Below are 113,248 nucleotides of genomic sequence, written 5' to 3' on the forward strand. Positions count from 1 at the left end.
TACAGCATCGGGCTGCTCGGCAGCGTGCCGCGGCTGGACGAGGAGCGCGAAAGGCTGCTCGCCATCGACGGCTCCGTGCCGCCGCCCTTCGCCTTGCCGAAGGGCTGCCGCTTCAACCCGCGCTGCCCCTTCGTGCTGGAGATCTGCCGTTCCGCCGATCCGCCGCTGCGCGACGTGGCGCACCGGCACCATGCCGCCTGCCTGCGCGCGCCGCTCGATGCGCTCGCCACGGGGATGGCGGCATGAGCGCGCCGCTGCTGGAGGTCGATGGCCTCGCCAAGCACTATCCCATCCGCAAGGGCATCGTGCTCGCCCGCCAGATCGGCGCCGTGCGGGCCGTGGATGGGGTCGGCTTCTCCCTGAACCGGGGCGAGACCCTGGCGCTGGTGGGGGAATCGGGCTGCGGCAAGTCCACCACCGCGCGGCTGGTGATGCGGCTGATCGAGCCGAGCGCCGGCACGATCCGCTTCGACGGGCAGGATGTGACGACGGCCTCCGGCGGCGCGCTGCGGGCGCTGCGCCGGCGCATGCAGATCGTCTTCCAGGACCCCTTCGCCAGCCTGAACCCGCGCCTGACCGTGGGCGATGCCATTGCCGAGCCGATGGCGGTGCACGACATGGGCAATGGCGCGGCGCGGCAGGCGCGGGTGCAGGAGCTGCTCTCGCTGGTCGGGCTGCGGCCCTTCCATGCCGGGCGCTATCCGCACGAATTCTCCGGCGGACAGCGGCAGCGCATCGGCATCGCCCGGGCCCTGTCCGTGCGGCCCGACCTGCTGGTCTGCGACGAGCCCGTCTCGGCGCTCGACGTCTCGATCCAGGCGCAGGTGGTGAACCTGCTGAAGGATCTCCAGGCGCGGTTCGGGCTGAGCTACCTGTTCATCGCGCATGACCTGGCGGTGGTGAAGCACATGGCCGACCGGGTGGCGGTGATGTATCTGGGCCGGATCGTCGAGGTGGCCGAGAAGCGCGCCCTCTTCGCCGCGCCGCGCCACCCCTATACGCGGGCGCTGCTTTCCGCCATCCCGCGCCCCGATCCGGCGCTGCGCGGCTCGGTCACGCCGCTGGGCGGCGACCTGCCGAGCCCGGCCAACCCGCCGCCCGGCTGCCGCTTCCACACGCGCTGCCCGCATGCGGAGGCGATCTGCCGGGAGAAGGACCCGGAGCTGCGCGCGCCGTCCGGGCCGCTGGGGGGCGATCCGAACCACCTCGCCGCCTGCCATCTCGCGGACCGGCTGCCGCCGGTGCGGAACGTGGCGGAGCGGGGGCTGGCGCCGAATGCGATGCGGCGGCTGGCGCTCTATACCGCCGCGCGGGAGGCGAGGGGCGCCGCCTGATGGCGGCCCCGTCCAGGCTTGCCGTGGCGCGGGAGGTGCGCACATAGGGCGGCGCGACCGATGCGGAGCCGTCCGATGCTGCTCTACGAACACCCGCTCTCCTCCTATGCGCAGAAGGTGAAGATCGCGCTGCGCGAGAAGGGGCTGCCCTTCACGGCCGAGCTGCCGGAGAGCTTCGGCACCGGACGGGTGGACACCCCCTTCGCCGAGGCCAATCCGCGCCAGGAGGTGCCGGTTCTGGTCGATGGCGGGGCGCAGATCCTCGATTCCACGATCATCCTCGAATACATCGAGGAGCGCTGGCCGGAGCCGCCTCTGCTGCCGCGCGACCCGGCGGCCCGCGCCTTCGCCCGCGTCACCGAGGAGGTCTGCGACACGCAGTACGAGGCGGTGAACTGGGGCTTCGGCGAGATCCTCTGGTTCCGCCGCGCCACGGGCGATCTGGCGGAGCGGATGCTGGCCACGGCGATGCGGCAGACGCGGCTGCTGCAGGGCTGGCTGGCGGGGCGGCTGGGGGATGCGCCCTTCTTCGGCGGGGAGCGTTTCGGCTGGGCCGATGCGGCGGTGGCGCCGATGGTGAACCGCTCGGTGCATTACGGGCTGGGGCCGGAGGCGGGGACGCCGCTCGCGCTCTGGCATGCGCGCATCCGCGAGCGGCCTGCCGTGGTACAGACCTTCGCCGAGTTCGACGCGGCGGCGGCGCGGATGGCGGCGGCCTCGGACCTCTACACCACCGGCGGGCGGCGCCGGGAATACCGCGACCACCGGCTGGACTGGATGATCCGCTCCGGCGGCATCGAGGTCGTGCTGGCCGGGCTGCGTGACAACAACATCCGCTTTTCCTGGCCGGAATAGCGGCGGTTCAGCGCTTCGGCGGATCGAAGACCTGCACGGCGCCCGCGAAGGCATCCAGCGCCTCGCAGCGCGCCGCATGGGCCGCCAGGGCGGGCCATGCGGCACCGCCGCCATGGATCGCCGGATGCGCCTCGGCAAGGAAGCGCAGCGCGCAGGCCAGGGCGATATCGGCATGGCCCGGTGCCGCGCCGTTCCAGAAGGGGGCTGGTTCGCGCGCCCGCTCCGCCTCCAGCACCGCGAGCACGTCGCGGATCTGCGCCTCGCAGCGCGCCACCCAGCGTTCCGAGACCGTCTCGTGCAGGATGCGCTCGTAGACCAGGCTGACCATCTTGTCGCAGAGGCCCGTCGCCAGGGCGCAGAGGCGCAGCATGCGGCGCCGTTCCGGGCCGGAGGCGGGGATCAGCCGCCTATCCGGTGGTGCCTGTTCGTCCAGGTGGTCCAGGATCGCGCCGCTCTCGATCAGCGCCTCCCCATCGTCGAGCAGTAGCACGGGGACGCGGCGCAGGGGGTTGATGGCGGCCAGCCGCTCCGCATCGCCGAAGCTGGACCAGGGCCGGTGCCCGTAGCCCAGCCGATGGAGGCGCAGGGCCACCGCCACGCGGCGGACGAAGGGCGAATCGTACTGGCCGATCAGGATCATCCGGGCCGCCTCCCTTGCCAGGCCATCCTGGACCCGGGGCGATGCGGACGCCAGGCGCCGGACGCCGGGGGTGCGCCTGTTCGCACCCCTTGTGGGACATGCGGCCGCGGCCGATGACGGCGGGACGGAAACGCCCCATGCGAGGACAGGACCATGACGCCACCAAGCCTGAACCATGTCGCCGACATCGCGGTGGAGGTGGGGGAGCCCATCGCCGTGGGCGAGACCGGCGAGGGGCTGCGGCGGGTCGTGCCGATCCTGGGCGGCTCGGTCCGGGGGCCGCGTTTGTCCGGGCGCATCCTGCCGGCGGGCGCGGATTTCCAGATCATCCGCGCGGATGGCTACACCACGCTGGAGGCCCGCTATGTGGTGCGGATGGATGACGGGGCACTGGTCTATGTCGTGAACACCGGCGTGCGGCATGGCCCACCCGAGGTGATGGCCCGCATCACGCGCGGCGAGCCGGTGGATCCGGGGCAGGTCTATTTCCGGACCGCGCCGCGCTTCGAGACCGCCTCGGCCGCGCATGCCTGGCTGACCCGGCCTCTCTTCCTGGCCACCGGCATCCGCCGGCCGGACCGGGTGGAACTGGCCGTCTTCGCCGTGGAATAGCGCCTGCCAGCGGCGTGCCCCTCGGCAGGCGCCGGATGCGGGCGCAACGGGCGGAAGGCGGGGCCCGCCCTCCGCCGCCTAGGGTCCTTCCCTGTCATCCAGGGAATCACGGGACCCGTGCCAGACCATCATCCAGACCGCCTGCCCGCCGGTTTCCGGCGCCTCGTCCTGTCCAGCCTTCCGGCCCAGTTCTCGGAGCAGATCGCCCTGGCTGCCGCGCCGCTCGCCGCCGTGCTGCTCCTGGGGGCGGGGGCGGCGCAGACCGGGCTGCTCCAGGCCACGCAGACATTGCCTTTCCTGCTGCTCTCGCTTCCTGCCGGGGTGCTGGCGGACCGTGCCTCCCGCCGTCGTCTCATGCTGGGGGCGGAGGTGCTGCGCGCGGCGTCGCTGCTCGTCATCCTGCTCCTGCTGCTGGGGCATTCGCTGACCCTGCCCTGGCTGGCGGCGCTGGGCTTCCTGGGTGCCGCCGGCACGGTGGCCTACAGCGTCGCCGCCCCGGCCCTGATGCCGTCGCTGGTGCCGAGCGGCGGGTTGGCCATGGCCAACCGCTGGCTGGAACTGACGCGCAGCACAGCCTTCGCCGCCGGTCCCGCCCTGGGCGGCGCGGTGGTGGGCTGGGCCGGGGCGGCGCCGGCCTATGCCCTGGCCATGTCTCTCTCGCTGTTGGCGGCGCTGCTGCTCCGGGGCCTGCCTGGGGGCCTGCCGGAAGGCCCGGTTCGGGGCAAGAGCGGGCAGGGATCGCGCCATCCCCTGGCCGAACTGCGCGAGGGGGCGGGTTTCGTGCTGTCGCATCCGCTGCTGCGCCCGGTGCTGGTCACGGCGACGCTCTTCAACACCGCCTGGTTCCTGCTCCAGGCCGTTTATGTGGTCTATGCGGTGGAGCGGCTGGGGCTGGGGGCCGGTGGCGTCGGCCTGACTCTGGGCCTCTATGGGCTGGGCATGGTGGCCGGTGCCGCGGTCGCGCCCCGGTTGATGCGGCGGCTGTCCTTTGGTGCGACCATCGCCCTGGGGCCGCTGGGGGCGTTGCTGGCCTCGTTGCTGATGCTGGCCACCCTGGCCTGCTCTCCGGGCGCCTGGCCCGGGGGGCGCTGGCGGGGCTGTCCTGCTTGATCTTCGGCGCGGGGCCGATCCTCTGGACCATCGCCACCACGACCCTGCGGCAGGCCGTCACGCCGCCCGGTCTGCTGGGCCGGGTCTCGGCCACGGTGATGACCGCGACCTTCGGCGCCCGCCCACTCGGCGCGGCATTGGGTGCCCTGCTGGCGAGCCAGGGTGGCATGGAAGCCTGTCTCTGGGCCTCCTCGCTGGGCTTCGCCGCGCAGTTCCTGGTGCTGTCGCGCTCGCCGGTGCCGCGTCTCGCACGGCAGCCGGGGATGGCCTGAAGGCGGGTGGCGGTTCGTTCTGGCCGTTGCACTTCGCGGGTGCCCCCGGGGGAGAGGCGCCGCCTCTCCCGCCGGACCCCCACTCCGCCGGGGACCGAAGCCGGTCCCCGGACCCCGGGCTTTCGTGGGTGCTGGTGGTCAGCCGTTGTTCCGTAGCCCGATCCCTGGGCGCAGGTGGAAAGGCAGGGCTCCCGAAAAGAAGAACGCCTTTTTCGCGCTGCTGGCATCGCAGTCGCCGGAGACCCATGCTCTCCGGCGCGATCCGGCCGCAGCAGGAACCCACGAACCGGGTCCAGGGCGCGCAGCGTCCTGGCGGATAGGGGGTTCGGGGGAAAAGCAGCGCCTTTCCCCTGAGGGGGCGGGCGATTAGTCTTTCTTCGCCGCCGGGTCTTTCTGGCCCTCACCGGCCGTGGCTTGGCGCACGCCGATATTCACCGGGCCGCTGCTTTTCTCGCCCGGCTTTCCGGCGACGGAATCTTCCGTCTCGCGCTCGTAGTCGGAGGGCTTCACGCCCTTGCTTTTGGGGTCGTGCTGCTCGTCATTGACGTCGTGCGGCCCGACATTCGCCGGGCGCGCGGTCTTGGTGCCGCCGCCCCAGTTCTCGAATTCCTCGCGCAGGGTCTCTTCGGCCATGCTGGAGCCTCCTGTCAAAGGAGGACAACGCCGGGCCGGGGCGCAGGTTGAGGGGACGGCGTCAGGAGGCGACGCCCACCACCGTCACCGGGCTGTCCGCGACCCGGTCCACCACCGGGGACAGCGCCCCCAGCAGGGCGGAGCGGAGCGAGGCGAGCTTGCGCTCGTTCTCCACCTTCAGGCCGAACACGTCCTTCACGTAGAAGACGTCCACCGCCCGCACGCCATAGGTGGTGATGTGTGCCGAGGCGATCTGCAGCCCCTGCTCGCTGATCGCGGTGGTGACGTCGTGCAGCAGACCGGGCCGGTCGCGGGCATTGACCTCGATCACGGTGTGGGAGGCGCTGGCATGGTTGTCCAGCACCACGCGCGGCGGCACCGTCACGGCCCGGAGGCGGGAGGGCTCGCGCCGCACCTTGCGGATCTCGTTCAGCAGGTGGATCTGGCCGGACAGCGCCTGCTCGATCAGCACGGAAAGCCGGGCCAGGCGGTGCGGCGCCTCCAGCATCCCGCCATTGGCGTCCTGCACCCAGAAGGTGTCGAGCGCCATGCCGTTGGTCATGGTGTGGATGCGGGCATCCACGATGCTCGCCCCGCCGAGGGCCAGGGCGCCGGCGACCTGGGCGAAGAGGCCCGGATGGTCGGCGGCATAGACCGTCACCTCGGTCACGGCGCGGGATTCCAGCACGCGGGTGCGCACCGTCAGGGGGGCGCCAGTCGCCTCGGCCTCCCGCATCATGGTGGCGTGGCGGGCATGGGTGGAGGCGTCGAAGGAGAGCCAGTAGCCCGGGTAGCCGGCACCCAGGAAGCGCTCCACCGCCTCTTTCGGCCAGTCGGCGAGGAGCGAGGCGGCGGCCTGCTTGGCGCGGGCCACGCGCACGTCGCGCTCGGGCACGGAGAGGCCGCCGGCCAGCACCTCGGCCACGCGCCAGTAGAGCTCGCGCAGCAGGGTGGCCTTCCAGCCGTTCCAGACCTTCGGGCCCACGGCGCGCATGTCGGCGACGGTGAGGACGAGGAGGAGGCGCAGCCGCTCGGGCGACTGCACCACCTCCGCCAGGTCGAGGATGGTCTTGGGGTCGTCGATGTCGCGCTTGAAGGCGGTCTGGCTGACCAGGAGGTGGTTCAGCACCAGCCAGGAGACGGTTTCCGTTTCCTCCGGCGTCAGGCCCAGGCGGGGGCAGACATCGAGGGCGATGGCGGCGCCGAGTTCGGAATGGTCGCCGCCGCGCCCCTTGGCGATGTCGTGCAGCAGCGTCGCGACATAGAGCGCGCGGCGGGACTGGATCTGCCCGACCAGCTCGGAGGCCACGGGGGCGATGTTGTCCAGCCCGCCCTCGTCGAGGCCGTTGAGGACGCGCAGCGCCTCGATCGTGTGCTCCTCGACCGTATAGACGTGATAGGTGTCGAACTGCATCAGCCCGACGATGCGCGCCCAGTCCGGCAGGTAGCGGGACAGGAAGCCGACCTCGTTCAGCACGCGGACCCAGCGGGCGGAATTCGGGCCGGTCAGCAGATTCAGGAACAGGTCGCCCGCCGCCGGATCGTCGCGCAGCTTCGCGGCATGCCGGGCCGAGCGGATCAGCGCCCGCTGGGTGAGGGGGTGCAGCTCCAGCCCATGGTCGCGGGCGGCGCAGAGCAGGCGGAGCATGATCGCCGGATCGGTGGCGATGTCGTGCCCGGCGGCGAAGATCGCCTTGCCGTCGGCCAGCGCCACGCCGGCGGCGGCGAGATCCGGGCTGCCCGCGGGCTGCAGCGCCGGCGGCCCCATGGTGGCGCGCTCGATCGCAGGTTCCAGCAGTCGCGACAGGCGCACCACGTCGCGCGCGGTGAGGAAGAAGTGCTTCATGAAGCGCTCCACCCCGTCCTGCTTGCCGTGGCGGGTGTAGCCCATGCGGGCGCCCACCACCGGTTGCAGGTCGAAGGTCAGGCGCTCCTCGGCACGGCCGGTGACGTAGTGGAGGTGGAAGCGCACCGTCCAGAGGAAGCTCCAGGCACGGCGGAAGGCGCGCGCCTCATCGGCCAGGAGCAGGCCGCCGCCGGGACTGTCGGGGCCGACGAGCTGCCACATCTTCTGGGTGCCGAAGGCATAGCTGGCGAACCAGTACATGGTCTGGAGGTCGCGCAGGCCGCCGCGCCCTTCCTTGATATGCGGCTCCACCAGATAGGGGCTGTCGCCGTAGCGCTTGTGGCGCTGCTGGCGTTCCGCCCGCTTGGCGGCGAAGAACTGGCCGATGCCCCATTCCTGCCGGGCCGCGGCGAAGCCCTGGGCGAATTCGTCGTAGATCGGCTGTTCCCCGGCCAGGAAGCGGGCTTCCAGCAGCGCCGTCTGCACCGTGGCGTCGGCGCGCGCATCCTCCAGGCATTCGGCGATGGAGCGGGTGGCGTGGCCGACCTTCAGCCCCAGGTCCCAGAGCAGGTAGAGCATGAACTCCACCATCCGCTGGCCGCTGGCGCCCAGGGGCTGGCGGGAGACGAAAAGCAGGTCGATGTCGCTGAAGGGGGCCAGGACGCCGCGGCCATAGCCACCGGTGGCGGCCAGGGCGAAGGCGGGCTCGTTCTCCGCCTGTCCGACCACGGCGATGCTGTAGTCGTGGATCGAACGGATCAGCCCGTCCATCAGCGCGCCGAGGCGGCGGCCGGCGATCAGCCCGGGCAGGGCGCCCGCCTCGAACTCCTCCTGCACGCTGGACTGGACCCGGCCGAGGCGGCGGCGCAGCAGCAGCAGCGCGGCGTCGCGGGGGACGGGGACGCGTGCCTCCATCCCGCCGCCGGAGCCCGCCGGGGGAAGCAGAGCATCGATCAGGGCCTGCATGTCCTCAGGGGAGCAGGCTGCCACGGTGTCCTGGCTGTCGCCGAAGAGTTTCATCAACGTGAAGATAGGATGGGCCGGGGCGACTTGACAGTCACCTCCGCTGCACCTGCGAGCCTTTTAAGGCGGTAGAGGGCCTCCAGGGCCTCGCGCGGGGACATGGCATCGGGGTCCATCGCCTCCAGGCTCTCGCGCAGGGCCTTGTCCGAGGCCGCTGGTTCCGGTTCCGGATGGAATCCCTCATCCCATGCAACACCTGGCGAAAAATGCTGCGGCGCCGAGTCCCCGGGGGCCGGACGGGCGGCCCGCAGCAGGGGCAGCTCCTCCTCCAGAGGGTCGAGGCCCTTCGCCCGGGCCTCCAGCGCCGCCAGCACCGATTCGGCCCGTGCCACCACCGCGCGTGGCACGCCGGCCAGCCGGGCCACATGCAGGCCCCAGGAGCGTTCCGAGGCCCCCGGCGCCACGGTGTGCAGGAAGACCACCCGGCCCCGGTGCTCGCGCACCTCCATGCGGGCGGGGGCGAGGTCCGGCAGCTTGCCGGACAGGGCCGTCAGCTCGTGGAAGTGGGTCGCGAAGATGGCGCGGCAGCGGAGGCGGTCGTGCAGCGCCTCCAGCACCGCCCAGGCGATGGCGAGGCCGTCCCAGGTGGCGGTGCCGCGCCCGACCTCGTCCAGGATGACCAGGGAGCGCGGCCCGGCCTGGTTCAGGATCACCGCCGTCTCGCTCATCTCCACCATGAAGGTGGAGCGGCCTCCGGCGATGTCGTCCGCCGCGCCGACGCGGGAGAAGAGCCGGTCCACCAGCCCGATCCGTGCTTCCTCCGCCGGGGCGAAGAGCCCCGCCTGGGCGAGCACGACGAGCAGGGCGTTCTGCCGCAGGAAGGTGGACTTGCCGGCCATGTTGGGGCCGGTGAGCAGGCAAAGGCGCCGGCCGGGGGAGAGGTCGGCGTCGTTGGGCACGAAGGCGGGGCCCCGGGCCTTGCGCAGCGCGGCGTCCACCACCGGGTGGCGTGCCCCCCGCACGCGGAAGCCGCTGCCCTCCGTGATCTCCGGCCGGCACCAGCCGCCGCCGGCGGCGAGTTCGGCGGCCGCCTGCTGCACGTCGATCTCGGCCAATGCCGCGGCGGCGGCGGCGATGCCCGGCCCGGCATCGAGGCAGAGCTGGCGCAGATGTGCCACCACCTGGGCCTCTCGCCGCGCGGCTTCCTCCCGCGCCGAGGACAGCCTGCGGTCCAGCTCCGCCAGGGCGGTGCAGGTGAAGCGATAGGCATTGGCCATGGTCTGGCGGTGGATCGGGGCGTGCGGCCCCTCCATGGCCTTCGCCCGGAGCAGGGTCTCCCCGGCGGCGGCGGGGACCTCCACCAGATGGCCGAACTGCTGGTGGTGCTTGATCTTCAGGCTGGCCACGCCCCAGGCCCGGGCCAGCTCGCGCTGCATTTCCAGGATCGCCTCGCGCGCGCCGTCGCGCAGCCGGCGCAGCCCGTCGAGCTGCCCGTCATAGCCGGTGGCGATGGCGTTGCCGTCCTCGAAGCGGGGAGGTCCTCCGCCAGGGCGCGGGCCAGCTCCGCGCGGGGGGAGTTGCCGGGGAGCAGGGCCTTCGCCGCGCGCAGCAGCAGGAGGGGCACGCCCTCCGCCGCGTCCAGGGCCTGGCGGATGGCCTCGGCCCGGCCCAGCCCCTCGGCCATGGCGGCGAGGTCGCGCGGGAAGAAGCGCCCGACCGAGAGCCGCGCCAGGGCGCGCTGCATGTCCGGCGCGCCGCGCAGGCATTGCCGCAGGGCGGCGCGCAGGCGGCTGTCGTTCAGGAGGAAGCCGACGGCCTCGTGCCGCTCGCGGATCGGCTCCGGCTCGGCCAGCGGGGCGGCGAGGCGGGCGGCGAGTTCCCGCCCCCCGGCGCCGGTCAGCGTCCGGTCCACCGCGGCGAAGAGGCAGCTCTCGGCATCGCCGCGTTCGGAGCGCAGGATCTCCAGCGAGCGGCGCGTCGCCGCGTCCATCCGCAGCAGGCGGGATTCGCCGCAGCATTCCGGGGGCGAGAGGCGGGGCAGGGTGCCGCCTTGGGTGGCGCGCACATAGTCGAGCGCCATGGCCAGCGCCGCCACCTCCTCCTCCGAGAAGACGCCGAAGCCGTCGAGGCTCGCGACCTCCCAGGCGGCGCAGGCGATGCGGGCGGGGTCGCGCGGCGGGGTGGTCTCGCGCAGGCGCTCGCCGCAGCCGGCCAAGGCGCCACTGGCGACCAGGGCGGGCGGGGCCAGGATCTCCGCCGGCTCCAGCCGCGAGAGCAGGGTCGCCGCCTCGGCCGGCAGGACGGCTTCGGTGCAGACCATGCCGGTGGAGATATCGAGCCAGGCGGCGCCCAGGCGCTCTCCCCCATGGGCCCCGCCTCCTTCCGCCAGGGCGAGCAGCCAGGAGGGGCGGCCGCCTTCCAGCAGGGAGTCCTCGGTCACCGTGCCGGGGGTGACGACGCGCACCACCTCCCGCCGGATGGTGGATGCCTTCCGCGCCTTGGCCTGTTCCGGCGTTTCCATCTGGTCGCAGATCGCGACGCGGTAGCCGCGCCGCAGCAGGCGCGCCAGATAGACCTCGTGCGCATGGGCCGGGACGCCGGCCATGGGGATGGGCTGGCCGTTGTGCTCCCCGCGATGCGAGGTCGCGAGGCCCAGCACCTCTCCCGCCAGAATGGCGTCGTCGAAGAACATTTCGAAGAAATCGCCGAGCCGGAAGAAGACCAGTGCATCCGGATGCGCGGCCTTGGCGGCGAACCACTGGGCCATCGCCGGGGTGGCGCCCTCGGCGGCGGGAAGGTTGCGATTCATCCATCCTTCCTAGGGCGCGGCGCCGGGGGCGGTCCAGAGCGGATCGGGCATGGGGTGGGTGTGATGAAAAGGGGTTGCGGCGAGGCGTCCGCCGTCCGGGGTGGATGGCCGGGCGCGTTGGCAGCCGGAGGGGCGAAGCAGCGCTTGGCATCCCGGGCGGGGCATCGCAGTCTTCCCCGCGTCAGTCCGGGAGCCCAAGACATGAATCGCCGCACCCTTCTCAAGAGCGCCGCCGGGCTGGGCGGCGCCGCCTTCCTGGCGCGGCCCGCCCTGGCGCAGAACAGCCGCGCCGGCACGCTGCGTTTCATCCCGCAGGCGAATCTGAGCGCGCTGGACCCGATCTGGACGACCGCGACCGTCACCTCGAACCACGGCTACTACATCTTCGACACGCTCTTCGCCCTGGATGCGGAGAACCGCGTGCAGCCGCAGATGGCCGAGGGGCACGAGGTCGCCGATGGCGGCAAGCTGTGGCGCTTCCGCCTGCGGGAGGGGCTGAAGTTCCATGACGGCGCGCCGGTGCGTTCCGCCGACTGCATCGCCAGCATCAGGCGCTGGGGCTCGCGCGATCCCTTCGGGCAGCTCGTCGCCGGCATCACCGAGGAATGGAAGGTGGTGGACGACCGGAACTTCGAACTGCGGCTGAACCGCTCCTTCCCCGCGCTGCTGGAGGCGCTGGCCAAGGCCGAGGCCAATGTGCCCTTCATCATGCCGGAGCGGCTGGCGAAGACGGACGGCGCCACGGCGATCACCGAGATGGTGGGCTCCGGCCCCTACCGCTTCGTGCCGGGCGAGTTCAATTCCGGCTCCCGCGCCGTCTATACGAAGTTCGACGGCTATGTGCCGCGCCACGAGGCCCCCTCGGCGGCGGCCGGCGGCAAGGTCGCGCATTTCGACCGCATCGAGTGGCACATCATCACCGACCCCGCCACCGCCGCCGCGGCGCTCGTGGCGGGCGAGATCGACTGGTGGGAGCGTCCGCTCGCCGACCTGCAACCGATGCTGGCACAGAGCCGGGACGTGCGGCGGGAAATCCTGGACAAGGCGGGGCGCATGGCGCTGGCGCGGCTGAACTGCCTGCAGCCGCCCTTCAACGACGTGAAGCTGCGCCAGGCGGTGCTGAAGTCGGTGGTGCAGGAGGACTACATGCGCGCGGCGCAGGGGGACGACCAGTCCACCTGGAACACGATGCGCAGCCTCTACCCGCAGCGCACGCCCTATTTCGTGGATCAGGCGGACCTGATGCCGGGCAGCCTCGATGCCTGCAAGGCGGCGCTGAAGGAGGCGGGCTATGCGGGACAGAAGGTGGTCATCATCAACCCGACCGACTTCCCGGATATCGGCCCGCTCGGCCAGGTGACGGCGGATGCGCTGCGCCGCGCCGGGATGAACGTGGAACTGGCCGAGAGCGACTGGGGCACCGTCATCCAGCGCCGCAATTCGCGTGAGCCGGTGGAGAAGGGCGGCTGGAGCATCTTCCACACCACGGGCGGCTCCGGCGTCTATGCCACCCCGGCGGTCTCCCCCTGGTACGGGGACAGGGGGAGAAGGGCTGGTTCGGCTGGTGGAAGAGCGACAAGGCCGAGGCGCTGACGCAGGAATGGCTCTATGCCGCCGACACCGAGGCGCAGCGCCGCACCGCGCTGGAACTCGGCCGCCTCGCGCTGGAGGAGGCCGGTACCCTGCCGCTGGGGCAGTTCACCGTCCGCACCGCCTTCCGTAAGGACCTCACCGGCTTCGTGGAAGGCTCCTCGCCCTATCCCTGGGGCGTGCGGCGGAGCTGAGGCGGTCCCGGGGCCGGGAGGCGCGCCTCCCGGCCTTTCGCGCGGGCTGGTGGCGCTGGGGGTTACTCCGCCGGGACTGGCGCATCGGCCAACAGCTTGTCGATGGTGATCGGCAGTTCCCGGATGCGCTTGCCGGTGGCGTGGAAGACGGCATTGGCGATGGCTGCGGCGGTACCGCAGATGCCGATCTCGCCCAGGCCCTTCACGCCGAGCGGATTGCCCTTGTCGTTGTCCTCCGGCACGAAGATCACGTCTATGTCGTGAACATCGGCATTCACGGGGATGTGGTACTCGGCCAAATTGTGGTTCATGAAGCGGCCGAGTTCGTGGTCCTGCAGGGATTCCTCGGCCAGCGCCATGCCCATGCCCCAGACCACGCCGCCGATGATCTGCGAGCGCGCGGTCTTGGGGTTGATGATCCGCCCCGCCGCGACGGCATCGACGACACGGGTGACGCGGATGACGCCGAGCTCCTCGTCCACCCGCACCTCCACGAAGACGGCGGAGTGGGTGTAGGAGGAGTAGGTCTTCTGCACCGCCTTGGAGGGGGAAGCAGTCTGCTCCTCCTCGATCCGGTCCAGCCCGGCGGCGCGCATCACCTCGGTGATGGGCAGGGAACGCATCGGATCCGCGCTCAGGCCGATGCGGCCATTGGCGAAGCTCACCTCCTCCATCGTCGCGCCGGCGAGGGGGGAACCGGGCAGGCCCCGCGCGGCACCCAGCAGCCGGGCCCGCACCATGTCGCAGGCCGCCAGCACCGCCGAACCGGCCGAGGCGGCGGTCCAGGAGCCGCCCTCGACGGGCGAGGTGGGCAGCGAGCTGTCGCCGATCCTCGCCGTGACATCCGCCATCTTCAGCCCCAGCGCGTCGGCGCCGATCTGGGTCAGGATGGTGTAGGTGCCGGTGCCGATATCGGCCGTGGCGGTGGCGACCTCCAGCCTGCCATCGGCGGTAAGGGTGGCGCGGGCGCTGGTCTGCATCATCTGCGCTTCCCAGACGCCGGAGGCCATGCCCCAGCCGATCAGCTCCCGCCCCTGCCGCATCGAGCGGGGCTCGTGGCTGCGGCGGCTCCAGCCGAAGCGTTCCGCCCCCAGGCGATAGGCCTCGCGCAGTTCCTTGGAGGTGAAGGGCTTGCCCTCGTTCCCGTCCTTCTCCGCATAGTTGCGCAGGCGCAGTTCGAGCGGGTCGATCCGCAGCGCATGGGCCATCTCGTCCAGCGCGGATTCCAGGGCGAAGAGGCCGGTGGGCGCGCCGGGGGCACGCATGTCGGCGGGGGTATAGGTGTCGATCTTCGCCAGCTTGTAGTCCAGCGCCACGTTCTCGCAGCGGTAGAGGAGGCCGGACCAGTTCACCACGACTTCCTGGTAGTCCTCGAACTGCGAGGTGCCGGAGATCGCCTCGTGCCGGATGGCCCGCAGGGTGCCGTCCGCATCGGCGCCGATCCGGATCTCCTGCAACACGTCGGGCCGGTAGCCGAAGGTGAACATCTGCTCCCGCGACAGCACGACGCGCACGGAGCGTTCCAGCTCCAGCGCCGCCATCACGGCGAGGAAGAGCTGGTACTGGGGCCGCAGCCCCGAGCCGAAGGCCCCGCCCACGAAGGGCGAGACCACGCGCACCTTGTCGGCGGCGAGGCCGAAGACGCCGCTGATGTATTTCTGGCTGTTCTGCGCGCCCTGGATCTTGTCATGGACGGTGATCCGGCCGTCGCCCTCCCAGACCACGGTGGTGGCATGGGGCTCCATCGGGTTGTGGTGCTCGATGGCGATGCGGTACGCGCCGGCCACCTGGTGCGGGGCGGCGGCCAGGGCCTTCTCCACATCGCCGCGCGGCGGGGAGGCGGCGAGATGCCGGAGCGCTTCCTGGGCGGCACATAGGCCGCGCCGCGCACCGTCGCGACATCCGTGGTGTGCGCCGCCGCCTCGTAGCGCACCTGGACCAGCATGGCGGCGTGGCGGGCGGTGGAGAAGTCCTCCGCCACCACCAGAGCCACGGGCTGGCCGCTGTAGTGGATCTCGGCATCGTAGAGGGCGCGGAAGGGGGAGCCCGGCGGGGCCACCTCGTCCTGGTAGTTCTTGCTGCGCCAGGCGGTACGGGGCCGGTTCTCATGGGTGAAGACCTGCACCACGCCGGGCACGGCCAGCGCCGCCGCGGTGTCGATCGCGGCGATCTTCCCCCGGGCGATGCTGCTGGACACGACGACGCCGTGCAGCAGGCCGGGGGCGGCGAACTCGGCGGCGTATCGCGCCGCGCCGGTCACCTTGGCCTCGCCATCCACGCGGCTCTGCGGGGAGCCGAAATAAGGGGTGTTGCTGCTCATCGAACGGGACCCCTCACTGGATGCGCTTGTCGGCGACGGTCTGCGGCGTGCCGGCGGCCGCCTGGGACAGGGCGCGCAGGATGGCCTGCCGCGCCATGGGGATCTTGAAATCGTTCTGGCCGTGGCCGCGCGCCCTCGATCAGCGCCTCGGCGGCGGACAGGAAGCTTTCCAGCGTGGCGGGCCGGCCGTGCAGCAGCGTCTCCGCCTCCGGCCGGCGCCAGGGCTTGTGCGCCACGCCGCCCAGGGCGATGCGCGCCTCCTTCACCGTGTCGCCCTCCATCTCCAGCCCCACGGCGACGCTCACCAGGGCGAACGCATAGGAGGCGCGGTCGCGCAGCTTGAGATAGGTGTGGTGCCCCGCGAAGCCCTGCGGCGGCAGCTCGATCGCGGTGATCAGCTCGTCGGCGCCGAGATTCGTGTCGCGTTCCGGCGTGTCGCCGGGCAGGCGGTGGAATTCGGCGATGGGGATCGTGCGCTCCCCCTGCGGACCGGTGACATGCACCACCGCCTCCAGCGCCGCCAGGGCCACGCACATGTCGGAGGGATGGGTGGCGATGCAGCTTTCGCTGGCGCCGAGGATGGCATGAATGCGGTTCAGCCCGGTCTTCGCAGGGCAGCCGCTGCCGGGGGCGCGCTTGTTGCAGGGCGTGCCCGTGTCATAGAAATAGTAGCACCGGGTCCGTTGCAGCAGGTTGCCGCCATTCGTCGCCATGTTGCGCAGTTGGGGCGAGGCGCCGGACAGGATCGCCAGGCTCAGCAGGGGATAGCGTTCCGCGACGCGGCTGTCATAGGCGGTCTCAGCATTGGTCACGAGGGCGCCCAGGCGCAGGCCACCTTCCGGCGTTTCCGCGATCCCGCGCAGCGGCAGGCGGGTGACATCCACCAGATGGTCCGGCCGCTCCACATTCTCCTTCATCAGGTCGAGGAGGTTGGTGCCGCCGGCGATGAACTTCGCCGCGCCGGCGCCGTGGCTGCGGATCGCCCCGGCGATGTCGGGGGCACGGATATAGCCGAAGCGATTCACTGCGCTTCCTCCCCGGCCTGGAGGGCCTGCTCGATCGCGGCCACGATGTTGGGATAGGCGCCGCAGCGGCAGAGATTGCCGCTCATCAGCTCGCGGATCTCCGCCGGGCTCCTGGCGCGTCCTTCGCGGATCAGCCCGACGGCGGAACAGATCTGCCCGGGGGTGCAGTAGCCGCACTGGAAGGCGTCATGGTCGATGAAAGCCTGCTGCACCGGATGCAGGTGGCCATTGGCCAGTCCTTCCACGGTGCGGATCTCGCAGCCCTCCTTCATCACCGCCAGGGTCAGGCAGGAGTTCACCCGCACCCCATCCACCAGCACGGTGCAGGCGCCGCACTGGCCATGGTCGCAGCCCTTCTTGGTGCCGGTCAGGCCGATATGGTCGCGCAGGGCATCGAGCAGCGTCGTCCAGGGCGCCAGGGGCACCACATGCTCCCGGCCATTGACCGTCAGGGTCACGTCGCGGGCCTCGCTGCCTGGTCTGATCCCGGTCTGGGCTTCGGTCGCGGTGTCACTCAATGCCAGGCCCTCCGGCTGCATGTTTCTTCTGGCGTCGGAACGGAAGGAGCCGGCCCGGCGCCATGGCGATGGCGCCCCGGCGCAAAATCCTGGCGGTTCGTTCCGTGGCCGTTCAACGACTCCGGGGAGGGACGGGTTGCCGGGGGAGGTTGGGGAGGGGAGGGCGGATCACGCCCGAAGTGAAGCGGAACCCCTCCATGCGCGGTTGCGATGCTGCATTGCGGCGGTCAGAATCGGGGGAGTAACAGGGGCTGCGGTAAGCCCTCACCGCTCGCCAGAGCGTGAATCCCCGGCCGGTCTCTCAGCATCGCCGCCCAAGCGCCTGATCCGTGGCGGAAATGCCCCGATGCTGATTCGGGTGCGTAAGCTCCTCCACCAGATCTTGTGTGAAACTGGGGGGATGATAACCATATATATGGTCATTGAGCCCAGGGCGCCGAATCCGGCGCGACCCGGGCAGGCCCCTGATTTTCCTGACCGAGGTTGCTGATGGACGGCTACGCGCAGACTCTCGCCCCTGGATTCGCCCCCCGCCATGGCGGTGTGGCGGCCCGGCCGGATGCGCTGCGCCCCGAAGCCGGTGCGGTTCCGCCAGGGGGCGCCCTTGTGGGAGCCGCCTTCGGCACGCATCCCGTGCCCGGCCGCCCGCTGGATGCCGGGATGGGTCTGGCCGTGGGCCGGCGCACCGTCTTCCGCCCGGAGGATGCCGAGGATTTCGGCCGGGTGGCCGAGCGCGTGTCCGCCGGCAACACCGCCCTGGCGCCCACCGCCCCGGGCGAGCGCGAGGCGCTGCGCAACGCCATCGCCACCGGGGCCCTGCTGACCTCCGGCCGGCATCTCCAGCATGGCGATGCCGAGCAGCCGAAGCGCAACATGGAGGTCTTCACCAACTGCGCCACGGCGATCACCTCCTTCGCCGAGTTCTACCTGCTGCTGAACGGGTCCGGCGTGGGCCGTGCCTATGACGACGAGCTGGCGGTGGTGGACTGGGCCAGGGCGCCGGAGCTGCGGCTGCACCTCTCGCCCGAGCATCCGGACTTCCCCGCCGCCCGCGACACGCTGCGCCGCTTCGGGGTGGAGATGGGGCTGCTGCCCTGGGGCACGGACGATGCCGGCTTCGACGCGGCGGCGGAGGCGGCGGTGCGCGCCTTCCTCGATGCGGAGCTGGTGAGCGACCTTTCCACTCTCCCGGCGGGCGCGGTGGTCCATCGCGTGGCCGACAGCCGCGAGGGCTGGGCCAAGGCGGTCGAGGTGCTGGAGGCCATGGCCTTCCGCGGCGAGCGGGAGAAGGTCCTGCTGCTCGACCTTTCCGATGTCCGCCCGGCCGGCTCGCCGATCCGTGGCATGCAGGGGCGCCCGGCCTCGGGGCCGGTCTCGCTGCTGCGCGGCCTGATCAACATCCGCCGCCATGTGATCGAGCCCGCCCGGGCGCGCGACCCGCAGGGCGAGGCCTTGCAGCCCTGGGAGCAGGCACTGCTGGTGGACCACCACCTGTCCGTCGAGGTGCAGGTGGGCGGCGCCCGCCGCGCCGCGCGCATGGCCACGAAGTCCTGGCGCGACCCGGGCATCCTGCGCTTCGTGCGCGCCAAGTCGGAGGGCGGGCTCTGGACCGCCAACAACTCCGTCATGGTGGACCGTGAGTTCTGGCAGCGGGTGCGCCAGGGGGAGGATGAGAGAGGCGACGAGGCCGACCCGGTGACCCGGCATGCCCGCATGGTCTTCGAGGAGGTCACGCGCTGCGCCTTCGTGAATGGCGAGCCCGGCTTCATCAATGGCGACCTGCTGGAGGACCACCGCACCGGCGCCGCCTGGGACAAGCCGGTCTTCGAGGATGGGCGCGACTTCCGCTCCGACCGCTATCAGGTGACGGAGGCCGATGGGCTGCTGGCCGAGACGGCACGGCGCGCCGCCGCCGCGCGCTTTCCGGTGACCACCAATCCCTGCGGTGAGATCACCCTGCATGTGACCGGCGGCTATTGCGTCATCGCCGATTTCGCGCCGCTGCTGGCCTGCCCGGCGGGTTTCGACGACTTCACCCCCGGCGCGCCGCCGGAGGAGATCGCCCGGGAGTGGGACCGGCGGGTGGAGGATTCCGTGCGCCTCGGCGTGCGCTTCCTGATCCGTGCCAACCGGATGGACGCTCTCTATGGCGAGGAGGTCGCGCGCACCAACCGCATCGGCATCGGCCCCACCGGCCTGCATGAATGGGCCTGGATGCGCTTCGGCCTGGGCTTCCGCGAGATGCTGGAGGAGGGCCGCTCCGCCGCCTTCTGGTCGATGCTGGACCGCCTTTCCGCGCTCGCCAAGGAAGAGGCCAATGCCTATGCCGCCGAACTCGGCATGGCGCGGCCGGTCACCGTCACCACGGTCAAGCCGGCGGGCACCACCAGCAAGCTCTTCGCCCTGACCGAGGGTGCGCATCTGCCGGCGCGGCGCCAGTATCTCCGCTGGGTGCAGTTCAAGGGCACGCGCGACGAGACCACCGGCGAGTGGCTGCCCGGCTCCGACCCGCTGCTGGCGGATTACGAGGCGCGTGGCTATCCGCTGCGGGCGCTGCGCTCCTTCCCCGGCATGACCATCGTCGGCTTCCCCACCGTGCCGCTGCTGCAGCGCCTGGGGCTGGAGGACGGGCTGGTCACCGCGCCGGAGGCGACGCCGGAGGAGCAGTACCAGTATCTGCGCCTGCTGGAGCGCCACTGGATCGGCCGCGACCAGGGGAACCAGGTCAGCTATACGCTGAAGGTCTATACCGACCAGCACGACCTCGACGCCTTCCGCGCCATGGTGCGGGAGCACCAGCCCTCGGTGCGCTGCTGTTCCGTCCTGCCGAGCCGGCCGGATTCCGAGCTCGGCTACGAATACCTGCCGGAGGAGGAGATCTCCGCCGGGCGCTTCGCCGCCATCGTCGAGGGCATCGACGACGGCGCGGTGCGGGAGGCGGTGGACTGGGCACATCTGCAATGCGCCAGCGGCGTCTGCCCGATCTGACCAGGGCGCGGGGATGGCCGGGAGGCGCGATGGCGCTTCCCGGCAGCCCCTCTCCCTCCGGCCCGCCCGGCGGTGCCGCTATGCCGTCCGGTGATAGGACCGCCGGGAAAACCGATACCACCAGCCTCCGTGGCCTCCTGTAGAAGTTTCCCAACAGCCCCGCCACGAGGCCCGGCCATGGGGGACGCGTGCTTCCCCGTGGCGGAACGGGCCGGTGGCGCCGCCGAAACGAAGCAGAGGTTCGGGGAGGACCGCGCATGATCATCGACTGCCATGGCCACTACACCACGGCGCCCGCCGCCCATGACCGCTGGCGCGAGGCACAGACGGCAGCCTTCAAGGCCGGTGGCAATGTCGATCCCGCCTATCCCGAGATCTCCGACGACGAGATCCGCGAGACGGTGGAGAAGAACCAGCTCCGCCTGCTGCGCGAGCGGGGCGCCGACCTGACGATCTTCAGCCCGCGCGCCTCCACCATGGCGCACCATGTCGGCGACGAGGCGGTGAGCCAGGCCTGGACGCGCCGCTGCAACGACCTGATCAAGCGCGTGGTGGATCTGTTCCCGCAGTATTTCGTGGGCGTCTGCCAGTTGCCGCAGTCCCCGGGCGTGTCGATCACCCATTCCATCGCGGAGCTGGAGCGCTGCGTGACGGAGCTGGGCTTCATCGGCTGCAACCTGAACCCGGACCCCTCGGGCGGGCACTGGGCCGGGCCGCCGCTGACCGACCGGGCCTGGTATCCGTTCTTCGAGAAGATGGTGGAACTGGACGTGCCGGCGATGATCCACGTCTCCGGCTCCTGCAACTGCAACTTCCATGCGACCGGCGCCCATTACATCAACGCCGACACGACCGCCTTCATGCAGTTCCTGGAAGGCGACCTGTTCCGGGACTTCCCGACGCTGCGCTTCGTCATTCCGCATGGCGGCGGCGCGGTGCCGTATCACTGGGGCCGCTATCGCGGGCTGGCGGACATGCTGAAGCGGCCGCCGCTGCGCGAGCATGTCATGAAGAACGTGTTCTTCGACACCTGTGTCTATCACCAGCCGGGCATCGACCTGCTGTTCCGCGTGATCGACGTGGAGAACATCCTGTTCGGCTCGGAAATGGTCGGGGCGGTGCGCGGGATCGACCCGGAGACGGGGCATTATTTCGACGACACGAAGCGCTACATCGACGCGCTGCCGATCCCGGAGGCGGACAAGCGCAAGGTCTTCGAGCTGAACGCGCGCCGCGTCTATCCGCGCCTCGATGCCATCCTGAAGGGGCAGGGCCGGTAACGGTTTCCGCCGGACGCGCCTGTGTCCGGCGCCATGGGAGAGGCGCCGCCTCTCCCACACCCTCTTCGCCCATGACCAGGAATGGGGGACCGAAGCCGGTCCCCGGACCCCGGGCTTTCGTTGGCACTAATGGCGGCCGTTGGCCCGCGCCCGATCTGTGGAGCAGATGGATCGGCGGGGCTCCCGGAAAGTAGAAAAACGCCTTGTCCGCGCTGATGGCACCGGCAGCCCGCCGGAGAGCCATGCTCTCCGGCGCGATCCGGTGTCAGCGAGCGCCCACGAACCGGGTCCAGGGCGCGCAGCGTCCTGGCGGAAAAGGGGGCACGGGGGAAAGGCGGAGCCTTGTCCCCCGGGACAGAGCGACGCCGGACCTGAAGCCTCCGGTCAGCCAGCCACGCGGCGGGGGACCATGGCCGAGGTGACGACGGACTGCACCACCTCCTCCGCCTGGTTCTTCGTGGTGATGCGGGCCTTCATGATGCCGCGGTCGGGGCGGGAGCGTGAGGGGCGCATCGACAGCACCTCCACCTCCACATGCAGCTCATCGCCGGGCTTGACCGGGCGCACCCAGACCAGGTTCTCCACCCCCAGCCCCTGGCCGCCGCCGGCGATGGGCGGCAGGGCATCCTGGATGAACAGCCGCATCGAGACGGCGGCGGTGTGCCAGCCGCTGGCCACAAGCTGGCCGAACTGGCTGCGCGCCGCTTCCTCCTCGCTCAGATGCTGGGGCTGCGGGTCGAATTCGCGGGCGAAGGCGATGATGGCGTCCCGTTCCATCCGGTAGGGGCCGGAGCGGAAGACCTGCCCGGCCTCGAAATCCTCGAAATACCGGGGCTCCCTCATGCCGGGTGCCTCCCCGCGGAGGCCGGCCGGGCGGGGGAGGGCTGGGGATGGGATGGGGGCATGGCGGGAACCTTGTCACCTGTCGCGGGAAAGCCGCCCGGCGGGGCGGCAGGGTGGGATGGGCCGATGGATGGACCGATCCTGGCCGGCGGGAAAGGCTTGTCAGGGGGCGCGGAAATGTATTCACTTCTGGATGCAGACAGGAACGCCTGTAGGACCACCGGGCCCGTGACGCTTTCCACCGCCGTTCAGCGATCCGCCGACCGCCTTCATGGGCGGCTGAAGGCCATGGTGGCCACCTACCACCTGCGCCCGGGGGAGCGGATCAATGAGGTCGAGTTGGCGCGCCGCTTCGGCGTCAGCCGCACCCCGTTGCGGGAGGCGCTGAACCGCCTGGCCTCGGAGGGCTTCCTGCTGGCCACGGCCAATCGCGGCTATCACGTGCGGCCGCTCGACGCGGAACAGGTGCTGCGGCTGTATGAATACCGCGTGGTGCTGGAGGTCGGGGCGCTGCGCCTGTCGGCGGAGCGCGCATCCGCGGAGGCGCTGGAGGCGCTGCGGGATTTCGCCCGGCGCAGCCGTGACGAGCCGGAGGGCGATGCGCAGGCGCTGCGCCTGCTCTCGCTGGACGAGGAATTCCATGAACGGCTGGCCGGCCTGTCCGGCAACGAGGAGCTGGTGCGGGCGCTGCGCGGGCTGAACGAGCGCATCCGCTTCGTGCGCTGGATCGACATGCAGAACCGGCGCGGCGGGACGCAGGACGAGCATCTGGAGATCCTGCGGCGGCTCGCCGCGGGTGAGGGCGAGGCGGCGGAGGCATTGCTGCGGCGGCATATCGGCCGGCGGCTCGACCAGATCACCGAGGTCATCAAGGCGGGCTATGCCGAGATCTATACGGGCAATGCCCTGGCGGCGCATGTGGTGGGGGCGGACGGGATGGCGTCGGAGGGGCCGGTGTCCTCGCTGGCGCCCCTGGCGGAAGGGCGATGAGGCGCGCGGCCTGCATGGATGCCGGTCCGGGTCCGGGCCGGGCGGGGCTCTTCGCCGCCGGGCCGCTGTCACCCGTGCCCCTTTCGGCCTATCCCGCCTTCCGCATGCCGGGGGCCGGCAACAACCTGATCGAGGCGGCACGGGAACACCGCCGCCATATCCCATGGGAGAAGAAGGCATGAGTGCGCGTACCGGAGGGCAGATCCTCGTCGACCAGCTCGTGGCGCAAGGCGTGAAGCATGTCACCTGCGTACCGGGGGAGAGCTATCTGGCCGTTCTGGATGCGCTGCACGATGCCAGCATCGACGTGATCACCTGCCGGCAGGAAGGCGGCGCGGCGATCATGGCCGAGGCCCATGGAAAGATGACGGGGCGCCCGGGCATCTGCTTCGTCACGCGCGGGCCGGGCGCCACCAACGCTTCCTGCGGCGTGCACATCGCCATGCAGGATTCGACGCCGATGATCCTCTTCGTCGGCCAGATCGCGCGCGAGATGCGCGAGCGCGAGGCGTTCCAGGAGCTCGACTACCGCGCCGTCTTCGGCACCATGTGCAAATGGGCGACCGAGATCGATACGCCCGACCGGGTGCCGGAGATCGTGTCCCGCGCCTTCCGCGTGGCGATGCAGGGCCGCCCCGGCCCGGTGGTCATCGCCCTGCCGGAGGACATGCTGATCGAGATGGCCGAGGTGCCCGACGCGCCGCGCGTGGAGCCCGCCCAGGCCGCGCCGCTGCCCGCCGACATGGCGCGGCTGGGCGAGATGCTGGCCGCGGCGAAGCGGCCGGTCGCCATCCTCGGCGGCTCCGGCTGGGACGAGAAGGCGGTGGCGGACTATGCCGCCTTCGCCGAGCGCTGGAACCTCGCCACCTGCACCTCCTTCCGCCGCGCCGACCGGATGCGCTGGGACCATCCGCTCTATGCCGGTGATCTCGGCATCGGGCCCTCGCCGAAGCTGGCGGCGCGGGTGAAGGAGGCCGACCTGATCCTGCTGCTGGGCGGGCGGATGTCGGAGATGCCCTCCTCCTCCTACACGATCCTCGACATTCCGGTGCCGAGGCAGGCGCTGGTGCATGTGCATCCGGGCGCGGAGGAGCTCGGGCGCGTCTATGTGCCCGCGCTCGCCATCCAGTCCGGCCCGCGCGCCTTCTGCGCCGCGCTGGCCGATCTGGCGCCGCCTCCCTCCCTCCCATGGGCGGAGGATGCGCGGCAGGGTCATGCCGACTACCTCGCCTGGTCGGAGACGCCGCGCAAGCTGCCGGGGGATTTCCAGTATGGCGAGGTGATGGCCTGGCTGCGCGAGCGGCTGCCGGGCGACAGCGCGCTGTGCAACGGCGCCGGGAACTTCGCGGGCTGGATGCACCGGCACTACCGCTTCTCGCAGCTCGGCACGCAGCTCGCGCCGACCTCCGGCTCCATGGGCTATGGCGTGCCGGCGGCGATCATGGCCAAGCGCGTGCGGCCGGAGGCGATCGCGCTGTGCATCGCGGGCGACGGCGACTTCCTGATGACGGGGCAGGAGATCGCGACCGCCGTGCAGCACGGCATCGCCAGCATCACCGTGGTCATCGACAACGGCATGTACGGCACCATCCGCATGCATCAGGAGCGCGAGTATCCCGGCCGCGTTTCCGCGACGAAGCTGCGCAACCCGGACTTCGCCGCCTATGCGCGTGCCTTCGGTGGGCATGGCGAGACGGTGCGCAGCACGGCGGAATTCGCCCCGGCCTTCGAGCGCGCCGTGGCCTCCGGCCTGCCGGCGGTGATCCACTGCTTTCTCGACCCCCGTGCCCTTTCCGTCGGGCGCGACATGCCGGAGGGGGCGCCGCTCTGAGGTGCCCGGCCGGGAATGAGCGACGGAGGAGCTGGTGAGAGTGCGAGACCGATGAGTCGACATGTCGTGGTGATCGGGGCGGGGATCGTGGGCGCGGCCTCGGCGCTGGAGCTGCTGCGCGACGGGCACTGCGTGACGATCCTGGAGCCCGGCGAGCCGGGCGGGCCGCAGGCGGCGAGCTATGGCAATGGCTGCTGGCTCTCGGTGCAGTCGGTGATCCCGCCGGCGGGGCCGGGGGTGTGGCGCAAGGTGCCGGGCTATCTGCGCGACCCGCTGGGGCCGCTGGCGATCCGCTGGACGTATTTCCCGAGGGTGGCGCCCTGGCTGGCGCGCTACCTGGCGGCGGGCTGGACGGAGGAGCGGGTGCTGCGCGTGGCGCGGGCCCTGCAGCCGCTGCTGCATGACGCGCCGGCGCTGCACCGCCGGCTGGCGGAGGAAGCCGGGGCCGGCGAGCTGATCCAGCAGCGCGGCGACATCTACATCTATCCGTCGCGCGCCGATTTCGAGGCCGAGGCGATGGGCTGGCGCATCCGGCGGCAGGTCGGCATCCGGTGGACCGAGCTTTCGGCCGAGGACCTGCACCAGCGCGAGCCCGAGCTGTCGCGCCGCTACGGCTTCGGCGTGCTGGTCGAGGAAGGGGGCCACTGCACCGATCCCGGCGCGCTGGTGGCGGCGCTGGTGGCGCAGGCGCAGGCCCAGGGCGCGGTGCTGCTGCGCAGTCGCGCCACGGGCTTCCGCATCGACGGCAACCGGCTGACCGCCGTGGGCACGCCGTCGGGCGAGATTGCCTGCGACGCGGCGGTGATCAGCGCGGGCGCGCATTCCCGGCGCCTCGCCGCGGCGCTGGGGGATTATGTGCCCCTGGAGACGGAGCGCGGCTACCACGCCGTGCTGCGCGACCCGGAGGTGGCGCCGCGCCATCCGCTGATGCCCTCGGACGGCAAGATGGCCATCACCCTGACGCGCGGCGGGCTGCGCTGCGCCGGGCAGGTGGAGATCGCCGGGCTGGATGCCGCCCCCGACTGGCGGCGTGCGGAGATCCTGCGCGACCATCTGCTGGAATCCTTTCCCGGCCTGCCGCGCGACCTGCCGGCGGAGCGGATGGAGGTCTGGATGGGCCACCGGCCCTCGATGCCGGACGGCATGCCCTGCCTCGGCCCCTCGCGCCGCTCGCCGGATGTGATCCATGCCTTCGGCCATGGCCATGTCGGGCTGGTGGCCGGGCCGCGCACGGGGCGGCTGGTGGCGCAGATGCTGGCCGGGCGGGCGCCGGAAATCCCCGTCGCGCCTTTCTCCCCGGCGCGCTTCCGCTGAGCTTTCCCCCGACCCCGACAGGAGCTTCGCGCATGTTTCCGAGCAAGGACGCGCTGACCATCTGCTTCGCCCACCCCGCCTACCAGATCCAGAAGCGTTTCGAGGCGCGCGGCACCGGCATCAGGAGCTTCCAGGTGGCGACGCGGGACGAACTCCTGGCCCGCGCGCCGGAGGCGGATGTGGTGGTCGTCTCGGGCCTGTGGAGCAACGAGGTGCTGAACCGCACGGATCGCCTGCGCTATGTGCAGTCCATCAGCGCGGGGGTGGACCAGTATGCGCAGCCCGCCTTCCGCGAGCGTGGCGTGCGCCTGGCCAGCGCGGCGGGGGTGAACGCGAACGCGGTCTCGGAACATGCCATCGCGCTGGTGCTGGCGGTCAGCCGGCTTTTCCCCATGGCGCGCGACAACCAGGCGAAGCATGTCTGGCGCGGCATGATCGGGGAGATCGCGAAGCGCGAGGACGAGCTGGGCGGCAAGACCATGCTGATCGTCGGGCTGGGCCGCATCGGCGGGCGGCTGGCGCGGCTGGCCAGGGCTTTCGGCATGCATGTCATCGGCCTGCGGCGCGATCCCTCGGCCGGCGCGGAGGGGGCGGATGAGGTGCATGCCACGGCGGCGCTGGCGTCGCTGCTGCCGCGTGCCGATTTCGTGGTGCTGACCTGCCCGCTGACACCGGAGACGGAAGGGCTGATCGATGCCGGGGCGCTGTCGCTGATGAAGCCCTCGGCGCATCTGGTGAATGTGGCGCGCGGCAAGGTCGTGGTGGAAGCCGCGATGATCGAGGCGCTGCGGGAGGGCCGGATCGCCGGTGCGGCGCTGGATTGCGTGGCGGAGGAGCCGCTGCCGGAAGCCTCGCCGCTCTGGGAGTTGCCGAATGTCTTCATCACCCCGCACACGGCGGGGGAGACCCGGCGCTACGAGGACAATGTCCTCGACATCCTGGAGGAGAACCTCGCCCGGCTGTGGCGTGGCGAGGCGGATCTGCGGAACCAGGTGGTCTGATGCCGGGGGCGGCGGGGAAGGCCCCGCCGCCATCCGCCGGAGGTTCAGCCTTCCCGGTCTTCCTCCTCTGCGTCCTCATCCTCGTACTCGACCTCCGCCCCGTTCACGACGGCGAGGCAGTCCGCATAGGTGGACAGGATCCAGTCCCGGTCGCAGCGCGACGGGTCCGGCTCCGATTTCATGATGATCTGCAGCAGGGCCAGGGCCACGGCGGCCTCGCTGTCGCCCGCGACCTTCACCTCGGGTTCGGCCATCGCCTCGCCTTCTCCTTGTGTGGTTGTCTCCGTGAAGACGTTCGCGCCCCCCGCCGGGATGCCGGGGCGGGGCCGTGCCTCACGTGGAAGTGGGGCGTTCCGGCGTCCGCGACGGGGCGAGGAGGCGGCGGATGGCCTCCAGCTTCTCCGGCGCGCTCCAGTCGGCGGAGCCTTCGAGCCGGCCCACCTCGCGCCCCTGCCGGTCCAGGACCAGGGTGGTCGGCAGGCCGCGCACGCCGAGCGCCCGCCCGGCCGCACCTTGCGGGTCCAGCCAGATATCCAGGTTCTTCACCCGGGTGCGGGCATAGAAGCCGCGCACCTGGGAGGCGCCGCCCCGGTCGGAGGAGAGCGGCAGGACCAGGATGCCCTCCCGCTCCACCAGCTCCTGCAACCGGTCGAGGGAGGGCATCTCCTCCACGCAGGGGGCGCACCAGGTGGCCCAGAAATTCATCACCAGCCCCTTGCCGGCGAAATCGGCCACCGTCTTCCGCGCGCCATCCGCATCGGTGAAGGACAGGTCCGGCACGGGTTTCGGGGGGCCTTCGATCAACTGCCCAAGCAGCGCGGACTGCGCCAAGGCTGGACGGGGCGGGAGGGCCATGCTCAACACTGCCCCTGCCGAGGTCCCGGCCGTCAGCGTGGCGAAAAGGGCCTGGCGGCGTCCGATCCTCAGCACGGGAAATCCTCCACTCGTGTCCAGCAACAGCAATTCTCAATGGGGCGGCCGCTACGCGGGCGGACCCTCGGCGGTCATGCAGGCCATCAACGCCTCGATCGGCTTCGACCGGGAGATGTGGCGTCAGGACATCCGCGGCAGCCTCGCCCATGCCGCCATGCTCGCCCATGTGGGGATCATCACCCCGGAGGACGAGACTAGCATCCGCGACGGGCTGGAGGCCATCGCCGGGGAGATCGAGCGGGGTGAGTTCCCCTTCTCCGAGGCGCTGGAGGACATCCACATGAATGTGGAGGCCCGCCTGACCGAGCGCATCGGGGAGGCCGGCAAGCGCCTGCACACGGCCCGTTCGCGCAACGACCAGGTGGCGCTGGATGTCCGCCTCTGGACCCGTGACGCCATCGACGGGCTGGACGCGCAGATCGCCGACACGATGCGGGCGCTGGTGGAACGGGCTGCCGAGCACGCGGCCACGGTGATGCCGGGCTTCACCCATCTGCAGCCGGCGCAGCCCACCACGCTGGGGCACCACCTGCTGGCCTATGTCGAGATGCTGTCGCGCGACCGCTCGCGCCTCGCCGACTGCCGGGCCCGGATGAACGAGAGCCCGCTGGGCGCGGCCGCGCTCTGCGGCACCGGCTTCCCGATCGACCGGCACATGACGGCGGCGGCGCTGGGCTTCGACGGGCCGACCCGCAACAGCCTGGATTCGGTGGCCTCGCGCGACTACGCGCTGGAATTCCTCTCGGCCTGCGCCATCTGCGCCGTGCATCTGTCGCGGCTGGCGGAGGAGTTCGTGATCTGGACGAACCCGTATTTCGGCTTCGTCCGCCTGACCGATGCCTATACCACCGGCTCCTCGATCATGCCGCAGAAGCGCAACCCGGATGCCGCCGAACTGGTGCGGGCCAAGCCGGGCCGCATCACCGGGGCGCTGGTCGGGCTGCTGACGGTGATGAAGGGCCTGCCGCTGACCTATGGCAAGGACATGCAGGAGGACAAGGAGGGCATCTTCGATGCCGCCGCCTCGCTGTCCCTGTCTCTGGCCGCCACCGCCGGGATGGTGCGGGACATGCAGCCGGACGAAGCGCGGCTGAAGGCTGCCGCCGGGGCCGGCTTCTCCACCGCCACCGACCTCGCCGACTGGCTGGTGCGGGAGCTGAAGCTGCCCTTCCGGGACGCGCACCACGTCACCGGACGCCTCGTCGCCCTGGCGGAGAAGAAGGGCGTGGACCTCGCCGGCTTGTCGCTGGAGGAGTTGCGCAGCACCGAGCCGCGCATCCACCAGGGCGTCTATGACGTGCTGAGCGTCGAGGCATCGGTGAATTCCCGCACCTCCTATGGCGGCACGGCCCCGGCCAATGTCGCGGCCATGGCGGCGGAATGGAAGGCGCGGCTCGCATGATGCGGGCCGGCCTGCTCCTTCTGGCGGTCTCCCTGGCGCTTGCCGCCTGCGGCCGGAGCGGCCCGATCCGCGCGCCGGGTCCGCCGGACCAGATCACCTATCCCCGGACCTATCCGAGCCGCTGATCCCCGCGGATTCGGTTGGGGGTGTCCCCCGGGGGCAAGGCTCCGCCTTTCCCCCGGACCCCCTATCCGCCAGGACCCTGCGGGCCCTGGACCCCATTCGTTGATGCCTGCTGTGGCCGGATCACGCCGGAGAGCCATGCTCTCCGGCGACCGCGGGCGCCACCAGCGCGAAGAGGGTGGATTTTTCCTTTCGGGAACCCGCTGATCCACCTGCTCTCGGGGATCGGGCGGCAGACTGGCTTGGCCATCCAGTGCCAACTCAAGGCGGGGCCTGGGGGGATACCATCTCCCAGCGGAGGGGGACCGGGGGAGGCGGAGACCCCGCCCGGGGCCGGCCATCAGGAGCAATACCGCAGCACATGGTGTCCTGGGAAAAGCCGTTTCCGGGGCATGAGCGTGATGCGCGAGGAAGATCGGGTGGACTTTCCCGCCAGGCGTGAAACAGGCACACAGGCGGCTCTGATGGAGCGAGGGCGGGCCGAGGGTGTTTCGCTGGTTGTCGATGCGCCGGGTGCGCCGGCGCGAGGCTGCGCTGGCCGCCTGGAACACCAAGATCCTGGGCTCCCTCCTGGCGCGCCGGGCCTATGAGGCGGGGCTGGCCGGCTATGGCGTATCAGCGCCGGACAGGCCCCAGCCCGCCGGGCTGACCGGGCGCCTGTGCCGGCAGGCCGATATCGAGGCGCCCTGGCTGCACCACTGGTGCGCCCGGCAGCACATCGCCCCCCTCTATCACCGCAAGGTCTGGGAGGACTGCTTCGTGCCCCAGGCGCTCTGGGAGGCCGGGATGCTGGCACCGGGGCGGCGCGGCCTGGGCTTCGCGGTGGGGGAGGAACTGCTGCCCTGCATCTTCGCGGCCGATGGGGTGGAGGTCCTGGCCACCGACCTGCCGGCGGGCGATCCGCGCGCCCGGGAATGGATCAGGACCGCGCAGCACATGTCGGCGCGGGAGCACCTGTTCCACCCGCATCTGATCGGGCGCGAGGATTTCGAGGCGCGGGTGGATTTCCGGCCGGTGGACATGGCCCGCATCCCGGACGAACTGATGCAGGGTGGGTTCGATTTCGTCTGGTCCGTCTGCTCCTTCGAGCATCTGGGCACGGTGGAGGCCGGGCTGGATTTCGTGCTGCGGGCCATGCGCTGCCTGAAGCCCGGGGGCCTCGCCGTGCACACCACGGAGTTCAACATGCTTGACGACGGGCCGGGGGTGGAGAAGGGCAAGACCGTGCTCTTCCGGCGCCGGCACCTGGAGGAACTGGCGCGCCGCCTGAGGGCGGCCGGGCACGCGCCGCTGCCGATGGATTACGAGCCGGGCGGCGGCCTCCTGGACCGTTTCGTGGATCTGCCGCCCTTCGCGGGCCAGGGTGTCTGGCCTCTGCCGATCGACCCCGGCGATACCCCCCATCTCAGGCTTTCCGTGCGGGGCTGCATCTCAACTTCCGCGGGAATTATCATCCGCGCCGCTCAATGAAGCGGCTTTGATATTAAAAACGTATCAGAAACGTTTTTGCGTTTCAAGATTGCGCGATAAATTTAAACCCGCCATGCCCGCCCGCACGTGACAGAGGAGCAGCGTAGGGGCGTGAGGGGTAAGACAGTGCTGGCAGCGTGCCTGGGTCTGGGGGTGGCCCTGTCGGTTGCGCCGGGCAAAGCCCGGGCGGGCGAAGGACCTGAGGAAGTGGTGATGCGCCTTGAGCCCGCCGCTTCCGCTCGGAAGGGGATGAAGGTCCAGCGTGGTCCCGCCTCCTATTATGCCGACCGGTTCCATGGCCGGAAGATGGCCAATGGCGAGCGTTTCGACCGGGATTCCAATTCCGCGGCGAGCCGGACCCTGCCGCTCGGCACGACCGTGCAGGTGACGAACCTGGAGAACGGGCGCACCGCGACGGTGAAGATCGAGGATCGCGGCCCCTATGTCGGCAACCGTGTGATCGACCTGAGCCCGGCCACCGCCGAGGCGCTGGGCATGATCCATGCCGGTGTCGTCATGGTCGAGGTCCGGCCCGTCCAGATGGCGAGCCTGCAGAACTTCTGAGCCTCGCCAGGCCATCCGGCCAGCCCGCCGCATCCCATCGCGGCACCGCTGCCGGAACACGAAAAACCCCCGGCCTGGATCTCCAGGCCGGGGGTTTTTCGTGGCCGCCCCCTCCAGGGGAAAGGCGGCGCCGGGGCGGATGTCCGCCCCGGCGCGCTCCTCAGCGGGCGATGGCGTCGTGCGCGGCGAGGCAGGCCATGTCCAGGATCTGGTTCACGCCGGCCGACATGGGCACGATCTGCGCCGGCTTCTCCAGCCCCATCAGCACCGGGCCGATGGTGGTGGCGCTGGTCAGGCGCGGCGCCGCCTTGCTGAGGATATGGGCGGCGTGCAGGCCCGGCATGATCAGCACGTTCGCCGGACCGTTCAGGCGGCAGAAGGGGTAGAGCGCCCGCAGCGCGGGGTCGAGCGCCACGTCGGCGGTCATCTCCCCGTCATACTCGAAATCCGCCTTCCGCTCGTCCAGCAGCTTCACGGCATCGCGGAGGGTGCTGGGGATCGAGGTGCGGGCGTCGCCGAAATTCGAGAAACTGAGGAAGGCCACGCGCGGCTCCAGCCCCAGTCGCTTCGCCGCGGCGGCGGACTGGGTGGCGATGGCGGCCAGCGTCGCCGCGTCGGGGCGCGGGTTGATCGCCGTGTCGGCGATCAGCACCGTGCCGCGGGCGCGGGTCAGCATCATGGTCAGGCCGAAGAGCACGCTTTCCTCGCTGCCTTCCGGCGCCGGCGCCTTGCCGATGGCCATGGTCACGCCCTTCAGCGTCTCGATGTAGGAGCGGGTGGTGCCCGTCACCATGGCATCGGCATCGCCCAGCGCCACCATGCAGGCGGCGAAGACGTGGCGGTCCTGGTTCACCGCGCGCTGGCAGTCGCGGAACAGGAAGCCCTGGCGCTGCTTGCGCTCGTACAGGTACTCGGCATAGCGGCGGTTGCTGTCGGAGAGGGAGGCGTTGTGGATCTCCACGCCGTCGGGGAGGGGCAGGCCGAGCGCCGCGGCCGTGGCCATGATGCGGTCCTCCCGCCCCACCAGCACCGGCGTGCCATAGCCCGCGTTGCGGAAGGCGATGGCGGCGCGCAGCACCTTCTCCTCCTCGCCCTCGGCGAAGACGACGCGCTTCGGATTGGCGCGCACGCGCTCGGTGATCGCCTCCAGCGCGCCGGCCGCCGCGTCCAGCCGCCCGGCCAGGCCGCGGGTGTAGCGGCGCAGGTCCTCGATCGGGCGGCGCGCCACGCCGCTCTCCATCGCCGCCTTCGCCACGGCAGGGGAGACATGGGAGATCAGGCGCGGGTCGAAGGCATTGGGAATGATGTATTCCGGCCCGAAGCGCAGCGCGCTGCCGGCGGCGACCTCCTCCGGCACGTCCTCGCGCGCCAGCATGGCCAGGGCCTCGGCGGCGGCGACCTTCATGGCGTCGTTGATGGTGCTGGCCCGCACGTCCAGCGCACCGCGGAAGATGAAGGGGAAGCCCAGGACGTTGTTGACCTGGTTCGGGTAGTCGGAGCGGCCGGTGGCGACGATGGCGTCGGGCTTGGCGGCCTTGGCCTCGTCCGGGGTGATCTCCGGGTCCGGGTTCGCCATGGCGAAGATGATCGGCTTGTCCGCCATGGAGCGGACCATCTCCTGCGTCACCGCGCCCTTCACCGAGAGGCCGAAAAAGGCATCGGCCCCGGCCATGGCATCCGACAGGGTGCGGGCCGCGGTGTCGATGGCATAGGCCGATTTCCACTGGTTCATGCCGTTGGTGCGGCCCCGGTACAGCACGCCCTTGGTGTCGCACATGGTGATGTTCTCGGGGCGCATGCCCATCGCCTTCACCAGCTCGGCGCAGGCGATGGCGGCGGAGCCGGCGCCGTTGATCACCAGCTTCGTGGTTTTCAGGTCGCGGCCCGTCAGGTGGCAGGCGTTGATGAGGCCGGCGGCGGCGACGATGGCGGTGCCGTGCTGGTCGTCATGGAAGACCGGGATGTCCATCAGCTCGCGCAGCCGCTGCTCGATGACGAAGCATTCGGGCGCCTTGATGTCCTCCAGGTTGATGCCGCCGAAGGAGGGGCCCAGGAAGCGCACGCAGTTGACGAACTCGTCCACGTCCTCGGTGTTCAGGCAGAGGTCCACCGCGTCCACATCGGCGAAGCGCTTGAACAGCGCCGCCTTGCCCTCCATCACCGGCTTGGAGGCCAGCGCGCCCAGGTTGCCCAGGCCCAGCACGGCGGTGCCGTTGGAGATCACCGCCACCATGTTGCCCTTGGCCGTGTAGTCATAGGCCAGCGCCGGGTCGCGGTGGATGTGCAGGCAGGGTTCGGCCACGCCGGGGGAATAGGCGAGGCTGAGGTCGCGGGCGGTGATCAGCGGTTTGGTCAGCCGGATCTCCAGCTTGCCCGGCTTGCCTTCGGCATGGAGGGCGAGAGCCTCCTCCGCCGTGACGCGCGCGGTGCGCGAATCCTTGGGCGTCATCTTGGCCACGTCGTCCATCGTCCCGAACCCTTCAACCGGTAACCTCGCCTCCCTTCCTATTGAGGTCCGCGCGCCTGCGAAAGCCAGCCGCTTCGCGCGTGCGGCATGGCACGGATGCGATCCTGGGCCTGGACGGGGGCTTTCGATGCTTCCGGATGCGTCACGAAGGCCGCGACGGAAAATTCCAGCAATATCTCACCTGTCGCAATTTGCGTACGTCCAGGGGTGCGGGGTTGTGTCGAGATTGCGCCGGATCGTCCGGAAGGGTTTCCGGAGGGCGGGGGCCGGGCGGGGCGAGGCGGCCTTCTCCGCACTGGCTGGACGGCCGGGGCCATGCGCGGGAAGCTGTCCCCCATGCCCGCGCCGACGCTCTCGCCGAACCCGGAAACCGATGCCCTGATCGTGGTGGACGTGCAACCCGACTTCATGCCGGGCGGCGCGCTGCCGGTACCCGGGGGCGATGAGATCCTGCCACTGGTCCATGCGCTGATGCCGCGCTTCGGGCGGGTTGTGGCGACGCAGGACTGGCACCCGCCCGGCCATCTCTCCTTCGCCAGCCAGCACCAGGGCCGCGCGCCCTTCGAGGTGGTGGATTTCCCCTATGGGCCGCAGACCCTCTGGCCGGACCACTGCGTGCAGGGCACGCCCGGCGCCGCGCTGCATCCGGCGCTGGAGACACGCCCCTTGCAGGCGATCTTCCGCAAGGGGATGCGGCGGGCGGTGGACAGTTACAGCGGCTTCACCGAGAACGACCGCCGCACCGGGACGGGGCTCGCCGGCTACCTGCGCGAACTGGGCGTGCGGCGGGTCTTCCTGTGCGGCCTGGCCACGGATTTCTGCGTCGCGGCCACGGCGCGGGACGCGGTGGCGCTGGGCTTCGAGGCGGTGGTGATCCTCGATGCCTGCCGCCCCATCGCCGCGCCGCTGCCCGGGGGTGGCGATACGCTGGCGGTTGCCATGGAAGGGTTCCAGGCGTCCGGGATCGCCACGCTGGACAGCACCGCCCTGCCGGGCTGACGGGGGTCAGCCGCAGGCCCGGGCCAGTTCCGGGGCCGGGACCGGCCGCCGGCGGCGCAGGAGCAGCAGCATGGCGAGTCCGGCGGCCGCCATGGCCGCCCCCGCCACCGAGACCGCCGGATAGCCGAGCCCGGCATCGATCACGCCGCCGCCGAGTGCCGCGCCGATCGCGTTGCCGAGGTTGAAGGCGCCGATATTCATCGCCGAGGCGAGGTTCGGCGCCTCCGCGGCGGTGGCCACCACCCGCATCTGCAAGGGCGGGACGATGGCGAAGCTGGCCACGCCCCAGAGGAAGATCAGCGGCGCCGCGGCGCCCTCCCAGCGCATCCCGGCGGCGAAGAGCAGCAGCAGGACGACCAGCGCGGCCAGGGCACCGGTCAGCGTGCCGTCCAGGGAGCGGTCGGCGAGGCGGCCACCCAGCCAGTTCCCGGCGGCCAGGCCGAGGCCATAGACGACCAGCATGGCGGTCACGAAACCCGAACCCGCCCCGGCCTCGTGACGCAGGATGGGAGCGATATAGGTGAAGACGGTGAACATGGCGCTGGCGCCCAGCACGGTCAGGCCCAGCGCGGCCAGCACCGGCCCGCGCCGCAGCACCCGCAACTCCGCCCGCATGTCGGCCCCGGCCTCGGCCGGCAGCGGCGGCAGGGACAGGCGCAGCGCGATCATGGCGAGGATGCCCACCGCCGCGATGCCCCAGAAGGCCATACGCCAGCCCACCGCCTCGCCCACCCAGGTGGCCAGCGGCACGCCGCCGATCGTGGCGATGGTCAGGCCGGAGAACATGGCGGCCACCGCCGCCGCGCGCCGTTCGGGCGGGACAAGGCCGGCGGCCACCACCGCGCCCACGCCGAAGAAGGCGCCGTGGTTGAAGGAGGTGACGATGCGGGCGAGGAGCAGCATGGAATAGCCGCCGGCCAGGGCAGAGAGCAGGTTGCCGAGGGTGAAGATGCCCATCAGCCCGATCAGCAGGCGCCGGCGCGGCGTGCGGGCGAAGGCGAGCGTCATGAGCGGCGCGCCGAGGAGCACCCCCATCGCATAGGCGCTCACCAGCAGCCCCGCCGCCGGGATGGAGACGCCGAGGTCGTTGGCGATCACCGGCAGCATGCCCATCGGGGCGAATTCCGTGACGCCGATGCCGAAGGCGCCGATGGCCAGCGCCAGAAGAGGTGGGTTGAGGCTCATGCGGTTGGGTCCGGGAAATGTTCCAGCCCGGCACTTGGATGGCCTGGGTGCGGCGCAGTAGTAGGCGTGGCGGACCAGGATCTTTGCGCCGGAGGCACAGATGCCGCGTGAGAAGGTGGACCGGGCGGGTGAGATGGAGGCCTTCGCCATGGTGGCGCGGGAAGGCAGCCTGTCGGGCGCCGCCCGCGCGCTGGGCCTCACCCCTTCCGCGGTCAGCCGCATCGTTGCCCGCATCGAGGCGCGGCTGGGCGTGCGCCTGCTGCTGCGGACGACGCGGCGGCTGCGCCTGACCGCCGAGGGGGAAGCCTATGCCCGCGCCGCGACCCGCATCCTCGCCGATCTCGACGAGGTGGAGAGCGGTATCGCCGACCAGGCCTCGCCACGCGGGCGGGTGCGGGTCAGCGCTTCCATGGCGCATGGGCGGCTGGTGATCGTGCCGCTGCTGGGGGCCTTCGTGGAGCGCCATCCGGGCATTACCGTGGAGATCGACCTCAGCGACCAGATCGCCGATGTGCTGGGTGGGCGCGCCGATGTCGCGATCCGCTTCGGCCCCCTGGCCGACAGCCCGCTTTCCGCCCGGAAACTGGGGGAGACCGGACGGAGCGTGGTGGCCTCTCCTGCCTATCTCGCCCGGGTGGGCGTGCCGCGCGTGCCGGCCGACCTCGCCGGGCACAACTGCCTCGATTTCAGCTTTCGCCGCATCGAGCCGGGCTGGCCCTTCCGCGAGGGCGGTCGGAACCACCTGATGCGGGTTTCCGGGAACATGACCGCGAACAATGGCGAGACGCTGGTGCAACTCGCCCTGCAGGGTGTTGGCATCACCCGCGTCGGCCATTTCCATGTCGATGACGAGATCGCCGCCGGGCGGCTGGTGCCGCTGCTGGAGGAATACAATCCGCAGGACCGGGAAAGCATCCACGCGGTCTTCGTCGGCGGGGCCACCATGCCGGCCCGTATCCGCGTGCTGGTGGACTTCCTGGCGGAACATCTGCGGCCGGGGGCGCGGGGATGAAGGGATGGCGTCCCGCCTGGTGTCCGGCCCCGGGCCTCCGTTGGTTCCTGTGGCTACCGTTGCTCCATGGCCTGACCCCTGAGAGCAGGTGGATCAGCGGGGCTCCCGAAAAGAAAAACAACACCCTGTCCGCGCTGGCGGCACCGGCAGTCGCCGGAGAGCATCGCTCTCCGGCGCGATCCGGCCGGCAGCAAGCACCAACGAACCGGGTCCAGGGCCCGCAGGGTCCTGGCGGATAGGGGGGCCGGGGGAAAGGCGGAGCCTTGCCCCCGGGGCGGCGCGGCGCCGGACGAACCGCGAAACCCGGCGTCAGAGCTTCGTCTTCAGCAGGCGTGCGATCTCGCCGACGATGCCGGCGCGGAAGGCGACGACGCAGACGACGAAGATGGCGCCCTGGATCACCGTCACCCAGGCACCGAAGGGGGCGAGGTAGTTCTGCATCGCCACGATCACCGAGGCGCCGACCACCGGGCCGAACAGCGTGCCAAGGCCGCCGAGCAGGGTCATCAGCACCACCTCGCCGCTCATCGACCAATGGACGTCGGTGAGGGTGGCGATGCCGAAGACCAGGGCCTTGGTGCCGCCCGCGACGCCGGACAGCGCCGCCGAGAGCACGAAGGCCATCAGCTTGTAGTCGTCGGCGCGGTAGCCGAGCGAGGTGGCGCGGGGCTCGTTCTCGCGGATCGCCTTCAGCACCTGGCCGAAGGGCGAATGGACGATGCGGTGGATCAGCAGGAAGCCGATCAGGAAGACCGCCGCCACCAGCCAGTACATGCTCATGTCCGGCGAGAGGTCGATCACCCCGAAGAGGCGCCCGCGCGGCACGGACTGGATGCCGTCCTCGCCATGGGTGAAGGGGGCCTGGAGGCAGAAGAAGAAGACCATCTGCGCGAGCGCCAGGGTGATCATGGCGAAGTAGATGCCCTGCCGCCGGATCGCCAGCCAGCCGAAGGCGAGGCCCAGCACGGCGCCGACGACGCCGCCGGCGACGATCGAGACCTCCGGCGTCAGCCCCCAGACCTTGGCCGCGTGGGCGGCGAGGTAGCCGCCCATGCCGAAGAAGGCGGCATGGCCGAAGGAGAGCAGGCCGACATAGCCGATCAGCAGGTTGAAGGCGCAGGCGAAGAGGGCGAAGCAAAGCAGCTTCATCAGGAAGACGGGGTAGAGGAGGAAGGGCCCCGCCAGCAGGAAGGCGATCAGCAGGATCAGGGCGATGCCCTGGCCGCGGCTGAAGCCCAGCATGCCCGGCATGGTCGGGGGCGCGGTCAGGTCGCGCGGCGCGGTGGAACTGGCGGACATGGGGGTCAGGCCCTCCCGAACAGGCCGGCGGGCCGCACCAGCAGCACGATCGCCATGACGACGAAGATCACGGTGGAGGCGGCCTCGGGGTAGAAGACCTTGGTCATCCCCTCCACCAGCCCCAGGGCGAAGCCGGTGACGACCGAGCCCAGGATCGAGCCCATGCCGCCGATCACCACCACGGCGAAGACGGTGATGATGAGGCTGGAGCCCATCTGCGGGTTCACCGAGTAGATCGGCGCCGCCAGCACGCCCGCCAGCGCCGCCAGCGCCACGCCGCCGGCATAGGTCAGGGTGACGAGGCGGGGCACGTTCACGCCGAAGGCCTGCACCAGGGAGGCGTTCTCGGTCGCGGCGCGCAGATAGGCGCCGAGGCGCGACTTCTCGATCACCAGCCAGGTGCCCAGCGAGAGGACCAGGGCCGCCGCCACCACCCAGGCGCGGTACATCGGCAGCATCATGAAGCCGAGGTCGATCGGCATGCCGGTGAGCGAGGCGGGCGGCGCGTAGGGCATGCCCGAGGAGCCGAAATACTGGCGGAAGATGCCCTCGATCATCAGGGCGAGGCCGAAGGTCAGCAGCAGGCCGTAGAGCGGGTCCGCCCCCTGCACGCGGCGGATCAGCAGCCGTTCGATCACCACCCCCAGCACGCCCATGATGAGCGGCGAGAGGATCAGCGCGGGCCAGTAGCCGATGCCCAGCCAGTTCAGCAGCATCCAGGCGACGAAGGCACCCATCATGAACTGCGCCCCATGGGCGAAGTTGATGACGTGCAGCATGCCGAAGATCACCGCCAGGCCCAGTGAGAGAAGCGCGTAGAAGGCGCCGTTCACGAGGCCCAGGACGATCTGCGGCAGGCCCATCTCCAACTGGAACAACAGGTCTTCCATCTTGTGCCTCTCAGGACGCGCAGGCGGGGGAGGGCGGTATGCCGCCCTCCCGTTCAGGGGGTCAGGAGCGGACGAGCGGGCAGCCGCCTTCGGAGAGGGGGCGCCAGGCCTGGTCCGCCGGGGTGGTTTCCAGCAGCTTGTAATAGTCCCAGGGTGCCTTGCTCTCCGCCGGGGTCTTCACCTCGAAGAGATAGGCGGGGTGCAGCTTGCGCCCGTCCTCGCGGATCTTGCCCACGCCGAAGCAGTCGTCGTCGGTCGGCATGGCCTTCATGCGCTTCACCGTCTCGATGCCCGAGGCCTTGGCGGCAGGGGCGCCCATCTCGGCCACCGCCTTGAGGTAGTGCAGCGCGCCGGCATAGCAGCCGGCATGCGACATGGCCGGCATGTTGCCGTTCAGCGAACCCTTCACCCGGTCGGTGAAGGCGCGGGTGCGGTCGTTCAGGTCCCAGTAGAAGCTCTCGGTGCAGACCAGCCCCTGGGCGGCGTTCAGGCCCAGCCCGTGCACGTCATTGATGAACATCAGCAGCACGGCGATCTTGGTGCCGCGCTTGGTGATGCCGAACTCGGCGGCCTGCTTCACCGCGTTGATCGTGTCGGTGCCGGCATTGGCGAGGCCGATCACCTTGGCCCGGCTCTGCTGCGCCTGGAGGAGGTAGGAGGAAAAGTCGGTGCTCTGCAACGGGTGGCGGACCGAGCCCAGCACCTTGCCGCCGGCCTCCTTCACGAAATTCGTGGTGTTCCTCTCCAGGTCATGGCCGAAGGCATAGTCGGCGGTGATGAAGTACCAGCTGTCGCCGCCCTGCTTCACCATGGCGCCGCCGGTGGACTTGGCGAGCATGTAGGTGTCGTAGGTCCAGTGGATGGTGTTGGGCGAGCACTGGCCGCCGGTCAGTTCCGTCGTGCCGCCGGTGGAGTTGATGTAGACCTTGTTCTTCTCCTTCACGACGCTGTTCACCGCCAGCGCCACGGCGCTGTTGGGCACGTCGATGATCATGTCCACGCCATCCTGGTCGAACCACTGGCGGGCGACGTTGGCGCCGACATCGGGCTTGTTCTGGTGGTCGGCGGCCACGACCTCGACCTTCACGCCCTTGGCCTCGATGCCGCTGTCCTTCACCGCCTGGCGCACGCAGGCGACGGAGGTGGGGCCGGAGATGTCGCGGTACACGCCGGACATGTCGTTCAGCACGCCGATCTTGATCGTGCCCCCGGCCTGCGCCCGGGCCGGGCGGAAGGGCAGCAGCCCCAAGGCGGCGGCAGGGTCGCGGCGCCGAGAAGGGTGGTGCGGCGGGAGAGGGTCATTCCTGGGGTTTCCCTGGCTTTCATTGGTTGCCGGCGGCACTGCCGCCCGTTTCCTGCCTCCGCCCCGCCGGAGAACCGGACGGGGCGGGGGGTGTCAGACGCCGAGATATTCCTGCAGCCGCTCCGCCGCGCTGGCGAGCTCGTCGTTGCGGAAGCCATCCACCACCCGGCCGTGCTCGACCACATAGTGCCGGTCGGCCACGGTCTGGGCGAAGCGGAAGTTCTGCTCCACCAGCAGCACGGTGAAGCCGCGCGCCTTGATCTCGCGGATCGTGGCGCCGATCTGCTGCACGATCACCGGCGCCAGCCCCTCCGTCGGCTCATCCAGCAGCAGCAGCGGCGCGCCGGTGCGCAGGATGCGCGCGATGGCCAGCATCTGCTGCTCGCCGCCGGACAGCTTGGTGCCGGGACTGTAGGCGCGCTCCTTCAGGTTCGGGAAGAGCGCGTGGATGGTTGGGATGTCGAGCCCGCCCGGGCGCACCACCGGGGGCAGCATCAGGTTCTCGGTCACGTTCAGCGCGGCGAAGATGCCGCGCTCCTCCGGGCAGTAGGCGATGCCGGCGCGGCCGATCTCGTCGGGCCGGGCGCGGATCAGCTCCCGCCCCTCGAAACTGACCGAGCCGCTGCGCCGCCCGACGAGGCCCATGATGCTGCGCAGCGTGGTGGTCTTGCCGGCGCCGTTGCGGCCCAGCAGCGTCACCACCTCGCCCGGCCGTACGTCGAAGTCCATGCCGTGCAGCACGTGGCTCTCGCCGTACCAGGCCTGCAGCCCGCGCACCTTCAGCAGCGGATCGCCCGCCGCTCCGGCGGTGGGGCGCTCCTCCAGCAGGGCCTCAGGCGGCATGGGCGGTGCCTCCGGCGATGGTGGGGTCGGTGCCGAGATAGGCGGCCACGACCTCCGGGTTGCGCGAGACCTCGGCATAGGGGCCTTCCGCCAGGATGCGCCCGCGCGTCAGCACGGTGATCCGGTCGCAAAGCCCCTCCACCACCTTCAGGTTGTGCTCCACCATCAGCACGGTGCGGCCCGCGGCCACGCGCTTCACCAGCGCGGTCACGCGGTCCACATCCTCATGCGTCATGCCGGCGGTGGGCTCGTCCAGGAGCATCATCTCCGGCTCCAGCGCCAGGGTGGTGGCGATCTCCAGCGCCCGCTTGCGGCCATAGGAGAGCGAGCCCGCTGTCAGCCCGGCGGCATTGGCCAGCCCGACCTCCGCCAGCAGTTCCATCGCCCGGGCGTCGTAGCGGGTGAGCACGGATTCGCGCCGCCAGAAGTCGAAGGAGCCGCCGCGCTCCCGTTGCAGGGCCAGTCGGACATTCTCCAGCACCGTCAGATGCGGGAAGACCGCCGAGATCTGGAAGGAGCGCACGAGGCCAAGCCGGGCCACCTCGGCCGGCTTCATCGCGGTGATGTCGCGGCCGTTGTAGCGGATGCGGCCGCGTGTCGGCTGGAGGAACTTCGTCAGCAGGTTGAAGCAGGTCGTCTTGCCCGCCCCGTTGGGGCCGATCAGACCATGGATGCTGCCGCGTTGCACACGCAGGTTCACCCCGGAGACCGCGGCGAAGCCGCGGAACTCCTTGGTCATGTCCTCGGTCTCCAGGATGTAGTCGGCCACCCGGATGTTTCCTCGTTCTTCTCAGTCTTGCGCGGGAGTTAAGGCGAAGCCGCCCCCGGTGCAAGCGGGATCGTGGCATCCCCCACCAATATGCCCTGCCGGCCTTCATGCGGTCTCCTGGCGCGTCAGGCCAAGCTCCTCCTCCATCTGCCGCCGCATGAGGAATTTCTGGATCTTGCCGGTCACGGTCATGGGAAATTCATTAACGAACTGAACATATCTCGGGATTTTCTGGTGCGCGATCTGCCCCTCGCAGAAGCCCCGCACCTCCTCCACCGTCAGCACCTCGCCCGGCCGGATGCAATCCAGGCGCAGAGCTCCTCGCCATAGCGGGGATCGGGCACGCCGAAGACCTGCACGTCCTGGATCTTCGGGTGTCGATAGAGGAATTCCTCGATCTCGCGCGGATAGAGGTTCTCGCCGCCCCGGATCACCATGTCCTTGATCCGGCCGACGATGTTGCAATAGCCTTCCTCGTCGAGGGTCGCGAGATCGCCCGTGTGCATCCAGCGGGCGGCGTCGATCACCTCCGCCGTCCGCGCCGCCTCGTCCCAATAGCCCAGCATCACCGAATAGCCGCGCGTGCAGAGCTCGCCCGGCTGGCCGCGCGGCACGATCCGCCCCTCGCTGTCGATGATCTTCACCTCCAGATGCGGGTGGATGCGCCCGACGGTGGAGACGCGGCGTTCCAGCGGGTCGTCCACCGCACTCTGGAAGCTGACCGGGCTGGTCTCGGTCATGCCATAGCAGATGGTGAGGTCGCGCATGTTCATGCGGCTGGTGACGCGTTTCATCACCTCGATGGGGCAGGGGGAGCCCGCCATGATCCCCGTGCGCAGCGAGGACAGGTCGAACTCCGCGAAACGCGGATGGTCCAGCTCGGCGATGAACATGGTCGGCACGCCATAGAGCGCGGTGCAGCGCTCGGCCTGCACCGCCTCCAGCGCCGCCACCGGGTCGAAGCCCTCGCCCGGATAGACCATGCAGGCGCCATGCGTCAGCGCGGCGAGGTTGCCCATCACCATGCCGAAGCAGTGGTAGAGCGGCACCGGGATGCAGATCCGGTCCTGTTCGCTGAGCCGCATCGCCCGGCCGACGAAATAGCCGTTGTTCAGGATGTTGTGGTGCGACAGCGTGACGCCCTTCGGCGCGCCCGTGGTACCGCTGGTGAACTGGATGTTGATCGGGTCGTCGAATTGCAGCGCCCCGCCCAGATCCCGCAGTGCCGCGCGCTCCCGCTCCCCGCCCAGGGCCGGCACATCGGCGAAGGGCAGGGCACCAGGAAGGACCGGACCGCCGAGCTGGATCACCGCGCGCAGCGCCGGAAGCCGCGCCGCGCGCAGCCGGCCCGGAGGGGCACTGTCCAGCTCCGGCGCGATCTGCCGCAGCATCCCGGCATAGTCGCTGCTCTTGAAGGCCGTGGCCGTCACCAGCGCGGCGCAGCCCACCTTGTTCAGCGCGTATTCCAGCTCGTGCAGCCGGTAGGCGGGATTGACCGTCACCAGCACCAGCCCCGCCCGTGCCGCGGCGAACTGGGTCAGCGCCCATTCCGCCCGGTTCAGCGACCAGATCCCGATCCGCTCGCCCCGCCGCAGCCCGAGCGCCAGGAAGCCCGCGGCGAGACGGTCCACCTGCTCCCGCAGTTCCGCCCAGTTCCAGCGCAGGCCCTGCCCCCGGTCGATCAGCGCCGGCCGGTCCGGCCAGGTGTCGGCGGTGCGGTCCAGACGCTGCCCGATCGTGTCGCTCAGCAGCGGCGTCTCGCAGGCCCCATGGACATAGCTGAGTTCCCCGGCACCCATCCTCTCTGTCCTTCCTCGATTGTTCCGGGGTTATTCCCCGGGAGAAAGGCGGTGCCTTCCCCCGGAATCCCCCCTTCGGTCCCTATCCGCCAGGAAGCTGGGGTTCCTGGTCCGCCCACTCGTCGGTTCCGGTGGCGGCCACCGGCGGCGTCATGCCACGGCGCGCGCGGCGAGGGCGCGAGCCACCCTGGAGGCTGGCTCGCGTTCCAGCGCGGCGCAGATCATGCGCCCGGCCGCGGCGAGGCGGGCGAGGTCCACACCGGTCGCGATGCCCATGCCGTCGAGCATGTAGACGACATCCTCGGTCGCGACATTGCCCGAGGCGCCCTTGGCATAGGGGCAGCCGCCCAGCCCGGCCACGGCGCTGTCCACCACCGAGACACCGAGTTCCAGGCAGGCCAGGATATTCGCCAGTGCCTGGCCGTAGGTGTCGTGGAAGTGCAGCGCCAGCTGTTCCAGCGGCACCTGCTCCGCCACGATCTCCAGCATCCGCCGCGCGGCGAGCGGCGTGCCCGTGCCGATCGTGTCGCCGAGCGAGATCTCGTAGCAGCCCATGCGGTGCAGCGCCGCCGCGACGCGCGCCACCGCCTCCGGCGCCACCCGGCCTTCGTAGGGGCAGCCGAGCACGCAGGAGACATAGCCGCGCACCCGCAGCCCGGCGGCGAGCGCCTGTTCCACCACCGGGGCGAAGCGCTCCAGGCTCTCGGCGATGGAGCAGTTGATGTTGGCGCGCGAGAAGCTTTCCGAGGCCGCGCCGAAGACCGCGATCTCCCGCGCCCCGGCGGCCAGCGCCGCTTCCAGCCCCTTCAGGTTCGGCACCAGCACGGGGTGGCCGACGCCCGGGCGCGGCGCGATCCCGGCCAGGACTTCCGCCGTGCCGGCCATCTGCGGCACCCATTTCGGCGAGACGAAGCTGCCCGCCTCGATGCTGCGCAGCCCGGCATCGGCCAGCGCCTCGATCAATGCGATCCGCGTGGCGACGGAAACCGGCCGCGCCTCGTTCTGCAAGCCGTCGCGCGGACCCATCTCCACAATGCGGACCTGTTCCGGGAACATCAGGCCGCCCCCGCCACATCGGAAGGGGCGGCGAAGGTCACGAGCTGCGTGCCTTCCTCCACCATCTCGTCCACCCCATGGCGGATGCTCTCCACGACGCCCTCGGCGGGGGCGGAGAGGGTGAGTTCCATCTTCATCGCCTCCAGCACCAGCAGCGGCGCGCCCTTGGCCACCTTGTCGCCGGGGGACACCAGCACGCGCGTCACCCGGGCGGGGATCGGGGCGATCACGCGCTCGCCGCCGGCGGCCTGGCTCTCGGGCGGCGCCAGCGGGTCGAGCACGCGCAGCCGCACGCCGCGCCCGTCGCGCAGCACGGTCAGCATGTCGTCCTGCCGTGCCACGGCCATCCGGTGCTGCACGCCGTCGAGGCGCAGCCGCAGCCCGTCCTCCGTCTCCTCCGCCGCCACATGCGCGCTGTCGCCGCCGGGCAGGGTGAGGTCCAGCGATCCGTCCCGGCGCAGCGCCGCGCGCAGCGGCACGCGCTCGCCTCCGGCCTCGAAGAGCAGGTCCTGGTAGCCAGCCCCGTTCATCCGCCAGGCATCGGCACAGGCCCAGGGCGAGAAGGGATCGCCCGAGCCGCGCGCCGCTGCTTCGGCCGCCCGCGCCTTCTCCCGCAGCAGGGTCCAGGCGGCGGCGGCCCAGGCCAGCGCATCCGGCACCGGATCGGCGGAGCCTTCCAGCACCTCCGGGTGCCGGGCGATGAAGCCGGTGTCGAGATCCGCCGACAGGAAGGCGGGATGCGTGGCCAGCGCGCGCAGCAGGGCGAGGTTGGTGCGCACCCCCACCACCTCGTATTCCGCCAGCGCGGCGGCGAGGCGCTGGGCGGCGGCGGCGCGGTCCTCCCCATGCACGATCAGCTTGGCGATCATCGGGTCGTAGTTCGGCGTGATCGCGTCGCCCTGGCGCACGCCGGTATCGACGCGCACGCCCTCGCCCTCGCGCGGCTGGCGCAGATGCGCCAGCGTGCCGGTGGAGGGCAGGAAGTCGCGACGGGTCCTCGGCATAGATCCGCGCCTCGATGGCATGGCCCTGGATGCGGAGGTCTTCCTGGCGCAGCGGCAGCGGCTCGCCGGCGGCGACGCGCAACTGCCATTCCACGAGGTCCTGGCCGGTGATCGCCTCGGTGACGGGATGCTCCACCTGGAGTCGGGTGTTCATCTCCATGAAGAAGAAGCGGCCGTCCTCCGCGATGAACTCCACCGTGCCGGCGCCGACATAGCCGACGGCCCGGGCGGCGGCGATCGCGGCATCACCCATCGCGCGCCGCTGCGCCTCGTCCAGCCCCGGGGCGGGGGCTTCCTCGATCACCTTCTGGTGTCGGCGCTGGATGGAGCAGTCGCGCTCGAAGAGCGAGACGGCATTGCCCTGCGTGTCGGCGAAGACCTGGATCTCGATATGGCGGGGGCGGGTCAGGTATTTCTCGATCAGCACATGATCGTCGCCGAAGGAGGCCTTGGCCTCGCGCTTGGCCCCCTCGATGGCGGCTTCCAGCTCACCCGCCGCCTCCACCACGCGCATGCCCTTGCCGCCGCCGCCCGCCGAGGCCTTGATCAGCACGGGATAGCCGATCCGCGCGGCTTCCTCCGCCAGCAGCGCCACCTCCTGCCGCGCCCCGTGATAGCCCGGCACCAGCGGCACGCCGGAACGCTCCATGATCGCCTTGGCGGCGGATTTCGAGCCCATGGCGCGGATCGCCGCGGCCGGCGGGCCGATGAAGGCGATCCCGGCCGCCGCGCAGGCCTCGGCGAATTCCGCGTTCTCGGACAGGAAGCCGTAGCCGGGATGGATCGCCTCCGCCCCCGAGCGTTTCGCGGCGTCGAGGATGCGGGGGATGGAGAGGTAGCTTTCCCGTGCCGGGGCGGGGCCGACGGGCCAGGCCTCGTCGGCGAGATGGACGTGGCGCGCCGCGCGGTCGGCCTCGGAATAGACGGCGATGCTGGCGATGCCGAGGCGCCGCGCCGTGCGGATCACCCGGCAGGCGATCTCGCCGCGATTGGCGATGAGGATTCTGCGGAACATCGCGCGCTCCTCAGTTCACGCGCCCAGGGGGAATACGCCTAGGGGGAATGCGCCCAGGGGGCATGCGCCAGGACGGGGGGCGCTTGTCCAGGAAGGCGCCCAGCCCCTCGCGCCCTTCCTCCGAGGCGCGGCGCTCGGCGATGCGGCGCCCGGTCTCGGCGGAAAGGGCTTCGTCCACCACGTGCCCCTCGCACAGGAAGACGAGGTCCTTGGCCGCCGCCTGCGCCCCCGGGGCGCCCTGCAGCAGCGCCTCCAGGACCTGCTCCGCCTCCTCCTCCAGCCGTTCGGCGGGCACCACCTCGTGCACCAGCCCGATGTCCAGCGCCCGGTGGGGCGGGATCACCTCGGCGGTGGCGAAGTAGCGGCGTGCCTGCCGCGCCCCGATGGCGGCGACGACATAGGGGCTGATGGTCGCCGGCGTCAGGCCGAGCCGCACCTCGCTCAGGCAGAAGCGTGCCGTGTCGGCGGCCAGCACCACGTCGCAGCAGCAGGCGAGCCCGACGCCACCGCCATAGGCTGCCCCCTGCACCAGCGCCAGGGTCGGCTTGGGCAGGCGCGCGAGGAGATGCATCAGCCGCGCGAGCTTCGCCGCGTCGGCGAGGTTCTCCTCGCGGGAATGGTTGGCCATGCGCCGCATCCATTCGAGGTCGGCACCCGCGGAAAAGGATCGCCCGGCGCCGGTCAGCACCACGGCGCGCACGCGCGCATCCTCGCCCAGCTCCTCCAACGCCGCGGAAAGCCCGGCGATCAGCGCGTCGTCGAAGGCGTTGTGCCGCTCCGGCCGGTTCAGGGTGATGCGCGCCACGCCGCGCGGGTCGAGGTCGAGCAGGATGGTGTCGTTCATGGCGGTCCTCACATCCGGAACAGGCCGAAGCGGGTCGGCTCGATCGGTGCGTTGAGGCTGGCGGAAAGGCCGAGCGCCAGGACGCGGCGCGTCTCGGCCGGGTCGATCACGCCATCGTCCCAGAGCCGCGCGGAGGAATAGGTGGGATGGCCCTGCGTCTCGTACTGTGTGCGGATGGGGGCCTTGAAGGCTTCCTCCTCCTCGGCGCCCCACCGGCCGCCCCTGGCCTCGATGCCGTCGCGGCGGACGGTGGCGAGGACGGAGGCCGCCTGCTCGCCCCCCATCACGCTGATGCGGGCATTGGGCCACATCCAGAGGAAGCGCGGGGAATAGGCGCGGCCGCACATGCCGTAATTGCCGGCGCCGAAGCTGCCGCCGATGATCACGGTGAATTTCGGCACGGCGGCGGTGGCCACGGCGGTCACCATCTTGGCGCCGTCCTTGGCGATGCCGCCAGTCTCGTATTTCTTGCCGACCATGAAGCCGGTGATGTTCTGCAGGAAGACCAGCGGGATGCCGCGCTGGGCGCAGAGCTCGATGAAATGCGCCCCCTTCTGCGCGCTCTCCCCGAAGAGGATGCCGTTATTGGCGACGATCCCCACCGGATAGCCCCAGAGATGGGCGAAGCCGCAGACCAGCGTGGTGCCGTAGAGCCGCTTGAACTCGTCGAACTCGCTGCCATCCACCAGCCGCGCGATCACCTCCCGCACCTCGAAGGGCTTGCGCCGGTCGGCGGGGATCAGGCTGTAGAGATCCTCCGCCGGGTAGAGCGGTGCGCGCGGTTCGCGGATCGCCAGGGAGGGGCGCTTCGTGGCGTTCAGGTTGGCGACGATGTTCCGGGCGATGCCCAGCGCATGGGCGTCGTTCTCGGCATAATGGTCGGTGACGCCGGAGGTGCGGCTGTGGACATCGGCGCCGCCCAGCTCCTCGGCCGTCACCACCTCGCCGGTCGCGGCCTTCACCAGCGGCGGGCCGGCGAGGAAGATGGTGCCCTGGTTGCGGACGATGATGCTCTCGTCGCACATGGCGGGGACATAGGCGCCGCCGGCGGTGCAGCTTCCCATCACCACCGCGATCTGCGGGATGCCCTGCGCCGACATGCGCGCCTGGTTGTAGAAGATGCGCCCGAAATGGTCGCGGTCGGGAAAGACCTCGTCCTGCTGCGGCAGGTTGGCGCCGCCGGAATCCACGAGATAGAGGCAGGGCAGGCGGTTCTGCTCGGCGATCTCCTGGGCGCGGAGATGCTTCTTCACCGTCAGCGGGAAATAGGTGCCGCCCTTCACCGTCGCGTCGTTGGCGACGATCATGCATTCGCGCCCCGAGACGCGGCCGATCCCGGCCACCATCCCGGCCGAGGGGACCTCGCCGCCATACATTCCCTGCGCGGCGAGCTGGCCGATCTCCAGGAAGGGCGAGGCCGGGTCGATCAGCGCCCGGATGCGGTCGCGCGGCAGCAGCTTGCCGCGCCCGAGATGCTTCCGCCGCGCCGCCTCGCCGCCGCCGAGACGGACCTGCTCGGCGAGCGCGCGCAGCTCGCCGGTGAGGGCGCGCATCGCCTCGGCATTGGCGCGCGCCTCATCGCCGCGGGGGTCGAGACTGGTTTCCAGGACAGGCATGGCCCGGGCCTCACGCCGTTTCCCGGAAGAGCTCACGCCCGATCAGCATCCGGCGGATCTCGCTCGTCCCGGCACCGATCTCGTAGAGCTTGGCATCGCGCAGCAGGCGCCCGGTCGGGTATTCGTTGATGTAGCCGTTGCCGCCCAGGCACTGGATCGCCTCCAGCGCCATCCAGGTCGCCTTCTCGGCGGCATAGAGGATCGCGCCGGCGGCGTCCTTGCGCGTCGTCTGCCCCCGGTCGCAGGCCTGCGCCACGGCATAGACATAGGCGCGGCAGGCACTGAGCGTGCTGTACATGTCGGCCAGCTTGCCCTGCATGAGCTGGAACTCGCCGATCGCCTGGCCGAACTGCTTGCGCTCGTGCACATAGGGCAGCACCACGTCCAGGCAGGCTTGCATGATGCCGAGCGGCCCGGCGGCGAGCACGGCGCGCTCGTAGTCCAGCCCGCTCATCAGCACGTTCACGCCCCGGCCGAGGCCGCCCAGGATGTTCTCCTCCGGCACCTCGCAATCCTGGAAGACCAGTTCGCAGGTGTTGGAGCCGCGCATGCCGAGCTTGTCCAGCTTCTGCGCCGTGGAGAAGCCCCGGAAGCCCTTCTCGATCACGAAGGTGGTGATGCCGCGCGGTCCGGCCGCGGGGTCGGTCTTGGCATAGACCACCAGCACATCGGCATCCGGGCCGTTGGTGATCCACATCTTGTTGCCGTTGAGCACGTAGCGGTCGCCCCGCTTCTCGGCCCGCAGCTTCATGGAGACCACGTCCGAGCCCGCGCCCGGCTCGCTCATCGCCAGGGCGCCGATATGCTCGCCGGAGATCAGCTTCGGCAGGTAGCGGCGCTTCTGCTCCTCGCTGCCGTTGCGGCGGATCTGGTTGACGCAGAGGTTGGAGTGGGCGCCGTAGCTGAGCCCGACCGAGGCGGAGGCGCGGCTGATCTCCTCCAGCGCCACGACATGGTCGAGATAGCCCATGCCGGCACCCCCCAGCTCCTCCGGCACGGTGATGCCGAGCAGGCCGAGATCGCCGAACTTGCGCCACAGATCATTGGGGAAGGCGTTCTCGCGGTCGATCTCCGCGGCGCGGGGGGCGATCTCGCGCCGGGCGAAGGCGGAGACCTGCTCGCGCAGGGCCTCGGTGGTCTCACCCAGGCCGAAATCCAGCCCCCGGAAGCTATTGGACATAGCAATCCTCCCTGAACGCTCACTTGGACAGGCGGGCCGCTCCCGGGCCTCGTTGCAAACGAACATACGTAAGTTTATTCTGGCTGGGAAGAGGCTGAGAGAGGTCATGGCGCGCATCGCAGGCTCGAACGGCCCCCGCACGGCGGCGCTGATCCGCGAGGTGGGGCTGTCGCTGATCCACGAGCATGGCTTCGAGGCGATGAGCCTGCGTGACCTCGCCGCCGAGGTCGGCATCCAGCCGGCCTCGCTCTACAACCACATCGCCTCGAAGCAGGACCTGCTCTTCGGCCTGGTGCGGGAGCATATGGAGGCGCTGCTCGCCAGCACGGAGGCCGCGCTGGGCACCGCGCCGCCCGGTCCCCTCGCGCAGCTCCGGGCCTTCGTGGCGCATCACCTGCTCTACCACATGGACAAGAAGCGGGAGGTCTATGTGGCGAATTTCGAGCTGCGCGCGTTGGAGCCGCGGAACCGCGATGCGGTGCTGGCGCTGCGCCGCCGCTACGAAGGCTGCCTCATCGCGCTGCTCGACCAGGGCGTGGCGGCGGGGACACTGTCGATCCCCGACACGCGGATCGGCGCCTATGCCATGCTGGCCATGCTGACCGGCGTCTGCACCTGGTACCGGCCGGATGGGCGGCTTTCCCCGGAGGAGGTGGTGCGGCTGCACACGGATCTCGTGCTCCGGGGCTGCCAGACAGCGGCCGTGGCGGTCCCGGCCTGATCGGCCGCATGCCAGTGTCCGAACCCGGGGGCACAAGGCGGAGCCTTCCCCCCGGTGATCATCCCCGGGCCAGTTCGGTATCCTGCCGCGGGCTGCTGCCGGTCCAGGGCAGCGGGCGCAGCAGGAGCCGCACCTCGCTTTCGCCGTCGAAGACATGCAGGCGCTCCGGTGGCAGGGCGAGGCCCAGCGCTTCGCCGCGCCGCAGCGGATGCTCCGTGGGCAGGTGCAGCAGGACGGCGGCGCCCTGCAGCCGGGCATGCACGAGGCGGCTGGTACCGAGATCCTCGATCACCTCGCACTGGGCGGCCAGCTCGCCCTGGGCCACATGCTCGGGCCGGATGCCCAGGGTGATCGCCTGCCCGGGCGCCAGCGAGCCGCCCAGCGGCACGGCGAGGCCGCCTTCCAGCAGCGCGGTGCAGCCATCCTCGGCGACGCGGGCGGGCCAGAGATTCATCGCGGGCGAGCCGAGGAACCCCGCCACGAAGCGGGTGCGCGGACGCTCATAGACCTCGCGCGGGGCGCCCATCTGCTCCACCCGGCCGGCCCGCATCACCACCATCACATCGGCCAGGGTCATGGCCTCGATCTGGTCATGCGTCACCAGCACGGAGGTGGCCTGCAGCCGCTCATGCAGTTGGCGCAGTTCGGTGCGCATCTGGCCGCGCAGGGTGGCGTCGAGATTCGACAGCGGCTCGTCGAAGAGGAAGACCTTCGGCTGCCGCACCATGGCGCGGCCGATGGCGACGCGCTGCCGCTGGCCACCCGAGAGCTGCCCCGGCCGGCGATCCAGCATCTCGGACAGTGCCAGCGTGCCCGCCACCTCGCGCACGCGGGCCAGGCGCTCGGCCCGCCCCAGCCCCGCCACCTTGAGCGGATAGGCGATGTTCTCGGCCACCGTCATATGCGGATAGAGGGCGTAGTTCTGGAAGACCATGGCGCAGCCGCGGTCCTTGGGCTCCGCCTCGTTCACCCGCCGCCCATGGATGCGGATCTCGCCGCCGCTGATGCCCTCCAGCCCCGCGATCATGCGCAGCAGCGTGGACTTGCCGCAGCCGGAGGGACCGAGGATCACGGTGAAGGCGCGCTCGGGCAGGCTGAGCGAGACATCGCTCACCGAAGGGGTGGTGGCGCCGGGATAGAGCTTGCGGACGCTGTCCAGGACGATCGCTGGCATCGGCGGGTGCGGCCCCTATTTCTCGGTGGCGATCAGGCCGCGCACGAACCAGCGCTGCATCAGCAGCACGATCAGCAGCGGCGGCAACATGACGACCAGCGCGGCCGCCATGACGATGTTCCATTCCGGCAGCCCGTCGCCGCGCGGGATCATGCGGGCGAGTTGCACCATCACGGTGCTGCGGTCGGGCTCGGTGGTGACCAGCAGCGGCCAGAGATACTGGTTCCAGGCATAGACGAACATGATGGTGGCCAGCGCCGCCATGTTGGTGCGCGAGAGTGGCAGCAGGATGTCGCGCAGGAAGCGGATCGGCCCGGCGCCATCCATGCGCGCGGCCTCCACCAGCTCCTCCGGGATGGTCATGAAGAACTGGCGGTAGAGGAAGGTGCCCGTGGCGGTCGCCACCAGCGGCAGGATCAGTCCGGTATAGGAGTTCAGCATCCGCCATTGCAGCGCGATCTCGATGCCGGAGAGCTGCCGCACCAGCCAGGTCGCCCCGGTCAGGTCCAGGATCGCCTGGAAGGGGCGCAGCGCATTGGTGGCGACCGCATAGGTCGGCACGATGCGGACCTCGAGCGGCAGCATCAGCGTGACGAAGATCAGCCAGAAGACCAGCGCCTTGGCGCGCCAGTCGAAGAACACCACGGCGAAGGCGGCCAGCATGGCGATCAGGATCTTGCCGGCCATGACCCCCACCGCCACCACGAAGCTGGTGAGGAAGCGCGTGCCGAGATCGCCGCGCAGCCAGGCGGCCTGGAGGTTCTCCCACAGATGCGGGCCGGGCAGCAGGCGCATCGGCACGGCATTGGCGCCGGCGATGTCCTGCGTGGCGGCGACGAAGGCGAGCCAGAGCGGGCCCAGCAGCGACAGCACGCCCAGCAGCAGCAGCAGGTGCGTCGCGAGATCCGTCAGCGGGCGGCGTTCAACCATGGCACGGTCTCACTTGTAGTGCAGCCGCCGCTCGATGAAGCGGAACTGGATGAAGGTCATCGCCATCACCAGCAGCATGAGCACGATGCTCTGCGCGGCGGCGCCGGAATAGTCCAGGCCCTTGAAGCCGTCGGAATAGATCTTGTAGACCATCAGCTCGGTGGAGCGCGCCGGCCCGCCCTGCGTCATCGTGTCCACCAGCGCGAAGCTGTGCGTGAAGCTGTCCGTCAGGTTGATCACGGCCAGGAAGAACAGCGTGGGCGAGAGCAGCGGCACCTGCATGTCCCACATCCGGCGCAGCGGCCCGGCCCCGTCCATCGCCGCCGCCTCGGTCAGCGAACGGGGAATGCCCTGCAGTCCGGCCAGCAGGAAGACGAAGTTGTAGGAGACGAGCTGCCAGGCCCCGGCCATGATCAGCATGGTCATGGCATGCGAGCCGACCAGCGTGGGGTCCCAGCTTCCCGGTGCCACGGCGTTGAGGAAGGAGAAGAGGCCGGCGCGCGGGTCGAAGATGAAGCGGAAGATGATGCCGATCGCCGGCGCCGCGATGGCATAGGGCCAGACCAGGGCGAGGCGGTAGGCGCGGCTGCCGCGCAGTTCCCGGTCGACGAAGACGGCGAGCAGCAGCGAGGCCGCGACCGCCAGCGCCGTGGTGGCGAAGGCGTAGAAGATGCTGATGGCGACCGAATGCCAGTAGGCGGCGTTGCCGAAGACCTCGGCGAAGTTCTGCCAGCCGACCCAGGTGTTGCCGCCGCCCCAGGGCTGCTGCAGCGTGAAGGCCCAGTAGAAGGCCTCGCCGGTCGGCCAGTAGAAGAAGACGAAGATGATCAGCAGCTGCGGCAGCACCAGGGCCCAGGGGAGCCAGCGGCTGCGGAACAGGGCGCGTCGTTGCATCTGGTTCATGCTCGGGGTGGCGGGGCGGCGCGGGCCGCCCGGCCGGTCCGGATCAGGGCAGGCGCTTGCCGCGATAGGTCTGTTCGAAGCGGCGCAGGAGCTGGTTGCCCTGGTCCTGCAGCGCGCTCAGCGCCTGGTCCATGGTCTTCTGGCCAGCGAAGGCCGCCTGGATCTCGTTGGCATAGGCGGCGCGGAACTGCGTCATGTTGCCCAGGCGAAGGCCGCGGGAATTCTCGGTCGGCTCGGTGAGCAGCAGACTCTCCATCGCCACCTCGCGCCCGACATTCTCGGGGCGCTGAAAGAAGCCCTGGGCCTTCAGGCTGTCATAGCCGGTGCGGGTCACCGGGATATAGCCCGTCTCGGTCGCCCAGAAGGTCTCGGATTCCGGCTTGGCCAGGAAGTCGAAGAAGGCCGCGGCCCCCTTGTATTCCTCGGCCGGGCGGCCGCGCAGCGCCCAGAGCGAGGCGCCGCCGACGCGGCTGTTGATGCGGCTGTGGCCCTCCCAGACCGGCAGCAGCGCCGGAGTCCAGTCCAGGCCGGACACCGCGGTCTTGCGGATGCTCTGGTGGCTCGCGATGGAGGCGAAGGCCACCGCGCAGTCATCGGCGGCGAAGGAGGTCACCGGGTCCTGGCCCGCCTGCTTGGTGCGGATCTGGACCAGCCCTTCCTTGTACCAGGCGAGCAGCGTGTTGAAATGCTCGCGGATCAGGCCCTGGTTGAAGATGTACTCCGCGTCCAGCCCGCCATAGCCGTTCTGCTTGGTGGCGATCGGCAGGTTGTGGATGGCCGCGAACTGCTCGAACAGCGCCCAGCTGTCGAAGTCCATGGCCATCGGGCAGGCGCGGCCGGAGGCCTTGATGGCGCGCAGCGCCCGGCCGAGATCCTGCCAGGTGGCCGGGGCCTGCTCGATGCCCGCCTTGCGGCCCGCCGCGCGGTTCCAGTACATCACCGCGGTCGAGGAGTTGAACGGGAAGGACAGCATTTCGCCCTCCGAGGTCGCGTAGTAGGCGGCGATCGGGGGGAGGTAGTTCGTCCAGTCGATCCGGTAGCCCTGCTGCGCCATCAGCTCGCGCGCCGGGACGTACTGCCCCGAGAGCATCAGGTCGGCGGTGCCGATGTCATAGACCTGGACGATGGTGGGCTGCTCGCCGGCGCGGAAGGCGGCGATGGTGTTCTGCAGCGCCTGCGCGTACTCGCCCTGGCTGACGCAGGTGATGCGGTACTGCGCCTGGCTGTCGTTGAAGCGCTGGCAGACCTGCTGCACCACCTCGCTAAGCTGGCCGGTCAGCCCGTACCAGAAGGTGACGTTCTGGCGCGGCGCCTGCGCCTGCGCTTGACCCTGGGGGAGGGCTGGGGAGAGCAGGCCGAGGGCGAGGCCGACGGCAATGACGGATCTGCGAAGCATGGAAGAGGTCCGGTTCTGACCCGGGGCAGCTAGCGCCGGGATGTGACAATACCTCCTCGGTTTCATGGCGGTTTCTTGAAACCTGTCCGCGCCCCTTAGCCGCGCGCCGCCTCCGCGGGCGCCAGCACCCGCTCCGCGATGCCGGCGAAGAGGTCCACGCCCTGCGGCAGCGCGGCCTCATCGAAGTCGAAGTCCACCGCGTGGTGAATCCCCTTGAGGTCCGCCCCCAGCAGGAAATAGGTCGCGCTACCGCCCTGTTCCTGCACTCGCCGCAGCATCAGCGTGGCGTCGTCGCCACCGCCGATCGGCCATTCCGGCTCGATCCGCGCGATCCCCGGCACGGCGTGCGCCACCTCGGCCACGATAGCGGCGGCCTCCGGGCTCGGCATGGCGCCGATGCTGCCGCCCATCTCCTCGATGCGCAGCGTGACATCCTGCATCGCCGCCGCCCCGGCCAGAACCTCCCGTGCCCGGCGGTCCATGTAGTCCAGCGCCTCCTGCGAGCCGCCGCGCACCTCCAGCACCAGATGGCAGGAATCGGCGATCACGTTGCGCCCGCTGCCCGCCACCATCCTCCCGACATTCACCCGCGTGGGCGATTCCGCATGGCGGCTGATGGCGTGCAGGTTCAGCGCCGCCGTGGCGCCGGCCAGCAGGGCGTTGCGCCCTTCCTGCGGCCCCATCGCCGCATGTGCCGCGCGCCCTTCGAGGAAGGCGTCCAGCTTGTTGGAATAGAGGAAGCCCGTGGCCACCGGCGCCACCGTGCCCGAGGGCAGCAGGCAGCCGAGATGCCCGGCGAAGAAATGGTCCACCCCGTCCACGACACCGGCCGCCACCATCGGCCGGGCGCCGCGCCCGCCTTCCTCGGCGGGCTGGAAGATCAGGCGGATCGTGCCCCGCCAGCGCGCCATGGGCGCCGTGAGCCGGGCGGCGAGGGCGAGGCCGATGGCGGTATGCCCGTCATGGCCGCAGGCATGCATCACCCCGGGGCGGGCGGAGGCGAAGCCCTCGCGGTTCGGCGCATGCTCCGGCGCCGCCGTTTCCCGCACCGGCAGCGCGTCCATGTCGAAGCGGAAGGCGAGCACCGGCCCCTCGCCGCGCCGCATCTCCGCCACCACCCCGGTCTGGCCGCCGGGCATGCGCGCCACCCATTCCGGCGGTGCCCCGGCCGCCAGCGCCGCCTCGCACGCCGCCGCGATCTCGGCGGGGGAGGGGCGGCCGGGCATCTCACCCTCCACCATCACCTCCGGCCCCGCCTTCACCGCCCAGCCGAGGCGCTCCAGCGTGGCGGCGACCTTCGCGGCGGTGCGGTATTCCAGGAAGCCGAGTTCCGGGAAACGGTGCAGGTCGCGCCGGATGCGCGCCACCCCGCCGTCATTGGCGCTGGTCGCCGCGATGAAATCCAGATCCGTTCCCATCTCCGCGTCCCTTTCCGGCCTCTGCCCATGCGCGGGGCAAGCCTGCCCACGATACGGGCCGAAAGACACCCGAGCGCCAGCCAGGGCAAGAGGCCATGCCATGCCGGACGGTTGACGCACCGCCGCCGGGGGGCGGAAAGTTCCGGCCCGCCGATCATCCCCGTTCCGCCAGAGACGCCCACATGGACGCCCACATGGGAGAAGCCCGATGAACGTGACCACGCCGCCTGCCAGCCTCCGGGGGATCAGCGCGGAGGAATGGAAGATCCGCTGCGAGCTCGCGGCGCTCTACCGGCTCGTCGCCTATCACCGGATGACGGACCTCATCTACACCCATATCAGCGCCCGCCTGCCAGGGCCCGACCACTACTTCCTGATCAACCGCTATGGCGTGATGTTCCACGAGATGCGGGCCAGCGACCTGGTGAAGATCGACCTGGACGGCAACGTGGTCGAGGAGGACGCTTCCTCCAAGCCGGTCAATGCCGCGGGCTTCACCATCCACTCCGCGATCCACATGACGCGGGAGGATGCGGCCTATGTCGTCCATACCCATACCAGCGCCGGCATCGCCGTTTCGGCGCAGAAGGAGGGGCTGCTGCCGATCAGCCAGCACGCGCTGAAGTTCTACGGCCACCTCGCCTATCACGGCTATGAGGGCATCGCCCTGGATCTCGACGAGCGCGAGAGGCTGGTCGCCGATCTTGGCCAGCACCGGGCGATGATCCTGCGCAACCATGGCCTGCTGGTCACGGGCCGCACGGCGGCGGAGGCCTTCAACAACATCTACTACCTGGAGCGCGCCTGCCAGGCGCAGGTGGCGGCGCTCTCGGCCGGCATGGACCAGATCGTCTTCCCGCCGGAGGAGGTGCGGCTGCGGACCGCGGCCCAGTTCAACCGTTCCGATTCCCCGCATATCTACGACCTCGCCTGGACCGCTGCGCTGCGCCTCGTCGATGACGACAAGGTGGATTATCGTTCATGAAGTGAGCCGGGCCGCGGCCATCTCAAGGAAAAGCAGGAATTTCCAGGCTTTTCCGGGGTTCGGGCGTGGCTTCTGCCGCGTTTGCGAAGGCTGGGCAGGCGGGCGGGGAGGGGAGTAGACAGGATCTCACTGCCGGAGATTCCTGCTCCACCATGTCCCGCCGATCCGCCTTCCGGAAGCGACACCTGGCCCTTCTCCAGATTCCGGTCCTGGCCGGCTTCCTGGTTCTCGCCCCCCTGGCCTGGGCGCAGCAGCCCGACACGGTCTGGCTCGACCAGCTCACCTGGACGGAGATCCGCGCCGCCACCCAGGCCGGCAAGCGCACCGTCATCATCCCCGTGGGCGGCACCGAGCAGAGCGGCCCCTTCATCGCCGTGGGCAAGCACAATGCCCGCGTGGCCGTGCTGGGCGAGCAGATCGCCCGGCAACTCGGCAATGCCCTGCTCGCCCCGGTGATCGCCTATGTGCCCGAGGGCAATATCGACCCGCCCAGCTCGCATATGCGCTTCCCCGGCACGATCAGCATCCCGCCCGAGGTCTTCGAGGGATTGCTGACCTCCGCCGCCGAGAGCTTCGCCGCGCATGGCTTCACCGACATCGTGCTGATCGGCGACCATGGCGGCTATCAGAAGAACCTGCAGCGCGTGGCCGACCGGCTGAACCGCCAATGGGCCAAGGGGCCGGTGCGGGCGCACTACATCCCGCAATACTACACGACCATCGAGAGCAGCTTCGCCCCGGCCCTGCGCGCCCGCGGGCTGGGCGACGATATCGGCACCCATGCCGACCTCATGGACACCGCCCTGACACTGGCCACACGCCCCGCTTTGGTGCGGCAGCAGGCCCTCCAGGCGGCGGCCAAGCCCGGCACGGCGCAGGGCGTCTATGGCGGCGACCCGCGCCCCGCCACGGCCGAGCTCGGCCAGATCGGCACCGGTGCCATCGTCGCCCAGACCGTGGCCGCCATCCGGCAGGCCACCGCGCCACGCCGCTGACCCGCCTTTCCCTGCGGCGCCCGGCCCGGCTTCACATGCCCGCGCCCCGCGCCGCCACCCCCTTGCCCGAGAACGGGATTCGCGCTTCCGGACAGGCTTGCTCCGCTCCGGGAACGGTCCCCGTGACCCCGGGCCCGTATCGAGGAACACGCCTGCTCATGTCCCGCCCCGCTTCCCGGCTCCTTCTCCTGGCGCTGCTCGCCGCGCCCCTCGCCCCGGCCATGGCCCAAAATAGGGCTCCTGACGCGACGCCGGCCACCGTGCAGACCGTGCCCGGCATGCCGCCCGTGACCGTGCCCGGCAACATCTACAGCGAGACGACCAGCGACAAGCTGGCGCCGGTGGTGCGCAGCGACCTGCCGCGCATCTACGTGCCGAACCTCCGCTCCAACGATGTCTATGTCATCGATCCGGAGACGATGAAGGTCGTGGACCGCTTCAAGGTCGGGCGCGGTCCGCAGCATGTCGTGCCGTCCTGGGACCTGCGCACGCTCTGGGTGACCAACAATGCCGAGGGCAAGGAGGATGGCAGCCTCACGCCCATCGATGCCGCCACCGGCAAACCGGGCGAGCCCATCCCGGTGGACGACCCCTACAACATGTATTTCACGCCCGACGGCAAGTCGGCGATCGTGGTGGCGGAGGCCCGCAAGCGCCTCGACTTCCGTGACCCGCACACGATGGCGATGCAGTTCTCCATCGACACGCCGGAATGCCGCGGCGTGAACCATGCCGATTTCTCCGCCGACGGGCGCTATGCCATCTTCACCTGCGAGTTCGGCGGGCGCCTCGCCAAGATCGACATGGTGGAGCACAAGGTCGCGGGCTACCTGAAGCTCTCCAAGGGCGGCATGCCGCAGGACATCCGCGTGGCGCCGGATGGCCGTACCTTCTATGTTGCCGACATGATGGCCGATGGCGTCTTCGTCCTCGACGGCGACAGCTTCACCGAGACGGGCTATGTCCCCACCGGCCCGGGCACACATGGCCTCTATCCCAGCCGCGACGCGAAGTTTCTCTACATCGCCAACCGCGGCTCGCATAAGGTGCATGGCGCGCGAAAGGGGCCGGGCAGCGTCTCGGTGCTCGACTTCGCGAGCGGCAGGATCGTCGCCAACTGGCCCATCCCTGGCGGCGGCAGCCCCGACATGGGCAATGTCAGCGCCGACGGGAAGACGCTCTGGCTTTCCGGCCGCTTCGACGATGTGGTCTATGCCTTCGACACCACCACGGGGGCCGTGAAGCAGATCAAGGTCGGCGCGGAGCCGCATGGCCTGACCGTCTGGCCGATGCCGGGCCGTTACTCCCTGGGCCATACCGGCATCCTGCGCTGAGGGCGTGGCACTTCCGGTGATCCCGGGTGGAGGTGCTGCCTCCACCCGGTCTCTCCTCAGCCCCCGGCAATGCTGCCGGCGCCTCGTCCTTGAGGCCGATGCCGCTCAGCTTGCGCTGCCGGGCCTCGCGCATCAGCCAGGCCAGCTTCTCCGCCGCCCCCTCATGCGACAGCCCTCCCTGCCCATGGATGTTGGAGATGCAGTTGCGGCCGGAATCCTGGCAGCCCGTGCGCGGCGCATAGGTCAGGTACACGCCCAGGCTTTCCGCCACGCTCAGGCCCGGGCGCTCCCCGATCAGCATGGCGCAGAGCGTGGCGCCGAGGGCCTCGCCGATCTCGTCGCCCAGCGCCACCCGCGCCTGGGTCGCCACGACGACCGGCGCGATGCGCCAGCCGCGCAACCGCTCCAGCGTGGCATGCAGAACCGGCGCCGCATGCTTCTGCACCGCCAGGGCCGAGAGCCCGTCGCCGATCACGAAGACCGCGTCGTACCCGCCCCGCCGCAGCAGCGCCCGGCTTTCCGGCGCCAGCCGCCGCCCGAGATCGGGGCGGCGCAGATAGGTGCCACGATCCCCCGCCGCGCTTCGCACCTCCACACTCTCCAGCGGCGCCAGATCGGCCCGTAGCGCCGCGACATCGAGCGGCGTGTGCACGGCATCGCGGGCCACCGCATGCGCCATCTGAAAATCCAGCACATCGGACAGCCGCATGGCATCGCCGCTGCGCCCCAAACCGACACGCGCCCGCGTGGCGAGGCGCAGCCCTTCCCAGAAATCCGCCGCCATCCTCCTAGGCGTCCCGTGCCATGGTCAGCAGCCGCGCCGCCTGCGGGCTCTGCGGCAGGGGCGGGCGCATCCGCCCGCCGGGCTCCAGCATCTCCATGCGCTCCAGCCAGGATTCGAATTCCGGCGCGGGCCGCAGGCCCAGCATGGAGCGCAGCGCGAGGATGTCGTGGAAGGAAAGGCTCTGGTAGTTCAGCATGATGTCGTCCGCGCCCGGCACGGCGATCAGGAAGTTCACCCCCGCCGCGCCGAGCAGCACCATCAGCGCGTCCATGTCGTCGCCATCGGCCTCGGCATGGTTGGTGTAGCAGACATCGACCCCCATCGGCAGGCCGAGCAGCTTGCCGCAGCAATGATCCTCCAGCCCCGCGCGGAGGATCTGCTTGCCGTCATAGAGGTATTCCGGCCCGATGAAGCCGACCACCGTGTTCACCAGCAGCGGCCGGAAGGCCCGCGCCACCGCATGGGCGCGGCATTCCAGCGTCTGCTGGTCCACCCCGTGATGCGCCTCGGCCGACAGGGCCGAACCCTGCCCGGTCTCGAAATACATCACGTTGTCGCCCAGCGTGCCGCGCTTCAGCGACAGCGCCGCCTCATGCGCCTCGCGCAGTGTGGCGAGATCGGTGCCGAAGCCGCGATTGGCACCCTCCGTCCCCGCCACGGACTGGAAGACGAGGTCCACCGGCGCGCCCAGCTCGATGGCGCGGATGGAGTTCGTCACATGCGTCAGCACGCAGGTCTGGGTCGGAATCCCGTAGCGCTCGCGCAGCGTATCCAGCATGCGCAGCAGCTCCACCGCGTTGCGCAGGCTGTCGGTGGCCGGGTTGATGCCGATCACCGCATCGCCTGAGCCGTGCAGCAGCCCGTCCAGCACCGAGACGGCGATGCCCCGCGCATCGTCGGTGGGGTGGTTCGGCTGCAGCCTGCTCGCCAGCCTGCCCTCCAGCCCGATCCTGTTGCGGAATGCCGTCTCCACGCGGCATTTCCGCGCCACGGCGATCAGGTCCTGGTTGCGCATCAGCTTCGACACCGCCGCCACCATTTCCGGCGTGAGCCCCGGCGCCAGCGCCGCCAGCGCGGCGGAATCCGCCTCGTGCGACAGCAGCCAGTCGCGGAAATCGCCCACTGTCCTGTGCGACATGGCCGAGAAAGCCGCCGCGTCATGCGTGTCGAGGATCAGCCGCGTCACCTCGTCCGTCTCGTAGGGCACCACCGTCTCGGACAGGAAGGCCTTCAGCGGCAGATCCGCCAGAACCCGCCGCGCCGCCACGCGTTCCGCATCCGAGCTGGCCGCGATCCCCGCCAGCTCGTCGCCCGAGCGCCGTGGCGTCGCGGCCGCCAGCAGGTGCCGCAGATCCTCGAAGCGGTGGCGCTCCCCGCCCGCCAGCCCGGTCCGGCCCGTCATCCGCCCACCTCCTCTCGCCACGGCCCGGCCAGCACAGCCGGGGCGCCGCCCGGCGGCAAGCGATTTCCGCGCCCGGACCGGATGCGTTGGCGATGTCCCCCGGTTCGGTGCTGCGCTGGCCAGCTTCGGGGCAGCGGATCAGCGCCTGATCGCGAGTGCCGAATCAAAGTGCCGGAGGCCGGCCTGCGCCCCCCGGCCCGCGGCAGGTAGGGCAGTGCCCTTGGCGCACCCGATACGACGGGGGGACATCCCTTTTTGAGCAGGCTGGCCGCCATGCGATGTGCCTTGAGGTGAGTGGCACCGATCATCAGCCGATCGGGATGAGCCGGATGGCAAGACGATCCTCCCGCCTCCTGAGCCACAGGCGGTTGGCAAGGAGAGGGTCTGGCAGGCTGGCGTGGCGCTCAATCCTCCGTCCGGCCTCAATCGCCGCAGGCACGCATCACAAGCAGGTTGCCATGCTGCACCCCACGCTCAGCGGTGACCGCGTCCGCGACCTGCCGGACCTGCTGGACCTCCCCCTTCAGCACCGCGACTTCCAGACAGGCATGATGGTCGAGGTGGACGTGCAGCATGGCGACGGAGAGGTCGTGGTGGTCGTGGAAGATGTTGGTCAGCCGGTCCGGCAGATCGCGCCGGTGATGGTCATAGACATAGGCCAGCGCTGCGGCACAGCGCCCGTTCACGGCGCCATCGCCGACCCGTTGGCGTAGGCCGGCGCGCAGGAGGTCACGTAGCGCCTCGGAGCGGTTGCCATAGCCGAGTGCGTCGATCTCCCCCAGCAACGCATCGTCGAGGGTGATGGTGATCCTCTGCATTCGCTTGCCCTGCCTTCCTTCTGCTCCGCTTGCCTCTGGACAGGCTTCGGAGCGCACTGGTATGAAAAATCGTCCAAGACTGCATACCCTCTGCCTCTCCTCAGCACCACGTGGAGCGTTCCGTCCGGTCCTGGGTAGAAGGAGCACATCATGCTGCGCCGCAATTTGCTGACCGCTGCTTCCGTATTCGGTCTCTCGCTCGGCCTTCCAGGGCTGAAGCCGGTTTCGCCAGCGCGAGCCGAGCTTCCGGGCCGTCTGACCTTCTCCTGGCCCAGCAATGCCGGGCCGTTGCACCCACATCTTTACTCGCCCAACCAGATGTATGCCCAGGCCATGCTCTACGAGCCTCTGGTCCGCTATGTCGAAGGCGGCCATGTGGCCCCGGCTCTCGCCACCGCCTGGCAGCAGGAGGCGGATGGTCGCTCCTGGACCTTCCACCTGCGTCCCGGCGTGGTTTTCTCCGACGGCACGCCCTTCGACGCCGCCGCGGTGGTGGCCAATGTGAAGGCCGTGCTGGAAAATCGCGGGCGCCATGCCTGGCTGGAACTCGTGGCCCAGATCGAGGGCGTGGAGGCGATCGACCCGGGCACGGTGCGGCTGCACCTGCGAGGCCCTTACTATCCTACCCTGCTGGAGCTGGCGTTGATCCGGCCGCTTCGCTTCGCTTCGCCGGCGGCGCTGCGCCCGGACGGCAGCCTGGCTGCTCCCATCGGTACCGGCCCCTGGCGGCTGGCGGAAACGCTGCGGGGGCAGCACGACCGCTTCCTCCGCAACGAAACCTACTGGGGCACGAAGCCAGCCCTGCGCGAGGTTCTGGTCCGTGTGCTGGGCGACGCCAACACCCGCGCCCTGGCGCTGGAGACGGGGGAGATCGACCTTGCCTACGGCACCGACCAACTCGATGCCGATACCTTCCGACGCTTCGCCGCTGACCGGCGCTTCCGCACCGCCATCTCGCCGCCGCTGGCCACGCGGCTGTTGGCAGTGAATTCCGGACGCTTTCCGACCGACGATCCCGCCGTGCGCCAGGCCATCGCCAAGGGCGTGGACCGGGCGGCACTGGTGCGCCACGTGCTGCTGGACATGGAACCCGCGGCGGAGACGCTGTTCGCCGGGAACTTTCCCTATACCGGTCTCGGCCTCCGCGCGCCTGCCTTCGATCCCGCCATGGCGGCGAGGGAGCTGGAGGCGGCGGGCTGGACCCTTCCTTCCGGTGGGCATGTCAGGATGAAGGACGGCCGCGCGCTGTCGCTCGACCTGTGCTTCACCGGCTCCGATATATTGCAGAAGACACTGGCGGAGGCGGTCCAGGGCGATCTTGCCCGCCTGGGCATTGCCGTACGGCTGATCGGGGAGGATGAGAGCAGCTTCCTCGGCCGACAGAAGAGCGGCGAGTTCGGGATGATTTTTGGCGACACATGGGGCGCGCCTTATGACCCGCACGCCTTTCTGGCTTCGATGCGGCAGCCGGCCCATGCCGATTACCAGGCACAGAGCGGCCTGCCGATGAAGGCGGAAATCGACCGCCGCATCGGGGCGGTCCTGACCACGACGGACGAGGCGGCGCGCGCTGCCGAATACCGCTGGCTGCTGACCACACTGCATGAGCAGGGAGTCTACTTCCCGATCTCCTTCCTGACCAACAAACTCGTTCAGCGATCTACCTTGGCGCATATGCCCTTTGGCGACACGCGCTACGAGATTCCCTTCGACCAGATCGGCCAGGGGACGTGACCGGCTTCCTCCTGCGCCGGCTCGCCTCCCTGCTGCCGCTGCTGCTGCTCGCCTCCTTCGTCTTCTTCGTGATGCTGCGGCTCGGCCGGGGCGATCCGGCGTTGGACTATCTGCGCCTCGCCCAGATTCCGCCCACGGACGCGGCGCTGGCTGCGGCAAGGGTGGAACTGGGCCTGGACCAGCCGATTCTGACGCAATACGCCGAATGGCTCATGAGCGCCCTGCAAGGTGACCTCGGCACCTCCTGGTTCACGCGGCGTCCGGTGACGGAGGAGATCGCCCAGTACCTGCCGGCCACGCTGCAACTCGCGGGCACGGCGATGGCGCTGGTACTCGCGGTGGGTGTGCCGCTGGGGATCTGGGCGGCGCTGCGGCGCGACCGCTGGCCGGACCACGCGACGCGCCTCATGACATTTCTCGGTGTTTCGCTGCCCAACTTCTGGCTCGGCTTCCTGCTGGTGCTGCTCTTCGCCGTGACGCTGGGCTGGCTGCCAGCGATGGGGCGCGACGGACCGCAGAGCATCGTGCTGCCGGCCATCGCCACCGCCACCATGTCCGCCTGCGTCATGCTTCGCCTGACGCGTGCCTCGGTTCTGGGCGCCATGGGGGAGCCACATCTGCGTTTCGCCCGGGCGCGTGGCCTGCCGTGGCGCACCCTTCTCGGGCGTCATATCGTCCTGAACGCCATGGTGCCGCCGCTGACGGCGGTCGGATTGCATCTGGGAGAGCTGATCGGCGGCTCGATGGTGGTGGAGAGCGTCTTCGGTTGGCCCGGTCTCGGACGCTGGGCGCTGACCGCCATCGCCAACCGTGACTATCCCGCCCTGCAGGGTTTCGTCATCGTGCTGATGCTGATCTTCGTGATGGGCAACCTGGTGGTGGACGCGCTCTATGCCTGGCTCGACCCACGCATCCGGCTGGAGCGTGAAGCGTGAGGCGGCTTCTCATCCCTGTCGCCGCGCTGATGGTGGCGCTGCTGCTGGGTGCGGCGATCCTGGCACCCTGGATCGCCCCCTTGACCCGGAGGCGACCGCGCTGTCGCAGCGTTTGCTGCCACCCTCCGCGGCCCATTGGCTGGGGACGGACCACCTGGGCAGGGATCTGTTCTCCCGGCTGATCTGGGGTGCCCGCGCCTCTTTCGGCTCGGTCGCCGCGATCCTGGCGCTGGTGCTGGCGGTCGGCTGTACCGTGGGAACGGTCGCGGGCATGGCCGGCGGCGTGGTGGATGCCGTGCTGATGCGGCTTTGCGATGCCTTCATGACCGTGCCGACACTCGTGCTGGCGCTGTTCCTGATCGGAGCGCTGGGCACCGGGCTGACCAATGTGGTGATTGCCATCGCCCTGTCGCACTGGGCCTGGTACGCGCGCCTGGTCCGCGGGATGACCATGTCGCTGCGTGGCCGGGACCACATCGCCGCCGCCCGGCTGGCCGGGCTGTCACGGGCTGCCATCGTGCGGCGACATGTGCTCCCGGTGGTGGCGGGGCAGCTTGCGGTGCTGGCCAGTCTCGATCTGGGGCACTGGATGCTGCATGTCGCAGGGCTGTCGTTCCTCGGCCTGGGCCTCGCCCCGCCAGCGGCGGAGTGGGGGATCATGATCAATGATGCGAGGCCCTTCTTCCGCGTCTCGCCGATGCTGGTCTTGCTCCCCGGAATGGCAATCCTGATGACAGTGATGGCGTTCAACCTCCTCGGGGATGGGCTGCGCGACCACCTCGACCCGGCTCTGCGGGGACAGGGCCATTGACCACCCGCACGCTCTCGATATCCGGCCTGGTTCTGGAGGCCGGTCCGCCTTCGCGGCCCACACAGCTGGTGAAGGATGTTTCCCTCGCGCTGGAGCGGGGGCGGGTGCTGGCGCTGGTCGGCAGCAGTGGTGGCGGCAAGAGCCTGACCACGCTGGCATTGCTGAACCTGCTGCCACCCGGCGTGCGGCGGGTGGCCGGTACGGTCGCGCTCGGCGACCGGATATTGGATGCCGCGGGACAGGACGCGTTACGGGGGCGCGTCATGGGCTTCGTGCAGCAGGCGCCACGCGGTGGCTTCAACCCGCTGGTCACGATCGGCCGACACTTCCGTGAAACCCTGGCCTGCGATGGGCTGTGTGGCGCCGAGGCGGAGGCCAGAATATCCGATCTGCTGCGTGAGGTCGGCTTTGAGCATCCCGGAAGGCTGTTGCCCCTCTATCCATCACAGATCAGTGGTGGAATGCTCCAGCGGGCGATGCTGGCGCTTGCCCTTTGCCGCGCGCCCGACTTCCTGCTGGCCGACGAACCGACCACGGATCTCGACCTTGTGGTGCAAGCGCAGATCCTCGACCTCCTGGAACGGTTGGTGGTGCGCAGGGGCATAGGGCTGCTGCTGGTGACGCATGATTTGTCCGTGGTCGCGCGGCTCGCCGATCATGTGGCGGTGATGGTGGGTGGCCGCATCGTGGAGCAGCAACCTGTTCCGGCCCTGTTCGAGGCACCACGCCATCCCACCAGCCGGGCCCTGCTGAAGGCGCATCTTGCACTGTATGGCGAGGCCCTATGTCCTGTCCGGGCATGAATCTGCTCGACGTGCGGGATGTGTACCGCACCTACCGCCAGGGAGGTTTCTTCGGCAACCGGGCGCGTCACCCGGTTCTGACGGGAGCCTCCTTGCATGTGGGGTCGGGCGAATGCGTCGCGCTGCTTGGGCCCACCGGCTCCGGCAAAAGCACCCTTGGCCGCCTGGTGCTGGGGCTGGAGACGCCCGATGCCGGCACAGTGTGCTTCGACGGCCTGCCGCTGCATGATCGGCGAGGCCGTATCGATAGGGCGACGCGGCGGGCGATCCAAGCCGTTTTCCAGGACCCGCAGGGCGCGACGAGCCCACGCTTCTCGGCCTTCGAGGTCGTTGCTGAACCCCTCCTGACAGACCGCATGCCCACTGGGGCGCTGCGTGATCGCGTGGTAGCCCTCCTGGAGCAGGTGGGACTGCCCGCCGGCATCATGGACCGGCCGGCACACAGTCTCAGCGGCGGGCAGTTGCAGCGCCTGTGTATCGCCCGGGCCCTGGCACCGTCACCGCGGTTGATCGTGCTGGACGAGGCGGTGAACAGCCTCGACGTGGAGACCCAGGCCCAGGTGATGGCGCTGCTTCGCAGGCTGCAGGAGCATGGCGTGGCGTATCTCTTCATCACCCACGATCTGAGGCTGCTGAAGGGCTTCGCCGACCGATGCTACGTGATGCAGGGCGGCCGTTCCGAAGAGGTCACGGATCCGTTCGGCGACGGATATCTGCCCTCTGCCTTGATCCATCTACGCCAGGCGATCCTGCCCGCCCGTCCGGTCGAAAGGGCGAAAGCCATCCGGGAAGTCGAAGAAGAGCAAAGCGGTTGATGGGGCACTTGGCCGTGTCACAACCGGGGCCGGGTCTCACCGATTGACCCAGAATGCGAAGGTGGCAGCGTGGACATGGCGGGGCATCCGCCACATCCGGAAGCATGTCCCGTCACGTTGCTCCAGGCAATCAAGGAGTCCCGGATCTGGATCCTTCAGAAGGATCCAAAGATCGATCCGAGTATAAGCACCACCACCAGGGAGAGGATGACGCCGACAATCACCGTCATGACCATGTCGGCATAGCTCTCCGAATGGGTGAGCTTGCTGATCTGCAGCAGCAACAGGACCGTGCCGTTGTGTGGCAGCGCATCGAGTGTGCCTGCGCTGATGACGGTCAGGCGGTGCATCAGCTCCGGGTTGATGCCGTATTCCGTGGCCATACGCATGTACTCGCCCCCCAGCGCGTTGAGAGCGATGGCCATCCCGCCCGAGGCTGTTCCGGTCAACGCGGCCAGCGCGTTCATGGAGACGACGAGAGAGGCCAATGGCCCTCCCGGTATCTCCAGCGCCGCGTCCCGCACGACGGTGAAGGCCGGCAGGGCCGCCACGACGGCGCCAAAGCCGACCAGGCTCGCGATCATCAGGATAGGCAGGACCGCCGAATTCGCGCCTGCGTCCAGGCTTTCCCTGATCTTCCCGAGGCGATTGAAGTTGAGCGCGATGACAACGACATTCGCCGCCGCCAGCGCGATCAGGACCGCCCAGACGCCAATGGTCGAGCTGACGTTGATCCCCCACGGCGCGCCTTCGAGGAAGGAGAAGTCGATCCGGGGCAGGATGATGAGCGCCATCAGGAAGTTGACCACGATCACGGTCAGCAAGGGCATGATGGCGACGATGAAGGGCGGATACTGATCGCTCCGCTGGCCATGATGGAATTCCGCCGGGTCGAAATTGCCGTCGAGCGTTGCCTGTTCGCGCAGCTTTTCCGGGATTTCGGCCACGCCCGCGGCCGTATCATCCACATAGGTTTCGCCAGCCGCCCGGACCCTGGCTTCAGCCCGGTGGAGCCACCACATGCCGAACTGGAAGGTGACGATCGAGGCAATGATGCCGAGGCCGGGAGCCGCGAAGGTCGTCGTATTGAAATACGGCATCGGGATCGCATTGTTGGTCGAAGGCGTTCCCGGCATGGCCGACATCGTGAAGGTGAAGGCACCCAGCCCGATCGCCGCGGGCATCAGCCGCGCGGGAATGTTCGCTGCCCTGAACATCTCCCGCGTCATGGGCACCAGCACGAAGAAGGCGACAAAGACGCTGACGCCGCCATAGGTCACAACAGCGGAAGCGAGAACCACCGCAAGCATCGTCCGGCGAACCCCGAGCTTGCTGGTCAGGAAACGCGCGATCGATTTGATCGATCCCGTATCGTCCATCAGCTTCCCGAAGATGCCGCCGAGCAGGAACAGGGGAAACCATTGCGAAACGAAGCGCGCGGTTCCTCCCATGAAGGTCGATGTCCAATGGGCCAGCAACGGCTCGCCCGAGAATAACGCGGCCAGAAGCGCCGCTGCGGGCGCGACCATGAGAACGCTCCAGCCGCGATACGCCAGCCATATCAACAGGGCCAGAGAGACAAGAATTCCAATCAATCCCACGAACGGGGCTCCTTCATTGGGCCATTTCGCCTTAACCCACCGCCCTGTCGGCGCCCGAAAGATGGCGGCGCCGATTATCCTCCGGTGTGGTGGCATCCGGCGGCAACACCGGAATCAGCGCCTTGAAGCCATATTGGCCGAGCAGCATCAGCCAGGTGACCAGCACGAAGGTCGAGGTCAGCACCGGCATGCCGATCGGCTTCAGGAAGATCGCGACTGAGGCCCAGAGCCAGGTTGTCACGACGATGCCGAACAACGTGTAGAGGAAGCTCTGCCAGGTCAGCACCAGGAAGAAGCCGCCGAGCGCGATCGCGGTCAGTGCCGCGTTGTAGCCGAACAGCCCGTCACGGATCGCGCCTTCCGGCCCGCCGAAGATGGCGGCGACGAGCGCGGCGCCGGCCGCTCCGATCAGCGCCATACCGGCCGAGATGCGGGAATTCACGGCAATACCGAGAATGATGAGGTAGCCCGAGATCCAGTTGTCCTGGAAGAAGATCTGCCCGATAGCGTTGCCGATGCCCATGTACCAGGTTGGCAGGACATAGGCGACCGCCGCGTCGTACTGCTCGGGCGAGACCGGCTTGGCCAATGGCCCCGCCTCGATCGCCGCGAATTTCAGCACGGCGAACAGGAACAGCCATCCCGTCAGCACGAAGGGCGCCGTCAGCGCCGCGACCTTGTGCGGCGCGAGCAGCGTGCCGATCGCCTGGAACACGATCGCCGTCATGGCGGCCGCGAAGACGATATAGACTGCGAGATGCGGCGACGGCACGGCGCCGGTGCGGAAATTGGCACTGGTGAAGGCGACGAGCGCAAGCCCGACCAGTGCGCCGTTGAAGCCGAACAGCCCGTCGCGGATCAGCCCTCTGTCGGCTCCGAGCATCCTCGCCGTCGCCGTCGCCACGACGACGCCGAGGATGCAGATCGTACCGTAGATCCATGAGTTGAAGAACAACGCCAGCAGGATGATCAATCCCGAGAGCGGATTGTTCTGGAACACGACCTGGCCGATACCGCGCAGGTTCCAGTCGACGAAGCCAAGGGCCGGATGGTCACGGAACCGGTCCAGGAAGGGGACTTCTGTCTGGGTCACGCTTCTCTCCCTCAGCCTTCGCCGGCGGCCCTGTCAGAACAGGAAGTAACGCTGCGCCATCGGCAGGATTTTCGCTGGTTCGCAGGTGATCAACTGGCCATCGACGCGCACCTGATAGTTCTGCGGGTCCACTTCGATCTTCGGCGTCAGCGAATTGTGGATCATGTCCTTCTTGCGGATCCCCCGCGTGCCTTTGACCGCGGCAATCTGCTTCTGCAGTCCCAGCTTCTCGCCGATCTTGTCATCGAGGGCGGCCTGCGAGACGAAGGTCACGCCGGTCTTGCCACGCGCCCGGCCGAGGATGCCGTACATTGGCCGGTAGTGCACCGGTTGCGGCGTGGAGATCGAGGCATTCGGATCGCCCATCGGCGCGGTCGCGATCATGCCGCCCAGCAGCACCAGCGACGGCTTGACCCCGAAGAAGGCCGTCTTCCACAGCACGAGATCCGCGCGCTTTCCGACCTCAATGGAGCCGATCTCATGGGCGAAGCCATGGGTGATCGCCGGGTTGATCGTATATTTGGCGACGTAGCGCTTGCAGCGGAAATTGTCGTTGCGTTCGCTGTCTTCCGGCAGCGGGCCGCGCTGGACCTTCATTTTGTGCGCGGTCTGCCAGCAGCGCAGCGTCGTCTCGCCGATGCGCCCCATCGCCTGGGAATCCGACGACATCATCGAGAAGGCGCCGAGATCGTGCAGGATGTCCTCCGCCGCGATCGTCTCCTTGCGGATGCGCGATTCGGCGAAGGCGACGTCCTCCGGGATCTGCGGGCTGAGGTGATGGCACACCATCAGCATGTCGAGGTGCTCGTCCACGGTGTTGACCGTGTAGGGACGCGTCGGGTTGGTGGAGGAGGGCAGGATGTTCTCCTGCCCCGCCGCCGTGATGATGTCCGGCGCATGGCCGCCACCGGCGCCTTCCGTGTGGAAGGAGTGGATGGCACGGCCCTTCATCGCCGCGAAGGTGTTGGCGACGAAGCCGCTCTCGTTCAGCGTGTCGGTATGCAGCGCGACCTGCACATCCATTTCGTCGGCGACGGCGAGGCAGTTGTCGATCGCCGCCGGGGTCGTGCCCCAATCCTCATGCAGCTTGAGGCCGATGACGCCCGCCCGGATCTGCTCGCGCAGTGGCTCGGGCAGGCTGGCATTGCCCTTGCCGAGCAGGCCGACATTGATCGGCAGATCCTCGGTCGCCTCCAGCATGCGGTGGATGTACCAGGGCCCGGGCGTGACGGTGGTGGCGAGGGTGCCGACCGATGGCCCGGTGCCGCCGCCAACCAGCGTGGTGGTGCCGCTGGCCAGTGCTTCCTCGGCCTGCTGTGGGGCGATGAAATGGATATGCGTGTCGATGCCGCCGGCCGTCAGGATCATGCCCTCGCCGGCGATGACGTCGGTGCCCGGTCCGATGACGATGGTCACGCCCGGCTGGATGTCGGGATTCCCCGCCTTGCCGATGCCGGCGATGCGCCCGTCCTTGATGCCGATATCGGCCTTCACGATGCCCCAGTGGTCGAGGATGATCGCGTTGGTGATGACGAGGTCCGCGACATCGGCCGCGTTGCGCTGGCCCTGGCCCATGCCGTCGCGAATGACCTTGCCGCCGCCGAAGGTCACCTCCTCGCCATAGACGGTGTGGTCCTTCTCGATCTCGATGATGAGTTCGGTGTCGGCGAGGCGAATGCGGTCGCCCTTTGTGGGACCGTAGAGGTAGGCGTAGTTCTCGCGAGGGATGCGTACCATCTCAAGCCTCCAGCTTTCCCATGACCTTGGCGTTGAAACCGTACACGACGCGGTCGCCGGCCAGCGCCACGAGCTCGACCGTCCGCGATTGTCCCGGCTCGAAGCGAACGGCCGTCCCGGCCGGAATGTTCAGGCGGAAGCCCCTGGTTGGCTCGCGGTCGAATTGGAGAGCCGTGTTGGTCTCGTAAAAATGATAATGCGAACCCACCTGGATCGGACGGTCGCCGGCATTGGCGACGTCGATCGACAGCGTCTGGCGCCCGGCATTGAGCTCGATCTCGCCATCCTCGATGAACTTTTCACCTGGAGTCATGGCACGCCCTCACGGAATGGGATCATGGACGGTGACCAGCTTGGTCCCGTCGGGGAAGGTCGCTTCGACCTGGACGCTATGGATGATTTCCGGGATGCCTTCCATCACATCGTCCCGCGTCAGCAGCGTCGCGCCATAGGACATCAGCTCCGCGACCGTGCGGCCTTCCCGCGCGCCTTCGAGAATGGCGGCGGAGATATAGGCGACGGCCTCAGGGTAGTTCAGCTTGATGCCCTTTGCCTTCCGCCGCTCGGCCAGCAGCGCCGCGGTGAAGAGCAGAAGCTTGTCCTTTTCGCGTGGAAGCAGCTCCATTGTCTTTCCCCATCGTCACATGGTTGATCTTCAGGTCGCCCAGATGCGGGGCGGGTTGGCTGCCTTGCCCTGGCCCAGCCTGCGAAGCACGTTCCACGCCTGCACGAACAGCGCCTTGCCCTCGGAAACCCGTGGGCCGAGATAGCGGCAGACCACGGCCTGTTCGAGCTGGCTGACCGAGAAGACGCGACTCTCACCGATCGCGGCGCGCACCTGCTCCGCCGCATCCTCGGCGATCGCGCCGGCATGGATCATCGTTCCCCAGGTCACCTGGCCGGACAGGGCGAAGGCCGCCTCCATCAGCGGGGAGCCGCCGCCAAGGGCCAGGCGCTCGAACCAGATCGGCTTCCCGTCCCGCCACAGCTCGATGCGCTGGCTGATGCGGCCCGTCGCGAAACGCTCGCCGGCGGCGGGGCGGCCGAGGCACACGAAATCCCAGCCCACATAGGTGGCGTCGGGCGCGAGCGAAACCCGGGTTTCCAGGCACGCATCGGCGCCGTCGAAGACGATGGCCTCTTGCGGCAGGTATTCGCAGACCGCGCCCGCGGCAACCTCGATGGAACAACTCTGCGTGCTGCGGCTCCGCTCGCTGCGATAGAATTTCGTGGCGCCCGGCGTGGTCAGCACCACCCGCGCATCGGCGGCCATGTGGAAGCGCAGATCGAGCCGGTCACCGCCCGCGACTCCGCCGGGCGGGTGAAGCAGGTAGACATGGCAGGTGCCGTCCCGCTCCGGATGAAACGGATGCTGCACTGCGAGAGGGCCGAGATGTCTTCGACGCATGAGCCGGCTCTTGCCAGCACTCACCGCAAACCACAGTTCCAGTTCGGCGAGCCACTGGCTTGGCTGTACGCAGCCCGACCGCGCACCCGAAACGAGTTGCGGATGCACGGCTTCAGGAGGAGTATCTGACACGGCTGCGTGCATGAACTGTTCCCTCAGCTTGTCCATTTTGCATGCGCTGCCCGTTCCGGCAAGTGTAAACGGAGCAAATTCAAAACCAAGCTGAGTGATTTGCTTGTTGTCCCAACTCTGTGCGCTCCGTCCCGCGCAGGCGGACGAATGCCTGATTGATCACTGGTGCGGCCCCATGTTTCGCGTTAATGCTTGGCCATCGTCCATTGCGCACGCGTCACTGGATCTGAATCCGTTCGCTGCAGGGCGGGCAACATCAGTCAAGGCCAGAACCAATGTTGAAGGCGATAGCTGTAAGGCGAGCATCGCAGGCGGATTCGCATCATGATCCGGTGCTCGGCCGAGCGATGCTCCAGCACGATGAGCGCCACTTGCGCCGCCGGGCGATCGAACTGGTCGATGGCCGCAAGGTCCTGGTTGATCTTCCCGAGCCGGTCGTCCTGGAGGCGGGCGATGCGTTGCTGCTGGAAGGAAACGGCATCGTCGAGATCGCGGCCTCCAGCGAGCCCCTTTACGCCGTCCGCGGCCATAGTTCCCTGCACCTCACGGAACTCGCCTGGCACATCGGCAACCGCCACCTCGCTGCGGCTATCGAGGCTGACCGAATCCTGATCCTGCGCGATCATGTCATCAAGGCGATGCTTGAGGGGCTTGGTGCCGGGGTCGAGGAGATCGAGGCGGAGTTCAACCCTGTCCGCGGTGCCTATTCCGGGCATGGCCATTCGCAGGGCGCCTCCGGTCACCATCACGGGCATGATGAACACCATCACCACCCTCATGGATCAGAGCCCTCATCGCCGCTGAAGCCTTGAAGCATCGATCCGGCAAGCTGAAGGTATCTGCACTGATGACATCAAAGAACGGCCCCCTCCGCGTCGGTATCGGCGGCCCTGTCGGCTCGGGCAAGACCACGCTGACCGAGAAGCTGTGCAAGGCGATGCGGGACAGGTTCTCCATCGCCGTCATCACCAACGACATCTATACCAAGGAGGATGCCATGATCCTGGCGCGCCTCCAGGCACTGCCCGAGGAACGCATCGTCGGTGTTGAAACGGGCGGCTGCCCGCACACCGCCATCCGCGAAGACGCCTCGATCAACCTGCAGGCTATCGCTGAGATCAATCGCAAGATCCCCGACCTGGATATTGTTTTCATCGAATCCGGTGGAGACAATCTGGCGGCAACTTTCTCGCCCGATCTTACCGATCTGACGCTTTATGTCATCTCCGTCTGTCAGGGCGAGGAGATCCCCCGCAAGGGTGGGCCCGGTATCACCCGCTCCGATTACCTGGTCATCAATAAGAGTGATCTGGCACCCTATGTGAATGTCAATCTCGAAGTCATGCACAAGGACGCAGCCCGCATGCGCGGGACACGTCCGTTCGGCTTCACCGATCTGTCGCGCGGCAGAGGTCTTGAGAGCGTCATCGATTTCATCATCGAGAATGGTGGGCTATCGAAGAAGCTTCGCGAGGATACCGATCTGGCCGAGATGTAAGCGATGGATGCCGTCACAGCCTTGGACAACGATCACGCTGCGCTGTTGCATTTGCTGCGCCTGGTAAGCCAGGGCCTGCCTGTTGGTGGATTTTCCTATTCCCGGGGCCTCGAAGCAGCCGTCCATGCCGGATGGGTGTGCGACGAGAAGGCGGCGCGTGAGTGGATCCTTGGCACACTCGAGGCGAATATCGCGCAGTTGGACGGCGCCCTGTTCTGGCGCATGGTGACGGCTCTGGAGGCAGGCGACCGGGAGCGCTTCAGCACAGCGAATGCCTGGCTTGCAGCAGGCCGCGAAAGCCGCGAGTTCCAGCAGGAAGACAGACGCCAGGGGGAGGCGCTCCTACGCCTCCTCGTCGATCTCGGCGTTCCATCTGCCCGGCACTACCAGGGTTGCGACCTGACCTATCCTGCGGCCTTTGCCCTCGCGGCCTATGAGTGGCGCATCGCTCCGCCACTGGCGTTGAAGGGGTTGATGTGGGTCTACGCCGAAGGACAGGTGATGGCGGCCATTCGGCTGGTCCCGCTTGGCCATACGGCAGGGCAGCGCATCCTCATCGATGCGGTGGCTGCGATCGAGCGCGCAAGCGCCCGTGCCCAATCCATAAGTGATGGCGATATAGGGAACCTGGCCCCGGCCCTGGCGATGGCGAGCGCTTGGCATGAAACGCAGTATAGCCGCCTCTTTCGATCCTGAGCGCGCTGTTGCAAATCGCACAGTTCGCGGCGGTTGTCTTTGCAATGAGTCGGGCTTGCTGTGATCTGACGGAGAGTCGTCGGATCAGTTGGCATCTGTTCTTTTGAGCTGGGCCGGGCGTGTGGAGTTGGGCGCGAAATGGCGCCGGGCAAGTTCCGGTTCCAGAACGTGCGGCGACCGCCAGGGGCAGCTGCTGTCCGGTACCTCGGTGATGCTCAGGTGACCGACGGCCGCCACCGGCGCCAACGAAAGCCCCGGTGGGGTTGGGGCCCAGGGGTGTGGGCCTTGCCCCCGGGCCGGACACGGGCGCGAGGTCCAGCCCTGCCCGCGGAATGGCGGGGAAAGCGGAGGCGGGAGGCTGGACAGGGGCGGGAGCCGGTCGTTTGATGCGCGCCCTTGAGGAGCGGCGACCTGGGAACCGGGCGGACGCGCCGGGGAAAGGGCAGGAGAGCATCATGGCCAGGCTACGCAGCCAGAACTGGTTCAACGATCCCGAGGATCCGGACATGACGGCGCTCTATCTGGAGCGCTACCTGAATTTCGGCCTGACGCCGCAGGAGCTGCAATCCGGCCGTCCGATCATCGGCATCGCCCAGACCGGCAGCGACCTCGCCCCCTGCAACCGCCACCATATCGAGCTGGCGGAACGCACGAGGGCCGGCATCCGCGATGCGGGCGGCATCCCGCTGGAATTCCCCTGTCACCCGATCCAGGAGACGGGCAAGCGCCCCACTGCGGCGCTGGACCGCAACCTCGCCTACCTGTCGCTCGTCGAGGTGCTCTACGGCTACCCGCTCGACGGCGTGGTGCTCACCACCGGCTGCGACAAGACCACGCCGGCCCTGCTGATGGGCGCCGCCACGGTGAACATCCCGGCCATCGTCCTGTCCGGCGGGCCGATGCTGGACGGCCACTACAAGGGCAAGCTGGCGGGCAGCGGCACCATCATCTGGGAGGCCCGGCGCCGCATGGCGGCGGGCGAGATCGGCTACGAAGAGTTCATGGCCCTCGCCGCCGCCTCCGCGCCCAGCGTCGGCCACTGCAACACCATGGGCACGGCGCTGTCGATGAATTCGCTGGCCGAGGCGCTGGGCATGAGCCTGCCCGGCTGCGCCTCCATCCCCGCCCCGTATCGCGAGCGCGGGCAGATGGCCTACATCACCGGCAAGCGCATCGTGGAGATGGTCCATGAGGATCTGACGCCGCGCAAGGTGATGACCAGGGAAGCCTTCGAGAACGCCATCATGGTGGCCTCGGCCCTGGGCGCCTCCACCAACTGCCCGCCGCACCTGATCGCCATCGCGAAGCATGTCGGCGTGGAGCTGAGCCTGGACGACTGGCAGCGCGTCGGCCACGACCTGCCGCTGCTGGTCAACTGCCAGCCCGCCGGGGCCTATCTCGGCGAATCCTTCCACCGCGCCGGCGGCGTGCCGGCGGTGATGAAGGAGCTGCTGGATGCCGGCGTGCTGCATGGCGCGCCGGTGGGCGTCAGCGGCCGCCCGATCGCCGAGAGCCTGGCGGGCGTGGAGGTCGAGGACCGCGACGTGATCCGTCCCTTCTCCGCGCCGCTGATGCCGGAGGCCGGGATGCTGGTGCTGCGCGGCAACCTGTTCGACACCGGCGTGATGAAGACCTCGGTGATCTCCAAGGAGTTCCGCGACCGCTACCTCTCCAACCCCCAGGACCCGGACGCCTTCGAGGGCCGCGCCATCGTCTTCGACGGGCCGGAGGACTACCACAAGCGGATCAACGACCCTTCGCTGGAGATCGACGAGTACTGCCTCCTCTTCATCCGCGGCTGCGGCCCGGTCGGCTATCCCGGCTCGGCGGAGGTGGTGAACATGCAGCCGCCCGATGCGCTGATCCGCCGCGGCGTGAACTCGCTGCCCTGCATCGGCGACGGGCGGCAGAGCGGCACCTCGGCCAGCCCCTCCATCCTCAACGTCTCGCCCGAATCGGCGGTGGGCGGGGGCCTCGCCCTGCTGAAGACGGGGGACCGCGTGCGCTTCGACCTGCGTGCCCGGCGGGTGGACCTGCTGCTGCCGGAGGAGGAGATCGCCGCGCGCCGTGCCGCCCTGAAGCCCTATGTGCCGAACAACCAGACGCCCTGGCAGCAGCTTTACCGCGAGCGGGTGGGGCAGCTTTCCGATGGCGCCTGCCTGGACTTCGCCACGGCCTATCAGGACGTGGTGCACACCAAGGGCATGCCCCGGCACTCGCACTGAGGCGCGTTGCGGCCCGGGGGAAAGGCTCTACCCTTTCCCCCGCACGGGGCACGCATCGTCCGCCCCGTTCCTGACCACCCCCAGCGCCGCTCCCGGGCCAAACACCGTGCGGGCGGCCCGACTGACGGAAGCGAGCTTCATGACCGATCTGCGCGCCGCCACCGAGGCGCTGCTCCAGGCCCGCCGCAGCCGCGACTGGATCGCCGTCCTGCCCGACGGCGCCCGGCCGCAGGACGAGGACGAGGCCTATGCCATCCAGGACGCGGTGGCGGCGGCGCTGGCGCCGGAACAGGGCGGCATCGCCGCCTGGAAGGTCGGCGCCGCCAACCCCGAGGCCCCGCCCTTCGCCGCGCCCATCCTGGCCGGCACGCTGCGCTTCGACGACAGCCCCTTCGCCCCGGGCTTCTTCCAGGTGATGGGGGCGGAGGCCGAGCTCGCCTACCGCATGGGCCGCGACCTGCCGCCCCGCGCCGAGCCCTATGCGCTGGAGGAGGTGCTGGACGCCGTGGCCAGCCTGCACCCGGCCATCGAGATCGCCGACACCCGTTTCATGGGGCTGAACACCACGGACCGGCTGAGCCATCTGGCCGACCAGCAGAGCCATGGCGCCCTGATCGTCGGTCCGGCCCTGGCCGACTGGCGCGGCGTCGTGCCCACGGAGCAGCCCTTCACCCTGCGCCTGAACGGCCAGGTGGCGGCGGAGGGGCGGGGCGGCAATCCCGCAGGCGACCCGGCGCGCCTGCTGCACTGGATGGCCAACCATGCCGCCGCCCGCAGCGGCGGGCTGAAGGCGGGCGATGTGATCACCACCGGCTCCTGCTGCGGCGCCATTCCCGTGTCGCCCGGCACGGTGGTGGAGGCCGGGTTCCCCGGCATCGGCACGGTGAGGACCAGCCTGGGCTGAGGCCCCTCCCGGCGGCGGATGCGCGGGCCGGAACCATGCCCCCCTGCCTTCCGGTCTGCCCCGGCCAGGGGGCTGGAAAGGGTGGGGGACATGGGTTCCGTCTCCGGGCGAGATGTTGAAACATCGCCGGAGGAACCATGTGATCTGCGTGGGCACGGAGCCACAGGGAGAGGAAAGATGAGCCAGAAGCCGGCGATCCTGGTGATGTCGAAGTTGATGCCGCCCATCGAGGCCAAGCTCGCGGCCTCCTTCGACCTTCATCCCCTGCCTCCGGCGGGGAAAGGGAGGACTTCCTGCGCGAGACGGGGCCGCGCATCCGCGGCGTCGCCACCAGCGGCAGCGCCGGGCTGCCGCGCGCGATCATGGACGCGCTGCCGGCGCTGGAGATCATCGCGGTCAACGGCATCGGCGTGGATGCGGTGGACACGGAACGGGCAAAGCAGCGCGGCATCCCCGTCACCGCCACGCCCGGTGTCCTCACCGACGATGTGGCCGATCTCGGCATCGCCCTGATGCTGGCCGTCTCCCGCCAGCTCTGCGCCGCCGACCGCTTCGTGCGGGAGGGGCGCTGGGAGCGTGAATCCCTGGCGCTCGGCCACAAGGTCAGCGGCAAGCATCTGGGCATCCTGGGCATGGGCCGCATCGGCCGCGCCGTGGCGCAGCGCGCCGCGGGATTCAACATGACCATCGCCTATAACGACCTGCGCCCGGTGGAGGACCTGCCGGACTACCGCTTCGTCCCCTCGCTGGTGGGGCTGGCGCGGGAATCCGACTTCCTGGTGATCGCCGCCTCGGGCGGGCCGGAATCGCGCGGCCTCGTCAATGCCCATGTGCTCGACGCGCTGGGGCCGGAGGGCATCCTGGTCAACATCGCCCGCGGCTCCATCGTCTCGGAGCCGGCGCTGATCGCGGCCTTGCAGGAACGGCGCCTGGGCGGTGCCGGGCTCGACGTCTTCGCCGACGAACCGCATGTGCCCGAGGTGCTGCGCCGCCTGGAGAATGTGGTGCTGCAGCCGCACCGCGCCAGCGCCACGGTGGAAACCCGGCTGGCCATGGGAAATCTGGTGCTGGAGAACCTGCGGGCGCATTTCGCCGGGCAGCCCCTGCCGACGCGGGTGGCCTGACGCGAGGAAGCGGCCGGGGCAGGGGCGGCAGGACGAGGGGCATCGCCGTGCCCCGGATGGCCATGCTAGCCTGCCCGGGCAACGGGCTGCAGGCATGGCCGCTTGAGTTTCCAGGTCTCGAAGTCCCTCTCCCTGCTCATCCAGCCGAGCTTCCTGCTGTTCCTGTGCCTCCTGCTGGGGACGGTGCTGGTGTGGCGCCGCTGGCGGCGCGGCGGGCTCACGCTGCTCACCCTGGCGGCGGGGTTCCAGTCGCTGCTGATCCTGCTGCCGGTCGATTCCTGGCTGCTGTCGCCGCTGGAGAACCGCTTTCCGCGACCCGACCCGCCCCCGGCCCATGTGGATGGCATCATCGTGCTGGGCGGGGCGGTCCGGACGGAACTGACCGAGGTGCATGGCATCCCCTCGCTCAACGGCGCGGCGGAGCGGATGACCGCCTTCGTGGGCCTGGCCCGGCGCTATCCCGAGGCGAGACTGGCCTTCACCGGCGGCAGCGGCCGGCTGGTCAGCGGGCATGTCACGGAATCCGAGGTGGCGCGCCGCCTGTTCGAGGAACTCGGCCTGACCCGGCCGGTCATCTATGACGACGCATCCCGCACGACCTACGAGAACGCGGTCTTCCTGCGGCAGAAGGTGCAGCCCCGGCCCGGCGAGACCTGGCTGCTGGTGACGTCCGCCTGGCACATGCCGCGCTCCGTCGGAACCTTCCGCCGGGCCGGATGGACGGTCCTGCCCTGGCCGGTCGATTACCGCAGCGGCGCCCCCTATGGCGAAACGCTGGAGAACAGCCTGCCCGACAAGCTCGGCAACCTCGACGGCGCCGTGCATGAATGGCTGGGCCTGCTCGGCTACCGGCTCATGGGGCGCAGCGCCACGCTCTTCCCGGGGCCGGGGGAATAGGGGGCAGCCGGGAAGGTCAGCCCTTCCGGGTCTCCTCGGCCCGGCGCCGGGGCAGGGGAGGCGCCACGGGCGATGGGTGGGCCGGTTCCTGCACCGCGACCACCGGGCCCGTCAGGGCGCGGTGCACCTCGGCGATGAGGCCGGGCAGGTCGGTGGTCTGCACCGCGTTGTTCGAGACATGGGCCGCCACGATCTGCACGGTCAGGGACACCGGATCTCGCTTCCTGGGGGCCAGCAGCCCGGGGATCTGCTTGCGGGGGCGCTTCCGCGTCAGGGCATCCGGCTGCAACAGGGCGCCGAGGCTCCCCAGCCCGGCGCCGGCCAGGAGGGCGGCGGCATCGGCCCTGACATCCTCGCCACCGGCCGGCATGGGCGCCGCCGGGGGCGTGGCCTCCGAGGGCAAGGGTTCCGGAGATAAGGGTTCCGGAGCCACGGGTTCCGGTGGGGAAATGGCCTCCGCCCGGCTTTCCGTGGTGTCGGGCGGGCTGTCCGGAGAACCATTCCGGAGGTTCAGCCCTGGCTGTTCCGGAGCCCGGGACGGGACCCTGGATGCTGTCCTGCCACCGGCACGGCGTGGTTTCGCCACGGTTTCCGCCGAAGGAGCGGTGGCCGGAAGGGGCAGGGCGGGGGCATCCTGCCCAGGCGGAGGGGAGGCCCCCACAGCCGGAGCGGCCTCCGCCGGGGAAGGCTCGTCCCGGAGGGCGGCCTCCTGGGATGCGGGGGCTTGGGGCGCCGGCGCCTGGGCCGCCCCGGCTGGCGGGGCATCGGCCGGCCGGGCAGCGGCATGGCCGCCGGAAGGCTCTTCGGAATGCGCGGGCGCCTGCGCGAGCAGGCGGCGCAGCGTGCCGGCGGTCTCGTGGAACCCGTCCCCGCGGCTTACGACGAAGGCCTTTCCATCCAGCCAGAAGATCCGCTGCTGCATGGACAGGCGGTGGATCTGGGATTCGGTCGCCGGCAGGAAACGACAGCCGAGCGATTCCGCGATGGCATACTGCTCGCGCGTCAGTTGCACCGATGAATTCTCATAATATCTGAAGAACCTGTGCGAAGGGCGGACAGGGCAGGACTTGGCGGGGACTTGTCACCTGCTGTCACACGCTGCATTCCGATCTGTCTTCCGTCACGAAGTTCCTGGCCAAACAATGAATGCGAATGCCTTTCCGGCTTCCCGCGCAGGACGGTTCCCGCCTGGATCGCTCCGGCACTTTCGCCGGATGCCCATCCGGATCATGGATCGGGGCGAGTTTTGCCCGCTTCCATCCGCAGAGGCAATCCATGGATGCGAATGCCCATGGGAAGGGAGGGCCGTGGGCCACGGCATTCTGCGCGCAAGCGGCACGGGATGCCAGCGCATTTTCCAGAGCTGGCCGGCGGAGGAAGCGGCCTTCCCGCGCCGGCCGGTGGAACCCTTCCCGCGGAAGTCAAGGCTTCCGCGGGGCGGCGTCAGACGGTGCGGCCGCCATCCACGGGAAATTCCACGCCCGTGATGAACTCGGCCTCGTCGGAAGCGAGGTAGAGCGCCGCGTTGGCGATGTCCTCCGCCCGCGACATGCGGCCGAGCGGGATGGTGGAGACGAATTTCGCACGGTTCTCCGGCGTGTCGGGCACGCCCATGAACTCGCTGAGCAGGCCGGTCGCCCCCATCACAGGGCAGATCGCATTCACGCGGATCTTCCAGGGCGCGAAGTCGAGCGCCAGCGACTTCGACATCACGTTCACCGCGCCCTTGCCGGCATTGTACCAGGACAGGCCCGGCCGCGGCCGCAGCCCGGCGGTGGAGCCGATGTTCAGGATCACGCCGCCGCCCGCATCCCGCATCACCGGCACGACCTCGCGCGCGAAGAGGTAGATCGACTTCACATTCACCCGCATGACGCGGTCGAAGGTTTCCTCGTCCACATCCAGCACCGGCTGGTTGCGGTGCGTGGTACCGGCATTGTTCACCAGGATGTCGATGCGCCCGCCGAACGCCGCGCGCACCTGCTCCACCGCGCGGTGCACGGAGGGGCCGTCGCCCACATCCGCCGTGACGGCGATGGCATCGCCGCCGATCTCGCGCGCCACGCGCTCCGCCGCCTCCCCCCGCAGGTCGAGCACGGCCACCTTCGCGCCTTCCTGCGCGAAGCGCTTCGCGATCCCCTCGCCGAAGCCGCTGCCCGCGCCGGTGACGATCGCAACCTTGTCCTTGAGCCTCATGCTACCTCCTCCCTCGAATCACGCGCCCCATTCAGGTACCGTGCCGGATCGCGATGGTCTTCATCGTGGCGAAGCCGTACAGCGCGGCGAAACCCTTCTCGCGCCCATGGCCGGAGCGCTTCATGCCGCCGAAGGGCAGTTCCACGCCGCCGGCGGCGCCGTAGTTGTTAACGAAGACCTGCCCTGTGCGCACGCGCCGCGCCAGCCGCATCGCCTTGCCAACATCGCGCGTCCAGACGCCGGAGACCAGGCCGAATTCCGTGCCGTTGGCGACGCGCAGCGCCTCCGCCTCGTCACGGATGCGGATGGCGACGAGGACGGGGCCGAAGATCTCCTCCTGCGCCAGGACATGGTCCGGTGGCACGTCGCCGATCAGCACCGGCCGCACGTAGAAGCCGTCGCGCGGCAGGTTCGAGCCCAACTCGCCTTGCGCCAGGATCGGCAGCCCGTCACGCTCCGCGATGGCGAGGTAGCGCTCGATCCGCTCCTTCTGCGCCGCGTTCACCACCGGGCCGAGATCGAGATCCTGCGACGCCGCGCCGACGCGCAACTGGCGGAAGCGCGCGGCGAGGTCGGCGGTGAAGCTGTCGTAGATGGAATCCTCGATCAGCACGCGCGACCCGGCGGAACAGGTCTGGCCGGCATTCTGGATGATCGCCTTCACCACGGTCGGCGCCGCCTCCGCCAGTTTGGCATCGGCGAAGACGATCTGCGGCGACTTGCCGCCCAGTTCCAGCGTGACGGGGATGGTGTTCCGCGCTGCCGCCGCCTGGATCAGCGTGCCGACCTCGGGGGAGCCGGTGAAGCTGATATGGCTGATGCCGGGATGCGCGCTCAGCGCCGCGCCGACCTCCTCGCCCAGCCCGGTGACGACGTTGAACGACCCGGCCGGGAAGCCCGCCTCATTGGCCAGCCGCGCCAGGGCCAGCGCCGTCAGCGAGGTGTCCTCCGCCGGCTTCAGCACCACCGCATTGCCCATGGCCAGCGCCGCGCCGACCGAGCGGCCGGTGATCTGCAGCGGATAGTTCCAGGGCACGATATGCGCGGTGACGCCATGCGGCTCCCACATCGTCAGGACGGTGTAGCCCTCCTGGAAGGGGATGGTCTCGCCATGCACCTTGTCGGCGGCGCCGCCATAGAACTCGAAATACCGCGCGCAGGCGGCCACGTCCGCCGCCGCCTGGGCCAGCGGCTTGCCGACATCCTCGCTCTCCATGCGGGTCAGCGCCTCGGCATCCCGACGCACCAGCTCCGCGAAGCGCAGCAGCAGGCGGCCGCGCGTGACGGCGTCGAGACGGCCCCAGTCGCCCTCCATCGCCGCCTGCGCCGCGGCCACGGCGGCATCCACATCCGCCGCGGTGCCGCGTGCGATCTGCGCCATCACCTGCCCGTCCGAGGGGTTGACCACCGGCAGGGCCTTCTCCGAGCCGACCCAGCGGCCCCCGATGAAGTGCTTGTGCGTTTCCATGGACAGTCCTTCCTCCGAGCAGGCAACGCCGCGGCCCGGACGGAACCCGTGGCGGCCGGCCAGCCCCGAAGGGCGGCGGGCCCGGCATTCCCTCCGTCCGGCCGCTCCCGCGACTCTTGGCCGGCAGAGTGGCATCGCCATCGCCCCAGGTCCAACCCGCTCCTGGGGCATGCCGGCCCTGCCGGGAACGAGGTGGTCGGCGCCGCCGGGCCCGGCGCGTTGTCGCCCCGTCCGATCTGCGTCACAACGGCAGCCAGGGCCTCCTGGAACGGAGGGGCGGGGCTGGAGATGGTGGCGGCATGCGCATCCTGGTGATCGAGGATGATACGGTCACGGCCGACTACCTCGCCAAGGGCCTGGGCGAGGACGGCCATGTCGTGGATGTGGCGCGCAACGGCAAGGACGGGCTGTTCCTGGCGCTCAACGAGCCCTTCGATGTGATCGTCACCGACCGCATGCTGCCCGGCCCCGATGGCGTGGCCATCGTGCGGGCCCTGCGCGCCTCGGCCATCGCCACGCCCGTCCTGATGCTCACCGCGCTGGGGGAGGTGGACCGCAAGGTGGAGGGGCTGGAGGCGGGGGCGGACGACTACCTGGCCAAGCCCTTCGCCTTCGCCGAACTGCGTGCCCGGCTGCGCGCCCTGGCACGCCGCCCCGTGGCCAGCACCGAATCCACCGGGCTCGCCCTCGGCGATCTCCGCATGGACCTGCTCCGCCGCACCGTGGCGCGCGGCGGCCGCCCGATCGAGCTGCTGCCGACCGAGTTCCGCCTGCTGGAATACATGCTGCGCCATCCGGGCGAGGTGCTGACCCGCACCATGCTGCTGGAGAAGGTCTGGGACTTCTCCTTCGACCCCACCACCAATGTGGTGGACGTCCATGTCAGCCGCCTGCGCCGCAAGCTGGAGGCGGGCGGCGAGCCGCCGATGATCCGCACCGTGCGCGGCGCCGGCTATGCGCTGGAGGCACCGGAGCCCCGGCCCGGAGCCTGATCCCGGCCCGCCACCCGGGCCTCAGCCCGGATTGTCGAGGCTGAAGATTTCCGTCTGCTCGTCATAGGCGAAGAGCTCGGCATAGCGTCCCCAGGACACGGCGGCCCGCAGCGTCCGGCCGGCCTGGTCCTCCCGCATGTGGTCCTCCAGCTCGTTGCGGAAGCGCGCGGCGGGGGCGGTGTGGCTCGGCCGTTCGTCCAGCACGCGCCGGATCAGCCCGACCAGCGGCACATGGGCGAGGAGCTGGTCGGCGAAGAGCCTCTTGCGGGCATCCGTGTCGAGATGGGCGAAGCGCCAGCCCGCCTCGGTCAGCGTCAGGTCGCCGTCATCGAGCTGCGCGAAGCGGAGCAGTTGCAGCGCCTCGGCCATGTGGAACAGCTGGTTTGCCTCCATCTGCAGGGCCGCGGCCAGGACCGGCAGGTCCGCCCGGCCCTGGTAGCGCGGCGAGGCCAGGGCCTCGATGAGCCCGGACAGGACATTGGTCGAGACCGGGTTGAGCACCATCCCGATGCCGGTTCCGGAGATACCGTCCGGGCTCGGTGCCTTGCCTTCCGCCCGCTGCGTCATGACCGCGTAGATATGGTCCACCAGCCGGCGGAACTCGCCGTCGAGCCGGTTGCGCGGATGCGGCAGCTCCACCCGCAGTTCCCGCGCGACACGGCCGGGATTGGCGGCGAGGATGAGGATGCGGTCGCACATCAGCACCGCCTCCTCGATATTGTGGGTCACGATCAGCACGGACCGGATGGGCAGGCGCCCCTCGGTCCACAGGTCGATCATGTCGGTGCGCAGCGTCTCGGCGGTCAGCACGTCGAGCGCGGAGAAGGGCTCGTCCATCAGCAGCAGGTCGGGATGCACCACCAGCGCCCGGGCGAAGCCGACACGCTGGCGCATGCCGCCGGAAAGCTCGCGCGGATAGGCGTTCTCGAAGCCGTCGAGGCCGATCAGGTCGATGGCCTCCAGGGCGCGCCTGCGCCGTTCGGCGCGGCTCACGCCCTTCGCCTCCAGCCCCAGCTCCACATTCTGCTGCACGGTCAGCCAGGGAAACAGCGCGAAGGACTGGAACACCATCGCCACCCCTTCGGGCGGGCCGTCGATGGCGCGGTCCCGGAACAGCGCCTGGCCGGAGGAAGGCGGGATGAGGCCCGCGATGATGCGCAGCAGCGTGGACTTGCCCGAGCCGGAGCGGCCCAGCAGCCCCACGATCTCCCCTTCCCGGATGGTGAGATCGACATTCTCCAGCACCACCATGTCCTTCCCACTCCCCTGCGGGAAGCTGCGGCAGACCTGATGGAGGCCGATCAGCGGCGCGATGGTCACGGCGTCGGGCATGATGACGGTTCCTTGCAGGACAGTGTCCGGGGTCAGCCCAGGCGCAGCCGGCGCTCGCCGAAGGCATAGAGCGGCCGCCAGAAGGCGCGGTTGAACAGGGTGACGAAGACGCACATCACGACGATGCCGAGGGTGACGCGGTGGAAATCCCCCGCCGCCGTCGCGTTCGCGATATAGGAGCCGAGGCCGGGGGTGGAGATCTGCGTGTCGCCCCAGCTCGCGACCTCGGCGACGATGCTGGCGTTCCAGGAACCGCCCGAGGCGGTGATCGCGCCGGTCACGTAATAGGGGAAGATCCCCGGCAGGATCACCTTCGTCCACCAGCGCCAGCCGGAGATGTGGAAGCTGCGCGCCGCGTCCCGGAGGTCGCCCGGGAAGGCCGAGGCCCCGGCGATCACGTTGAACAGGATGTACCACTGCGTGCCGAGGATCATCAGCGGACTCAGCCAGATATCCGCGTCCAGCCCGAAGCGCACGATCGCCACCACGAAGACCGGGAAGGCGAGGTTGGCGGGAAAGGCCGCCAGGAACTGCGCCAGCGGCTGCACACGCTCGGCGATCGCCGGGCGTAGTCCGACCCAGACCCCCACCGGCACCCAGATGAGCGTGGCGATGACCAGCAGCACCGAGACCCGCAGCAGGGTGATGCCGCCATAGGCGAAGGCCGTCGCCACGTCGGGCCAGCCGATGCCGGTCCGCAGGTAGGCGATGCCGGCCCAGGCGCCGCAGCCGGCGGCGAGGGCGATCAGCGCGAGCCAGGCCCTGTCGAGGAGGCGCGATGCCCGGGCCCCGGCCGCCTCCGTGGCGGGTTTCGGCAGGGCCGGAAGGCGCAGGTTCCAGACCAGCCGGGCGAGCCAGCGCAGCGGCGCGGTCAGCAGGCGGAAGACCCGCGCGCGCCGCAGGATATCGAGCATCCAGGAGGAGGGTGCGGGGCCGGAGGCGCTGGTCTCGAAGCGGAACTTGTCCGCCCAGGCCACCAGCGGGCGGAACAGGAGCTGGTCGTAGAGCGCGATCACCGCCAGCATGGCGGCCATGGCGTAGAGCACCGCCGTCAGGTCCTGCTCCTTGATCGCGAGCGCGACATAGGAGCCCAGGCCGGGCAGGGTGACGGTGGTGTCGCCCACGGTGATGGCCTCGGAGGCGACGACGAAGAACCACCCGCCGGACATGGACATCATCGTGTTCCAGACCAGCCCGGGCATCGCGAAAGGCACGTCCAGCCGCCAGAAGCGCTGCCAGCCGCTGAGGTGGAAGCTGCGCGCCGCCTCCTCCAGGTCCTTCGGCTCGTTCCGCATCGACTGGTACAGGCTGAAGGTCATGTTCCAGGCCTGGCTGGTGAAGATGGCGAAGACCGAGGCCAGTTCCGCGCCCAGGACCCGGCCCGGGAAGAGGTTCATGAAGAAGGTGACCGTGAAGGTCAGGAAGCCGAGGATCGGCACCGATTGCAGGATGTCGAGGACCGGGATCATCACCATCTCGGCCCGCCGGCTGCGTGCGGCGAGCGCGGCATAGAGGAAGGTGAAGACCAGCGAGCAGACGATCGCCGCCAGCATGCGCAGCATGGTCCGCAGCGCGTAGCCGGGCAGGTTAACCGGATCGAGCGAGAGCGGCGGCGCATCCAGCGTCTCGAGCGGCGCCGTCGTGACCTCGGCGCCATAGGCCAGCAGCACGATCGCCCCCGTGACCAGCAGAAGGGCGAGCAGATCCCAGAGGGTGGGAAGGATGGAGCGGCGGACGGGAAGATGAAAAATGACAGGAACGGTCATCGTGACCTCGGATCATCCTCCGAGGGGTATCACGGAAATTGACGGCGGAAGTTGCCGTGCGCAATTCCTGATGCGGTTTCATCATCCCACAAAGAAACCGTAACGCCATGCCCCGCCGGCGGGCCGGGGCCGGGGGATCGGCGCACCGCGCCGATCCTTTCCGGTCTCAGGGCATGGCGACGCCGAGCTTCTCCGCCCAGGGCCGCAGCGAGTCGAGGATGCCCGGCCGCAGGGCCACCCCGTCGCGTTCTGCGGCCTCCCGCCGCCGCAGCCCGGCCTCCCCGGGCAGGCGCACCGCGCCGAAGCCGGGGCGCGGCGGGCTGGCGCGGCAATTGCCGGTGATGGCGTCGGTCTGCCGGGTGAAGGCCTCCAGCCCGGCGAAGGCCGCGGGGTCGAAGACCTGGAGGAAGACGGCATTCGCCATGCCCGGCGCCCCGTCGGCCCGGCCATGGCCGGACAGGCCCTGGCTCAGCGCCTCGGCGGTCAGGGCCCAGCCATAGCCCTTCTGCCCATGGTCCTGCCCGCCCGCCGGCAGCACGGTGCCGCCGCGCTGGATCACGGTGGGGTCCTCGGTCGGCTGCCCCTCCGCATCCATCAGCCAGGGCCGCTCGTAGCGCCGCCCTTCGCGCACCAGGCGCAGCGCCATGTTGTTGGTGGTGATCGAGGCGCTGACATCGATCATCACCGGGTCGCCGCCGGTCGGGAAGCCGAAGGCGAAGGGGGCGGGGGAGAGCACGCCCTTCACCCCGCCGAAAGGCGCCACCGAGGCCGCGCCGGGCGCCGAGGAATGGATCGAGAGCACCAGCCCCCGTTCCGCCGCGCGCCGCAGATAGGCGGCGAGGCAGCCCGTGTGGTGGCAGTCCCCGATGGCGATGGCCGCGGTGCCGAACCGCGCCGCCCGCTCATAGGCGGCCTCCAGGGCCTTCAGCACCAGCCAGGCCCCGGGCAGGCGCCGGCCGTGCCAGGCCATCACCGCGCCCCGGTCGGAGATGATCTCGGGCTCGCCGCGCAGGACCATGTTCCCCGCCTCGATCTCGCCCAGGTAGCGCGCGGCCAGTTCCAGGCCATGCGTGTCGTGGCCGAGCATGTCGGCCTCCACCAGGATATCGGCGACGGCCGCCGCCTTCTCCGTCTCCATCCCCGCCGCGCCGAAGAGCCGCGTGGCGAAGCCGCGCAGCGCCCCGGGCCGGTGGCGCGGGGCGGGGGCCGCCGCTGGGGTGACCTCTTGGGCCACTCCTGGGGCCACCCCTGGGGCCACCCCTGGGGCGGGCGAGGCGGTGCCGGTCTTCATGCGCTGGCGATCCTTTTCCTGTCTGTCGTCCGGTGGCCCTGTCGGCAAGGCCGTGCGGACAGCCTGCCACGGCCCGCGCCGCTCCGGCACCCGGCCAGCCGTCCGGACTCGCCTCGCGGGCCGGTTTCGCCCTACAGCCATCGCCGCCGGTGCCCACGCCGTGGGAATCGCGGCGCCGGAAGGGCGCGGCCGGCCGCATCCTCCGCTTCCGGGCCCCGCCTCTGGCCCCTTTGGCATCACCCCTGGAGCCCGGTCCCCACGCCCCATGCGCCTGCGCCGCCATTTCCGCTGGACCCGGTCCTTCGCCCCGCGCGCCGCCCTGCTGATCGCCGCCGTGGTGATGCTCGCCTCCGGCCTGGGCGCCGGCTGGGGCTGGCTGCGTGCCCAGGCGGCGCTGAACCAGCAACTCGACCTGATCCTGGCCGCCGAGGCCGAGGGGTTCCTGCGCGAATACGAGGCCGGCGGCCTGTCCGGCCTCGCCGTCGTGGCGCAGTCCTATGTCCGGCGCAGCGGCCCGCTTCGCGTGCAGTTGCAGACCGCCGATGGCCGCCCCCTGCTGGGCGACCTGCCCGGCGTACCGCCCGGCCTGCGCGGCTTCGTCACGCTGCGGGGGCGGGACGGCACCCGGCTGCGCGCCCTGGGCACCGTGCTGCAGGGGGGCGTCGGCCTCGTCATCGCCACCGACCTCGCCCCGGCCGAGCGCGCCGCCGCCGCCCTGGCCTGGACGCCCTGGATCTCCGGTGCCCTGGGGGCCGTGCTCGCTTTGGCCCTGGGCTTCCTCGCCGCGCGTGGCCTGGAACGCCGCCTGGCCGGGGTCAGCACCGCCGCCCGCGCGGTGATGGCCGGCGATCTCGGCCGCCGCCTGCCCGCCTCGGGGCGCGGGGACGAGTTCGACCGCCTCGCCGCGACGATGAACGCCATGCTGGAACGCATCGAGCGCCTCGTCGCGGAGGTGCGGCAGGTCACCGACGACGTGGCGCATGATCTCCGCTCGCCGCTCTTCCGCCTGCGGCAGCGGCTGGAGACAGCCCTGGCCGGCGCGCGGGAGCCCCAGGCCGATGCCACCACGCTGGAGGCGGCGATCGGGGAACTCGACGGCATCCTCGCCACCTTCTCCGCCCTGTTGCGCATCGCCCGCACCGAGGCGGGGGCGGGGCGGGACGACATCGCCCCGCTCGACCTGTCCGCGCTCGTGGCCCAGGTGGCGGAGGTCTATGCCCCCGTCGCCGAGGAGGCCGGCCGGAGGCTGGAAACCGGGATCGCCCCCGGCCAGCGCATCGCCGGCCATGCCACCCTGCTGCGGCAGGCCCTCGCCAACCTGCTCGACAACGCCCTGGCCCATGGCGGCGGCACGCTGCGCGTCTCGCTGCGCCCCGGCCCGGTGCTGGAAGTCTCCGACGACGGCCCCGGCATCCCGGCCGGGGAGCGGGAGAAGGTGCTCCGCCGCTTCTACCGCCTGGACCGCAGCCGCAACACGCCGGGGACCGGCCTCGGCCTCTCCCTGGCCGCCGCGGTGGCCCGCCTCCATGACAGCCGGCTCGAACTCCGCGACGGGCCGGAAGGAAAGGGCCTCACCGCCGCCCTGGACCTTTCCGCCGCCGCCGGGCGTGCTTCCCCCGGGACGGGGCATGGATCGCCCTCGCCTGGAACCCCATCCGGAACTCTGAAAACTCTTTCATGATCCTGTCGGAGCGCCTCCAGCGGCGCGGGTCCAGATGGCATCCATCGCGGTGGCATCGCCACCGGCCGCAACCCAGAGGAACCGCTCGGATGTCGAACCCCTTCCGCAACCGTCGCAACGCCGCCTTCGCCGCCGTGCTGCTGGCGGGCACGGCCCTGGGCGGCGTCGCCGCCGGCTGGGCCCCCGCCTTCGCCGAGGGCAGTCCCGTCGGCGGCCAGATCCAGCCCGCCGCCGCCGTGGTGGCCCCGGCCATGCAGGGCCTGCCGGGCTTCGCCGATCTCGTCGCCAAGGTCCGCCCGGCGGTGGTGACCATCACCGCCATCGAGAAGCCGCAGCAGCAGGCCGGGGCCGGCTCGCCCTTCCCGCCGGGCTCGCCGCAGGACCGCATGTTCCGCCGCTATTTCGGCGCGCCCGAGGGTGGCCGCCAGGGCGGGCGCATCGCCGAGGCGCTGGGCTCCGGCTTCCTGGTCGATGCCGAGGGCCATATCGTCACCAACAACCATGTCGTGAAGGACGCCGCCTCGGTGAAGGTGACGCTGGATGACGGGCGCGAGCTGCCGGCCAGGATCGTCGGCCGCGACGAGCGCACCGACCTGGCGCTGCTCCAGATCGATGCCGGCAAGAACCTCCCCTTCCTGAAGCTGGGCGATTCCGACAAGGCCCGCCCGGGCGACTGGGTGGTGGCGGTGGGCAACCCCTTCGGCCTCGGCGGCACCGTCACGGCGGGCGTGGTCTCGGCCCGTGGCCGCGACATCGGCGCCGGCCCCTATGACGACTTCCTGCAGGTCGATGCCCCGATCAACCGCGGCAATTCCGGCGGCCCGCTCTTCGCCCAGGACGGCACGGTGATCGGCGTCAACACCGCCATCTTCTCCCCCAGCGGCGGCTCGGTCGGCATCGGCTTCGCCATCCCCTCGAACATCGTCCAGACGGTGGTGGCGCAGCTGGAGAAGAACGGTCATGTGGAGCGCGGCTTCCTCGGCGCCAGCACGCAGCCCGTGACCGACACCATGGCCAAGGCGCTGCAACTGCCGGAGGCCCAGGGCGCGCTGGTGGCGCAGGTGGAGCCCGACAGCCCCGCCTCCCGCGCCGGGCTCAAGGCCGGCGACGTCATCACCGCCGTGGACGGCACCCCGATCCACAGCCCGCGCGAACTGGCCCGGGTGATCGCCGACCACCGCCCCGGCTCCGAGGCCACGCTGACCGCCCGCCGCGACGGACAGGACGAGAAACTGCCGGTGAAGCTGGCCTCGCTGCCGGCCCAGGACGGGTCCCAGGCCCAGGCCAACAACGAGGAGGGCGGCCAGCCCCGCTTCGGCATCGGCCTCGCCACCATCCAGGATGCCGAGCGGCAGGGCCTCGACCTGCCGCGTGGCACCAAGGGCGCCGTGGTCTCGGCCGTGGAGCCGGACGGCCCGGCGGCCCAGGCGGGGCTGCAGCCGGGCGACGTGATCACCAGCGTCGCCGGCAAGCCGGTGGCCAGCCCCGAGGACGCCGCGAAGGCGATCCGCGAGGCCGCCCAGAGCCATGGCGGCGCGGTGGCGCTGCGCGTGCTGCGCGATGGCCATGGCGCCTTCGTGGCGATGCAGGCGCCGCAGGCGGGCAAGCCCAACCAGGGCTGACGTTCAGGCCCGGGGATACGGGGATGGAAAGGGCGGCTCCCGCAGGGGGCCGCCCTTTCCCGCGTTCGGCTCCGCACAATCGGCTTGCGGCATCGCCGAACAATGCTCAGGTTGCGGGCGGGGTTCCGATGGGTTGAGAACAATGTCGTTGCAGGCCAGGGTCGGCGAAGTCACCGAACGCATCGTGGAGCGCAGCCGCCCGGCGCGCGCCCGCTATCTCGAACGGATCGGGGCCGCCGCGGCGAAGGCTCCGCGCAAGGCCCTCGGCTGCGCCAACCAGGCGCATGCCTTCGCCGCCTGCGGCGCAGGCGACAAGGAGCGCCTCTACGGCAGCGACGCGCCCAATCTCGGCATCGTCACCGCCTATAACGACATGCTCTCGGCCCACCAGCCCTATGAGCGCTTCCCGGAGCTGATCCGTGAGACGGCGCGCGCGGCGGGGGCGACGGCGCAGGTCGCGGGCGGCGTGCCCGCCATGTGCGACGGCGTCACGCAGGGCGAGGCGGGGATGGAGCTCTCGCTCTTCTCGCGCGACGTCATCGCGCTCGCCACCGCCGTCGCGCTGTCGCACCAGACCTTCGATGCCGCCGTCTATCTCGGCATCTGCGACAAGATCGTGCCGGGGCTGGTGATCGGCGCGCTGTCCTTCGGCCATCTGCCGGGCGTCTTCATCCCCGCCGGGCCGATGACCTCCGGCCTGCCGAACGAGGAGAAGACGCGCATCCGCCAGCTCTTCGCCGAGGGCAAGGTGGGGCGCGAGGCGCTGCTGGAGGCGGAGACGCGGTCCTATCACGGCCCGGGCACCTGCACCTTCTACGGCACCGCCAACACCAACCAGATGCTCATGGAGATCATGGGCCTGCATTTGCCGGGGGCCAGCTTCGTCAACCCCGGCACCACGCTGCGCGACGCGCTGACGAAGGAGGCCGTGCGCCGGGCGCTGGCCATCACCGCCTCGGGCAACGCGTTCATGCCGGTCGGCCGCATCCTGGATGAGCGCGCCTTCGTCAACGGCATGGTCGGGCTGCATGCGACGGGCGGCTCCACCAACCACACCATCCATCTCGTCGCCATGGCGGCCGCTGCCGGGATCTCCCTGCGCTGGGACGATTTCGCCGATCTCGCCGAGGTGACCCCTCTGCTTTGCCGTGTCTATCCCAGCGGCAAGGCGGATGTGAACCAGTTCCACGCCGCCGGCGGCATGGGCTTCGTGATCCGCGAGCTGCTCGATGCCGGGCTGCTGCACGAGGATGTGAACACCGTCTGGGGCACCGGCCTGCGCGGCTATGTCGCCGATCCGGGCGTGGCGGAGGATGGCACGCTCACCTGGCGCGAGGTGCCGGCGGAAAGCGCCGATCCGAAGATCATCAGCAAGGCGACGGCGCCCTTCCAGCCGACCGGTGGCCTGCGCGTGCTGGAAGGGGATCTCGGCCGCGCCGTGATCAAGACCTCCGCCGTGGCGGAGGAGCGGCATGTCATCGAGGCCCCCGCCCGCGTCTTCCACGACCAGTCCGAGTTGCAGGCGGCCTTCAAGAAGGGCGAGCTGAACGGCGATGTCGTCGCCGTGGTGCGGTTCCAGGGCCCCAAGGCCAACGGGATGCCGGAGCTGCACAAGCTGATGCCGCCGCTGGGCGTGCTGCAGGATCGTGGCCACCGCGTCGCCCTCGTCACCGACGGGCGCCTGTCCGGCGCTTCCGGCAAGGTACCCGCCGCGATCCATGTCACGCCCGAGGCCGCGGAGGGCGGCGACATCGCCAAGGTGCGCGACGGCGACATCATCCGCGTCGATGCCGTGGCCGGGCGCATCGAGGTGAAGGTGGCGCCGGAGGAATGGGCCGCCCGCGGCCATGCCGGGGCCGATCTCTCGCATTACCACAGCGGCACCGGGCGCGAGCTCTTCACCGCCTTTCGCGCCAGCGTCGGTTCCGCCGAGACCGGCGCCAGCGTCTTCTGACCGTCACCGCCAGGAAAGAACCCAAGAGACCGTGATGGCCAAGATCGTTCCCGTCCCGCAGTTCGACTATGTCGTGTTCGGCGCCACCGGCGACCTGACGATGCGCAAGCTGTTGCCCTCGCTCTACCACCGCTTCCGGGACCGGCAGTTCGACGACCGCTGCCGCATCGTCGCCGCCGCGCGCAGCGAGGTCTCCGACGATGGCTACCGCGCCCGTGCCGAGGAAGGGCTGCGGCAGTTCGTGAAGGCGGATTTCGACGCCGCCACGGTGCAGGACTTCCTGCGCCTGCTCGTCTACAGCCGCGTGGACGGCGCCGGCGAGGATGGCTGGCCCGCGCTGATGGAACGGCTGGATGAGCGCCCCGATGTCGTCCGGCCCTACTACCTCGCCACCTCGCCCGATCTCTATGGCCCGATCTGCCGCAACATCGAATCCCATGGCGGCCTGACACCGAAATCGCGCGTGGTGCTGGAGAAGCCGATCGGCCGCGACCTCGCCTCGGCGAAGGCGATCAACGATGCGGTCGGCGCGGTGGTGCCGGAGGCGCAGCTCTTCCGCATCGACCACTATCTCGGCAAGGAGACGGTACAGAACCTGCTGGCGCTGCGCTTCGCCAACACCATCTTCGAACGGCTCTGGAACGCGGACATGATCGACCATGTCCAGATCACCGTGGCCGAGACGGTGGGCGTGGAGGGGCGCGGCGGCTACTACGACAAATCCGGTGCCATGCGCGACATGCTGCAGAACCACATCCTGCAGCTTCTCTGCCTGCTCGCCATGGAAAGCCCCGTCTCGCTCGACGCCGATGCGGTGCGCGACGAGAAGCTGAAGGTGCTGCGCGCCCTGCGCCCGCTGCTGCCGTCGGAATTCGGCGGGACCATCGTGCGCGGCCAGTACACGGCGGGCGCGGTGAACGGCCAGCCCGTCGCCGGCTACCTCGCCGATCTCGGCGACGGCGCCAGCACCACCGAGACCTTCATCGCCATGAAGGCCTATGTGAACACCTGGCGCTGGGCCAATGTCCCCTTCTATCTCCGCACCGGCAAGCGCCTGCCGCAGAAGGTCTCGGAGATCGTCATCCAGTTCCGCAGCCCGCCCTTCACCATCTTCCCCGGCGAAGCGGGCAACCTGGAGCCCAACCGCCTGCTGATCCGCCTGCAGCCGGAGGAGGGGATGCGGCTGGAGATGATGACCAAGGAGCCCGGGCCGGGCGGCCTGCACCTGCGTCCCACCGGCCTCGACATCTCCTTCGAGAAAGCCTTCAACAGCCGCTATCCGGATGCCTATGAGCGGCTGCTGATGGATGTGGTGCGCGGCAACGCCACGCTCTTCATGCGCCGCGACGAGGTCGAGGCTGCCTGGAACTGGGTCGAGCCCCTGCTGGAAAGCTGGGAAGACAAGCCCGAGACCCCGCGCCCCTATGCCGCCGGAAGCTGGGGCCCCACCGCCGCCATCGCCCTGATCGAGCGCGACGGCCGCACCTGGTACGAGTGAGGCGGGTGGGGCGGGAGCGGGCTCACCCCGGCTCCTGCCGGTCGAAGAACAGCCGGACCGCATCCGCCGTCCGCTGGTAGTGCTCCCGCAGGGCCGCCACCGCCTCCTCCGCCCGCCGGCCGAGCGTGGCGTCGAGGATCTCCCGGTGCTCGCGCACCACATCGCGCTGCACGCCGGGGATGCTGACCGACATGCGGCGGTAGCGTTCCGCCCGCGCCAGCAGCGCCCCGCACAGGCCGGTCAGGATGGGCGAGCCGCAGGCGGAGAGCAGGCTGGCATGGAAGGCGGCGTGCTTCTCCTCCCAGTCGTCCCGCAGCGCGGAGGGGATGTCGTCGCGCTCGCGCGGCAGGCGGGACATCAGGTGATGCGCCGCCAGCACGCGGCTTTCCCATTCCGCATCCCCATGCAGGATCGACAGCCGCAGCGCCTCGCCCTCCAGGAGCTGCCGGTTGCGCACGATGTCCATCATCTCGGCCGCGGAAACCGGCGCCACCCGGAAGCCCCGGTGGTTGTCGGACTGCGTGTATCCTTCCGCCGTCAGCCGGACCAGCGCCTCCCGCACCGGGGACACGCTGGTGCCGCAGAGCGCCTGCAACTCGGCGAAGCGGAGCCGCTGCCCCGGCGGCAGCGATCCGCGGCGGATCGCGTCCAGGATGGTGGCATAGGCATCGCCCGCCAGCGTGCGCGTCTCCACCCGTTCCTTCACCTGCTGCACGCCGGACCCGCTCCCTGATTTTCGAAAATCCACACTATATTCGAAGACTATTGACATGGCGCATGATCGGGGGGAAGCCTGCGCCCAGGTTCCAGACTCAGAAAAGGCGGCCCTCACGCCCGGCCGGAGCCCGCCTTGCTCAGGGAGACAACGTCTTGAAGCTCGTTCGTTTCGGTTCCCCCGGCGCCGAGAAGCCCGGCCTCGTCGATGCCGAGGGCCGCATCCGCGACCTTTCCGCCGTGGTGCCCGACATCGCCGGCCCGGTCCTGTCCCGCGACGGCCTCGCCCGCCTGCGCGGCCTCCGGCCGACGGACCTGCCCCTGGCCCCCGAGGGCGCCCGCCTCGGCGCCTGCGTCGCCGGCACCGGCAACTTCATCGCGGTCGGGCTGAACTACGCGGACCATGCGGCCGAGAGCGGCATGGCGGTGCCCACCGAGCCCGTCCTCTTCAACAAGGCCCCCTCCTGCATCGTCGGCCCGGACGATACCGTCCTGCTGCCGCCCGGTTCCACGAAATCCGACTGGGAGGTGGAACTCGCCGTGGTGATCGGCGAGCGCGCCTCCTATGTCTCCGAGGCCGAAGCGCTGGACTATGTCGCCGGCTACTGCGTCTGCAACGACGTGTCGGAGCGCGAATACCAGCTTGAGCGCGGCGGCCAGTGGACCAAGGGCAAGGGCTGCCCGACCTTCGGCCCGCTCGGCCCCTGGCTGGTGACGAAGGACGAGATCGCCGATCCCCAGGACCTGCGCATGACCCTCTCCGTGAATGAGGAGACGGTGCAGGACGGCTCCACCCGCACCATGGTCTTCCAGGTGCCCTTCCTGGTCTCCTACATCTCGCGCTTCATGATGCTGCTGCCGGGGGATGTCATCACAACCGGCACCCCGCCCGGCGTGGGCATGGGCATGAAACCGCCCCGCTATCTCCGCGACGGCGACACGATGCGCGTGGAGATCCAGGGCCTCGGCGTGCAGCGGCAGCGCGTCTCGGCCGGCTGAACCGCCCCTCCCAGGCCGGCCCGGCCGGTCCGGACATCCCGGGTGCGCCCGTCCGGCGCCCCGGCCCCTGTCACCCGACAACCCCGGCCACCGGCCCAGAGAAGGGCGGGGCCGAGGGGCGGGGGGTCGAGGCCCGCGGGCCAGGGACCCTCGCCCCGCAACCCGGAAGCGTGAGGGTACGTCCATGAGAATCAAGGATACGATCGACCGGCTGCCCGGCGGGCTGATGCTGGTGCCGCTGCTGCTCGGCGCGCTGTGCAAGACCTTCGCCCCCGGTGCGCCGATCTACTTCAAGGGCTTCACCCAGGGGATCATGACGGGCGTGATCCCGATCCTGGCCGTGTGGTTCTTCTGCATGGGTGCCTCGATCAAGCTTTCCGCCACCGGCACGGTGCTGCGGAAATCCGGCACCCTCGTCCTCACCAAGCTGATCGCCGCCTGGATCATCACCCTCGTCGCCTCGATGTTCATCCCGGTCGAGGGCATCCAGACCGGCTTCTTCGCCGGCCTCTCCATCCTGGCCATCGTCTGCGCCATGGATATGACGAATGGTGGCCTCTACGCCTCGCTCATGCAGAGCTACGGCACGAAGGAGGAAGCGGGCGCCTTCGTCCTCACCTCCATCGAATCCGGGCCGCTGATGAGCATGATCATCCTCGGCGCCTCCGGGGCCGCGCATTTCGAGCCGCAGGTCTTTGTCGGCGCCGTGCTGCCCTTCCTGGTCGGCTTCGCCCTCGGCAACCTCGACCCCAAGCTGCGCGCCTTCTTCGCGCCCGGCGGCCAGTTGATGATCCCCTTCTTCGCCTTCTCGCTGGGCAATACGATCGACCTGAACACGCTGCTCTCGCCGCTGGCGGGCCTCGGCGTGGTGCTCGCCCTGGCGGTCATCGTGCTCACCGGCATCCCGCTGATCCTGGCCGACCGGATCATCGGCAAGGGCACCGGCACGGCCGGCATCGCCGCCTCCTCCACCGCCGGTGCCGCCGCGGCCAACCCGCTGGCCATCGCCGCCGTCGCGCCGCAGTTCATGCCGGTGGCCCAGACCGCCACGGTGCTGGTGGCGATCTGCATCATCGTCACCTCCCTCGTGGTGCCGGTCCTCACCGGCCTCTGGTACCGGCAGTTCGGCCAGGGCATGGCGGAGAAGGCACGGGCGGACGATCCGATGCCCGGGCTGCACATGCATCCGGCGGACTGAACGCGGCCACCCTTCGCACCGGCATGGCCTTCCGTGGGGCCATGCCATGAAAGAGACGGGAGCCCGTTCCACCCCAGGGGAGGCGGGCGGGCTCCGGAAGCACCCGAGCGGGAGACGACACATGACACTCAGCCTGGATGGCAAGACCGCCGTGATCACCGGCGCGGCACAGGGCATCGGCCGCGCCACGGCGGAACTCTTCGCCCGCGCGGGCGCGAAGGTCGTCGCCACCGACGTCAATGCGGCGAAGCTGGAGGAACTGGAAGGCCCCGGCATCGAGCGGCGCGCCCTGAACGTGCTCGACGATGCCGCCGTGCGCCAGGCCATGGCCGAGATCGGACGCGTGGACGTGCTGTTCAACTGCGCCGGCATCGTGCATGGCGGCACGATCCTGGAGATGCCGGACGCGGATCTCGACTTCGCCTTCGACCTGAACGTGAAGGCCCTGGTCCGCACCAGCCGCGCCGTGCTGCCCGGCATGCTGGAGCGTGGCGACGGCTGCATCATCAATATGTCCTCGGTGGCCTCCAGCGTGAAGGGCGTGCCCAACCGCTTCGCCTACCAGACCACCAAGGCCGCCGTGGTCGGCCTCACCAAGTCCATCGCCGCCGACTATGTGACGCGCGGCATCCGCTGCAACGCCATCTGCCCCGGCACGGTGGAAAGCCCCTCGCTGCAACAGCGCCTCGCCACCGGCGGCGACTACGAGGGCGCCCGCGCCGCCTTCATCGCCCGCCAGCCGATCGGCCGCAACGGCCAGCCGGAGGAGATCGCCGACCTCGCTCTCTATCTGGCCACCGCCACCTACACCACCGGCCAGATCCACGTCATCGATGGCGGCTGGACGATGTAGGATCGGCGGGACGTCACTTCGGGCGTTGCGCTTCCCGGGGGAAAGGCGCCGCCTTTCGCCCCGGACCCCCTATCCGCCAGGACCCTGCGGGCCCTGGACCCGGTTCGTTGGTGTTTGTTGCGGCTGGATCGCGCCGGAGAGCAATGCTCTCCGGCGACTGCCGGTGCCGCCAGCGCGGAAATGGTGATTTTCTTTTCGGGAGCCCCACTGATCCACCTGCTCCCAGGGATCGGTCCGCAGGCTGACGGTTACCGCCAGCGCCAACGAAAGCCCGGGGTCCGGGGACCGGCTTCGGTCCCCGGCGGAGTGGGGGACGGAGGGCGAGGCGGAGCCTTGCCCCGGGGGGGCGGACACAGGCGCACTCCCGGCCGGATCCCTCTCAGCCCAGCAGGCGCCCGATCACCCCGGCGGTGTAGTCCACCACCGGGATGATCCGGCGGTAGTTGATCCGTGTCGGCCCGACCACGCCGACCGCGCCGACGATGCGCTCCTGCGCGTTGCGGAAGGGTGCCACGATCATCGAGACGCCGGAGGCATCGAAGAGCCCGCTTTCCGCGCCGATGAAGATCTGCACGCCCTCGCCACGTTGCACCAGCTCCAGCAGGCGCAGCATGGTCTCCTGCGCCTCCAACTGGTCGAACAGCGCCTGGATTTCCCCGATCTTCTGCGTCTGGTCCAGGTTCTCCAGCAGCCGCGACTGGCCGCGCAGGATCAGCGCTCCGCCGCCGCCGCCGGACCAGATGCCGAGGCCGGATTCCACCACCTGGGCCGTCAACTCGTCGAGCGCGCTGCGGTTCGCCGCGATCTCGCGGCTCACCTCGTCACGCGTCTCGTCCAGCGTGCGGCCGTTGAGCCGGTGGTTCAGGTAGTTGGTCGCCTGGGTGAGGGAGCCGGTGGGCAATCCGGCCGGCACCTCGATCACCCGGTTCTCCACCTGCCCGTTCTCGCTCACCAGGATCACCAGCGCCCGGCCGGGGCCCAGCGCCACGAACTCGATATGCCGCACCGGGCTGTTGGTCTTCGGCGCCACGACCAGGCCCGCCGCGCCGGCCAGGCCGGACAGCATCCGCCCCGCCTCGCCCAGCGTGTCGTGCAGCGAGCGCCCGGAGGCCGCGCAGCGCGCGGTGATGGCCTCCCGCTCCTGCTCGGTCAGCTGGCCGAATTCCAGCAGCCCGTCCACGAAGAGGCGCAGCCCCCGCTCGGTCGGCAGGCGCCCGGCGCTGGTATGCGGGGCGAAGAGCAGGCCGGCTTCCTCCAGATCCGCCATCACGTTGCGGATGGTGGCCGGGGAAAGGGCATGCGGCAGGCGGCGCGACAGGGTGCGCGAGCCCACCGGCTCCCCGGTCTCCACGTAGAGTTCCACGATCTGGCGCAGGATCGTGGCCCCGCGGCCATCCAGCGCCTTTTCGAGATTGCTCGAGATCATGCCTTCCTGGTCCCGATAGGCTCGGCTCGCGGTGGACATGTCCCAACAAGCAGCAAGAAGTGTTCCAGCACGGAGGGAAGGTAGGTTTGCCCTCCCGCCGGGTCAATCGCTGCCTCCATCTGCCTGGACTGCGGGAGGCGCCATCCCGGCTCCCCAGAATTTGACCTGAGGCCGGAACGAACCTTCCCTGCCTTCTCCGTGCCGGCAAGCTACTGATTTTCCTCTGGAAAAATCGGGATCGCCGATGCCGGCGGGGGCCAGGGCCACTGGTTCCGGACCCCGCCTTGCCCCGGACACCGGGAGGTGAGTTGGCGGTTGCCGGGACGCCTTCATGATCCCACGGCCATCGTGCGGGAGGGGCTCGCGAAAGCCCGCCGCTGGACTCGTTCCGCCGTGGGGAGACGGCGCGGCGTGCTGCACCCCCGGCCAGCGTCCGCCCGGGCGCCGGCTCTTTCCATGGCCGGAAGGGACCAGTCCCGGGGTCGACCCTGGGGGGCATCCTGCCCTGAGGCCAGATCCAGGCCAGGAGCCCCGCGCCGATGTGGACATGGTTCGTCGAAACGCTCCGGACCTATCCGGAGATCGCGGTCTTCCTTTCCCTGGCGATCGGCTACTACGTCGGGGCCTTCAGCATCCGCGGCATCGGGCTGGGTGCCGTCACCGCGACGCTGCTCGCCGCGATCCTGATCGGACAGCTCGGCATCACGGTTTCGGCCAATGTGAAGTCCATCTTCTTCCTGATGTTCCTCTTCGCCATCGGCTATGGCGTCGGGCCGCAGTTCGTCCGCGGCATCGCCAGGGATGGGGTGCCGCAGGCGGTCTTCTCGGCCGTGCTCTGCCTCCTCTGCCTGGGAGCCTCCTGGCTCGCCGCCCGCATCGCCGGCTACGATCTGGGCTTCTCGGCGGGGCTTTTCGCCGGGTCCCAGACCATCTCCGCCTCGCTCGGCCTTGCCACGGACGCGGTGAACCGGCTGGGCCTGCCGCCGGAACAGGCCAGGCCACTGCTGGACGCCATGCCGGTCGCCTATGCCGTCACCTACATCTACGGCACCATCGGCTCCGCCCTGATCCTGTCGATGCTGGGGCCGAAGCTGCTGGGCTTCGACCTGGAGGCCGCCTGCAAGGCCTACGAGGCCCGCATGGGCGGCAAGCCGGAGCCGGGCGGAGAGGGGAGCGCCTGGCACCACTACGTGCTCCGCGCCTACCGGCTGGAGCCGGGGATGCGCGTGGTCGGACGGACCGCCGCGGAGGCCGAGGCCAGCTATCCCCAGGCCCGCCTCTTCGTGGAACGCCTGCGCCGGGACGGGAAGATCCTGGAGGCCAAGGCGGACACGGTGCTGCAGGCGGGCGATGTCGTCGCCGTTTCCGGCCCGCGCGACGTGTTGGTGGACCTTCTGAACAACAAGGCCACGGAGGTCGATGACCCGGATCTGCTGAGCGTCCCGATGGAGGGCGTCGATGTCCTCGTCACGCAGAAGGCCGTGGACAACAAGACCCTGGCGGAGCTGAGCCACCAGCCCGCGGCGCATGGCGTCTTCCTGCGCCGCATCCGCCGTGGCGCCACCGGCACCGAGATCCCCATCCTGCCCGCCACGCGCATCCATCGCGGCGATGTCCTGACACTGATCGGCCGGACCCAGGAGATCTCGGCCTCCGCCCAGGCCCTGGGCCATGCCGACCATCGCACCAACACGGCCGACGTCGCCTTCATCGGCGCCGCCATCGCCCTCGGCACGCTGGCCGGCGCCCTGGTCTGGCGCGTCGGCGCCGTACCGCTCACCCTCTCCACCGCCGGCGGCGCGCTGATCTCCGGCCTGTTCTTCGGCTGGCTCCGCTCCATCCATCCAACCTTCGGCCGCATCCCGCCCGCCACGGTCTGGTTCATGAACTCGGTCGGGCTGAACGTCTTCATCGCCGTGGTCGGGATCAGCGCCGGCCCCGGTTTCGTCGCCGGCGTGAGGGAGCTGGGGATCAGCCTCTTCCTCTGGGGCATCTTCGCCACCTCGGTGCCGCTGATCCTGGGGCTCTACATCGGCAAGTACGTCTTCCGCTTCGACGACGCGCTCATCCTCGGCTGCTGCGCCGGGGCGCGCACCACCACCGCCGCGCTCGGCATGATCACGGACCGCGCGAAGAGCCAGATCCCGGCCCTCGGCTACACCGTGACCTATGCCGTCGGGAACACGCTGCTGACCATCTGGGGCATGGTCATCATCATGCTGCTCGCCTGACGCCCTCCCATCCTTATCCTCCGTCCGGGGACATCCCATGGCCCAGATCGACTATGCCAGGCTCGCGCAGCTCAGCCCCTTCGAGCTGAAGGACACGCTGATCAGCCTCGCGTCCAGCCAGGCCAGCCGCACCATGCTCAATGCCGGGCGCGGCAACCCGAACTTCCTCGCCACCCTGCCGCGCCAGGCCTTCTTCGCCCTGGGCCGCTTCGCGGTGGAGGAATCGGAGATGTCCTTCTCCTACATGCCCGAGGGCGTGGGCGGCCTGCCACGCCAGGACGGCATCACCGCCCGCTTCGAGAGCTTCGTCGCCCGCCACCGCGACGATCCCGGCACCGCCTTCCTGCGCCGCGCCGTTTCCTATGTGCACGACCAGATCGGCCTGTCCGAGCCGGAATTCGTCCATGAGATCACCGGGGCCATCCTCGGCTGCGAATACCCCGTGCCCCCGCGCATGCTGAGGCTGACCGAGAAGGTGGTGCGCGAATACATCGTGAAGGAGATGGTGGGCGGCCTGCTGTCCTCCGCCGATGTCGATCTCTTCGCGGTGGAGGGCGGCACCGCCGCCATGACCTACATCTTCAACTCGCTCCGTGAGAACCGGCTGATCGCGCCCGGCGACAAGGTCGCCATCGGCATGCCGGTCTTCACCCCCTATATCGAGATCCCGGAACTCTCCGACTACCAGCTCGTCGAGGTGCCGGTGAATGCCGATCCTGAGATGGGCTGGCAATTCCCGCAGTCGGAGCTGGACAAGCTGGCCGATCCGGCGGTGAAGGTCTTCTTCGTCACCAATCCCAGCAACCCGCCCTCGGTGAAGATCGATGCGAAGGGGCTGGAAGCCATCGCCGCCATCGTCGCGGAGAAGCGGCCGGACCTGATCATCCTCACCGACGATGTTTATGGCACCTTCGCCGACGACTTCGAATCCCTCTTCGCCCGCTGCCCGCGCAACACGGCGCTGGTCTATTCCTTCTCCAAGTATTTCGGTGCCACCGGCTGGCGCCTCGGCGTCATCGCCATGCACCGCGACAACATGCTGGACCGCGCCCTGGCCTCCCTGCCGGAGAAGGACAAGAAGGCGCTCGACGAACGCTACCGCAGCCTCACCCCGGAGCCGCGCAAGCTCGCCTTCCTCGACCGGCTGGTGGCGGACAGCCGCAGCGTCGCGCTGAACCACACAGCGGGCCTCTCCACCCCGCAGCAGGTGCAGATGCTGCTCTTCTCCCTCTTCGCGCTGATGGACGGCAAGGACAGCTACAAGGCCGCGCTGAAGAAGGTCATCCGCAACCGCAAGAAGGCGCTGTACCGCGAACTCGGCGTGCCGATCGACGACGACGCCAATTCGGTGGACTACTACACGCTCATCGATCTGGAGAAGGTGACGCTCGGCCTCTATGGCCGCGACTTCGCCGACTGGGTGCGCGACACGCAGAACCCGACGGAGATCCTGTTCCGTGTCGCCGCCGAGACCGGCATCGTCCTGCTGCCGGGCAAGGGCTTCGGCGCGCCGCACCCCTCGGGCCGCGCCTCGCTCGCCAACCTGAACGAGTACCAGTACGCCGCCATCGGCCGGTCGCTGCGCGGCCTCGCGGCCGAGATGCACGAAACCTTCCTGAAATCCGGCGGACGGCGTGAAGCCGCCCCCCAGCCTTCTCGGATCGCCGGAACCCGGACATCCCAGGAGGAAGGCGGGAAGCAGGGAGCACGCCGAGGGGCCACCAGGACTTCCGGCTGACGCAGCCTCATGCCGGGCCGCGAAAGCCGGAGCTTCCGTGGCCCGCTGCCCTCGTGGCCCGCTATCAGACCTCGCCCGGCATGGCCGCCCGGCTGCACCCATGCGGCAGGGGGTGGCTTTCCCGCATCTCCCTCGCCCCCGTCGCCCGGAGCAGCCAGGGGATCGCCGCCGGGATCTCGCTGCCGGAGACCGGCCTGCTGTAGCGATAGCCCTGCGCGTGCTGCACGCCCATCGCCCGCAGCGCCTCTTCCTCGGCCCCTGTCTCGACGCCTTCCGCCACGAGTTCCAGCCCCAGGGTCTGTCCCAGGGCGCAGATCGTGCCGGTGATCGCCCGCTTGTCCGAAAGCGCGTCGATGCCGGTGACGAAGCTGCGGTCGATCTTCAGGATGTCCACCGGCAGCCGGCGCAGGTAGCCCAGCGAGGAATAGCCCGTTCCGAAATCGTCCAGCGCCACGCGGACCCCGAGAGCGCGCACCGCGTTCAGGCTGCCCAGCGCCAGATCCAGATCCTCGACCATCACCGTCTCGGTGACCTCGACCTTCAGGCAGGAGGCCGGCAGCCCATGCCGCCCCAGCGCCGCCGCGAGGTCGCGTGGCAAATGCGGGTCGGCGATCTGCGCCGCGGCGAGGTTCACGCCCATCGTCGCCCGCTCGTCCACCAGCCCCTGGCGGCGCCACTCGGCCAGCCGGTCCAGCGCCTGTTCCAGGATCCGCGCGCCGAGCGCGGCGATCAGCCCGGTCCGCTCGGCGACAGGGATGAACTCCGCCGGCGAGATGGCCGTGCCATCCTCCGTCCGCATCCGCGCCAGCGCCTCGAACCCGGCCAGGCTTCCATCGGAAAGGTGGATGAGCGGCTGGAAGAAGGCCTCCACCCGCCCATGGTCCAGCGCCTCGCGCAGCCGCACCTCGTCGGCCACGTCCTTCTCGCTCTGCCGCCGCTGCGCCGGGTCATAGACGGCGACCCGCTCGCGCCGCCCCTTGCGCGAATGGCGCAGCGCCGTCCAGGCGGCGGAAAGGATGGCATCCGCCTCATGCCCCGCCATGTCCCGCAGCGGCACCAGCCCGGCTCTCGGGGACAGCCAGCGCCGCTCGGCGCCGCCCAGGCGGAGCGGCTCCTCGCAGAGCCGGGCCAGGATCGCCTCCGCCAGCGTCAGCGTCTCCGGCACGCCGCCGGGCAGGATCACGCCCACGGACTTGCCGGGCAGCAGCGCCATGGGCGCGGCCAGCGGCAGGCACTGGGTGAGCCGCTGCAGCAGCAGGCGCAGGAATTCCCGCGTCTGCGCCGGCGCGAGAGCCTCGGCCAGTTGCGCCTGCCCGTCGAAGCCGAGCAGCACGAGAGAGGCGTCGTGCCCTTCCTCCTGCATCCCGGCCAGCCGGTCGAGCAGGAACTGCTCGTTGGGCTGGCCGGTGGCAGGATCGAGATGCCGGCGCAGGGTGATGTCCGTCTGGGTGCCGGCCAGCATCACCGGCTCGCCGCGCGCATCGCGGCGGCAGACGCCACGGCAGAGCATCCAGCGGGAGGCGCCATCGGCCGAGCGCATGCGGTACTCGGCCTCCACATGCGGCAGCAGCCCCTCCAGATGCCGGCGGATCGCATCGTGCAGCCCGGCCCGGTCGTGCTGGTGCACATGGTCGAACCAGACGGAAACCGGGTTGCCCTCGGCCGGCAGCCCGGTCAGCCCGCTGATGGCCAGCCAGCGCGCGGAAAGGGACAGTGTCTGCTGGGCGAGGTCCCAGACCCAGACGCCGTCATTGGAACCCTCGAGGATCAGGTTGAGCTGCGCGGTCCGCTGCGCCACCAGATGCTCCAGGTTCTCCTGGACCTCCCGCTGCGCGGCCAGGGCGCGGCGCACATTGTCCAGGAGGAAGTTGACCATCATGGACAGCTTCTGGACCGAGACTTCCCTCGACTCGCAGTTCACGTAGAGGTCGAAATTGCCGTCCACCGTGCAAGAAAGCTGGTCCGCGATATGGGAGACATCCGCCGCGAGGATTTCGGTCCCGCAGCCCTGTGCCCCCGGACGGTTATCCATGGGCCATGGCCGCCATGGGGGCCGCCATGGGAAAGGAAAGGCGGAAGGTGCAGCCGGCGCCGCCGTCGCGCCGCTGGCAGCGCAGGTTGGTCAGCGTCAGCATCTCCCCGAACTCCCGCGCCGCGCCATGCGCCAGGGCCCGGTAGAAATCGCAGAGCTGGCTCGCGGAGTGGTAGGAGACGATCAGGTCGCCATGCTCGCCATCCTCGATCCGGAACTTGTCCTTGACGCCCTGTCTTTCCTCCGGGCTGCGCAATCCGGCACCCAGGCTGACATGGATCGCGGCCTGGCGCCGCAGGAAGCCCCGCGCCCCGCCCGGCAGGGTGAAGAAGGCGGGGAACAGCACCTTCGCCCGCGCCAGGAAGGCCGTGGCATAGGCCTCGATCAGCATGGGGCGGTCCAGGCCCGTGGTCGCGGTGGCCGCGTCCAGCAGGCGCAGGAACTCGCCATCCGGGTAGTTGCGGTCGATCCGGAACTCGGTATCGGGTGGAAGCTCCGCCAGGGCGAGCGTGTCCCGCAGCAGGGCCTCTCCTCCCCTCTCATGCAGGAGGTCCACAAGGACGGATTGGATCAGGCCGATCAAGCACGCGTTCTCCCGCGGCGGCCCCGGGGCAGGCCGGATCGGCAGAGATCCATTCCCCAAGGGCGGCCCATGCCCTGATATTCCGTCGGATGGGAGGCGGATCGCCGGCGGCCGGCACCATGACCCTCCCGATGTGTCGCTTCAGGTTCCGATATATGGGCCTGCGCTACAACTCACGAGAGCATGACAAAGAAAAATCGCCGGACAGGAGATTTTGGTGGGCCGTAGGGTGCAGGACCCGGCGGGAAAGAGAGTCAGAGCGGCTCCCCGGCCCCTGTCCCGGCATGCGGCGTCGGAAAGCACCATTCCTCCCCCCGCACCGTGATGACGTATTCCGGCCAGCGCAGGTCCACCGGCGGGTCGAGGCCGGGCGGCAGCAGCGGCCCCACCCAGCGCGAACCGCCCACCCCGCCACCGGTGCGCTCACGGAACTCCGCCTGCGCCGCCTCCAGCAGTTCCGCCCGCCCGGCGAGGTCGAGCAGCGTCAGCGCCATGGTGCGGGCCGCCGTGAACATCCCCGGGTCCATCACTGCTGGCAGCCCGCCCAGCGCGTTGTAGGCCCAGGCGGGATAGCTGTAGCCGGGCGAGGGTGGCCGCAGCCGGGGCCGCGCCGCCTGCAGCCGCACCGTGGGCGCGTGCCAGGAGTATTCGACATAGTCGTCGGCGCTCAGATGCTTCTGCCAGGAGGGCAGGCCGGCCCGCTGCGTGGCCTCGTATTCCTCCGGCGGCGTCAGCTTCGTCACCCCCTCGATGAAGGGGTTCTCCATCGGCGCCAGACCCAGGTTGCGCTGGATCTCCCGCCCGAATTCCAGTGCCTCCCCGGAATAGGACGGAGCGCCGACAGCCTTCAGGTTCTCCCAGGTCGCCTGCGTCAGCACGCTGTTCGGCAGCCCGACACGCGTCTTGGTCACCCAGCGCACGAAGGCGCGGCAGCCCGTGGTCGCCGCCGCCTGCCGCGCGTTGTTGGCCAGCACGCGCCAGATCTGCTCCTGGATCTCCAGCGCCGAACTGCGCCAGGAATACTGGATCTGCGAGAAGCGCGGGGTGAGGTTGTCCGAGGTCGCGCCCGCATCGCCCAGGACGAACTCGTTCAGCGTCCAGGAGCCGGCATGCGGGAACATCGCCTCCTTGGTGTACTTCGTCATCGTGTACATCAGGCACATCGCATCCAGCGCGCCGGGCGAGCGCGCCACCGCATGCGCCGCGTCGATCGGCATCAGCGCGGGATCGACCCAGCGTTCGGGAGCCTCGGATTCGAAGCTGATCACGGCACTCCAATAGGCGCCGAAATGCGTCTCCCCGGTCACCGTGTTCAGCGGCCAGGGATGCCAGACCACCGCCGCGTCCAGCCCGTCGTAATAGCCGCGCGCGGCATGGAAGGGCTTGGAGCCGCAGACCTTCTCCGCCGGCTCCCCGAACAGCTTCAGCGTGCCCGGCACGCCCTGCGCCTGCATCGCCGACTTCGCCGCCAGCATCGCGGCGAGCGAGGCGGTGCCCAGCACCGAATGCGGGTCGGTATGCCCGGCGGCATAGGGGTGCAGCCCCTCGCGCGGGGCAGGGTAGGGGACGGCCTGCTGCGAATTCCCCGGCACCGCGTCGTATTCCGAGAAGCCGGCCAGCACCGGGCCGCCTTCCCCTTGCTCTCCCCCTTGCGTCCAGCGCGCGGCGAAGGCGGTGGGCATGCCGCCCGAACCTTCCTCGACCTCGAAACCCTCGGCGCGCAGGATCTCCACATAGTCGCGCACCGAGCGGTACTCGCGCCAGGCAGGCTCCGCATGCGACCAGATCCGCGCATTGAAGGCGGAAAGCCGCGCCTCGTTCCCGGCGATCCAGTCCAGCGCGTGCCGGCGCAGGGCCTCGTGCTTCTCCATGGGCTTTCTCCTCAGGCCGGCCGGACGTTCCAGAAGGTCGGGAAGCCGTTCAGCACTCCGGTGATCGACTTGCGATAGGCGGTAGGCTGGATGTACTGGCCCAGCGGGTAATAGGGCACGTCGATCAGGCACTGCTTCTGGATCTCGGCGCAGATCGCCTTCTGCGCCGCCTCGTCCGGTGCCTGGAACCAGGCGTCGCGCAGCTCCTCCGTGCGCGGGCTGGTGGACCAGCCGGCATAGCCCGCCTCGCCATTGCCGCGCAGCGCGATATGCCCCGCCGGGTTCAGCCAGTCCGTGCCCGCCCAGCTCGTCACGAAGGCATTCCAGCCGCCCTGCTCGGCCCCGTCCTTGCGGTTTCGCCGCGTCAGCATCGTGCCCCAGTCCAGCGCGAGGTAATCGACGTTGAAGCCCACCTGCTTCAGCATGTCCGCCGCCACATCGCCCTGCGACTTCAGCGTCGGGCTGTCGGCCGGCACCATCAGCACCACCTTCTCGCCCTTGTATCCGGCGGCGCGGATGTCGTTCCTGATCCTCGCGAAGTCATGCGGCGGCCTGAACACCTCCAGCCCCGCCTCGGTCGCCATCGGCGTCTTCGGGCAGAAGAAGCCGACCGGCACATGGAACAGCGCCGGATCTCCGCCGGTCAGCGCCTGCATATAGGCGGTCTGGTCGATCGCGGGCAGCAAAGCGCGCCGGATCGCGGGGTTGTCGAAGGGAGGCTGGAGATGATTGACCCGCAGCATGGTGACGAGCCCGGTCGGGTCCGGCACCTGCACCGTGACGTCCTTCATGCCGCGCAGCAGCGGCAGCATGTCGTGGTAGGCGTATTCCATCCAGTCCTGCTCGCCATTCTGCAGGGCGGCGGTGGCGGTGCCGATATCCGGCATGGTGTTCCACACCACGCGGTCGTAGTGGACGATCTTGGGCCCGGCGGTCCAGTCCGGCGCGCCGCCCTCGCGTGGCCTGTAGCCGGCGAACCTCTCATAGACGTTGCGCGCCCCCGGCACGCGCTCGTCGGCCTTGAAGCGGAAGGGGCCGCTGCCGATCAGCTCCGGCACCTGCTGGAAGGCATCGGTCCTCGCCAGCCGTTCCGGCATCATCGCGCACATCGGGGAAGGCGTCTTGCCCAGCGCCACCGGCAGCAGGGGGAAGGGCCGTTTCAGCCGGAAGCGGATGGTGCGGTCGTCGGGCGCGGACAACTCCTCCGTGGTGGCGAGCAGCGTGGCGCCGAAGGGATCGCGCTTCGCCCAGCGCTGGATCGAGGCGACGCAGTCCCGCGCCAGCACCTTCTCCCCGTCATGCCAGAGCAGGCCGGGCCGGAGCGTCAGGTCCCACCGTTTCCCGTCATCCTCGACCTGGTGTCCTTCCAGCATCTGCGGCTGCGGCTGGAAGTTGCCGTCCATGCCGTAGAGCGTGTCGAAGACCAGATAGCCGTGGTTCCGCGACACATAGGGCGTCGTATAGACCGGATCGAGATAGACGAGGTCGATCTGCGGGATGAAGCGCAGCGTGGTCTGCGATGCCGCGCGCAGCTTCGCCGGCGCCGCGAGGGAGGCCATCGCTCCCCCCAGGACCGCGCCACTTCCCTTGAGCAGGCTGCGTCTCTGCATGCTTCGTCATCCTTCCGCTGCGTCCGGCGGCCCCGGCCGCCTCGCGATGAAATAGCCTGTCACGATGCCATGCCTGGCGCCCCGGCGCGCCCTTGCCGGCGGTTGCGCCTTCGGCCCGTGGGGAAGGCGGAGCCTCTCCCCCGGGCCAAGGGCGCAACCGCCTGCCTCTGAAGGCTCAG

The 113,248-nt window shown here is 69.9% G+C and carries 99 protein-coding genes and 3 pseudogenes (2 of these 102 running past the window's edge); 48 read left to right on the top strand and 54 right to left on the bottom strand.

From position 1 onward, the window contains the following. The 3 genes from MVG78_RS06655 to MVG78_RS06665 form a co-directional block, all read left to right on the top strand. A protein-coding gene (locus MVG78_RS06655) for an ABC transporter ATP-binding protein (RefSeq protein WP_247559300.1) crosses the window boundary here: on the top strand, nt 1-246 show its 3' portion. It extends 753 nt beyond the left edge of the window; 246 of the gene's 999 nt are visible here — the last part of the coding sequence; its start codon lies beyond the left edge, outside the window; the stop codon is at nt 244-246. After that, the gene (locus tag MVG78_RS06660; protein ID WP_247559302.1) at nt 243-1,334 is read left to right on the top strand and encodes an ABC transporter ATP-binding protein; all 1,092 of its coding nucleotides are present in this window, start codon (nt 243-245) and stop codon (nt 1,332-1,334) included. Before MVG78_RS06655 ends, MVG78_RS06660 begins: the two co-directional genes overlap by 4 nt. Nucleotides 1,335-1,409: 75 nt before the next feature. Continuing rightward, complete coding sequence (locus MVG78_RS06665; protein ID WP_247559304.1) at nt 1,410-2,189, top strand: glutathione S-transferase family protein; 780 nt, start codon at nt 1,410-1,412, stop codon at nt 2,187-2,189. 7 nt (nt 2,190-2,196) lie between these two features. On the opposite strand, the gene MVG78_RS06670 is transcribed toward MVG78_RS06665, so the two are convergent. Continuing rightward, complete coding sequence (locus MVG78_RS06670; protein ID WP_247559306.1) at nt 2,197-2,829, bottom strand: glutathione S-transferase family protein; 633 nt, start codon at nt 2,827-2,829, stop codon at nt 2,197-2,199. A gap of 153 nt (nt 2,830-2,982) precedes the next feature. Between MVG78_RS06670 and MVG78_RS06675 the strand changes: the two genes are divergently transcribed. The 3 genes from MVG78_RS06675 (at nt 2,983) to MVG78_RS06685 (ending at nt 4,823) form a co-directional block, all read left to right on the top strand. Beyond that, nucleotides 2,983-3,441 (top strand): DUF3237 domain-containing protein, encoded by a 459-nt coding sequence (locus MVG78_RS06675; RefSeq protein ID WP_247559308.1) that lies wholly within the window; start codon nt 2,983-2,985, stop codon nt 3,439-3,441. Nucleotides 3,442-3,558: 117 nt separating this feature from the next. Further along, nucleotides 3,559-4,551, top strand: coding sequence for an MFS transporter (locus MVG78_RS06680; protein WP_247559310.1), 993 nt, complete (start codon nt 3,559-3,561; stop codon nt 4,549-4,551). After that, nucleotides 4,548-4,823: a hypothetical protein gene (locus tag MVG78_RS06685; RefSeq protein WP_247559311.1), complete on the top strand. Its 276-nt coding sequence runs from the start codon at nt 4,548-4,550 to the stop codon at nt 4,821-4,823. Before MVG78_RS06680 ends, MVG78_RS06685 begins: the two co-directional genes overlap by 4 nt. 366 nt (nt 4,824-5,189) lie before the next feature. On the opposite strand, the gene MVG78_RS06690 is transcribed toward MVG78_RS06685, so the two are convergent. The 4 genes from MVG78_RS06690 to MVG78_RS21965 form a co-directional block, all read right to left on the bottom strand. Then, nucleotides 5,190-5,456, bottom strand: a complete 267-nt coding sequence (locus tag MVG78_RS06690; protein ID WP_247559313.1) for a hypothetical protein — start codon at nt 5,454-5,456, stop codon at nt 5,190-5,192. A 61-nt stretch (nt 5,457-5,517) separates the two neighbouring features. Then, nucleotides 5,518-8,268, bottom strand: a complete 2,751-nt coding sequence (locus tag MVG78_RS06695) for a [protein-PII] uridylyltransferase (protein WP_428480764.1) — start codon at nt 8,266-8,268, stop codon at nt 5,518-5,520. Nucleotides 8,269-8,321: 53 nt separating this feature from the next. Then, on the bottom strand, nt 8,322-9,776 hold the full coding sequence (gene mutS / locus MVG78_RS21960; protein WP_428480802.1) for a DNA mismatch repair protein MutS: 1,455 nt from the start codon (nt 9,774-9,776) through the stop codon (nt 8,322-8,324). Continuing rightward, nucleotides 9,659-11,074, bottom strand: coding sequence for a MutS N-terminal domain-containing protein (locus MVG78_RS21965; RefSeq protein ID WP_428480765.1), 1,416 nt, complete (start codon nt 11,072-11,074; stop codon nt 9,659-9,661). Before MVG78_RS21965 ends, mutS begins: the two co-directional genes overlap by 118 nt. Before the next feature lie 201 nt (nt 11,075-11,275). Here MVG78_RS21965 and MVG78_RS06705 point away from each other — a divergent pair, with 201 nt between their 5' ends. Next, nucleotides 11,276-12,667: an ABC transporter substrate-binding protein gene (locus MVG78_RS06705; protein ID WP_247559315.1), complete on the top strand. Its 1,392-nt coding sequence runs from the start codon at nt 11,276-11,278 to the stop codon at nt 12,665-12,667. A gap of 253 nt (nt 12,668-12,920) precedes the next feature. On the opposite strand, the gene MVG78_RS06710 is transcribed toward MVG78_RS06705, so the two are convergent. Both MVG78_RS06710 and MVG78_RS21710 read right to left on the bottom strand, forming a co-directional pair. Beyond that, entirely contained in the window at nt 12,921-14,678 is a 1,758-nt protein-coding gene (locus MVG78_RS06710; protein WP_345892863.1) for a xanthine dehydrogenase family protein molybdopterin-binding subunit, read from the bottom strand. Between the two features lie 158 nt (nt 14,679-14,836). Then, nucleotides 14,837-15,055, bottom strand: a pseudogene (locus MVG78_RS21710) (xanthine dehydrogenase family protein molybdopterin-binding subunit); the annotation flags it as partial. Here MVG78_RS21710 and MVG78_RS06715 point away from each other — a divergent pair. After that, a complete protein-coding gene (locus MVG78_RS06715) occupies nt 14,970-15,161 on the top strand; it encodes a hypothetical protein (protein WP_247560571.1) in 192 nt (63 codons plus the stop codon). The pseudogene MVG78_RS21710 and the gene MVG78_RS06715 overlap by 86 nt on opposite strands. A gap of 13 nt (nt 15,162-15,174) precedes the next feature. Here the strand turns inward: MVG78_RS06715 and MVG78_RS06720 are convergent, their stop codons facing one another. Beyond that, entirely contained in the window at nt 15,175-16,203 is a 1,029-nt protein-coding gene (locus MVG78_RS06720; protein ID WP_428480766.1) for an FAD binding domain-containing protein, read from the bottom strand. Next, nucleotides 16,200-16,688: a (2Fe-2S)-binding protein gene (locus MVG78_RS06725; RefSeq protein WP_428480803.1), complete on the bottom strand. Its 489-nt coding sequence runs from the start codon at nt 16,686-16,688 to the stop codon at nt 16,200-16,202. Before MVG78_RS06725 ends, MVG78_RS06720 begins: the two co-directional genes overlap by 4 nt. A gap of 522 nt (nt 16,689-17,210) precedes the next feature. Between MVG78_RS06725 and MVG78_RS06730 the strand changes: the two genes are divergently transcribed. Next, nucleotides 17,211-19,709: a recombinase gene (locus tag MVG78_RS06730; protein ID WP_247559317.1), complete on the top strand. Its 2,499-nt coding sequence runs from the start codon at nt 17,211-17,213 to the stop codon at nt 19,707-19,709. Nucleotides 19,710-19,966: 257 nt separating this feature from the next. Next, nucleotides 19,967-20,989, top strand: a complete 1,023-nt coding sequence (locus MVG78_RS06735; protein WP_247559319.1) for an amidohydrolase family protein — start codon at nt 19,967-19,969, stop codon at nt 20,987-20,989. Nucleotides 20,990-21,373: 384 nt separating this feature from the next. Here the strand turns inward: MVG78_RS06735 and MVG78_RS06740 are convergent, their stop codons facing one another. Then, nucleotides 21,374-21,832: a MaoC family dehydratase gene (locus MVG78_RS06740; protein ID WP_247559321.1), complete on the bottom strand. Its 459-nt coding sequence runs from the start codon at nt 21,830-21,832 to the stop codon at nt 21,374-21,376. 228 nt (nt 21,833-22,060) lie between these two features. Between MVG78_RS06740 and MVG78_RS06745 the strand changes: the two genes are divergently transcribed. From MVG78_RS06745 to MVG78_RS06765, 5 genes are read left to right on the top strand one after another with little or no spacing between them, the layout of a single operon-like run. After that, nucleotides 22,061-22,822 carry a GntR family transcriptional regulator gene (locus tag MVG78_RS06745; RefSeq protein ID WP_247559323.1) on the top strand — a complete coding sequence of 254 codons (762 nt, stop codon included), beginning with the start codon at nt 22,061-22,063 and terminating at the stop codon, nt 22,820-22,822. A 14-nt stretch (nt 22,823-22,836) separates the two neighbouring features. Next, nucleotides 22,837-23,004 carry a hypothetical protein gene (locus MVG78_RS06750; RefSeq protein WP_247559325.1) on the top strand — a complete coding sequence of 56 codons (168 nt, stop codon included), beginning with the start codon at nt 22,837-22,839 and terminating at the stop codon, nt 23,002-23,004. Next, the gene (locus MVG78_RS06755) at nt 23,001-24,653 is read left to right on the top strand and encodes a thiamine pyrophosphate-binding protein (protein WP_247559327.1); all 1,653 of its coding nucleotides are present in this window, start codon (nt 23,001-23,003) and stop codon (nt 24,651-24,653) included. The genes MVG78_RS06750 and MVG78_RS06755 overlap by 4 nt, the downstream gene beginning before the upstream one ends. 51 nt (nt 24,654-24,704) lie before the next feature. Continuing rightward, nucleotides 24,705-25,967 carry an NAD(P)/FAD-dependent oxidoreductase gene (locus tag MVG78_RS06760; RefSeq protein ID WP_247559329.1) on the top strand — a complete coding sequence of 421 codons (1,263 nt, stop codon included), beginning with the start codon at nt 24,705-24,707 and terminating at the stop codon, nt 25,965-25,967. Between the two features lie 32 nt (nt 25,968-25,999). Next, the gene (locus tag MVG78_RS06765; RefSeq protein ID WP_247559331.1) at nt 26,000-26,968 is read left to right on the top strand and encodes a D-2-hydroxyacid dehydrogenase; all 969 of its coding nucleotides are present in this window, start codon (nt 26,000-26,002) and stop codon (nt 26,966-26,968) included. 44 nt (nt 26,969-27,012) lie between these two features. Here MVG78_RS06765 and MVG78_RS06770 read toward each other — a convergent pair whose 3' ends face one another. Next, on the bottom strand, nt 27,013-27,222 hold the full coding sequence (locus MVG78_RS06770; RefSeq protein WP_247559333.1) for a hypothetical protein: 210 nt from the start codon (nt 27,220-27,222) through the stop codon (nt 27,013-27,015). Between the two features lie 79 nt (nt 27,223-27,301). Then, nucleotides 27,302-27,772, bottom strand: coding sequence for a TlpA family protein disulfide reductase (locus tag MVG78_RS06775; RefSeq protein WP_247559335.1), 471 nt, complete (start codon nt 27,770-27,772; stop codon nt 27,302-27,304). 202 nt (nt 27,773-27,974) lie between these two features. Here MVG78_RS06775 and argH point away from each other — a divergent pair, with 202 nt between their 5' ends. The 4 genes from argH to MVG78_RS06795 all read left to right on the top strand — a co-directional run bounded on the left by argH (nt 27,975) and on the right by MVG78_RS06795 (nt 31,460). Beyond that, nucleotides 27,975-29,303: an argininosuccinate lyase gene (gene argH / locus MVG78_RS06780; protein ID WP_247560341.1), complete on the top strand. Its 1,329-nt coding sequence runs from the start codon at nt 27,975-27,977 to the stop codon at nt 29,301-29,303. After that, a complete protein-coding gene (locus MVG78_RS06785) occupies nt 29,300-29,428 on the top strand; it encodes a lipoprotein (protein ID WP_247559337.1) in 129 nt (42 codons plus the stop codon). The genes argH and MVG78_RS06785 overlap by 4 nt, the downstream gene beginning before the upstream one ends. Before the next feature lie 502 nt (nt 29,429-29,930). After that, nucleotides 29,931-30,896 (top strand): SAM-dependent methyltransferase, encoded by a 966-nt coding sequence (locus MVG78_RS06790; RefSeq protein WP_247560342.1) that lies wholly within the window; start codon nt 29,931-29,933, stop codon nt 30,894-30,896. A 213-nt stretch (nt 30,897-31,109) separates the two neighbouring features. Then, nucleotides 31,110-31,460, top strand: coding sequence for a septal ring lytic transglycosylase RlpA family protein (locus MVG78_RS06795; protein WP_247559338.1), 351 nt, complete (start codon nt 31,110-31,112; stop codon nt 31,458-31,460). A gap of 160 nt (nt 31,461-31,620) precedes the next feature. On the opposite strand, the gene MVG78_RS06800 is transcribed toward MVG78_RS06795, so the two are convergent. Then, complete coding sequence (locus MVG78_RS06800) at nt 31,621-33,927, bottom strand: NADP-dependent malic enzyme (RefSeq protein ID WP_247559340.1); 2,307 nt, start codon at nt 33,925-33,927, stop codon at nt 31,621-31,623. Between the two features lie 336 nt (nt 33,928-34,263). Here MVG78_RS06800 and pncA point away from each other — a divergent pair, with 336 nt between their 5' ends. Beyond that, nucleotides 34,264-34,926, top strand: coding sequence for a bifunctional nicotinamidase/pyrazinamidase (gene pncA, locus MVG78_RS06805; protein WP_247559342.1), 663 nt, complete (start codon nt 34,264-34,266; stop codon nt 34,924-34,926). A gap of 6 nt (nt 34,927-34,932) precedes the next feature. Here the strand turns inward: pncA and MVG78_RS06810 are convergent, their stop codons facing one another. Then, nucleotides 34,933-36,111 carry an MFS transporter gene (locus tag MVG78_RS06810; protein ID WP_247559344.1) on the bottom strand — a complete coding sequence of 393 codons (1,179 nt, stop codon included), beginning with the start codon at nt 36,109-36,111 and terminating at the stop codon, nt 34,933-34,935. A 100-nt stretch (nt 36,112-36,211) separates the two neighbouring features. Here MVG78_RS06810 and MVG78_RS06815 point away from each other — a divergent pair, with 100 nt between their 5' ends. Further along, nucleotides 36,212-37,123: a LysR family transcriptional regulator gene (locus tag MVG78_RS06815; RefSeq protein ID WP_247559346.1), complete on the top strand. Its 912-nt coding sequence runs from the start codon at nt 36,212-36,214 to the stop codon at nt 37,121-37,123. Nucleotides 37,124-37,432: 309 nt separating this feature from the next. Here MVG78_RS06815 and MVG78_RS06820 read toward each other — a convergent pair whose 3' ends face one another. The 13 genes and pseudogenes from MVG78_RS06820 to MVG78_RS06870 form a co-directional block, all read right to left on the bottom strand. After that, the gene (locus tag MVG78_RS06820; RefSeq protein WP_247559348.1) at nt 37,433-38,422 is read right to left on the bottom strand and encodes a branched-chain amino acid ABC transporter permease; all 990 of its coding nucleotides are present in this window, start codon (nt 38,420-38,422) and stop codon (nt 37,433-37,435) included. A gap of 5 nt (nt 38,423-38,427) precedes the next feature. Further along, nucleotides 38,428-39,312, bottom strand: a complete 885-nt coding sequence (locus MVG78_RS06825; protein WP_247559350.1) for a branched-chain amino acid ABC transporter permease — start codon at nt 39,310-39,312, stop codon at nt 38,428-38,430. 61 nt (nt 39,313-39,373) lie between these two features. Further along, on the bottom strand, nt 39,374-40,561 hold the full coding sequence (locus tag MVG78_RS06830) for an ABC transporter substrate-binding protein (protein ID WP_247559352.1): 1,188 nt from the start codon (nt 40,559-40,561) through the stop codon (nt 39,374-39,376). A 147-nt stretch (nt 40,562-40,708) separates the two neighbouring features. After that, on the bottom strand, nt 40,709-41,458 hold the full coding sequence (locus MVG78_RS06835; protein ID WP_247559354.1) for an ABC transporter ATP-binding protein: 750 nt from the start codon (nt 41,456-41,458) through the stop codon (nt 40,709-40,711). Next, nucleotides 41,448-42,227 (bottom strand): ABC transporter ATP-binding protein, encoded by a 780-nt coding sequence (locus MVG78_RS06840; protein WP_019460793.1) that lies wholly within the window; start codon nt 42,225-42,227, stop codon nt 41,448-41,450. The genes MVG78_RS06835 and MVG78_RS06840 overlap by 11 nt, the downstream gene beginning before the upstream one ends. A gap of 105 nt (nt 42,228-42,332) precedes the next feature. Beyond that, nucleotides 42,333-42,512, bottom strand: a complete 180-nt coding sequence (locus MVG78_RS21970; protein ID WP_282615058.1) for a hypothetical protein — start codon at nt 42,510-42,512, stop codon at nt 42,333-42,335. Beyond that, a complete protein-coding gene (locus tag MVG78_RS06845) occupies nt 42,506-44,026 on the bottom strand; it encodes an AMP-binding protein (protein WP_282615059.1) in 1,521 nt (506 codons plus the stop codon). The genes MVG78_RS21970 and MVG78_RS06845 overlap by 7 nt, the downstream gene beginning before the upstream one ends. Nucleotides 44,027-44,176: 150 nt before the next feature. Then, nucleotides 44,177-45,082, bottom strand: a complete 906-nt coding sequence (locus MVG78_RS06850; protein ID WP_428480804.1) for a hydroxymethylglutaryl-CoA lyase — start codon at nt 45,080-45,082, stop codon at nt 44,177-44,179. Continuing rightward, the gene (locus tag MVG78_RS21975) at nt 45,082-46,086 is read right to left on the bottom strand and encodes an acyl-CoA carboxylase biotin carboxyl carrier protein subunit (RefSeq protein WP_428480767.1); all 1,005 of its coding nucleotides are present in this window, start codon (nt 46,084-46,086) and stop codon (nt 45,082-45,084) included. Before MVG78_RS21975 ends, MVG78_RS06850 begins: the two co-directional genes overlap by 1 nt. Nucleotides 46,087-46,198: 112 nt before the next feature. Next, nucleotides 46,199-47,101, bottom strand: a pseudogene (locus MVG78_RS21980) (ATP-binding protein); the annotation flags it as partial. 10 nt (nt 47,102-47,111) lie between these two features. Further along, nucleotides 47,112-47,945, bottom strand: coding sequence for an enoyl-CoA hydratase/isomerase family protein (locus MVG78_RS06860; protein ID WP_247559356.1), 834 nt, complete (start codon nt 47,943-47,945; stop codon nt 47,112-47,114). A gap of 8 nt (nt 47,946-47,953) precedes the next feature. Beyond that, nucleotides 47,954-49,561, bottom strand: coding sequence for a carboxyl transferase domain-containing protein (locus tag MVG78_RS06865; RefSeq protein ID WP_247559358.1), 1,608 nt, complete (start codon nt 49,559-49,561; stop codon nt 47,954-47,956). A 10-nt stretch (nt 49,562-49,571) separates the two neighbouring features. Next, nucleotides 49,572-50,741, bottom strand: coding sequence for an isovaleryl-CoA dehydrogenase (locus MVG78_RS06870; RefSeq protein ID WP_247559360.1), 1,170 nt, complete (start codon nt 50,739-50,741; stop codon nt 49,572-49,574). Between the two features lie 106 nt (nt 50,742-50,847). On the opposite strand from MVG78_RS06870, the gene MVG78_RS06875 reads away from it, so the two are divergent. Beyond that, nucleotides 50,848-51,462, top strand: coding sequence for a TetR/AcrR family transcriptional regulator (locus MVG78_RS06875; RefSeq protein WP_247559362.1), 615 nt, complete (start codon nt 50,848-50,850; stop codon nt 51,460-51,462). A gap of 58 nt (nt 51,463-51,520) precedes the next feature. Here the strand turns inward: MVG78_RS06875 and MVG78_RS06880 are convergent, their stop codons facing one another. From MVG78_RS06880 to MVG78_RS06900, 5 genes are all read right to left on the bottom strand, one after another. Continuing rightward, the gene (locus MVG78_RS06880; protein WP_247559364.1) at nt 51,521-52,636 is read right to left on the bottom strand and encodes an ABC transporter ATP-binding protein; all 1,116 of its coding nucleotides are present in this window, start codon (nt 52,634-52,636) and stop codon (nt 51,521-51,523) included. Between the two features lie 15 nt (nt 52,637-52,651). Then, nucleotides 52,652-53,566 (bottom strand): ABC transporter permease subunit, encoded by a 915-nt coding sequence (locus MVG78_RS06885; RefSeq protein WP_247559366.1) that lies wholly within the window; start codon nt 53,564-53,566, stop codon nt 52,652-52,654. A 9-nt stretch (nt 53,567-53,575) separates the two neighbouring features. Beyond that, nucleotides 53,576-54,460 carry a carbohydrate ABC transporter permease gene (locus MVG78_RS06890; protein ID WP_247559368.1) on the bottom strand — a complete coding sequence of 295 codons (885 nt, stop codon included), beginning with the start codon at nt 54,458-54,460 and terminating at the stop codon, nt 53,576-53,578. Between the two features lie 52 nt (nt 54,461-54,512). Continuing rightward, a complete protein-coding gene (locus tag MVG78_RS06895) occupies nt 54,513-55,865 on the bottom strand; it encodes an extracellular solute-binding protein (protein ID WP_247559370.1) in 1,353 nt (450 codons plus the stop codon). A 95-nt stretch (nt 55,866-55,960) separates the two neighbouring features. After that, the gene (locus MVG78_RS06900) at nt 55,961-57,283 is read right to left on the bottom strand and encodes an amidohydrolase (protein ID WP_247559372.1); all 1,323 of its coding nucleotides are present in this window, start codon (nt 57,281-57,283) and stop codon (nt 55,961-55,963) included. Between the two features lie 208 nt (nt 57,284-57,491). Between MVG78_RS06900 and MVG78_RS06905 the strand changes: the two genes are divergently transcribed. The 3 genes from MVG78_RS06905 (at nt 57,492) to MVG78_RS06915 (ending at nt 60,597) form a co-directional block, all read left to right on the top strand. Then, a complete protein-coding gene (locus tag MVG78_RS06905; protein ID WP_247559374.1) occupies nt 57,492-58,268 on the top strand; it encodes a class II aldolase/adducin family protein in 777 nt (258 codons plus the stop codon). Nucleotides 58,269-58,420: 152 nt separating this feature from the next. Continuing rightward, entirely contained in the window at nt 58,421-59,263 is an 843-nt protein-coding gene (locus tag MVG78_RS06910) for a creatininase family protein (protein ID WP_247559375.1), read from the top strand. Between the two features lie 158 nt (nt 59,264-59,421). After that, nucleotides 59,422-60,597: a YncE family protein gene (locus MVG78_RS06915; RefSeq protein WP_247559377.1), complete on the top strand. Its 1,176-nt coding sequence runs from the start codon at nt 59,422-59,424 to the stop codon at nt 60,595-60,597. On the opposite strand, the gene eutC is transcribed toward MVG78_RS06915, so the two are convergent. From eutC to nikR, 3 genes are all read right to left on the bottom strand, one after another. Then, nucleotides 60,512-61,381: an ethanolamine ammonia-lyase subunit EutC gene (gene eutC, locus MVG78_RS06920; RefSeq protein ID WP_247559379.1), complete on the bottom strand. Its 870-nt coding sequence runs from the start codon at nt 61,379-61,381 to the stop codon at nt 60,512-60,514. The genes MVG78_RS06915 and eutC overlap by 86 nt on opposite strands. A gap of 4 nt (nt 61,382-61,385) precedes the next feature. Continuing rightward, nucleotides 61,386-62,783, bottom strand: coding sequence for an ethanolamine ammonia-lyase subunit EutB (locus MVG78_RS06925; RefSeq protein ID WP_247559381.1), 1,398 nt, complete (start codon nt 62,781-62,783; stop codon nt 61,386-61,388). Between the two features lie 422 nt (nt 62,784-63,205). Further along, nucleotides 63,206-63,601 carry a nickel-responsive transcriptional regulator NikR gene (gene nikR / locus MVG78_RS06930; protein ID WP_247559382.1) on the bottom strand — a complete coding sequence of 132 codons (396 nt, stop codon included), beginning with the start codon at nt 63,599-63,601 and terminating at the stop codon, nt 63,206-63,208. A gap of 150 nt (nt 63,602-63,751) precedes the next feature. Here nikR and nikA point away from each other — a divergent pair, with 150 nt between their 5' ends. The 5 genes from nikA (at nt 63,752) to MVG78_RS06955 (ending at nt 68,699) form a co-directional block, all read left to right on the top strand. Then, nucleotides 63,752-65,335, top strand: a complete 1,584-nt coding sequence (nikA, locus tag MVG78_RS06935) for a nickel ABC transporter substrate-binding protein (protein ID WP_247559384.1) — start codon at nt 63,752-63,754, stop codon at nt 65,333-65,335. Continuing rightward, nucleotides 65,332-66,270, top strand: a complete 939-nt coding sequence (gene nikB, locus MVG78_RS06940; RefSeq protein WP_247559385.1) for a nickel ABC transporter permease subunit NikB — start codon at nt 65,332-65,334, stop codon at nt 66,268-66,270. The genes nikA and nikB overlap by 4 nt, the downstream gene beginning before the upstream one ends. 112 nt (nt 66,271-66,382) lie before the next feature. Continuing rightward, complete coding sequence (nikC, locus tag MVG78_RS06945; protein WP_247559387.1) at nt 66,383-67,081, top strand: nickel ABC transporter permease subunit NikC; 699 nt, start codon at nt 66,383-66,385, stop codon at nt 67,079-67,081. Next, entirely contained in the window at nt 67,078-67,884 is an 807-nt protein-coding gene (locus MVG78_RS06950; RefSeq protein ID WP_247559389.1) for an ATP-binding cassette domain-containing protein, read from the top strand. The genes nikC and MVG78_RS06950 overlap by 4 nt, the downstream gene beginning before the upstream one ends. Further along, nucleotides 67,881-68,699, top strand: coding sequence for an ATP-binding cassette domain-containing protein (locus tag MVG78_RS06955; RefSeq protein ID WP_247559391.1), 819 nt, complete (start codon nt 67,881-67,883; stop codon nt 68,697-68,699). The genes MVG78_RS06950 and MVG78_RS06955 overlap by 4 nt, the downstream gene beginning before the upstream one ends. A gap of 155 nt (nt 68,700-68,854) precedes the next feature. Here MVG78_RS06955 and MVG78_RS06960 read toward each other — a convergent pair whose 3' ends face one another. The 6 genes from MVG78_RS06960 to MVG78_RS06985 all read right to left on the bottom strand — a co-directional run bounded on the left by MVG78_RS06960 (nt 68,855) and on the right by MVG78_RS06985 (nt 74,706). Beyond that, nucleotides 68,855-70,228 (bottom strand): GntP family permease, encoded by a 1,374-nt coding sequence (locus MVG78_RS06960; RefSeq protein ID WP_247559393.1) that lies wholly within the window; start codon nt 70,226-70,228, stop codon nt 68,855-68,857. A gap of 103 nt (nt 70,229-70,331) precedes the next feature. Further along, nucleotides 70,332-71,393, bottom strand: coding sequence for an urea transporter (locus MVG78_RS06965; RefSeq protein ID WP_247559395.1), 1,062 nt, complete (start codon nt 71,391-71,393; stop codon nt 70,332-70,334). A gap of 33 nt (nt 71,394-71,426) precedes the next feature. Beyond that, nucleotides 71,427-73,130 (bottom strand): urease subunit alpha, encoded by a 1,704-nt coding sequence (ureC, locus tag MVG78_RS06970; RefSeq protein WP_247559397.1) that lies wholly within the window; start codon nt 73,128-73,130, stop codon nt 71,427-71,429. A gap of 1 nt (nt 73,131) precedes the next feature. Continuing rightward, a complete protein-coding gene (locus MVG78_RS06975) occupies nt 73,132-73,443 on the bottom strand; it encodes an urease subunit beta (protein ID WP_247559399.1) in 312 nt (103 codons plus the stop codon). 9 nt (nt 73,444-73,452) lie between these two features. After that, complete coding sequence (ureA, locus tag MVG78_RS06980; RefSeq protein ID WP_247559400.1) at nt 73,453-73,755, bottom strand: urease subunit gamma; 303 nt, start codon at nt 73,753-73,755, stop codon at nt 73,453-73,455. Nucleotides 73,756-73,785: 30 nt separating this feature from the next. Next, entirely contained in the window at nt 73,786-74,706 is a 921-nt protein-coding gene (locus MVG78_RS06985; RefSeq protein WP_247559402.1) for an urease accessory protein UreD, read from the bottom strand. Nucleotides 74,707-75,017: 311 nt separating this feature from the next. Between MVG78_RS06985 and MVG78_RS21985 the strand changes: the two genes are divergently transcribed. The 7 genes and pseudogenes from MVG78_RS21985 (at nt 75,018) to MVG78_RS07020 (ending at nt 82,014) form a co-directional block, all read left to right on the top strand. Further along, on the top strand, nt 75,018-75,482 hold the full coding sequence (locus tag MVG78_RS21985; RefSeq protein ID WP_428480768.1) for an urease accessory protein UreE: 465 nt from the start codon (nt 75,018-75,020) through the stop codon (nt 75,480-75,482). Between the two features lie 35 nt (nt 75,483-75,517). Then, the gene (gene ureG / locus MVG78_RS06995) at nt 75,518-76,168 is read left to right on the top strand and encodes an urease accessory protein UreG (RefSeq protein ID WP_247559406.1); all 651 of its coding nucleotides are present in this window, start codon (nt 75,518-75,520) and stop codon (nt 76,166-76,168) included. Between the two features lie 21 nt (nt 76,169-76,189). Then, entirely contained in the window at nt 76,190-76,864 is a 675-nt protein-coding gene (locus MVG78_RS07000) for an urease accessory protein UreF (RefSeq protein ID WP_247559408.1), read from the top strand. 455 nt (nt 76,865-77,319) lie between these two features. Next, complete coding sequence (locus MVG78_RS07005; protein ID WP_247559410.1) at nt 77,320-79,089, top strand: IlvD/Edd family dehydratase; 1,770 nt, start codon at nt 77,320-77,322, stop codon at nt 79,087-79,089. Nucleotides 79,090-79,228: 139 nt separating this feature from the next. Beyond that, on the top strand, nt 79,229-79,993 hold the full coding sequence (locus MVG78_RS07010) for a 2-keto-4-pentenoate hydratase (RefSeq protein ID WP_247559412.1): 765 nt from the start codon (nt 79,229-79,231) through the stop codon (nt 79,991-79,993). Nucleotides 79,994-80,170: 177 nt separating this feature from the next. Next, a pseudogene (locus MVG78_RS07015) lies at nt 80,171-81,117 on the top strand (2-hydroxyacid dehydrogenase). Nucleotides 81,118-81,219: 102 nt separating this feature from the next. After that, nucleotides 81,220-82,014: a YdcF family protein gene (locus MVG78_RS07020; RefSeq protein ID WP_247559414.1), complete on the top strand. Its 795-nt coding sequence runs from the start codon at nt 81,220-81,222 to the stop codon at nt 82,012-82,014. A gap of 16 nt (nt 82,015-82,030) precedes the next feature. Here the strand turns inward: MVG78_RS07020 and MVG78_RS21500 are convergent, their stop codons facing one another. After that, nucleotides 82,031-82,384 carry a MucR family transcriptional regulator gene (locus MVG78_RS21500; protein ID WP_282615060.1) on the bottom strand — a complete coding sequence of 118 codons (354 nt, stop codon included), beginning with the start codon at nt 82,382-82,384 and terminating at the stop codon, nt 82,031-82,033. Nucleotides 82,385-82,822: 438 nt separating this feature from the next. Here MVG78_RS21500 and MVG78_RS07030 point away from each other — a divergent pair, with 438 nt between their 5' ends. After that, nucleotides 82,823-83,032 (top strand): hypothetical protein, encoded by a 210-nt coding sequence (locus tag MVG78_RS07030; protein ID WP_247559416.1) that lies wholly within the window; start codon nt 82,823-82,825, stop codon nt 83,030-83,032. A 425-nt stretch (nt 83,033-83,457) separates the two neighbouring features. Here MVG78_RS07030 and MVG78_RS07035 read toward each other — a convergent pair whose 3' ends face one another. Beyond that, on the bottom strand, nt 83,458-84,210 hold the full coding sequence (locus MVG78_RS07035) for a glucose 1-dehydrogenase (RefSeq protein WP_247559418.1): 753 nt from the start codon (nt 84,208-84,210) through the stop codon (nt 83,458-83,460). A gap of 31 nt (nt 84,211-84,241) precedes the next feature. Next, the gene (locus MVG78_RS07040) at nt 84,242-85,678 is read right to left on the bottom strand and encodes an aldehyde dehydrogenase family protein (RefSeq protein ID WP_247559420.1); all 1,437 of its coding nucleotides are present in this window, start codon (nt 85,676-85,678) and stop codon (nt 84,242-84,244) included. Between the two features lie 299 nt (nt 85,679-85,977). Here MVG78_RS07040 and MVG78_RS07045 point away from each other — a divergent pair, with 299 nt between their 5' ends. Then, on the top strand, nt 85,978-86,670 hold the full coding sequence (locus MVG78_RS07045; protein WP_247559422.1) for a winged helix-turn-helix domain-containing protein: 693 nt from the start codon (nt 85,978-85,980) through the stop codon (nt 86,668-86,670). 21 nt (nt 86,671-86,691) lie between these two features. Here MVG78_RS07045 and MVG78_RS07050 read toward each other — a convergent pair whose 3' ends face one another. The 3 genes from MVG78_RS07050 to MVG78_RS07060 all read right to left on the bottom strand — a co-directional run bounded on the left by MVG78_RS07050 (nt 86,692) and on the right by MVG78_RS07060 (nt 91,059). Next, on the bottom strand, nt 86,692-88,002 hold the full coding sequence (locus MVG78_RS07050; protein ID WP_247559423.1) for an ABC transporter ATP-binding protein: 1,311 nt from the start codon (nt 88,000-88,002) through the stop codon (nt 86,692-86,694). A gap of 32 nt (nt 88,003-88,034) precedes the next feature. Then, entirely contained in the window at nt 88,035-89,768 is a 1,734-nt protein-coding gene (locus MVG78_RS07055; protein WP_247559425.1) for an ABC transporter permease, read from the bottom strand. A gap of 166 nt (nt 89,769-89,934) precedes the next feature. Beyond that, the gene (locus tag MVG78_RS07060; protein ID WP_247559426.1) at nt 89,935-91,059 is read right to left on the bottom strand and encodes an Ldh family oxidoreductase; all 1,125 of its coding nucleotides are present in this window, start codon (nt 91,057-91,059) and stop codon (nt 89,935-89,937) included. A gap of 265 nt (nt 91,060-91,324) precedes the next feature. On the opposite strand from MVG78_RS07060, the gene MVG78_RS07065 reads away from it, so the two are divergent. The 4 genes from MVG78_RS07065 to zwf all read left to right on the top strand — a co-directional run bounded on the left by MVG78_RS07065 (nt 91,325) and on the right by zwf (nt 97,814). Beyond that, nucleotides 91,325-92,740 carry a sensor histidine kinase gene (locus MVG78_RS07065; protein ID WP_247559428.1) on the top strand — a complete coding sequence of 472 codons (1,416 nt, stop codon included), beginning with the start codon at nt 91,325-91,327 and terminating at the stop codon, nt 92,738-92,740. Nucleotides 92,741-92,829: 89 nt separating this feature from the next. Continuing rightward, complete coding sequence (locus MVG78_RS07070; RefSeq protein WP_247559430.1) at nt 92,830-94,362, top strand: DegQ family serine endoprotease; 1,533 nt, start codon at nt 92,830-92,832, stop codon at nt 94,360-94,362. A 142-nt stretch (nt 94,363-94,504) separates the two neighbouring features. Next, entirely contained in the window at nt 94,505-96,316 is a 1,812-nt protein-coding gene (edd, locus tag MVG78_RS07075) for a phosphogluconate dehydratase (protein ID WP_247559433.1), read from the top strand. Nucleotides 96,317-96,350: 34 nt separating this feature from the next. Then, a complete protein-coding gene (zwf, locus tag MVG78_RS07080) occupies nt 96,351-97,814 on the top strand; it encodes a glucose-6-phosphate dehydrogenase (RefSeq protein WP_247559434.1) in 1,464 nt (487 codons plus the stop codon). A 22-nt stretch (nt 97,815-97,836) separates the two neighbouring features. Here the strand turns inward: zwf and MVG78_RS07085 are convergent, their stop codons facing one another. Further along, nucleotides 97,837-98,529, bottom strand: a complete 693-nt coding sequence (locus MVG78_RS07085; RefSeq protein ID WP_247559436.1) for a GntR family transcriptional regulator — start codon at nt 98,527-98,529, stop codon at nt 97,837-97,839. 155 nt (nt 98,530-98,684) lie between these two features. Between MVG78_RS07085 and MVG78_RS07090 the strand changes: the two genes are divergently transcribed. The 3 genes from MVG78_RS07090 (at nt 98,685) to MVG78_RS07100 (ending at nt 101,578) form a co-directional block, all read left to right on the top strand. After that, on the top strand, nt 98,685-99,527 hold the full coding sequence (locus MVG78_RS07090; RefSeq protein ID WP_247559438.1) for a fumarylacetoacetate hydrolase family protein: 843 nt from the start codon (nt 98,685-98,687) through the stop codon (nt 99,525-99,527). Nucleotides 99,528-99,711: 184 nt separating this feature from the next. Then, complete coding sequence (gene kdgT, locus MVG78_RS07095; RefSeq protein ID WP_247559440.1) at nt 99,712-100,725, top strand: 2-keto-3-deoxygluconate transporter; 1,014 nt, start codon at nt 99,712-99,714, stop codon at nt 100,723-100,725. Nucleotides 100,726-100,846: 121 nt separating this feature from the next. After that, the gene (locus MVG78_RS07100) at nt 100,847-101,578 is read left to right on the top strand and encodes an SDR family oxidoreductase (protein WP_247559442.1); all 732 of its coding nucleotides are present in this window, start codon (nt 100,847-100,849) and stop codon (nt 101,576-101,578) included. Nucleotides 101,579-101,957: 379 nt separating this feature from the next. On the opposite strand, the gene hrcA is transcribed toward MVG78_RS07100, so the two are convergent. Continuing rightward, nucleotides 101,958-103,004: a heat-inducible transcriptional repressor HrcA gene (hrcA, locus tag MVG78_RS07105; protein WP_247559444.1), complete on the bottom strand. Its 1,047-nt coding sequence runs from the start codon at nt 103,002-103,004 to the stop codon at nt 101,958-101,960. 539 nt (nt 103,005-103,543) lie between these two features. Between hrcA and aspT the strand changes: the two genes are divergently transcribed. Both aspT and MVG78_RS07115 read left to right on the top strand, forming a co-directional pair. Then, a complete protein-coding gene (gene aspT, locus MVG78_RS07110; protein WP_247559446.1) occupies nt 103,544-105,235 on the top strand; it encodes an aspartate-alanine antiporter in 1,692 nt (563 codons plus the stop codon). 37 nt (nt 105,236-105,272) lie between these two features. After that, nucleotides 105,273-106,973, top strand: a complete 1,701-nt coding sequence (locus tag MVG78_RS07115; RefSeq protein ID WP_247559448.1) for a bifunctional aspartate transaminase/aspartate 4-decarboxylase — start codon at nt 105,273-105,275, stop codon at nt 106,971-106,973. Nucleotides 106,974-107,037: 64 nt separating this feature from the next. Here the strand turns inward: MVG78_RS07115 and MVG78_RS07120 are convergent, their stop codons facing one another. The 5 genes from MVG78_RS07120 to MVG78_RS07140 form a co-directional block, all read right to left on the bottom strand. After that, the gene (locus tag MVG78_RS07120) at nt 107,038-109,005 is read right to left on the bottom strand and encodes a putative bifunctional diguanylate cyclase/phosphodiesterase (RefSeq protein ID WP_247559450.1); all 1,968 of its coding nucleotides are present in this window, start codon (nt 109,003-109,005) and stop codon (nt 107,038-107,040) included. Continuing rightward, nucleotides 108,998-109,588, bottom strand: coding sequence for a heme NO-binding domain-containing protein (locus tag MVG78_RS07125; protein WP_247559452.1), 591 nt, complete (start codon nt 109,586-109,588; stop codon nt 108,998-109,000). The genes MVG78_RS07120 and MVG78_RS07125 overlap by 8 nt, the downstream gene beginning before the upstream one ends. Nucleotides 109,589-109,842: 254 nt before the next feature. After that, nucleotides 109,843-111,459 carry a M20/M25/M40 family metallo-hydrolase gene (locus tag MVG78_RS07130; RefSeq protein WP_247559453.1) on the bottom strand — a complete coding sequence of 539 codons (1,617 nt, stop codon included), beginning with the start codon at nt 111,457-111,459 and terminating at the stop codon, nt 109,843-109,845. Between the two features lie 11 nt (nt 111,460-111,470). Then, nucleotides 111,471-113,069, bottom strand: a complete 1,599-nt coding sequence (locus MVG78_RS07135) for an ABC transporter substrate-binding protein (RefSeq protein ID WP_247559455.1) — start codon at nt 113,067-113,069, stop codon at nt 111,471-111,473. Between the two features lie 175 nt (nt 113,070-113,244). After that, on the bottom strand, nt 113,245-113,248 hold the 3' end of the coding sequence (locus MVG78_RS07140; protein ID WP_247559457.1) for an ArgE/DapE family deacylase. Its footprint extends 1,277 nt past the window's final position; 4 of the gene's 1,281 nt are visible here — the last part of the coding sequence; the start codon falls outside the window, past its right edge; the stop codon is at nt 113,245-113,247.

Source organism: Roseomonas gilardii subsp. gilardii (genome assembly GCF_023078375.1).
GTDB classification, from domain to species: domain Bacteria; phylum Pseudomonadota; class Alphaproteobacteria; order Acetobacterales; family Acetobacteraceae; genus Roseomonas; species Roseomonas gilardii.

What these genes read in the sequence shown, in the direction of transcription:
- MVG78_RS06660 (WP_247559302.1), top strand. Translation starts at nt 243, where the DNA reads ATGAGCGCGCCGCTGCTGGAGGTCGATGGCCTCGCCAAGCACTATCCC.
- MVG78_RS06665 (WP_247559304.1), top strand. Translation starts at nt 1,410, where the DNA reads ATGCTGCTCTACGAACACCCGCTCTCCTCCTATGCGCAGAAGGTGAAG.
- MVG78_RS06670 (WP_247559306.1), bottom strand. Translation starts at nt 2,829, where the DNA reads ATGATCCTGATCGGCCAGTACGATTCGCCCTTCGTCCGCCGCGTGGCG.
- MVG78_RS06675 (WP_247559308.1), top strand. Translation starts at nt 2,983, where the DNA reads ATGACGCCACCAAGCCTGAACCATGTCGCCGACATCGCGGTGGAGGTG.
- MVG78_RS06690 (WP_247559313.1), bottom strand. Translation starts at nt 5,456, where the DNA reads ATGGCCGAAGAGACCCTGCGCGAGGAATTCGAGAACTGGGGCGGCGGC.
- MVG78_RS06695 (WP_428480764.1), bottom strand. Translation starts at nt 8,268, where the DNA reads ATGCAGGCCCTGATCGATGCTCTGCTTCCCCCGGCGGGCTCCGGCGGC.
- MVG78_RS21965 (WP_428480765.1), bottom strand. Translation starts at nt 11,074, where the DNA reads ATGAATCGCAACCTTCCCGCCGCCGAGGGCGCCACCCCGGCGATGGCC.
- MVG78_RS06705 (WP_247559315.1), top strand. Translation starts at nt 11,276, where the DNA reads ATGAATCGCCGCACCCTTCTCAAGAGCGCCGCCGGGCTGGGCGGCGCC.
- MVG78_RS06730 (WP_247559317.1), top strand. Translation starts at nt 17,211, where the DNA reads ATGGACGGCTACGCGCAGACTCTCGCCCCTGGATTCGCCCCCCGCCAT.
- MVG78_RS06735 (WP_247559319.1), top strand. Translation starts at nt 19,967, where the DNA reads ATGATCATCGACTGCCATGGCCACTACACCACGGCGCCCGCCGCCCAT.
- MVG78_RS06740 (WP_247559321.1), bottom strand. Translation starts at nt 21,832, where the DNA reads ATGAGGGAGCCCCGGTATTTCGAGGATTTCGAGGCCGGGCAGGTCTTC.
- MVG78_RS06750 (WP_247559325.1), top strand. Translation starts at nt 22,837, where the DNA reads ATGGATGCCGGTCCGGGTCCGGGCCGGGCGGGGCTCTTCGCCGCCGGG.
- MVG78_RS06755 (WP_247559327.1), top strand. Translation starts at nt 23,001, where the DNA reads ATGAGTGCGCGTACCGGAGGGCAGATCCTCGTCGACCAGCTCGTGGCG.
- MVG78_RS06760 (WP_247559329.1), top strand. Translation starts at nt 24,705, where the DNA reads ATGAGTCGACATGTCGTGGTGATCGGGGCGGGGATCGTGGGCGCGGCC.
- MVG78_RS06765 (WP_247559331.1), top strand. Translation starts at nt 26,000, where the DNA reads ATGTTTCCGAGCAAGGACGCGCTGACCATCTGCTTCGCCCACCCCGCC.
- MVG78_RS06770 (WP_247559333.1), bottom strand. Translation starts at nt 27,222, where the DNA reads ATGGCCGAACCCGAGGTGAAGGTCGCGGGCGACAGCGAGGCCGCCGTG.
- argH (WP_247560341.1), top strand. Translation starts at nt 27,975, where the DNA reads ATGCAGGCCATCAACGCCTCGATCGGCTTCGACCGGGAGATGTGGCGT.
- MVG78_RS06785 (WP_247559337.1), top strand. Translation starts at nt 29,300, where the DNA reads ATGATGCGGGCCGGCCTGCTCCTTCTGGCGGTCTCCCTGGCGCTTGCC.
- MVG78_RS06790 (WP_247560342.1), top strand. Translation starts at nt 29,931, where the DNA reads ATGCGCCGGGTGCGCCGGCGCGAGGCTGCGCTGGCCGCCTGGAACACC.
- MVG78_RS06795 (WP_247559338.1), top strand. Translation starts at nt 31,110, where the DNA reads ATGCGCCTTGAGCCCGCCGCTTCCGCTCGGAAGGGGATGAAGGTCCAG.
- MVG78_RS06800 (WP_247559340.1), bottom strand. Translation starts at nt 33,927, where the DNA reads ATGGACGACGTGGCCAAGATGACGCCCAAGGATTCGCGCACCGCGCGC.
- pncA (WP_247559342.1), top strand. Translation starts at nt 34,264, where the DNA reads ATGCCCGCGCCGACGCTCTCGCCGAACCCGGAAACCGATGCCCTGATC.
- MVG78_RS06810 (WP_247559344.1), bottom strand. Translation starts at nt 36,111, where the DNA reads ATGAGCCTCAACCCACCTCTTCTGGCGCTGGCCATCGGCGCCTTCGGC.
- MVG78_RS06815 (WP_247559346.1), top strand. Translation starts at nt 36,212, where the DNA reads ATGCCGCGTGAGAAGGTGGACCGGGCGGGTGAGATGGAGGCCTTCGCC.
- MVG78_RS06820 (WP_247559348.1), bottom strand. Translation starts at nt 38,422, where the DNA reads ATGTCCGCCAGTTCCACCGCGCCGCGCGACCTGACCGCGCCCCCGACC.
- MVG78_RS06825 (WP_247559350.1), bottom strand. Translation starts at nt 39,312, where the DNA reads ATGGAAGACCTGTTGTTCCAGTTGGAGATGGGCCTGCCGCAGATCGTC.
- MVG78_RS06835 (WP_247559354.1), bottom strand. Translation starts at nt 41,458, where the DNA reads ATGCCGCCTGAGGCCCTGCTGGAGGAGCGCCCCACCGCCGGAGCGGCG.
- MVG78_RS06845 (WP_282615059.1), bottom strand. Translation starts at nt 44,026, where the DNA reads ATGGGTGCCGGGGAACTCAGCTATGTCCATGGGGCCTGCGAGACGCCG.
- MVG78_RS06850 (WP_428480804.1), bottom strand. Translation starts at nt 45,082, where the DNA reads ATGTTCCCGGAACAGGTCCGCATTGTGGAGATGGGTCCGCGCGACGGC.
- MVG78_RS21975 (WP_428480767.1), bottom strand. Translation starts at nt 46,086, where the DNA reads ATGCCGAGGACCCGTCGCGACTTCCTGCCCTCCACCGGCACGCTGGCG.
- MVG78_RS06860 (WP_247559356.1), bottom strand. Translation starts at nt 47,945, where the DNA reads ATGAACGACACCATCCTGCTCGACCTCGACCCGCGCGGCGTGGCGCGC.
- MVG78_RS06865 (WP_247559358.1), bottom strand. Translation starts at nt 49,561, where the DNA reads ATGCCTGTCCTGGAAACCAGTCTCGACCCCCGCGGCGATGAGGCGCGC.
- MVG78_RS06870 (WP_247559360.1), bottom strand. Translation starts at nt 50,741, where the DNA reads ATGTCCAATAGCTTCCGGGGGCTGGATTTCGGCCTGGGTGAGACCACC.
- MVG78_RS06875 (WP_247559362.1), top strand. Translation starts at nt 50,848, where the DNA reads ATGGCGCGCATCGCAGGCTCGAACGGCCCCCGCACGGCGGCGCTGATC.
- MVG78_RS06880 (WP_247559364.1), bottom strand. Translation starts at nt 52,636, where the DNA reads ATGCCAGCGATCGTCCTGGACAGCGTCCGCAAGCTCTATCCCGGCGCC.
- MVG78_RS06885 (WP_247559366.1), bottom strand. Translation starts at nt 53,566, where the DNA reads ATGGTTGAACGCCGCCCGCTGACGGATCTCGCGACGCACCTGCTGCTG.
- MVG78_RS06890 (WP_247559368.1), bottom strand. Translation starts at nt 54,460, where the DNA reads ATGCAACGACGCGCCCTGTTCCGCAGCCGCTGGCTCCCCTGGGCCCTG.
- MVG78_RS06895 (WP_247559370.1), bottom strand. Translation starts at nt 55,865, where the DNA reads ATGCTTCGCAGATCCGTCATTGCCGTCGGCCTCGCCCTCGGCCTGCTC.
- MVG78_RS06900 (WP_247559372.1), bottom strand. Translation starts at nt 57,283, where the DNA reads ATGGGAACGGATCTGGATTTCATCGCGGCGACCAGCGCCAATGACGGC.
- MVG78_RS06905 (WP_247559374.1), top strand. Translation starts at nt 57,492, where the DNA reads ATGAACGTGACCACGCCGCCTGCCAGCCTCCGGGGGATCAGCGCGGAG.
- MVG78_RS06910 (WP_247559375.1), top strand. Translation starts at nt 58,421, where the DNA reads ATGTCCCGCCGATCCGCCTTCCGGAAGCGACACCTGGCCCTTCTCCAG.
- MVG78_RS06915 (WP_247559377.1), top strand. Translation starts at nt 59,422, where the DNA reads ATGTCCCGCCCCGCTTCCCGGCTCCTTCTCCTGGCGCTGCTCGCCGCG.
- eutC (WP_247559379.1), bottom strand. Translation starts at nt 61,381, where the DNA reads ATGGCGGCGGATTTCTGGGAAGGGCTGCGCCTCGCCACGCGGGCGCGT.
- MVG78_RS06925 (WP_247559381.1), bottom strand. Translation starts at nt 62,783, where the DNA reads ATGACGGGCCGGACCGGGCTGGCGGGCGGGGAGCGCCACCGCTTCGAG.
- nikR (WP_247559382.1), bottom strand. Translation starts at nt 63,601, where the DNA reads ATGCAGAGGATCACCATCACCCTCGACGATGCGTTGCTGGGGGAGATC.
- nikA (WP_247559384.1), top strand. Translation starts at nt 63,752, where the DNA reads ATGCTGCGCCGCAATTTGCTGACCGCTGCTTCCGTATTCGGTCTCTCG.
- MVG78_RS06955 (WP_247559391.1), top strand. Translation starts at nt 67,881, where the DNA reads ATGAATCTGCTCGACGTGCGGGATGTGTACCGCACCTACCGCCAGGGA.
- MVG78_RS06960 (WP_247559393.1), bottom strand. Translation starts at nt 70,228, where the DNA reads ATGGTCGCGCCCGCAGCGGCGCTTCTGGCCGCGTTATTCTCGGGCGAG.
- ureC (WP_247559397.1), bottom strand. Translation starts at nt 73,130, where the DNA reads ATGGTACGCATCCCTCGCGAGAACTACGCCTACCTCTACGGTCCCACA.
- MVG78_RS06975 (WP_247559399.1), bottom strand. Translation starts at nt 73,443, where the DNA reads ATGACTCCAGGTGAAAAGTTCATCGAGGATGGCGAGATCGAGCTCAAT.
- ureA (WP_247559400.1), bottom strand. Translation starts at nt 73,755, where the DNA reads ATGGAGCTGCTTCCACGCGAAAAGGACAAGCTTCTGCTCTTCACCGCG.
- MVG78_RS06985 (WP_247559402.1), bottom strand. Translation starts at nt 74,706, where the DNA reads ATGGACAAGCTGAGGGAACAGTTCATGCACGCAGCCGTGTCAGATACT.
- MVG78_RS21985 (WP_428480768.1), top strand. Translation starts at nt 75,018, where the DNA reads ATGCTCCAGCACGATGAGCGCCACTTGCGCCGCCGGGCGATCGAACTG.
- ureG (WP_247559406.1), top strand. Translation starts at nt 75,518, where the DNA reads ATGACATCAAAGAACGGCCCCCTCCGCGTCGGTATCGGCGGCCCTGTC.
- MVG78_RS07005 (WP_247559410.1), top strand. Translation starts at nt 77,320, where the DNA reads ATGGCCAGGCTACGCAGCCAGAACTGGTTCAACGATCCCGAGGATCCG.
- MVG78_RS07010 (WP_247559412.1), top strand. Translation starts at nt 79,229, where the DNA reads ATGACCGATCTGCGCGCCGCCACCGAGGCGCTGCTCCAGGCCCGCCGC.
- MVG78_RS21500 (WP_282615060.1), bottom strand. Translation starts at nt 82,384, where the DNA reads ATGCCGGCCGGTGGCGAGGATGTCAGGGCCGATGCCGCCGCCCTCCTG.
- MVG78_RS07030 (WP_247559416.1), top strand. Translation starts at nt 82,823, where the DNA reads ATGCGCGGGCGCCTGCGCGAGCAGGCGGCGCAGCGTGCCGGCGGTCTC.
- MVG78_RS07035 (WP_247559418.1), bottom strand. Translation starts at nt 84,210, where the DNA reads ATGAGGCTCAAGGACAAGGTTGCGATCGTCACCGGCGCGGGCAGCGGC.
- MVG78_RS07040 (WP_247559420.1), bottom strand. Translation starts at nt 85,678, where the DNA reads ATGGAAACGCACAAGCACTTCATCGGGGGCCGCTGGGTCGGCTCGGAG.
- MVG78_RS07045 (WP_247559422.1), top strand. Translation starts at nt 85,978, where the DNA reads ATGCGCATCCTGGTGATCGAGGATGATACGGTCACGGCCGACTACCTC.
- MVG78_RS07050 (WP_247559423.1), bottom strand. Translation starts at nt 88,002, where the DNA reads ATGCCCGACGCCGTGACCATCGCGCCGCTGATCGGCCTCCATCAGGTC.
- MVG78_RS07055 (WP_247559425.1), bottom strand. Translation starts at nt 89,768, where the DNA reads ATGACCGTTCCTGTCATTTTTCATCTTCCCGTCCGCCGCTCCATCCTT.
- MVG78_RS07060 (WP_247559426.1), bottom strand. Translation starts at nt 91,059, where the DNA reads ATGAAGACCGGCACCGCCTCGCCCGCCCCAGGGGTGGCCCCAGGGGTG.
- MVG78_RS07065 (WP_247559428.1), top strand. Translation starts at nt 91,325, where the DNA reads ATGCGCCTGCGCCGCCATTTCCGCTGGACCCGGTCCTTCGCCCCGCGC.
- MVG78_RS07070 (WP_247559430.1), top strand. Translation starts at nt 92,830, where the DNA reads ATGTCGAACCCCTTCCGCAACCGTCGCAACGCCGCCTTCGCCGCCGTG.
- edd (WP_247559433.1), top strand. Translation starts at nt 94,505, where the DNA reads ATGTCGTTGCAGGCCAGGGTCGGCGAAGTCACCGAACGCATCGTGGAG.
- zwf (WP_247559434.1), top strand. Translation starts at nt 96,351, where the DNA reads ATGGCCAAGATCGTTCCCGTCCCGCAGTTCGACTATGTCGTGTTCGGC.
- kdgT (WP_247559440.1), top strand. Translation starts at nt 99,712, where the DNA reads ATGAGAATCAAGGATACGATCGACCGGCTGCCCGGCGGGCTGATGCTG.
- MVG78_RS07100 (WP_247559442.1), top strand. Translation starts at nt 100,847, where the DNA reads ATGACACTCAGCCTGGATGGCAAGACCGCCGTGATCACCGGCGCGGCA.
- hrcA (WP_247559444.1), bottom strand. Translation starts at nt 103,004, where the DNA reads ATGATCTCGAGCAATCTCGAAAAGGCGCTGGATGGCCGCGGGGCCACG.
- aspT (WP_247559446.1), top strand. Translation starts at nt 103,544, where the DNA reads ATGTGGACATGGTTCGTCGAAACGCTCCGGACCTATCCGGAGATCGCG.
- MVG78_RS07115 (WP_247559448.1), top strand. Translation starts at nt 105,273, where the DNA reads ATGGCCCAGATCGACTATGCCAGGCTCGCGCAGCTCAGCCCCTTCGAG.
- MVG78_RS07120 (WP_247559450.1), bottom strand. Translation starts at nt 109,005, where the DNA reads ATGGATAACCGTCCGGGGGCACAGGGCTGCGGGACCGAAATCCTCGCG.
- MVG78_RS07130 (WP_247559453.1), bottom strand. Translation starts at nt 111,459, where the DNA reads ATGGAGAAGCACGAGGCCCTGCGCCGGCACGCGCTGGACTGGATCGCC.
- MVG78_RS07135 (WP_247559455.1), bottom strand. Translation starts at nt 113,069, where the DNA reads ATGCAGAGACGCAGCCTGCTCAAGGGAAGTGGCGCGGTCCTGGGGGGA.